Origin of the sequence: Pseudomonas sp. B19(2017) (genome assembly GCF_002113165.1) — a bacterium.
Classification (GTDB): Bacteria; Pseudomonadota; Gammaproteobacteria; order Pseudomonadales; family Pseudomonadaceae; genus Aquipseudomonas.
This window is the reverse complement of the sequence record NZ_NEJR01000012.1, coordinates 1-112,305: the sequence shown is the minus strand read 5'-3', so window position 1 is coordinate 112,305 and position 112,305 is coordinate 1. Positions and strand designations below refer to the sequence as shown.

General features: G+C 64.3%; 105 protein-coding genes, 1 tRNA gene, 1 pseudogene and 1 riboswitch (1 of these 108 only partly in view). Of the genes and pseudogenes, 38 read left to right on the top strand and 69 right to left on the bottom strand.

The annotated features are described in order from the left end of the window. On the top strand, nt 1-498 hold the final stretch of the coding sequence (selB, locus tag CAF70_RS17310; RefSeq protein WP_085626154.1) for a selenocysteine-specific translation elongation factor. 1,425 nt of this gene lie to the left of the window's left edge; 498 of the gene's 1,923 nt are visible here — the last part of the coding sequence; its start codon lies beyond the left edge, outside the window; its stop codon occupies nt 496-498. Nucleotides 499-504: 6 nt separating this feature from the next. Next, nucleotides 505-600: transfer RNA gene (locus tag CAF70_RS17305), tRNA-Sec, on the top strand. A 126-nt stretch (nt 601-726) separates the two neighbouring features. Here the strand turns inward: CAF70_RS17305 and CAF70_RS17300 are convergent. Both CAF70_RS17300 and CAF70_RS17295 read right to left on the bottom strand, forming a co-directional pair. Then, nucleotides 727-1,716 (bottom strand): asparaginase, encoded by a 990-nt coding sequence (locus CAF70_RS17300; RefSeq protein WP_085626153.1) that lies wholly within the window; start codon nt 1,714-1,716, stop codon nt 727-729. 70 nt (nt 1,717-1,786) lie between these two features. Next, entirely contained in the window at nt 1,787-3,229 is a 1,443-nt protein-coding gene (locus CAF70_RS17295; protein WP_085626152.1) for a sodium:alanine symporter family protein, read from the bottom strand. A gap of 179 nt (nt 3,230-3,408) precedes the next feature. On the opposite strand from CAF70_RS17295, the gene CAF70_RS17290 reads away from it, so the two are divergent. Then, a complete protein-coding gene (locus CAF70_RS17290) occupies nt 3,409-4,218 on the top strand; it encodes a helix-turn-helix transcriptional regulator (RefSeq protein WP_085626151.1) in 810 nt (269 codons plus the stop codon). 12 nt (nt 4,219-4,230) lie between these two features. Here the strand turns inward: CAF70_RS17290 and CAF70_RS17285 are convergent, their stop codons facing one another. Next, nucleotides 4,231-5,076, bottom strand: coding sequence for an alpha/beta fold hydrolase (locus CAF70_RS17285; RefSeq protein WP_085626150.1), 846 nt, complete (start codon nt 5,074-5,076; stop codon nt 4,231-4,233). Nucleotides 5,077-5,315: 239 nt separating this feature from the next. Here CAF70_RS17285 and CAF70_RS17280 point away from each other — a divergent pair, with 239 nt between their 5' ends. Both CAF70_RS17280 and CAF70_RS17275 read left to right on the top strand, forming a co-directional pair. Further along, nucleotides 5,316-6,200: a sugar nucleotide-binding protein gene (locus tag CAF70_RS17280; RefSeq protein ID WP_085626149.1), complete on the top strand. Its 885-nt coding sequence runs from the start codon at nt 5,316-5,318 to the stop codon at nt 6,198-6,200. Further along, nucleotides 6,193-7,125 carry an NAD-dependent epimerase/dehydratase family protein gene (locus CAF70_RS17275; RefSeq protein WP_085626148.1) on the top strand — a complete coding sequence of 311 codons (933 nt, stop codon included), beginning with the start codon at nt 6,193-6,195 and terminating at the stop codon, nt 7,123-7,125. The genes CAF70_RS17280 and CAF70_RS17275 overlap by 8 nt, the downstream gene beginning before the upstream one ends. Nucleotides 7,126-7,255: 130 nt before the next feature. Here the strand turns inward: CAF70_RS17275 and CAF70_RS17270 are convergent, their stop codons facing one another. Beyond that, nucleotides 7,256-7,699, bottom strand: a complete 444-nt coding sequence (locus CAF70_RS17270) for a helix-turn-helix domain-containing protein (RefSeq protein WP_085626147.1) — start codon at nt 7,697-7,699, stop codon at nt 7,256-7,258. A 102-nt stretch (nt 7,700-7,801) separates the two neighbouring features. Here CAF70_RS17270 and CAF70_RS17265 point away from each other — a divergent pair, with 102 nt between their 5' ends. Next, nucleotides 7,802-9,007, top strand: coding sequence for an MFS transporter (locus tag CAF70_RS17265; RefSeq protein ID WP_085626146.1), 1,206 nt, complete (start codon nt 7,802-7,804; stop codon nt 9,005-9,007). Here CAF70_RS17265 and CAF70_RS17260 read toward each other — a convergent pair. The 5 genes from CAF70_RS17260 to CAF70_RS17240 form a co-directional block, all read right to left on the bottom strand. After that, nucleotides 8,995-9,678 (bottom strand): OmpW family protein, encoded by a 684-nt coding sequence (locus CAF70_RS17260; protein ID WP_085626145.1) that lies wholly within the window; start codon nt 9,676-9,678, stop codon nt 8,995-8,997. The genes CAF70_RS17265 and CAF70_RS17260 overlap by 13 nt on opposite strands. A 109-nt stretch (nt 9,679-9,787) precedes the next feature. Further along, nucleotides 9,788-10,300 carry a DUF3299 domain-containing protein gene (locus CAF70_RS17255; RefSeq protein ID WP_085626175.1) on the bottom strand — a complete coding sequence of 171 codons (513 nt, stop codon included), beginning with the start codon at nt 10,298-10,300 and terminating at the stop codon, nt 9,788-9,790. A gap of 126 nt (nt 10,301-10,426) precedes the next feature. Next, nucleotides 10,427-11,692 carry an ABC transporter permease gene (locus CAF70_RS17250; protein WP_085626144.1) on the bottom strand — a complete coding sequence of 422 codons (1,266 nt, stop codon included), beginning with the start codon at nt 11,690-11,692 and terminating at the stop codon, nt 10,427-10,429. After that, nucleotides 11,692-12,402, bottom strand: a complete 711-nt coding sequence (locus CAF70_RS17245; protein WP_025337516.1) for an ABC transporter ATP-binding protein — start codon at nt 12,400-12,402, stop codon at nt 11,692-11,694. The genes CAF70_RS17250 and CAF70_RS17245 overlap by 1 nt, the downstream gene beginning before the upstream one ends. Continuing rightward, entirely contained in the window at nt 12,403-12,987 is a 585-nt protein-coding gene (locus CAF70_RS17240; RefSeq protein ID WP_085626143.1) for a DUF2796 domain-containing protein, read from the bottom strand. A gap of 130 nt (nt 12,988-13,117) precedes the next feature. Between CAF70_RS17240 and CAF70_RS17235 the strand changes: the two genes are divergently transcribed. Continuing rightward, the gene (locus CAF70_RS17235) at nt 13,118-13,462 is read left to right on the top strand and encodes a hypothetical protein (protein WP_085626142.1); all 345 of its coding nucleotides are present in this window, start codon (nt 13,118-13,120) and stop codon (nt 13,460-13,462) included. Between the two features lie 135 nt (nt 13,463-13,597). On the opposite strand, the gene trxA is transcribed toward CAF70_RS17235, so the two are convergent. The 3 genes from trxA to CAF70_RS17220 are packed head-to-tail and all read right to left on the bottom strand — an operon-like array spanning nt 13,598 to nt 15,614. Then, nucleotides 13,598-14,470, bottom strand: a complete 873-nt coding sequence (gene trxA / locus CAF70_RS17230) for a thioredoxin (RefSeq protein WP_085626141.1) — start codon at nt 14,468-14,470, stop codon at nt 13,598-13,600. A gap of 31 nt (nt 14,471-14,501) precedes the next feature. Further along, entirely contained in the window at nt 14,502-15,161 is a 660-nt protein-coding gene (locus tag CAF70_RS17225) for a methyltransferase (protein ID WP_085626140.1), read from the bottom strand. Beyond that, nucleotides 15,162-15,614, bottom strand: a complete 453-nt coding sequence (locus CAF70_RS17220) for a YbaY family lipoprotein (protein ID WP_085626139.1) — start codon at nt 15,612-15,614, stop codon at nt 15,162-15,164. 106 nt (nt 15,615-15,720) lie between these two features. Between CAF70_RS17220 and nrdR the strand changes: the two genes are divergently transcribed. The 12 genes from nrdR (at nt 15,721) to CAF70_RS17155 (ending at nt 24,553) form a co-directional block, all read left to right on the top strand. After that, a complete protein-coding gene (gene nrdR, locus CAF70_RS17215) occupies nt 15,721-16,185 on the top strand; it encodes a transcriptional regulator NrdR (RefSeq protein WP_009685710.1) in 465 nt (154 codons plus the stop codon). Nucleotides 16,186-16,187: 2 nt separating this feature from the next. After that, nucleotides 16,188-17,318, top strand: a complete 1,131-nt coding sequence (ribD, locus tag CAF70_RS17210; protein ID WP_085626138.1) for a bifunctional diaminohydroxyphosphoribosylaminopyrimidine deaminase/5-amino-6-(5-phosphoribosylamino)uracil reductase RibD — start codon at nt 16,188-16,190, stop codon at nt 17,316-17,318. Nucleotides 17,319-17,360: 42 nt separating this feature from the next. Next, complete coding sequence (locus tag CAF70_RS17205) at nt 17,361-18,026, top strand: riboflavin synthase (protein ID WP_003255399.1); 666 nt, start codon at nt 17,361-17,363, stop codon at nt 18,024-18,026. An 18-nt stretch (nt 18,027-18,044) separates the two neighbouring features. Continuing rightward, the gene (gene ribBA, locus CAF70_RS17200; RefSeq protein ID WP_085626137.1) at nt 18,045-19,136 is read left to right on the top strand and encodes a bifunctional 3,4-dihydroxy-2-butanone-4-phosphate synthase/GTP cyclohydrolase II; all 1,092 of its coding nucleotides are present in this window, start codon (nt 18,045-18,047) and stop codon (nt 19,134-19,136) included. A 92-nt stretch (nt 19,137-19,228) separates the two neighbouring features. Further along, nucleotides 19,229-19,705 carry a 6,7-dimethyl-8-ribityllumazine synthase gene (ribE, locus tag CAF70_RS17195; RefSeq protein ID WP_003255395.1) on the top strand — a complete coding sequence of 159 codons (477 nt, stop codon included), beginning with the start codon at nt 19,229-19,231 and terminating at the stop codon, nt 19,703-19,705. Then, a complete protein-coding gene (gene nusB / locus CAF70_RS17190; RefSeq protein ID WP_085626136.1) occupies nt 19,702-20,202 on the top strand; it encodes a transcription antitermination factor NusB in 501 nt (166 codons plus the stop codon). The genes ribE and nusB overlap by 4 nt, the downstream gene beginning before the upstream one ends. A gap of 18 nt (nt 20,203-20,220) precedes the next feature. Next, nucleotides 20,221-21,189 (top strand): thiamine-phosphate kinase, encoded by a 969-nt coding sequence (gene thiL, locus CAF70_RS17185; RefSeq protein ID WP_085626135.1) that lies wholly within the window; start codon nt 20,221-20,223, stop codon nt 21,187-21,189. After that, nucleotides 21,186-21,689: a phosphatidylglycerophosphatase A gene (locus CAF70_RS17180; RefSeq protein WP_085626134.1), complete on the top strand. Its 504-nt coding sequence runs from the start codon at nt 21,186-21,188 to the stop codon at nt 21,687-21,689. The genes thiL and CAF70_RS17180 overlap by 4 nt, the downstream gene beginning before the upstream one ends. Before the next feature lie 16 nt (nt 21,690-21,705). After that, a complete protein-coding gene (locus CAF70_RS17175) occupies nt 21,706-22,446 on the top strand; it encodes an ABC transporter substrate-binding protein (protein ID WP_085626133.1) in 741 nt (246 codons plus the stop codon). 261 nt (nt 22,447-22,707) lie between these two features. Next, a complete protein-coding gene (ribA, locus tag CAF70_RS17165) occupies nt 22,708-23,325 on the top strand; it encodes a GTP cyclohydrolase II (RefSeq protein WP_003255389.1) in 618 nt (205 codons plus the stop codon). Beyond that, nucleotides 23,322-23,741 (top strand): MFS transporter, encoded by a 420-nt coding sequence (locus CAF70_RS17160; protein ID WP_085626132.1) that lies wholly within the window; start codon nt 23,322-23,324, stop codon nt 23,739-23,741. Before ribA ends, CAF70_RS17160 begins: the two co-directional genes overlap by 4 nt. Beyond that, on the top strand, nt 23,741-24,553 hold the full coding sequence (locus tag CAF70_RS17155; RefSeq protein ID WP_085626131.1) for a cobalamin-binding protein: 813 nt from the start codon (nt 23,741-23,743) through the stop codon (nt 24,551-24,553). Before CAF70_RS17160 ends, CAF70_RS17155 begins: the two co-directional genes overlap by 1 nt. Nucleotides 24,554-24,684: 131 nt before the next feature. Here the strand turns inward: CAF70_RS17155 and dxs are convergent, their stop codons facing one another. From dxs to ribB, 4 genes are all read right to left on the bottom strand, one after another. Continuing rightward, a complete protein-coding gene (gene dxs / locus CAF70_RS17150) occupies nt 24,685-26,580 on the bottom strand; it encodes a 1-deoxy-D-xylulose-5-phosphate synthase (RefSeq protein WP_085626130.1) in 1,896 nt (631 codons plus the stop codon). A 203-nt stretch (nt 26,581-26,783) separates the two neighbouring features. Next, the gene (gene ispA / locus CAF70_RS17145) at nt 26,784-27,671 is read right to left on the bottom strand and encodes a (2E,6E)-farnesyl diphosphate synthase (RefSeq protein WP_085626129.1); all 888 of its coding nucleotides are present in this window, start codon (nt 27,669-27,671) and stop codon (nt 26,784-26,786) included. Beyond that, entirely contained in the window at nt 27,668-27,910 is a 243-nt protein-coding gene (locus CAF70_RS17140; RefSeq protein ID WP_003255380.1) for an exodeoxyribonuclease VII small subunit, read from the bottom strand. Before CAF70_RS17140 ends, ispA begins: the two co-directional genes overlap by 4 nt. 196 nt (nt 27,911-28,106) lie before the next feature. Next, a complete protein-coding gene (gene ribB, locus CAF70_RS17135) occupies nt 28,107-28,757 on the bottom strand; it encodes a 3,4-dihydroxy-2-butanone-4-phosphate synthase (protein ID WP_025337529.1) in 651 nt (216 codons plus the stop codon). Nucleotides 28,758-28,837: 80 nt separating this feature from the next. Further along, a riboswitch (FMN riboswitch) is annotated at nt 28,838-28,979 on the bottom strand. Between the two features lie 90 nt (nt 28,980-29,069). On the opposite strand from ribB, the gene CAF70_RS17130 reads away from it, so the two are divergent. Further along, a complete protein-coding gene (locus tag CAF70_RS17130) occupies nt 29,070-30,275 on the top strand; it encodes an RtcB family protein (RefSeq protein WP_085626128.1) in 1,206 nt (401 codons plus the stop codon). 206 nt (nt 30,276-30,481) lie between these two features. Here CAF70_RS17130 and CAF70_RS17125 read toward each other — a convergent pair whose 3' ends face one another. The 17 genes from CAF70_RS17125 to CAF70_RS17040 all read right to left on the bottom strand — a co-directional run bounded on the left by CAF70_RS17125 (nt 30,482) and on the right by CAF70_RS17040 (nt 48,653). Next, nucleotides 30,482-31,159 carry a c-type cytochrome gene (locus CAF70_RS17125; RefSeq protein WP_085626127.1) on the bottom strand — a complete coding sequence of 226 codons (678 nt, stop codon included), beginning with the start codon at nt 31,157-31,159 and terminating at the stop codon, nt 30,482-30,484. Between the two features lie 9 nt (nt 31,160-31,168). Continuing rightward, nucleotides 31,169-32,116, bottom strand: a complete 948-nt coding sequence (locus CAF70_RS17120) for a copper resistance protein B (RefSeq protein WP_085626126.1) — start codon at nt 32,114-32,116, stop codon at nt 31,169-31,171. After that, nucleotides 32,106-32,453 carry a hypothetical protein gene (locus tag CAF70_RS17115; RefSeq protein WP_085626125.1) on the bottom strand — a complete coding sequence of 116 codons (348 nt, stop codon included), beginning with the start codon at nt 32,451-32,453 and terminating at the stop codon, nt 32,106-32,108. Before CAF70_RS17115 ends, CAF70_RS17120 begins: the two co-directional genes overlap by 11 nt. Then, nucleotides 32,450-34,267, bottom strand: coding sequence for a copper resistance system multicopper oxidase (locus tag CAF70_RS17110; protein ID WP_085626124.1), 1,818 nt, complete (start codon nt 34,265-34,267; stop codon nt 32,450-32,452). Before CAF70_RS17110 ends, CAF70_RS17115 begins: the two co-directional genes overlap by 4 nt. 309 nt (nt 34,268-34,576) lie before the next feature. Next, a complete protein-coding gene (locus CAF70_RS17105; RefSeq protein WP_085626123.1) occupies nt 34,577-35,773 on the bottom strand; it encodes an ABC transporter permease in 1,197 nt (398 codons plus the stop codon). Next, entirely contained in the window at nt 35,773-36,984 is a 1,212-nt protein-coding gene (locus tag CAF70_RS17100; protein WP_085626122.1) for an ABC transporter permease, read from the bottom strand. The genes CAF70_RS17105 and CAF70_RS17100 overlap by 1 nt, the downstream gene beginning before the upstream one ends. Next, nucleotides 36,984-37,670 carry an ABC transporter ATP-binding protein gene (locus tag CAF70_RS17095; RefSeq protein ID WP_085626121.1) on the bottom strand — a complete coding sequence of 229 codons (687 nt, stop codon included), beginning with the start codon at nt 37,668-37,670 and terminating at the stop codon, nt 36,984-36,986. Before CAF70_RS17095 ends, CAF70_RS17100 begins: the two co-directional genes overlap by 1 nt. Beyond that, the gene (locus CAF70_RS17090; RefSeq protein ID WP_085626120.1) at nt 37,667-38,818 is read right to left on the bottom strand and encodes an efflux RND transporter periplasmic adaptor subunit; all 1,152 of its coding nucleotides are present in this window, start codon (nt 38,816-38,818) and stop codon (nt 37,667-37,669) included. The genes CAF70_RS17095 and CAF70_RS17090 overlap by 4 nt, the downstream gene beginning before the upstream one ends. 442 nt (nt 38,819-39,260) lie before the next feature. Then, nucleotides 39,261-39,962: a helix-turn-helix transcriptional regulator gene (locus tag CAF70_RS17085; RefSeq protein ID WP_085626119.1), complete on the bottom strand. Its 702-nt coding sequence runs from the start codon at nt 39,960-39,962 to the stop codon at nt 39,261-39,263. Between the two features lie 319 nt (nt 39,963-40,281). Next, nucleotides 40,282-40,809: an inorganic diphosphatase gene (gene ppa / locus CAF70_RS17075; protein WP_003255365.1), complete on the bottom strand. Its 528-nt coding sequence runs from the start codon at nt 40,807-40,809 to the stop codon at nt 40,282-40,284. Between the two features lie 93 nt (nt 40,810-40,902). Continuing rightward, on the bottom strand, nt 40,903-41,718 hold the full coding sequence (locus CAF70_RS17070; RefSeq protein WP_085626117.1) for a zinc-dependent peptidase: 816 nt from the start codon (nt 41,716-41,718) through the stop codon (nt 40,903-40,905). A gap of 8 nt (nt 41,719-41,726) precedes the next feature. Then, entirely contained in the window at nt 41,727-42,374 is a 648-nt protein-coding gene (locus CAF70_RS17065) for a DedA family protein (RefSeq protein WP_085626174.1), read from the bottom strand. A 248-nt stretch (nt 42,375-42,622) separates the two neighbouring features. Beyond that, complete coding sequence (locus tag CAF70_RS17060; protein WP_085626116.1) at nt 42,623-43,081, bottom strand: GNAT family N-acetyltransferase; 459 nt, start codon at nt 43,079-43,081, stop codon at nt 42,623-42,625. Between the two features lie 108 nt (nt 43,082-43,189). Continuing rightward, a complete protein-coding gene (gene eutC / locus CAF70_RS17055) occupies nt 43,190-44,008 on the bottom strand; it encodes an ethanolamine ammonia-lyase subunit EutC (RefSeq protein ID WP_025337548.1) in 819 nt (272 codons plus the stop codon). Between the two features lie 8 nt (nt 44,009-44,016). Continuing rightward, on the bottom strand, nt 44,017-45,411 hold the full coding sequence (locus CAF70_RS17050) for an ethanolamine ammonia-lyase subunit EutB (protein WP_085626115.1): 1,395 nt from the start codon (nt 45,409-45,411) through the stop codon (nt 44,017-44,019). A gap of 46 nt (nt 45,412-45,457) precedes the next feature. Further along, a complete protein-coding gene (gene eat, locus CAF70_RS17045) occupies nt 45,458-46,906 on the bottom strand; it encodes an ethanolamine permease (protein ID WP_085626114.1) in 1,449 nt (482 codons plus the stop codon). 226 nt (nt 46,907-47,132) lie between these two features. Further along, on the bottom strand, nt 47,133-48,653 hold the full coding sequence (locus tag CAF70_RS17040; protein WP_046615983.1) for an aldehyde dehydrogenase family protein: 1,521 nt from the start codon (nt 48,651-48,653) through the stop codon (nt 47,133-47,135). Nucleotides 48,654-48,908: 255 nt separating this feature from the next. Here CAF70_RS17040 and CAF70_RS17035 point away from each other — a divergent pair, with 255 nt between their 5' ends. From CAF70_RS17035 to CAF70_RS17020, 4 genes are all read left to right on the top strand, one after another. Then, nucleotides 48,909-50,924, top strand: a complete 2,016-nt coding sequence (locus CAF70_RS17035) for a sigma-54-dependent Fis family transcriptional regulator (RefSeq protein ID WP_085626113.1) — start codon at nt 48,909-48,911, stop codon at nt 50,922-50,924. Nucleotides 50,925-50,990: 66 nt separating this feature from the next. Next, complete coding sequence (gene mpl / locus CAF70_RS17030) at nt 50,991-52,340, top strand: UDP-N-acetylmuramate:L-alanyl-gamma-D-glutamyl-meso-diaminopimelate ligase (RefSeq protein WP_085626112.1); 1,350 nt, start codon at nt 50,991-50,993, stop codon at nt 52,338-52,340. Then, complete coding sequence (ubiX, locus tag CAF70_RS17025; protein WP_085626111.1) at nt 52,337-52,966, top strand: flavin prenyltransferase UbiX; 630 nt, start codon at nt 52,337-52,339, stop codon at nt 52,964-52,966. The genes mpl and ubiX overlap by 4 nt, the downstream gene beginning before the upstream one ends. Then, nucleotides 52,963-53,250 carry a YceK/YidQ family lipoprotein gene (locus tag CAF70_RS17020; protein ID WP_085626110.1) on the top strand — a complete coding sequence of 96 codons (288 nt, stop codon included), beginning with the start codon at nt 52,963-52,965 and terminating at the stop codon, nt 53,248-53,250. Before ubiX ends, CAF70_RS17020 begins: the two co-directional genes overlap by 4 nt. 109 nt (nt 53,251-53,359) lie before the next feature. Here the strand turns inward: CAF70_RS17020 and CAF70_RS17015 are convergent, their stop codons facing one another. From CAF70_RS17015 to CAF70_RS16980, 7 genes are all read right to left on the bottom strand, one after another. Beyond that, nucleotides 53,360-54,004 carry an oxidoreductase gene (locus CAF70_RS17015; protein WP_085626109.1) on the bottom strand — a complete coding sequence of 215 codons (645 nt, stop codon included), beginning with the start codon at nt 54,002-54,004 and terminating at the stop codon, nt 53,360-53,362. A gap of 27 nt (nt 54,005-54,031) precedes the next feature. Further along, a complete protein-coding gene (locus CAF70_RS17010) occupies nt 54,032-55,765 on the bottom strand; it encodes a C13 family peptidase (RefSeq protein ID WP_085626108.1) in 1,734 nt (577 codons plus the stop codon). A gap of 300 nt (nt 55,766-56,065) precedes the next feature. Beyond that, nucleotides 56,066-57,130 (bottom strand): 2,3-butanediol dehydrogenase, encoded by a 1,065-nt coding sequence (locus CAF70_RS17000; RefSeq protein ID WP_256573305.1) that lies wholly within the window; start codon nt 57,128-57,130, stop codon nt 56,066-56,068. 52 nt (nt 57,131-57,182) lie between these two features. Beyond that, nucleotides 57,183-58,289: an acetoin dehydrogenase dihydrolipoyllysine-residue acetyltransferase subunit gene (locus CAF70_RS16995; protein ID WP_085626105.1), complete on the bottom strand. Its 1,107-nt coding sequence runs from the start codon at nt 58,287-58,289 to the stop codon at nt 57,183-57,185. Next, a complete protein-coding gene (locus CAF70_RS16990) occupies nt 58,286-59,308 on the bottom strand; it encodes an alpha-ketoacid dehydrogenase subunit beta (RefSeq protein WP_010951829.1) in 1,023 nt (340 codons plus the stop codon). Before CAF70_RS16990 ends, CAF70_RS16995 begins: the two co-directional genes overlap by 4 nt. Nucleotides 59,309-59,341: 33 nt before the next feature. Then, the gene (locus CAF70_RS16985) at nt 59,342-60,319 is read right to left on the bottom strand and encodes a thiamine pyrophosphate-dependent dehydrogenase E1 component subunit alpha (protein WP_085626104.1); all 978 of its coding nucleotides are present in this window, start codon (nt 60,317-60,319) and stop codon (nt 59,342-59,344) included. A 21-nt stretch (nt 60,320-60,340) separates the two neighbouring features. Then, nucleotides 60,341-61,396 carry an ATP-NAD kinase family protein gene (locus CAF70_RS16980; RefSeq protein ID WP_085626103.1) on the bottom strand — a complete coding sequence of 352 codons (1,056 nt, stop codon included), beginning with the start codon at nt 61,394-61,396 and terminating at the stop codon, nt 60,341-60,343. Between the two features lie 283 nt (nt 61,397-61,679). Between CAF70_RS16980 and CAF70_RS16975 the strand changes: the two genes are divergently transcribed. After that, nucleotides 61,680-63,533 (top strand): sigma-54-dependent Fis family transcriptional regulator, encoded by a 1,854-nt coding sequence (locus tag CAF70_RS16975; protein ID WP_085626102.1) that lies wholly within the window; start codon nt 61,680-61,682, stop codon nt 63,531-63,533. 306 nt (nt 63,534-63,839) lie between these two features. Here CAF70_RS16975 and accC read toward each other — a convergent pair whose 3' ends face one another. The 6 genes from accC to CAF70_RS16940 form a co-directional block, all read right to left on the bottom strand. Further along, nucleotides 63,840-65,195: an acetyl-CoA carboxylase biotin carboxylase subunit gene (accC, locus tag CAF70_RS16965; RefSeq protein ID WP_085626100.1), complete on the bottom strand. Its 1,356-nt coding sequence runs from the start codon at nt 65,193-65,195 to the stop codon at nt 63,840-63,842. Between the two features lie 17 nt (nt 65,196-65,212). After that, nucleotides 65,213-65,674: an acetyl-CoA carboxylase biotin carboxyl carrier protein gene (accB, locus tag CAF70_RS16960; RefSeq protein ID WP_085626099.1), complete on the bottom strand. Its 462-nt coding sequence runs from the start codon at nt 65,672-65,674 to the stop codon at nt 65,213-65,215. A 100-nt stretch (nt 65,675-65,774) separates the two neighbouring features. Further along, entirely contained in the window at nt 65,775-66,230 is a 456-nt protein-coding gene (aroQ, locus tag CAF70_RS16955) for a type II 3-dehydroquinate dehydratase (RefSeq protein WP_003255330.1), read from the bottom strand. A gap of 179 nt (nt 66,231-66,409) precedes the next feature. Continuing rightward, complete coding sequence (locus CAF70_RS16950) at nt 66,410-68,182, bottom strand: protein-disulfide reductase DsbD (RefSeq protein WP_085626098.1); 1,773 nt, start codon at nt 68,180-68,182, stop codon at nt 66,410-66,412. Between the two features lie 219 nt (nt 68,183-68,401). Continuing rightward, the gene (locus CAF70_RS28195) at nt 68,402-69,181 is read right to left on the bottom strand and encodes a methyl-accepting chemotaxis protein (RefSeq protein WP_371053098.1); all 780 of its coding nucleotides are present in this window, start codon (nt 69,179-69,181) and stop codon (nt 68,402-68,404) included. Between the two features lie 1,428 nt (nt 69,182-70,609). Then, nucleotides 70,610-71,968, bottom strand: coding sequence for a diguanylate cyclase (locus CAF70_RS16940; RefSeq protein WP_085626096.1), 1,359 nt, complete (start codon nt 71,966-71,968; stop codon nt 70,610-70,612). Between the two features lie 248 nt (nt 71,969-72,216). On the opposite strand from CAF70_RS16940, the gene CAF70_RS16935 reads away from it, so the two are divergent. The 4 genes from CAF70_RS16935 (at nt 72,217) to speA (ending at nt 76,558) form a co-directional block, all read left to right on the top strand. Next, nucleotides 72,217-73,284 carry a DUF2333 family protein gene (locus tag CAF70_RS16935; protein WP_085626095.1) on the top strand — a complete coding sequence of 356 codons (1,068 nt, stop codon included), beginning with the start codon at nt 72,217-72,219 and terminating at the stop codon, nt 73,282-73,284. Nucleotides 73,285-73,286: 2 nt separating this feature from the next. Further along, nucleotides 73,287-73,823: an NUDIX hydrolase gene (locus tag CAF70_RS16930; protein WP_085626094.1), complete on the top strand. Its 537-nt coding sequence runs from the start codon at nt 73,287-73,289 to the stop codon at nt 73,821-73,823. 297 nt (nt 73,824-74,120) lie between these two features. Further along, complete coding sequence (locus CAF70_RS16925) at nt 74,121-74,492, top strand: translation initiation factor Sui1 (protein ID WP_085626093.1); 372 nt, start codon at nt 74,121-74,123, stop codon at nt 74,490-74,492. A gap of 152 nt (nt 74,493-74,644) precedes the next feature. Further along, nucleotides 74,645-76,558 (top strand): arginine decarboxylase, encoded by a 1,914-nt coding sequence (gene speA, locus CAF70_RS16920; protein WP_085626092.1) that lies wholly within the window; start codon nt 74,645-74,647, stop codon nt 76,556-76,558. 35 nt (nt 76,559-76,593) lie between these two features. On the opposite strand, the gene CAF70_RS16915 is transcribed toward speA, so the two are convergent. The 3 genes from CAF70_RS16915 to CAF70_RS16905 form a co-directional block, all read right to left on the bottom strand. After that, nucleotides 76,594-77,025, bottom strand: coding sequence for a hypothetical protein (locus CAF70_RS16915; protein WP_085626091.1), 432 nt, complete (start codon nt 77,023-77,025; stop codon nt 76,594-76,596). Nucleotides 77,026-77,086: 61 nt separating this feature from the next. Beyond that, nucleotides 77,087-77,353 carry a polymorphic toxin type 44 domain-containing protein gene (locus CAF70_RS16910; protein WP_256573303.1) on the bottom strand — a complete coding sequence of 89 codons (267 nt, stop codon included), beginning with the start codon at nt 77,351-77,353 and terminating at the stop codon, nt 77,087-77,089. A gap of 137 nt (nt 77,354-77,490) precedes the next feature. Further along, nucleotides 77,491-78,846: an MATE family efflux transporter gene (locus tag CAF70_RS16905; RefSeq protein ID WP_085626090.1), complete on the bottom strand. Its 1,356-nt coding sequence runs from the start codon at nt 78,844-78,846 to the stop codon at nt 77,491-77,493. Nucleotides 78,847-79,129: 283 nt separating this feature from the next. On the opposite strand from CAF70_RS16905, the gene CAF70_RS16900 reads away from it, so the two are divergent. After that, nucleotides 79,130-84,031: an alpha-2-macroglobulin gene (locus CAF70_RS16900; RefSeq protein ID WP_085626089.1), complete on the top strand. Its 4,902-nt coding sequence runs from the start codon at nt 79,130-79,132 to the stop codon at nt 84,029-84,031. 133 nt (nt 84,032-84,164) lie between these two features. On the opposite strand, the gene CAF70_RS16895 is transcribed toward CAF70_RS16900, so the two are convergent. Then, nucleotides 84,165-84,458: a hypothetical protein gene (locus CAF70_RS16895; protein WP_025337571.1), complete on the bottom strand. Its 294-nt coding sequence runs from the start codon at nt 84,456-84,458 to the stop codon at nt 84,165-84,167. A gap of 77 nt (nt 84,459-84,535) precedes the next feature. Between CAF70_RS16895 and pbpC the strand changes: the two genes are divergently transcribed. Continuing rightward, nucleotides 84,536-86,890, top strand: coding sequence for a peptidoglycan glycosyltransferase PbpC (pbpC, locus tag CAF70_RS16890; RefSeq protein ID WP_085626088.1), 2,355 nt, complete (start codon nt 84,536-84,538; stop codon nt 86,888-86,890). Nucleotides 86,891-86,921: 31 nt separating this feature from the next. On the opposite strand, the gene CAF70_RS16885 is transcribed toward pbpC, so the two are convergent. From CAF70_RS16885 to CAF70_RS16845, 8 genes are all read right to left on the bottom strand, one after another. Further along, on the bottom strand, nt 86,922-87,698 hold the full coding sequence (locus tag CAF70_RS16885) for a response regulator transcription factor (protein WP_085626087.1): 777 nt from the start codon (nt 87,696-87,698) through the stop codon (nt 86,922-86,924). 120 nt (nt 87,699-87,818) lie between these two features. Then, nucleotides 87,819-88,289 carry a prepilin peptidase gene (locus tag CAF70_RS16880; protein WP_085626086.1) on the bottom strand — a complete coding sequence of 157 codons (471 nt, stop codon included), beginning with the start codon at nt 88,287-88,289 and terminating at the stop codon, nt 87,819-87,821. Nucleotides 88,290-88,569: 280 nt separating this feature from the next. Continuing rightward, entirely contained in the window at nt 88,570-89,139 is a 570-nt protein-coding gene (locus CAF70_RS16870) for a DUF4136 domain-containing protein (protein ID WP_085626085.1), read from the bottom strand. A gap of 19 nt (nt 89,140-89,158) precedes the next feature. Further along, the gene (locus CAF70_RS16865) at nt 89,159-89,794 is read right to left on the bottom strand and encodes a DUF4136 domain-containing protein (protein ID WP_085626084.1); all 636 of its coding nucleotides are present in this window, start codon (nt 89,792-89,794) and stop codon (nt 89,159-89,161) included. A 21-nt stretch (nt 89,795-89,815) separates the two neighbouring features. After that, nucleotides 89,816-90,565, bottom strand: a complete 750-nt coding sequence (locus CAF70_RS16860) for a methyltransferase domain-containing protein (RefSeq protein WP_085626083.1) — start codon at nt 90,563-90,565, stop codon at nt 89,816-89,818. Continuing rightward, nucleotides 90,562-90,867, bottom strand: coding sequence for a MazG-like family protein (locus CAF70_RS16855; RefSeq protein ID WP_085626082.1), 306 nt, complete (start codon nt 90,865-90,867; stop codon nt 90,562-90,564). Before CAF70_RS16855 ends, CAF70_RS16860 begins: the two co-directional genes overlap by 4 nt. A 190-nt stretch (nt 90,868-91,057) precedes the next feature. After that, a complete protein-coding gene (locus tag CAF70_RS16850) occupies nt 91,058-91,909 on the bottom strand; it encodes a MaoC/PaaZ C-terminal domain-containing protein (RefSeq protein WP_085626081.1) in 852 nt (283 codons plus the stop codon). 2 nt (nt 91,910-91,911) lie between these two features. Then, on the bottom strand, nt 91,912-93,264 hold the full coding sequence (locus CAF70_RS16845; protein ID WP_085626080.1) for a 3-oxoacyl-ACP reductase: 1,353 nt from the start codon (nt 93,262-93,264) through the stop codon (nt 91,912-91,914). A 117-nt stretch (nt 93,265-93,381) separates the two neighbouring features. Here CAF70_RS16845 and CAF70_RS16840 point away from each other — a divergent pair, with 117 nt between their 5' ends. Together CAF70_RS16840 and CAF70_RS16835 are read left to right on the top strand one after the other, a co-directional pair. Further along, entirely contained in the window at nt 93,382-94,659 is a 1,278-nt protein-coding gene (locus tag CAF70_RS16840) for an acetyl-CoA C-acetyltransferase (protein WP_085626079.1), read from the top strand. Between the two features lie 181 nt (nt 94,660-94,840). Continuing rightward, nucleotides 94,841-95,620: a helix-turn-helix transcriptional regulator gene (locus tag CAF70_RS16835; RefSeq protein ID WP_085626078.1), complete on the top strand. Its 780-nt coding sequence runs from the start codon at nt 94,841-94,843 to the stop codon at nt 95,618-95,620. A gap of 124 nt (nt 95,621-95,744) precedes the next feature. Here CAF70_RS16835 and CAF70_RS28190 read toward each other — a convergent pair whose 3' ends face one another. The 5 genes and pseudogenes from CAF70_RS28190 to CAF70_RS16815 all read right to left on the bottom strand — a co-directional run bounded on the left by CAF70_RS28190 (nt 95,745) and on the right by CAF70_RS16815 (nt 101,102). After that, nucleotides 95,745-96,473 carry a methyl-accepting chemotaxis protein gene (locus tag CAF70_RS28190; RefSeq protein ID WP_370290390.1) on the bottom strand — a complete coding sequence of 243 codons (729 nt, stop codon included), beginning with the start codon at nt 96,471-96,473 and terminating at the stop codon, nt 95,745-95,747. 129 nt (nt 96,474-96,602) lie between these two features. Beyond that, nucleotides 96,603-97,490 (bottom strand): annotated as a pseudogene (locus CAF70_RS28185) (sensor histidine kinase); the annotation flags it as partial. A 366-nt stretch (nt 97,491-97,856) separates the two neighbouring features. Next, nucleotides 97,857-98,267 carry a Cu(I)-responsive transcriptional regulator gene (gene cueR / locus CAF70_RS16825; RefSeq protein WP_085626076.1) on the bottom strand — a complete coding sequence of 137 codons (411 nt, stop codon included), beginning with the start codon at nt 98,265-98,267 and terminating at the stop codon, nt 97,857-97,859. Then, a complete protein-coding gene (locus CAF70_RS16820) occupies nt 98,264-100,663 on the bottom strand; it encodes a heavy metal translocating P-type ATPase (RefSeq protein WP_085626075.1) in 2,400 nt (799 codons plus the stop codon). Before CAF70_RS16820 ends, cueR begins: the two co-directional genes overlap by 4 nt. Before the next feature lie 52 nt (nt 100,664-100,715). Then, nucleotides 100,716-101,102, bottom strand: a complete 387-nt coding sequence (locus CAF70_RS16815; RefSeq protein WP_085626074.1) for a hypothetical protein — start codon at nt 101,100-101,102, stop codon at nt 100,716-100,718. Nucleotides 101,103-101,246: 144 nt separating this feature from the next. Here CAF70_RS16815 and CAF70_RS16810 point away from each other — a divergent pair, with 144 nt between their 5' ends. Both CAF70_RS16810 and CAF70_RS16805 read left to right on the top strand, forming a co-directional pair. Beyond that, entirely contained in the window at nt 101,247-101,444 is a 198-nt protein-coding gene (locus CAF70_RS16810) for a heavy-metal-associated domain-containing protein (protein WP_085626073.1), read from the top strand. 229 nt (nt 101,445-101,673) lie between these two features. Beyond that, on the top strand, nt 101,674-102,855 hold the full coding sequence (locus CAF70_RS16805) for a multidrug effflux MFS transporter (protein ID WP_085626072.1): 1,182 nt from the start codon (nt 101,674-101,676) through the stop codon (nt 102,853-102,855). Here CAF70_RS16805 and CAF70_RS27945 read toward each other — a convergent pair. Next, nucleotides 102,806-103,003: a hypothetical protein gene (locus CAF70_RS27945; protein ID WP_085626071.1), complete on the bottom strand. Its 198-nt coding sequence runs from the start codon at nt 103,001-103,003 to the stop codon at nt 102,806-102,808. The genes CAF70_RS16805 and CAF70_RS27945 overlap by 50 nt on opposite strands. A 486-nt stretch (nt 103,004-103,489) precedes the next feature. Here CAF70_RS27945 and CAF70_RS16795 point away from each other — a divergent pair, with 486 nt between their 5' ends. Continuing rightward, a complete protein-coding gene (locus CAF70_RS16795) occupies nt 103,490-104,203 on the top strand; it encodes a helix-turn-helix transcriptional regulator (RefSeq protein ID WP_085626070.1) in 714 nt (237 codons plus the stop codon). Between the two features lie 20 nt (nt 104,204-104,223). Here CAF70_RS16795 and CAF70_RS16790 read toward each other — a convergent pair whose 3' ends face one another. The 5 genes from CAF70_RS16790 to CAF70_RS16765 all read right to left on the bottom strand — a co-directional run bounded on the left by CAF70_RS16790 (nt 104,224) and on the right by CAF70_RS16765 (nt 108,782). After that, nucleotides 104,224-105,171 carry an adenosine deaminase gene (locus CAF70_RS16790; protein WP_085626069.1) on the bottom strand — a complete coding sequence of 316 codons (948 nt, stop codon included), beginning with the start codon at nt 105,169-105,171 and terminating at the stop codon, nt 104,224-104,226. Between the two features lie 84 nt (nt 105,172-105,255). Next, nucleotides 105,256-105,942, bottom strand: coding sequence for an SDR family oxidoreductase (locus tag CAF70_RS16785; protein WP_085626068.1), 687 nt, complete (start codon nt 105,940-105,942; stop codon nt 105,256-105,258). A gap of 575 nt (nt 105,943-106,517) precedes the next feature. Further along, complete coding sequence (locus CAF70_RS16775; RefSeq protein WP_085626067.1) at nt 106,518-107,102, bottom strand: YigZ family protein; 585 nt, start codon at nt 107,100-107,102, stop codon at nt 106,518-106,520. Between the two features lie 9 nt (nt 107,103-107,111). Next, complete coding sequence (locus tag CAF70_RS16770) at nt 107,112-107,774, bottom strand: TetR/AcrR family transcriptional regulator (protein ID WP_085626066.1); 663 nt, start codon at nt 107,772-107,774, stop codon at nt 107,112-107,114. A 90-nt stretch (nt 107,775-107,864) separates the two neighbouring features. After that, nucleotides 107,865-108,782, bottom strand: coding sequence for a LysR family transcriptional regulator (locus tag CAF70_RS16765; protein ID WP_025337589.1), 918 nt, complete (start codon nt 108,780-108,782; stop codon nt 107,865-107,867). Between the two features lie 118 nt (nt 108,783-108,900). Here CAF70_RS16765 and CAF70_RS16760 point away from each other — a divergent pair, with 118 nt between their 5' ends. After that, nucleotides 108,901-110,247: an aspartate aminotransferase family protein gene (locus CAF70_RS16760; RefSeq protein WP_085626065.1), complete on the top strand. Its 1,347-nt coding sequence runs from the start codon at nt 108,901-108,903 to the stop codon at nt 110,245-110,247. Nucleotides 110,248-110,320: 73 nt separating this feature from the next. After that, the gene (locus tag CAF70_RS16755) at nt 110,321-111,814 is read left to right on the top strand and encodes a CoA-acylating methylmalonate-semialdehyde dehydrogenase (RefSeq protein WP_085626064.1); all 1,494 of its coding nucleotides are present in this window, start codon (nt 110,321-110,323) and stop codon (nt 111,812-111,814) included. Nucleotides 111,815-112,305: the final 491 nt, after the last annotated feature.

Sequence of the window (112,305 nt, the reverse complement as noted above, 5' to 3'; positions counted from 1 at the left end):
GCTTTTGTCAGCCTGCTGGATGAGTTGCTCGATGACGGCGCCATTGCCAGCAGCGGGCCTTGGCTGCACCTGCCCGATCACAAGGTGCAGTTGAGCGACGCCGACAGCGCGTTATGGGCGAGTCTGCAACCAAAGTTGCTGGCGGGGCACTACGATCCGCCCTGGGTCAGGACGCTGGCGAGTGAGGAGAATTGTGCCGAAGCCGATGTGCGCCTGTTGCTGCGCAAGCTGGCCCGGCTGGGCCTGGTGCACCAGGTGGTGCGCGACCTGTTTTACCCCGAGGCGACGCTACAGCGCATGGCAGAGCTGCTGCTGGGGCAGGCCAGTGAAACGCCGATAGTGCAGGTTGCTGCGTTTCGCGATATGTTGGGCATCGGTCGCAAGCGCAGTGTGCAGATACTGGAGTATTTCGACCGCATCGGCCTGACCCGGAGGGTGGCCGATCAGCGTCACATTCGCGCCGACAGCGCCCTGGCCCAGCAGCAGGCCAGGCACTGAGTTCAAGGAAGGCAATCGCGCCCGGTGGCGCGGCCGGGCTTCAAACCCGGTTGGGGACGGCAGCCGTTCCCGGGCAGGTTCGACTCCCGCTGCCTTCCGCCATTTTCTTTTGCCTGATCTGGCCCTATCGCCGGCAAGCCAGCTCCCACAGGTACTCCACAGGCTTCGGGCCTGGTGTTATCCCTGTGGGAGCTGGCTTGCCGGCGATAGGGCCAGATCAGGCAGCACTCAGGCCCGCTCCCCACACAGGTCCAGCGCAAACCACCGCTCTGCCGTGTCGACATCCAGCCCCGCTCCCAGCAGCGCAACCATCTTGGCCAGTGCCGCCTCGCGGGTCATGCCCCCGCCACTGACCAGCCCGGCCCCGCGCAAGCGGTTACCCGCCGCATAGGTATCGAACACCACCGACCCCTCAGGGCACTGGCTGATAGCCGCCAGCATCACGCCCCGCTGGCGCGCCGCACTCAGCACATCCAGCAATGCCTGGTCATCCGACGGCCCGGTACCGCTGCCATAGCACTCCAGCAGCAGCCCTTGCACGCCGCTGCCCAGCAGTGCCTGCAAGTGCGCGGCCTGCAAGCCCGGGAACACCGGCACTACCGCCAGGTTGACCGGCTGGCGCGGGTGCTTGTAGCCAAGCTCGGCAGGGATCGCCGTGGCGCGCTCACTGTCACGATGACGTGGCAGCACGACAAAGGCATCGAACGCCTCGCTGCGCAGCTTCGAAGCCCGGCAGCCATGCAGCAACTGACCATGGAAGTACAGCTGCACGCCAGCTGCCAGCCCTTGTTCGAACTGGCGCAGCGCGCCGCACAGGTTGCCCCATGCATCGCTGTCTGCGGCACCCGCCGGCAGCATCGAGCCGGTCAGCAACACCGGCACCGGCAGGCCCAGCAGCAGGAATGACAATGCCGCGGCGCTATAGGCCAGGCTGTCGGTGCCATGCAGCACCAGCACGCCATCATGGCCAGCCACCTCTACCGCTGCGACGATGGCATCGCGCATCGCCAGCCAGTTGTGCTGTTGCATGTTGGCGCTGTCCAGCAGCGGGTCCAGTTCCTGCAGGGTCCATTGCAGCTGAGGCGCATCGGCCATGTGGGCGAAGTGTTCGCGCATGCGCGCTTCGAAACCACCTGCCGGCGCCAGGCCTTCGGGGGTTTCGAGCATGCCGATGGTGCCCCCGGTATAGAGAACGAGGAGATTGTTTACTGCTCGCATGGGAAGCATCCGTAGCGGTGAGCGGAGAAAGGTAAGCCGCCCACGGACGGGGCGGCTGGAAGGGAGAATATCAGCGCTGTGTCTGGACTTCGCCGACTGCTTTGTCAGTGGCTGTTTCCGCCTGCGGATTGGCAGGCCAGGCATTGCGGTCCAGGTCCAGGTCAGCGAACTTGGCCGAATCGAACACCGGCTGGTCGACGCCGGCTTTGCGCTGGTCGTCGTAGTCGCGCATTACCCGCAGACCGACCTTGAACAGCAGGGCCAGGGCAATCAGGTTGACGAAGGCCAGGCAGGTCATGGTGATGTCGGCGAAGGCGAACACGGTCGACAGGTCCTGCAGCGAACCCCATACCACCAGTGCCAGCACCAGGCCACGGAACACCATCAGCACCACGCGATTGCGGGTGAGGAACTGCAGGCTGTTCTCGCCCAGGTAGTAGTTGTAGAGGATGCAGGTGAACACGAACAGCGACAATGCCACGCTGACGAACACACGGCCCCAGTCACCAACCACGGCAGCCAGCGAGTTCTGGGTCAGGACGATGCCGTCACCTTCGAAGCCCGGGGTGTAGAAGCCCGACAGCAGGATCAGCAGCGCGGTGCAGGTGCAGATCACGAAGGTGTCGAGGAACACGCTGAAGGCCTGGACCACGCCCTGGGCACCCGGGTGTTTCACGGCGGCCACGGCGGCGACGTTCGGCGCACTGCCCAGGCCCGCTTCGTTGGCGAACACACCACGCTTCACGCCCATGACGATGGCGCTGCCGAGCAGGCCGCCGAACGCCGGGTCGAGGCCGAAGGCGCTCTTGAAGATGGTTTCCAGCATGGCTGGCACGTGTTCGATCTGGGTGCCGATCACGTACAGGGTCACGCCGATGTAGGCCAGGGTCTTGACCGGTACCAGCAGGTCCGACACTGCGGCAATGCGCTTGATGCCGCCGATGAAGGTGATGGCCAGCAGCACGGCGAGGACGATGCCGGTGTGTTTGGGGTCGAAGGCGAAGGCGTTCTGCAGCGAGTGGGTCACGGTGTACGACTGCAGGCCGATGAAGGCGAAGCCGTAGGTGACCAACAGCAGGATCGAGAACACGATGGCCATGCTTTTCAGCTTCAGGCCATGCTGGATGTAGTAGGCCGGGCCGCCACGGTACAGGCCGTCGCCGTCGGCGCGCTTGTAGACCTGGGCCAGGGTACATTCGAAGAAGCTGCTGGACATGCCCACCAGTGCGGTAACCCACATCCAGAACACGGCGCCTGGGCCGCCGAGGGTCACGGCGATGCCGACACCGGCAATGTTACCGGCGCCCACTCGGCCGGCCAGGCTCAGCATCAGGGCCTGGAAGGAGCTCAGCTGGCCAGCCTGGCCACGCAGCGACTCCTTGAACACACCGAACATGTGGCCAAAGTGGCGGAACTGGACGAACCGGGAGCGGATGGTGAAATAGCTACCCAGCCCTACGATCAGCACAATGAGAAGTTTCCCCGAGAGGAAATCGTTGAGTACTTCGAGCATTGGAAAATGACCTCGATTCTTATTGTTCGTGTGGAAAGACCAGCGGACGGCGGGCGCACCGCTATTCGTTGGGGCGCATGGTTGGCTATGACAAGACCGGTTACAATTTCGCGGGTTGCTCTGTTTTGGTGCAACTTGATGCTACAATTGCGTCATTCGCGTCACCTGAGCCTCGTGTCATGAGCGATCATTTCGCTACCAATCTCAAACTGGCCTGCAGCCACTACCGCTCTATCTCGGAAGTTTGCCGCAAGCTTGCGATCAATCGCGCGCAGTTCAACAAGTACCTGAGCGGGCAGAGCCGTCCGACGGCATTCAACCTCAAGCGCATCAGCGACTTCTTCGGTGTCGAGGATTACGAACTCAATTTGCCGCCCGAGCAGTTCAGCCGCCTGATCGGTGCGCGCGTGCCTACCTTGGCCGAGCAACCTGGGGACCCGATCAGCGATTTGTTCCGCCCCTTGCACGAACATGCCGGCAATCTGTCGCGCTATTGCGGCTACTACCTGGAGTATTCCAACTGCATGTCGGTGCCGGGCACGATCCTGGTGTCGCTGGTGCACCTGTGGGAAGAGCGCGGGCAGTTCCTGTTCGAGCGTCAGGAACGCCAGGAGCGCTCCACCGCTACCAATCCCCATGCCGAGGTGCGTTGCCGCTACCTGGGGGCGGCGTTCCAGTTACAGGACCGCATGTTCCTGGTCGACTACGAGTCGCTGACCTTCAACGAGATGAGCCAGACCATCCTCATCCCCAGCTTCAAAAGCCGCATTACCCGCCTGAACGGCCTGAAGGCCGGCGTTTCCAGCGGCGACCAGCGCTACCCTGCGTGCACCCGGGTGGTGTGGGATTACCTGGGAGAGGAGATCAATCGCATCAACGCCTATCGCCAGGTAAAACTGTACCAGCCGGATGATCCACGTATAGATGACGACATACGTGAGCGTTTGAGTGCGAGACCGCTTACTAACGGGTTGTTTGAAATCAAGTAGTGGTCGACACGTTCAGGCGTCATCGAGAATGAAGGCTTCCACAGCGCTCGCAACCTGATCGGCAATTGCCGGTGTATTGCGTAAGTGGGCAGCGATGCCATGGTCGCAGTCTGTTAGAAACAGGCAGTGCAAACGCGACGCTGAAACGGATTGCATCAGGGCCTGGGTAACTTCTTCAGGGATCGGGCTGTAGCGTTCAGTGCCGGCAAGCCACAGGTTGCCGGCGCTTGTTCCAGGGCCTTTGCCGAATCGCTGTGAGTTGAGCCCGTCGTATTCGCCAATCACCATCATTACTCTTCCAGGGAACTGGTTGAGGAAGGCGTAGCTATCGCTTTCGAGAAAGCCGAAAGGCTTGCTGATGGCAGCAGTGAATGCCGGGCCAAACGGCGCCTTGTGGGCATGGTCTGGATAGACTGCCGGGCAGATCAGTACGATGTTGTCCACTTGTGGCAAGCGTGCCGCGAGTTTGAGCGTGATTGCCGCGCCGAGGCTGTGGCCGATGAGCGTTCGGCATCGCGGTGCGATATGCGCGTGGAAACGCTGTGCTTCGTCAAGGTTGGTGGCCAGTGACGGCGATATTGCACCTGGCTCACTGGCGAGGCTATGACCTGACAGATTGGCAGTGAGTGAACCAATGCCGGCGGCTTGCAGGCGATAGAGCAGGGGATTGAGCCGGGTAAAGTCGGAGCGTGCGCCCCCCAGGACAAATGCCGGCGCTGCGCGTTCGATATCGGGTACCAGCAATCGGGCTTGTTGCTGGTAGTTTTCAAATACTTCGTCGATGAACAGTTCTTTGCCAGGGGCAAGTTCGTCGAACTGCCATTTCAGGCGCTGAGGGGAACCCGTTTGAAAGTGCATGTTGCTCTCTGGAAGAACCGGCTTTGGCCTGAAGGCAGAATAAGCGGTTATCAGCAGCAGCGGAAGTCAGCTCGCCCCTGGTATTTCACCGGCGATTTCTATCGGTGGCGGTGTTGAACTGTGAAACTCTGGAATCACTGCCACAGTGGGATCGAACGGGGCCGGTGTTGGACTTCCCCGCCCAGAAACCGCAAAATGACCCCTTTCCTTCAATCAACCTCTCCGGATCTGCTGACTCTATGCGTATGCGCCTAATGCTGTTGGGTGGTGGCAATGCCCTCGGGCAAGCGCTGATTCGTCTTGGGGCCGAGGAGGACATCGCATTCCTGGCGCCGCGCCCCCCCGAGAACGGCTGGACGCCGGCCAGCCTCACCCAGTTGCTCGACGACCATCGCCCCGATGCCTTGGTCAACCTGGCCTATTACTTTGACTGGTTTCAGGCCGAGTCGGTCAGCGAGCAACGCCTGGCTCAACAGGAGCGGGCGGTGGAGCGGTTGGCGGAGCTGTGCCAGCACCACCAGATCACCCTGGTGCAGCCTTCCAGCTACCGCGTATTCGATGGTGCGCGGGCCACGGCCTACAGCGAAAAGGACGAGCCAGTGCCGCTGGGCTTGCGGGGCCAAGCCCTTTGGCGCATCGAGCAGAGCGTGCGCGCGGCTTGCCCGCAACACGTGCTGTTGCGCTTTGGCTGGCTGCTCGACGAAAGCATCGATGGGGCGTTGGGGCGTTTCCTGACCCGCGCCGAGCAACCCCAGGAGCTGCTGCTGGCTGATGACCGGCGCGGCAACCCGACGCCTGTCGACGACGCCGCCCGGGTGATCCTGTCGGTGCTCAAGCAACTGGATTGCAGTGCGCCGCTGTGGGGCACCTACCATTACGCCGGCAACGAGGCCACCACGCCGCTGGCGCTGGGCCAGGCGATCCTTGCCGAAGCCGGCCAGTATCGCCAGTTGGCCGTGCAGGCGCCGACGCCGCAGGCCCATGCCGCGCGCCCGGACGCCAGCGAAGAGCCGCAGCACGCGGTACTGGCCTGCAAGAAAATCCTTCACACCTTCGGCATCAAACCGCGCGCCTGGCGCGCCGGCTTGCCGCCCCTACTGGACCGGTTCTACCGCCATGGCTGACGCCCCCATCCTGATCACCGGCGGTGCCGGCTTCATTGGCTCCCACCTGTGCGATGCGTTGTTGGACAAAGGCTACGCCGTACGCATTCTCGACGACTTCTCCACTGGCCAGCGGGGCAACCTGCAGGTCGGCCACCCGCGGCTGGAACTGGTTGAAGGCGATGTCGCCGATGCCGGGCTGGTCACGCAGGTTGCGGCTGGCTGCCGTGCCGTTGTGCACCTGGCGGCGGTGGCCTCAGTGCAGGCCTCGGTCGAGGACCCGGTGCGGACCCACCAGAGCAATTTCATTGGCACCCTCAACGTGTGCGAAGCCATGCGCGTGCATGGCCTGCGCCGGGTGTTGTTCGCCTCCAGTGCGGCGGTATATGGCAACAATGGCGAAGGCGAGTCGATTGCCGAAGACACCCCCAAGTCGCCGTTGACTCCCTATGCCGTGGACAAGCTGGCCAGTGAGCAGTACCTGGACTTCTACCGTCGCCAGCATGGCCTGGAGCCGGTGGTGTTCCGCTTCTTCAATATCTTCGGGCCGCGTCAGGACCCATCCTCGCCGTATTCCGGGGTGATCAGCATCTTCTCCGAGCGCGCAGTGCAGGGCTTGCCGATCACGGTGTTCGGTGATGGCGAACAGACCCGCGACTTCCTCTACGTGGGCGACCTGGTGCAGGTGATGGTGCAGGCGCTGGAGCAGCCACAGGTCGAAGAGGGGGCAGTGAATATCGGCCTTAACCAGGCCACGTCGCTCAACCAGCTGCTGGCGGCGTTGGAGAAAGTGGTGGGTAGCTTGCCAGCGGTCAGCTATGTGGCGGCACGCTCGGGTGACATTCGCCATTCGCGGGCGGATAACCAGCGTTTGCTGGCGCGGTTCGAGTTTCCGCAGGCGACGCCGATTGTCGAGGGGCTGGCGCGGCTATTGGGCAAGAGCTGAAATTCCTGGGGGCGCTTTGCGCCCCTATCGCCACCAAGCCAGCTCCAACAAATGGGGCGCACCTCACCCTGTAGGAGCGGCCTTACCGGGGCGCCGGACCGGTCGGATGGGCTGCGCAGCAGCCCCAGAATCACCCATGCCGCACAACTCTGCGCAGGCAATCCCCTGCCTCCAGCACCCGCCCGTCCCGGGCCCGCACCTGCAGTGTTTCCAGCGCCTGCCCCGTATCGCCATCCACCAGTTCCGAACGCACCTCTCCCGCCTCGAACAGAAACCGCTCCCCCCACTGCCTCAAGCCAACCACTACCGGAAACACCGATTGCCCTTTCTCGGTCAGCACATACTCCTTGTAGGCGCTGCCATCCGACGCCGGCTGCAGCGCCAGCAGCCCGCTCTCCACCAGCCACTTGAGCCGGGAGGCGAGGATATTCTTCGCCAGCCCCAGGTTTTTCTGGAATTCACTGAAACGCCGCAGGCCATCGAAGGCATCGCGCAGGATCATCAGCGCCCAACGGTCTCCCAGCACCTCAAGGGCCCGTGCCACGGGGCATTGCGCATTGTTTTCATCGAGCATGGACGGCGCCTTTCGTGATTATCTGGTTGCAGATTAAAACCACATTTGCTAAATAGCCAGCATGTGGTTTCAATTCGAAACCAGATTGACGAGGCCAGCCCGATGAAGCCTGCACTGACACGCTGGATCACCCTGCTGCTGGCCACCACCAGCGCCATGGCCGTGGCGACCGTGTATTTCGCCCAACCTCTGCTCGAGTCGATGGCCGCGGACCTTGGCGTGGCGCAGCAGCAGATCGGTTGGGTAGTTGGCGCGACCCAGGCGGGCTATGCCCTGGGGTTGTTGCTGATCGTGCCGCTGGGGGACCTGATCGACCGCAAGCACCTGTTGCTTGGGCAGTTACTGCTCTCGGCCCTGGCGCTGGTGGGTGTAGGCATGGCGCCGAGCTGGGCGCTACTGCTGCTGGCCCTGGCCATCACCGGGCTTATGGCGGTGATGGTGCAGGTGATGGTGGCGCATGCCGCGAGCCTTGCCACCCCTGGCCAGCAAGGGCAAGCCGTGGGCAGCATCACCAGCGGTGTGGTGCTGGGCATTCTGCTGGCGCGGCTGGCCTCGGGCGGGCTTGCCGACCTGGCTGGCTGGCGCAGCGTGTACCTGTTTGCCGCAGGGCTGCTGATGCTACTGGCGCTGGTGCTATGGCGCAGCCTGCCCATGGGGAAGCCGGTGACGCTGCGGTCTGGCTACCGGGCGCTCATCGTTGCCCAGTTCAGGCTGTACCAGCACGATCGGCTGCTGCGTCAGCGTGGGCTGTTCGGCATATTGGTCTTCGCCGCGTTCAGCGTGCTGTGGAGTGCCATGGTCATGCCCCTGAGCGCCGCGCCATTGGCGCTGAGCCATACCCAGATCGGTCTGTTCGGCCTGGCGGGTGTTGCCGGCACATTGGCGGCCGCGCGCGCCGGTCGCCTGGCCGACCAGGGGCGGGGAGAGCGTACCACCGGGTTGGCGCTTGTTCTGCTGGTGCTGTCTTGGCTGCCTACGGCCTTCGTCGAGCATTCACTGCTGGCCTTCGGGCTGGGTGTGCTGATGCTGGACTTTGCCGTGCAGGCGGTGCATGTCACCAACCAGAGCCTGTTGCTGGCCGGGCGTGGCGCAATGGCCAGCCGGTTGATCGGCGCCTACATGTGCTGTTATTCGCTTGGCAGTGGGCTTGGGGCGGTACTGGCGAGCTGGGTGTATGCCCATTGGGGTTGGGCAGCGGTGTGTGGGCTTGGGATGGGCATCAGCGCGATCGCGCTGGGGTATTGGCTAGGGTTGCAACGTGCGAGGGCGGCCGAAGCCGCCCTGCAGTGTTCAGGTCAGAACTTGTAGCCAAGGCCGACCATGTACACCCACGGGTCGACTTCGACGTTGACCTTGGTCTTGCTGTAGCCCAGTGCGGACGGGCCGTCGACGCTGGCTTTGGTGTCGATGTCGACGTACCAGACCGCGGCGTTGACCAGCAGGTTGTCGGTGAGCATGTAGTCCATGCCCAGTTGACCGGCGATGCCGACCGAGTCCTGCAGCTTCAGGTTGCTGAAGCCCTGCTGCTTGCGTGCACTGCTGAGGTCTTCATCGAAGAACAGGGTGTAGTTGATGCCGACGCCGGCATACGGCTGGAACCTGGAAGTCGGTTCCATCGGGTAGTACTGCAGCGACAGGGTCGGCGGCAGTTGCTTGATGTCGGCCAGCTTGCCGTCCAGGCCGCCGCCCAGGCCTTTGACGCCGACGGTGTGCTTGAACGGGGTGGCGGCCAGCAGCTCCAGGCCAACGTGGTCGGTGAGCATATAGGCGAAGGTCAGGCCCAGCTGGGTGTCGCTGTCCAGGGTAGCCTTGGTACCCGAAACCTTGTTGCCATCGAACTTGAGGTCGCCGCTGCTTTCGTTGGGAGCAGTGGTGATGGCGCCGGCGCGCAGGATCATATCGCCTGCCTGATAAGCGTGGGCGGCAGGTGCGGCGAGCGCAAGGGCCACGAGTGAGGCGCCGAGCAAGGTCTTGTTCATGGAAGCTCCCAGAGGACGTGAGTAATCGAGTAGTCCAATGGTACGGATGCGGTTAAACAGAATGTTTGACCCAGCTCAAAGAAGCGTCTTCACGAATTCGAAACAGGTCTCACTTCAACTCGTACGCGTATATTTTCTCGGCCTCCATCTGGTATCCGGCATCGGCCAGCTCGCTGCTGGAGGCTCTAACCTGCATCTTTCCCTCGATCCAGTAGGGCTGATAGAGGTCTTCGATGCGCACGCCCATTTCACTGAAAATGTGCACGATCTGGTTCGACGGTGGGGGTGGCACGTGGATGCACGCGCCGTAGTAGGGGACCAGCAGGAATTCGGTGGTGCGGCCTTCGTCGCTCACTTCCAGCGGTACGATGTAGCCGGGCAGTTTGATCTGCTGGCCGTCGAGGCTTTTTACCACCGGAGCGTCGGGCGCCTGCTGGCGCGCCGGTGGGGCGGACTCGGCGGACAGGGCGTTGCTGAGCTGTGACATGTCGTGCAGCGGGGCGAGTTGTGGCGGGATGAGCGGGGCGCCTTCGGGGATGAGGGCGGGCCAGTCCAGTTCGCGAGGTTCGCCAGCCCACAGCGGCATCGCTACTGTCAGCAGCAGGATCAGCAGCGTATGCAGTGCTGGCCTCTTCGCGGGCATGCCCGCTCCCACAGGGTTTACCGCAGGCTTCGAACCTGGTGAAGGACCTGTGGGAGCGGGCGTGCCCGCGAAGAAGGCAGTGAGGTTTCTGATCATTGCACACACTCAGAGGTGAATGGACAGGCCATCGGCCAGCGACTGCCGATAGGCCCGCCATGCCGGCACGCTGCCCATCAGCAGCGCGGCCCCCAGGATGATAGCCAGCAATGTCCACTCATGAGCACTGGGCATGGCCAGCGGCAAATACAAACCATAGTTGGCCTGCACATACCCCTGTGCCAGGGCGATACCCGCATACAGCAAACCAAGCCCGGCAGCGATCCCGACCGCTGCCAGCGTCAGCGCTTCCAGCACCAGCAGCCCCGCGATGTGCCACGGCCTGGCGCCAACCGAACGCAATATCGCCATTTCCCGCCGACGCTCGTTCAGGCTGGTGAGAATCGCCGTGAGCATGCCGATCAGGCCGGTCAGCACCACGAACAGCGACACCACGAACAGCGCTTGCTCCGCGGTGCCCATAAGGCTCCACAACTCCTGCAGGGCTACCCCGGGCAGGATCGCCAGCAACGGCTCGCTGCGGTATTCATTGATCTCCCGCTGCAGGCTGAAGGTCGCGATCTTGCTGTTCAGGCCGAGCATGAATGCTGTGATGGCGGCAGGCTGCAGGTTCATGGTGCGTGCCTGCTCGGCGCTGACACGCCCGGTGCCGCGGGCTGGCACGCCGTTGTGCCAGTCGATGTGGATGGCTTCCATGCCCCCCAGGCTGATATGCAGCGTGCGGTCGACCGGCGTGCCGGTGCGCTTGAGTACGCCGACCACGGTGAACGGCTTGTCGTCGTGCTTGACCAGGCTGATCGCGGCGACCCCATGTGCCAGCACCAGCTTGTCGCCCAGCTTGTAGTGCAGTGCCTCGGCCACTTCGGCGCCGAGCACCACCTCGAACGGATCATCGGCAAACGCGCGGCCCTGGCTCAGTTCCAGGTGCTGGCGGCGGCCGTACTGGTAATGGCTGAAGTAGTCGCCAGTAGTGCCCATCACCCGATAACCGCGGTGCGAGTCGCCCAGCGAGATGGGGATGGCCCATTTCACCCGCGGGTCTTTGGCGTAGTGCTCATAGCTGTCCCAGCGGATGTTGTTGGTGGCGTTGCCGATGCGGAACACCGAGTACAGCAACAGGTTCACCGAGCCGGAGCGGGCACCGACGATCAGGTCGGTACCGCTGATGGTGCTGGCGAAGCTGGCCCGGGCCTCGGTACGGACCCTCTCCACGGCCAGCAGCAGGCACACCGACAGGGCGATGGCAAAAGCCGTGAGAAATGCAGTGAAGCGGCGGTTGGCCAGGCTGGCCAGGGCAAGGCGGAGCAGGTACATCAGGCCTCCCGGGGCTTGGCGGCACGGTTGAGTTCGGCCAGCGACAGGTGTCGGTCGAACAGCGGCGCCAGGCTCTGGTCGTGGCTGACGAACAGCAGGCTGGCACCGGCGGCACGGCATTCATCGAACAGCAGACGGATGAACGCTTCACGGGTGTCGGCATCCAGCGCCGAGGTCGGTTCGTCGGCGATCACCAGTTCGGGCTGGCCGATCAGTGCGCGGGCGGCGGCAACCCGTTGCTGCTGGCCGATCGACAGGCTGTCGGCGCGACGGGCGAGCAGTGCGGGGTCGTCCAGGCCAAGGTGGGCCAACAGTGTGCTGGCCGCTTGGTCGACACTGCCATGGCGCTGCTCGGCGCGCGCCTTGCGGCTACGCGAGAAACGGCAAGGCAGCTCGACATTTTCGCGTACCGAGAGGAACGGCAACAGGTTGAACTGCTGGAAGATATAACCGGTGTGGTCGACCCGGAAGCGGTCACGGGCGCCTTGGCCCAGGCGGCCGAGGTCCTGACCGAGCAACTGGATACGGCCTTGGCCCGGTACGTTCACCCCGCCCAGCAGGCCCAGCAGTGTGGTTTTGCCACTGCCGCTGGGGCCTTTGAGAAACAGGGCCTCGCCAGCTTCCAGACGGAATGCCGGAATGTCCAGCAGCGCGGGCTGGCCTGGCCAGGCGAACACCAGGTCATGCAGTTCGATCAACGGCTGGCGCATTCAGAACGCGACCGCGGCCTTGGCCGGCGTGGTCTCCACGCCTTTCTGGCCATTGGGGCCGATCAGTTGCACATTGATTTTCTGGGTGGCCGGGAAGGCTTTGAACAGTGGCGCAAGGTCCACCTGTGCCAGTTTGTCGGGGTTGGTGCAGGTCAACTGGTAGCGAGCGCCGATGTCGCTGTGCTGGTGGTTGTGTTCGTGTTCGTGTTCGTCGCCATCGTCGTCGGCTTTCGGAGCATCACCGAACAGCGGGCTTTCCAGTTCCTGCTGGTCTTCCTTGCAACCGGCGGCAGCGGGCAGACCAAACAGCTTCAGCGGTTGTTCGAGTTGCTGGCGCACCGCCGCAACCTTGGCCTTGTCGGCGTCGCTGTTGGCGGCGTGTTCGAAGCCGGCCAGGTTCATTGCCGGGCTGTCCAGCTCCAGCTCCAGGGTGTTGCCATCGAGTACGGCGTTGAGCTTGGCCACGCCATGCTCGTGAGCGCCGAGAGTGCCATGGGCGTGGTCATGATCATGCTCATGCTCATCAGCGTGGGCATGGGCCAGGGGCAGCAAGGCGAAGGGCAGGGCGAGCAACAGGCGACGCATGGACGGCTCCGGAGCGGGCGGGAAGATTGGGTTATGTTATAACAGCTTTTCTGCGCGTCGCCAGCCTGCGTGGCGCAGGTTTCATGTTGCGGTAGGATGGCAGCATTGACTTGGGTTCAGGGAATGCAGCATGAGAATTCGTGGACAGATTGGTGACTGGCCTGTGGATCTGACCATCGAGCTGGAGCCTGAAGAGTGGGCGCAGCTGGGGCGGCAGGTCGAATTGCCCGCGGTGGCGCAGACCGCAGCAACGGAAACCGTGGCGACAACTCGTCAGGATGACGGGCAATGGACTGCGGCACGTGAGGTGTTGCGCCTGGCAGGGCAGATGAGCGGGCCGGAATTGCTGGATCGGTTGGAAGGGCTGGCGGGGAGTATGGCGGCGGGTAAGCGGCTGCTGGTGCGCTTGCGGCATAGCAATGAAGTTAAGGTGGAAAGTGGCGTGGACGCGCCGGTTTATCACTGGGTGGGATAAATCTGTATTGCCTGTGCTGGCCTATTCGCGGGTAAACCCGCTCCCACAGGATTTCACAGCACTTGGGGCCTGCGCAATTCTGTGGGAGCGGGTTTACCCGCGAACGAGGGCAAAGCCCTCGCAATGAGCCTCAAGTCAAAACATCGCCGCCGACAGCTTGCGACGATAAACCCCAACCAGCGGGTGATCCCCACCCAGCAACTCGAACACCTGCAGCATCGCCTTCTGCGGCAACCCGTTCTCATAGCCGCGGTTACGCTGGAACAGCTTCAGCAACCCTTCCAGCGCCGCTTCGTACTGCTGGCGTGCCAGCTGCTGGATACTCAGCTGATAGGCCGCCTCGTCATCCTGCGGGTTCTGCGCCAGGCGGCTTTTAAGGTCGGCCACTTCCGGCAGGCTGGCGGCCTGGCGCAGGAAGGTCAGCTGGGCCTTGGCGCCGGCCAGTGCAGCTTTATGTTCGTCAGTCTTGACTGCGTCCAGCACAACCTGGGCTTCACCCAGTTCACCGCGTTCGGCCAGGCAGCGGGCATACAGGATCAGCGCTTCGGCATTGCTGTTGTCCTCACCCAGCAGGGCCTGCAACAGCGCTTCGGCCTCGGCAAAACGGCTTTCTGCAAACAGCCCCTTGGCCTGCTCCAGCGGCGATGCGCTGGGGGCGGCGGGCAATTGCACGTGCGGTTCGAGCATGGCACGGATCGCCGATTCCGGCTGCGCACCGGCAAAGCCGTCCACGGGCTGGCCGTCCTTGAACAGCACCACGGTCGGCAGGCTGCGGATGCCGAACTGGGCAACCACCTGTTGCTCCACGTCGCAGTTGATCTTGGCCAGCAGCAGCTCGCCCTGGTAGCCCTCGGCGATCTTGGCCAGCAGTGGCATCAGTGCCTTGCACGGCGCACACCACTCGGCCCAGAAGTCCACCAGCACCGGTTTGTGGAAGGAGTTCTCGATTACCAGTTGCTGGAAGGTGGCATCGGTAGCGTCGAAAATGTAAGGCGTGTCTTGGGTCATCGCGACTCTCGCAAACTCGTGAATGACACCACTATAAGGTGTCGCGGCTGGCGTGGTACAGGCTGACCCGGCGGAATTCGTGCGGCTCGGCCAGGTCCGGCAGGGTCAGCGCTTCGAGCACGCCCAGTTGCCGGTACAGCGGGTGGCTGAAGTCGCGTACCCGCGAGTCGGCCACCAGCGCCTGGCGCCCGCGGTCGAGGAAGGCATCCAGCAGCGGCAGGTTGGCGCGGTCGTACAGCACATCGGCCACCAGGATCAGGTCGAAGCGGTCGTCCTCGGCAAAGAAATCGCTGCTGTAACCCAGTTCCACTCCGTTCAGCGCGGCATTTGCGCGGCAGGCATCGAGTGCCAGCGGGTCGAGGTCGCAGGCTACCACTTCCAGCGCACCGGCGCGGGCAGCGGCAATACCGGCGATACCGGAGCCGGCGCCAAAATCCAGCACGCGCTTGCCGGCTACCCATTGCGGGTGCTCGGCCAGGTAACGGGCCATGGCCAGGCCGCTGGCCCAGCAAAAGCTCCAGTAGGGCGGTTCGTCAAGAATGCGCCGGGTCTCTTCGCTGCTGAAGGCGCGGTCCATGTTCTGGTCGTCGATCAGCCACAGCCTGAGGTCGCAGCCGGGCAGCTCGCTGACGACAAGACGCGCTTCGCCGATCAGGCCGCTGAGGGCCTGTTGCAAGGAGACTGGCGCCACTTACGGCGCCTTCTCGAAACGCAGTGGGCCGATGGCCTGGGTCTGGGCCTGGGTAATGCGCACCGGCGGCAGGTGCATGATCAGCTGGCCGGAACGGCTGGCGCGGCCGCGCAGCTCGACCCGGGCGCCGGCGGGGAACGCCTCGGGGTTGAAGCGCAATTGGTAGGGTAAGGCCTGGCCGGTGCCGGTCAGGTTGCTGCTGGCCAGCAGGCGTTGGGGGCGGTCGCGTTCGTCGATGACCAGCAAGGCCAGCTCCACGTCGGCACCGGCAGGGATTTCCAGCAAGGTGCCGCTCAGCTCGCGCTGGTAGGCCGGCAGCGGGCCCAGTACTGCGGCCGGCTTGGCCGTGCGGGCTGGCGTGGGGGCCGCAGGGGCGTCGGGCTTCGGCCTGTCGCTGCCGCAGGCGGCGAGCAGGGCGGCGCAGCACAGCACGACGAGCGCTCGGTAATGCATGGGGTAGTCCTTCACGGGCAGATTTGCCATGGATGTTAACCCCTTTGGCTTGTCTTGCCAGTGGGATGCGCTACCATGGCCCTCCCTTTTTTTGTTGCCTGCCACCATGCACTGTCCCTTTTGCGGTGCCAACGACACCAAGGTCATCGACTCTCGCCTCGTCGCCGAGGGCGAGCAGGTGCGCCGCCGCCGCGAATGCGTCGCCTGCGGCGAGCGCTTCACCACCTTCGAAACCGCCGAGCTGGTGCTGCCCCGGCTGATCAAGCAGGACGGCACGCGCCAGCCCTTCGACGAAGATAAACTGCGCGCCGGCATGCAGCGGGCGCTGGAAAAACGCCCGGTCAGCGTCGAGCGCCTGGAAGCGGCGCTGGCGCATATCAAGAGCCGCCTGCGTGCCACCGGTGAACGCGAAGTCAAATCGTTGGTGGTGGGCGAAATGGTCATGGCCGAGCTGCGCAAGCTCGACGAAGTGGCCTATATCCGTTTTGCCTCGGTTTACCGGCGCTTCCAGGACCTCGACGAGTTCCGCGAAGAAATCGACCGCCTGGCTCGCGAGCCGGCTAAAGAGTGACCATGCCCAGCCAAGCTGCGATCCTCGACGCCCACTACATGGCCCGCGCGCTGGAGCTGGCGCGCAAGGGCCTGTACAGCACCCACCCGAACCCGCGCGTAGGCTGCGTGATCGTGCGCGATGGCGAGGTGGTCGGCGAAGGCTGGCATGTGCGCGCCGGCGAACCGCATGCCGAAGTGCATGCGCTGCGCCAGGCAGGTGAGCGTGCCCGTGGCGCCTGTGCCTATGTCACTCTCGAGCCGTGCAGCCACCATGGCCGCACACCGCCGTGCGCCGAAGCGCTGGTCAATGCCGGCGTGGCACGAGTGGTGGCCGCCATGCAGGACCCCAACCCGCAAGTGGCGGGGCAGGGCCTGCGGCGCCTGGCCGAGGCCGGTATCGAAGTGGCCAGCGGCGTGCTCGAGGCCGAGGCCCGTGCACTCAATCCCGGTTTCCTCAAGCGCATGGAGCACGGCCTGCCGTTCGTTCGCGCCAAACTGGCCATGAGCCTGGATGGCCGCACTGCCATGGCCAGTGGCGAAAGCCAGTGGATCACCGGCCCCGCCGCCCGCTCGGCGGTGCAGCGCCTGCGCGCCCGTTCCAGCGTGGTGCTGACCAGCGCCGCCAGCGTGTTGGCCGATAACGCACGGATGACCGTGCGCGGCGCCGAACTGGGCCTGGATGCCGAAACCACCGCTCTTGCACTCAGCCGCACACCGCTGCGCGTGCTGGTCGATGGCCGCCTGCGCCTGCCGCTGGATGCCCCGTTCTTCCAGGCCGGCCCGGCGCTGGTGGTGACCGCTGTCGCAGATGACCCGCGCTATGCCGCTGGTGGCCACGAACTGCTCAGCCTGCCGGGTGACAATGGCCAGGTGGACCTGCCGGCGCTGCTGCAAGCCCTGGCGGCCCGTGGCGTCAACGAAATCCTGCTGGAAGCCGGTGCCGGCCTGGTCGGCGCCTTCGCCCGGCAAGGCCTGGTCGACGAATACCAGTTGTTCGTCGCCGGCACCTTCCTCGGTTCCCAGGCCCGCCCGCTGCTGGACTGGCCACTGGACCGGATGAGTGAAGCGCCGCGGCTGAAAATTACCGAAATGCGCGCAGTGGGCGATGACTGGCGGGTCACGGCCATCCCCCTGCCGGCGCCCGGCGTATAATGCCGGGCTTGCCCCGCGCAAACCGTTTTTGAGGAAGACCCCATGTTCACCGGCATCATCGAATCCATCGGCACCATCCGCAGCCTGACCCCCAAGGGTGGCGACGTGCGCGTCTACGTCGAAACCGGCAAGCTCGACCTGGGTGACGTCAAGCTCGGCGACAGCATCGCCGTCAACGGCGTGTGCCTGACCGCCGTCGAACTGCCGGGTGACGGCTTCTGGGCCGACGTCAGCGTCGAAACCCTCAAGCGCACCGCCTTCATCGACCTCAAGAGCGGCAGCAAGGTCAACCTGGAAAAAGCCCTCACCCCCACTACCCGGCTGGGCGGGCACCTGGTCAGCGGCCACGTCGACGGCGTCGGCGAAATCATCTCGCGCAGCGATAACGCCCGCGCCATCCAGTTCCGCGTGCGTGCACCGAAGGAACTGGCCAAGTACATCGCCCACAAGGGTTCGATCACCGTCGACGGCACCAGCCTGACGGTCAACGAGGTCAATGGCGCCGAGTTCGAGCTGACCATTGTCCCGCACACCCTGTCCGAAACCATCATGGCCGACTACCGCGCAGGGCGTCGGGTAAACCTTGAGGTCGACCTGCTGGCCCGTTACCTGGAGCGCTTGCTGCTGGGTGACAAGGCTGCCGAACCGAGCAAGGGCAGTGGCATTACCGAAAGCTTCCTGGCCGCCAACGGCTTCTTGAAATCCTGATTGAGAAGGGGGTGCCGCGTGGCGCTCAACAGTATCGAAGAACTGGTCGAAGACATCCGCCAGGGCAAAATGGTCATCCTCATGGATGACGAAGACCGTGAAAACGAAGGCGACATCATCATGGCAGCGGAGTGCTGCCTGCCCGAGCACATCAACTTCATGGCCAAGCACGCTCGTGGCCTGATCTGCATGCCGATGACCCGCGAGCGTTGCGAAACGCTGAAGCTGCCGCTGATGGCGCCGCGCAACGGCTCGGGCTTCGGTACCAAGTTCACCGTGTCGATCGAAGCCGCCGAAGGTGTCACCACCGGCATCTCCGCCGCTGACCGCGCCCGCACCGTACAGGCGGCCGCTGCCAAGGATGCCAAGGCCGAAGACATCGTCAGCCCTGGCCACATCTTCCCGCTGATGGCCCAGCCTGGCGGCACCCTGGCCCGTGCCGGCCACACCGAAGCCGCCTGCGACCTGGCGCGCATGGCCGGGTTCGAGCCGAGCGGCGTGATCTGCGAAGTGATGAACGATGACGGCACCATGTCGCGCCGCGCCGAACTGGAAGTGTTCGCTGCCGAGCACGGCCTGAAGATTGGCACCATCGCCGACCTGATCCACTACCGCATGATCCACGAGCGCACCGTGCAGCGCGTCTCCGAGCAACCGGTGGAGAGCGAGCTGGGCGAGTTCAACCTGGTCACCTACCGCGACGCGGTGGAAGGCGACGTGCACATGGCCCTGACCCTGGGCAAGATCTGCGCCGAAGAGCCGACCCTGGTGCGGGTGCACAACATGGACCCACTGCGCGACCTGCTGCTGGTCAAGCAACCGGGCCGCTGGAGCCTGCGCGCGGCCATGGCCGCCGTGGCCGAGGCCGGCAGCGGCGTGGTATTGCTGCTGGGCCACCCGCTGGACGGCGACGTGCTGCTGGCGCACATCCGCGAAAGCGCCGGCGATGCCCCCGCCAAGGTACCGACCACCTACAGCACCGTGGGTGCCGGTTCGCAGATCCTGCGTGACCTCGGTGTGCGCAAGATGCGCCTGATGAGTTCGCCGATGAAGTTCAACGCGATATCCGGATTCGATCTGGAAGTTGTAGAATACGTGCCCTCCGAGTGACTTGAGGCGGCAATGACGCCCTCCAGCTCGAGTCCATACCCCTGTCGAGGCCGCCCGTATGCGGCCTCGCTCTTGAAGATGAGAATATCGGAATGACCCTGAAGACCATCGAAGGTACCTTCATCGCCCCCAAAGGTCGCTATGCTTTGGTGGTTGGCCGCTTCAACAGCTTCGTCGTCGAAAGCCTGGTAAGCGGTGCCGTTGATGCCCTGGTACGCCACGGTGTCAGCGAAAGCGACATCACCATCATCCGTGCCCCGGGTGCATTCGAAATCCCGCTGGTGGCACAGAAGGTCGCCCAGCAAGGCGCCTACGACGCGATCATCGCCCTGGGCGCGGTGATCCGTGGTGGTACCCCGCACTTCGAATACGTGGCGGGCGAATGCACCAAGGGCCTGGCCCAGGTGTCCATGGAGTTCGGTGTTCCGGTGGCCTTCGGCGTACTGACCGTCGACTCCATCGAGCAAGCCATCGAGCGTTCCGGCACCAAGGCCGGCAACAAAGGTGCTGAAGCTGCCCTGTCCGCTCTGGAAATGGTCAGCCTGCTGGCGCAGTTGGAGGCCAAGTGATTAGCGACGAAAGCGATCGTTTCAACCCGCGCGATCCAAAACCTGCGGATGCCGGCAAGCCCTCGAAGAGCGCCAAGCGCCGCGAAGCCCGCAAGCTCGCGACCCAGGCGCTGTACCAGTGGCACATGGCGCAGCATTCGCTGAACGAGATCGAAGCGCAGTTCCGGGTCGATAACGATTTCTCCGATGTCGACGGCGCTTATTTCCGCGAGATCCTGCATGGGGTCCCGGCGATCAAGAGCGAAATCGACAACGCCCTGAAGCCATGCCTGGACCTGGCACTGGAAGAGCTCGACCCGGTCGAGCTGGCGGTGCTGCGTCTGTCCACCTGGGAGTTCATCAAGCGCGTCGACGTACCGTACCGCGTGGTGATCAACGAAGGTGTCGAGCTGGCCAAGGTCTTTGGTGCCACCGACGGCCACAAGTTTGTCAATGGCGTATTGGACAAGCTGGCCCCGAACCTGCGCGAAGCAGAAGTCAAGGCGAACAAGCGCTGATTCTGGCGCTTGCGGACCATGGGTGAGTTCGAGCTGATCAGCCATTACTTTGCCGCCGCGCCCTGTGCGCAAGGCGGTGACGGTGTGGCCTTGGGCATCGGCGACGACTGCGCCCTGCTGAGCCTTCCCGCCGGCGAGCAACTGGCGGTGTCCACCGACACCCTGGTCGCCGGGGTGCATTTTCCGGCGGTGTGCGACCCGTGGTTGCTCGGCCAGCGTTCGCTGGCCGTGGCGGCCAGCGACCTGGCGGCCATGGGCGCCACTCCCATCGGTTTCACCCTTGCCCTGACCTTGCCCGAGGTCAGCGCCGACTGGCTGCAAGCCTACGCCAGCGGCCTGAACCGCATGGCCAGCCACTGCCAGCTGAGCCTGATCGGTGGCGACACTACCCGTGGCCCCCTGAGCATCACCATGACCGTGTTCGGCCGGGTTCCGGCGGGGCAGGCGTTGCGCCGTGACGGCGCTCGCCCGGGCGATCTGCTGTGCGTGGGGGGCGAGCTGGGTAACGCGGCGGGGGCCTTGCCGCTGGTACTGGGCCAGCGCCAGGCCGATGCCGCGCTGGCGCAGCCGTTGCTCGATCATTACTGGTCGCCGTCGCCGCAGTTCGCCCTGGGCCAGTTGCTGCGCGGGCGTGCCACCTCGGCACTGGACATTTCCGACGGCCTGCTGGCCGACTGTGGGCATATCGCCAAGGCCTCCCGCGTGGCGCTCGAGGTGAACCTGGAGCAGGTACCGATGTCATCTGCCCTGCAGGGCCTGCTCGGCACCGAGGCGGCTATACACGCGGCGCTGACCGGTGGCGACGACTATGTGCTGGCGTTCACCTTGCCGCCAGACCAGCTTTCATCCCTGCAGGCACAAGGCCTGGCGGCGCTGCATGTCATCGGGCGGGTGCTCGAAGGGCAGGGTGTCAGCCTGCGCGACCGGCAGGGCCGGGACATAACCCCGCGGCAACGCGGCTATCAACATTTTAGGGAGACACCGTGACCGATCACCCCAACCAGGTGCCTGCGGAGTTCGTTCCGCCTTCGGTCAGGCGCAACCCGTGGCACTTCATCGCCTTCGGCTTCGGCTCCGGCACCTTGCCCAAGGCGCCGGGTACCTGGGGCTCGCTGGTGGCCATCCCGTTCATCCCGCTGTGGCAGATGCTGCCCGACTGGGGCTACTGGCTGTTGCTGGGCGTGAGCATGCTGTTCGGCTTCTGGCTCTGCGGCAAGGTCGCCAATGATTTGCGCGTGCACGACCACGAAGGCATTGTCTGGGACGAGATCGTCGGCATGTGGATAACCCTCTGGCTGGTGCCGGAAGGCTGGCAATGGCTGCTGGCGGGGTTCCTGATGTTCCGTTTCTTCGACATCCTCAAACCGTGGCCGATCCGCTGGGTCGACCGGCATGTGCATGGGGGCGTCGGGATCATGCTCGACGATATCCTGGCCGGCGTGTTTGCCTGGTTAAGCATGCAGGTTCTGGTGTGGGCGGTTGCCTGATACAGGGAGCGGATGGATGGCCATGAGGGCGATGCTGCTGGTAATGCTGCTGAGCCTCGCCCCTTGGGCGGCTGCCGAAGGTGTGCCGAAGCAGGTCCACCTGGTCAGCGAAGAGTGGCTCGACTACACCAACGCCGACGGTACCGGGGTGGCCTGGGATGTGCTGCGCAAGGTGTTCGAGCCGGCCGGGGTCAAGGTGGTGACCCAGAGCGCGCCCTACAGCCGTGCCGTCGGGCTGGTGAAGCGTGGCGAGGCAGACGCCTGGGTAGGCTCATACAAGGAAGAGAACGACGACAACCTGTACCCGCGCTGGCACTTCGACATGGACCACATTTATGCCCTGGGGCTGGCCAGCAAGCCTGTGCCTACCCAGCAGACCATAGGCCGCTACCGCCTGGCCTGGGTGCGTGGCTACGACTTCGGCAGCTACCTGCCGAATGTGCATGATTTTCGCGAGGTCCAGCGCCGCGAAGGTATCCTGCCAATGCTGGAGCATGACCGTGTGGACTTCTACATCGATGCGCTGACCGAGGTCGACTACGTGCTCGGCCAGACCTCCCAGCCCGAGCGCTTCCGCCGCAGCCATGTGGCCGAGCTGCCGCTGTACCTGGCCTTTGCCCGCAACGACCAGGCCAAGGCCCTGCGCGACCTGTTCGACAAGCGCATGGCCGAACTGGTACGCAGTGGCGAGCTCAAGCCCATATTCGAGCACTGGCAGCAGCCGTATCCGTTCAGGCCCGACAGCAAACCGCATTGAGACGCAGAGCGCCAAGGCATGTGCGGTCCCTGTGGGAGCGGGTTTACCCGCGAACACCGGCGAAGCCGGTGCCAGGCACCGCGCTGGCTTCTTCGCGGGTAAACCCGCTCCCACAGAAACCGCGTGGGGCACGGTTGATTGGTGGCCTAATAAGCATCGAACTTTTCGATCTTACCCCACGGTATTCAGCCAGCCCATATCCCCCAACCTGCTGATACAATCGGCCCACGAGAAATTTTCAACTTATTCCAGGAGCACAACGTGCCCGTCGTCTTTGTTGCCGCCTCTAAACTCCCGACGCCCTTCGCGACCTTCACCATGCATGGCTTCCTCGACGAAGCCACCGGCCGTGAGCACGTGGTGCTCAGCCTGGGTGACATCGCGGACGGCCAGCCGGTGCTGGGGCGCCTGCACTCCGAGTGCCTGACCGGCGATGCCCTGTTCAGCCAGCGCTGCGACTGCGGTTCACAGCTGGAAGCCGCGCTGCAGGCAATCGCCCGTGAAGGCCGTGGCGTGCTGCTGTACCTGCGCCAGGAAGGCCGCGGCATCGGCCTGCTGAACAAGATTCGCGCCTACGAGCTGCAGGATGGTGGCGCCGATACCGTCGAGGCCAACGAGCGCCTGGGCTTTGCCGCCGACCAGCGCGACTACGCCATATGCCTGCCGATGCTGGAGCACCTGGGCGTGAAGTCGCTGCGCCTGATGACCAACAACCCGCGCAAGGTCAAAGCCCTGACCGACATGAACATCGTCGTCGCCGAGCGCGTACCGCTGCATACCGGGCACAACCCGCACAACCGCTACTACCTGGCGACGAAGGCCGGCAAGCTGGGCCATATGCTGGGTAACGAGCACCAGGGCGAGGTGCCTCAGGCGTGACTCGCGCCGAGGTCAAGCGGCGCCTGGCGCTGGCCTGGTGGCAGTACCTGGCAGTGGGCCTGGTGCCGCTGCCGGTGATGGCCTGGGCCTTCGGTGGTGGTGATGCGCTGGCCTCGGTGCTGGCCATGCCGCTGTTCATTGCCGGCGCGGCGACCATGTTCCTCAGCCTGCCGCGCTTCGGTGCCTACAAGCGCGCCCTCATCGCCACTTCCAAGGTGCTTGGCACAGGCGAAGAACCTGCCGCCTGGATCGAGCTGGCGCGGGTGCGGCGCCTGGCCATGCTGTATGCCTGCTTCCCCGCCTGGGTTGCCGCCCTGTCGGTACTGGTCGGCCTGGAGGCGGTGCCGCAGATCCTGCTGGCGTTGTCCACCGTGGTGGTGCTGTACCTCTATCGCATTCCCCGCCAGCTCGGCTGATGCGCCTGCTGCCCGGCCTGTTGGCGCTGTTCGCCTGCTCCGCACTGGCTGGCGAACCGCTGCGGGTGGTCAGCCTGGCCCCGTCGATGAGCGAGATCATGCTCGAACTGCAGGCCGATGACCTGCTGGTCGGTGTGCTTGACGGTGGCGAACGGCCGGCGGCGCTGCGCGAGCTGCCCTCGGTGGGGCGCCAGGGGCAGCTGGACATGGAGCGCCTGCTCAGCCTGCGCCCCGACCTGTTGCTGCTGTGGCCGGGCAGCGTGCCGCCGGCCCAACGTGACCAGCTCAAGCGCCTGGGCATCGCTACCTTCAGCGCCGAACCCCATGATATAGACCAACTGATCGAGCAGATCGAAGCCATTGCTGAGCGTGTCGGCCGTGCCGAACAGGGCCGGCGGTATGCCCAGGCCTTGCGTGACCGGTTGCGGCAGTTGCGCCAGCAGTATCGAAGGGCCGAGCCCTTGCAGGTGTTCTACCAGGTCTGGGACCGTCCGCTGTACACGCTCGGTGGCCGGCAGGTGGTCAGCGATGCCCTGGCCGTTTGCGGGGCGCGTAATGTCTTTGCCGATCTCGCCCAGCCGGCGCCGCAGGTAGATGTGGAATCTGTGCTGCTGCGCAACCCCCAGGTCATCCTGGCGGGTGATGAAGCGCAACTGGCGAGCTGGAGGGCCTGGCCGCAACTGCGTGCGGTTGCCGATGAGCATTTGCTGGTGGTGCCGGACAAAGGCCTGGAGCGGCCCAGTGGGCAGATGATTGAAGCAACGGCGCGGTTGTGTGCGTTGCTCGAGGCTAAAGCGCCGGCGGCCAAGTGAGCTTCTGCGAGGGCTGCGCCCTCGATCGCTGGCAAGCCAGGCTCCCACAGGGATAGCGCATGTCTTGAGGCTGGCGCGGTCGAGGTGGGAGCTGGCTTGCCGGCGAATGGGCCGCAAAGCGGCCCCAGGGTTTACAGGCCTAGCCTGGCCATCCGAGCCTTCACCGAAGCCCCGATCCCTGCCGCATCAAGCCCACACTCAGCCAGCATCTGCGCAGGCTTGGCATGCTCGACATAGATGTCCGGCAACCCCAGGTGCAACAGCGGTTTCACGATCGCCTCTTTGGCCAGGAACTCACCAACAGCCGCACCGGCACCGCCCATGATGGCGTTTTCTTCGATGGTCACCAGCAGGTCATGGCGTGCGGCCAGCTCCAGCACCAGCGCCTCGTCCAGCGGTTTGACAAAGCGCATGTCGACCACGGTAGCGTTGATCTGCTCGGCTACCTGCATGGCCTCGGCCAGTTGCACGCCAAACACCAGCAAGGCGACTTTCTCGCCTTGGCGACGGACCACGCCCTTGCCGATTTCCAGCGGTTCCAGGTCACCACTGATCGGCGCGTTCGGGCCGGTGCCACGCGGGTAGCGCACAGCTGCCGGGCCGTTGTACAGGTGGCCGGTGCTGAGCATCTTGCGCAGCTCGTTCTCGTCGCTTGGGGTCATTACCAGCATGCCCGGGATACAGCGCAGGTACGACAGGTCGTAGCTGCCCGCGTGGGTCGGGCCGTCTTCGCCGACCAGGCCGGCGCGGTCGATGGCGAACAGTACGTCGAGGTTCTGTACCGCCACGTCGTGAATCAGCTGGTCGTAGGCGCGCTGCAGGAAGGTAGAGTAGATCGCCACCACCGGCTTGCTGCCCTCGCAGGCCATGCCGGCCGCCAGGGTCACGGCATGCTGCTCGGCGATCGCCACGTCGAAATAACGCTCCGGGTAGCGCTCGCTGAAATCGACCAGGTCGGAGCCTTCCTTCATCGCCGGGGTAATGCCCACCAGGCGGTTGTCGGCGGCGGCCATGTCGCACAGCCACTGGCCGAACACCGCGGAGTATTTCGGGCCGCTGGCCTTCTTCGGTGCAGCGGGTTTGTCGACCGGCTCCAGCTTGGTGATGGCGTGGTAGCCGATGGGGTCGATCTCGGCCGGGGCGAAGCCCTTGCCCTTCTTGGTCACCACGTGCAGGAACTGCGGGCCCTTGAGGTCACGCATGTTGCGCAGGGTGGCGATCATGGTCGGCAGGTCGTGGCCGTCGATCGGGCCGATGTAGTTCCAGCCCAGTTCTTCGAACAGCGTGCCCGGCACCAGCATGCCTTTGGCGTACTCCTCGGTGCGGCGGGCGATTTCCCAGGCGCCCGGCAGGCGCGACAGCACTTTCTTGCTGCCTTCGCGCATGCTTGCGTAGGTACGGCTGGAAAGGATCTTGGCCAGGTAGTTGGACAGGCCGCCGACATTGCGCGAAATCGACATGTCGTTGTCGTTGAGGATCACCAGCATGTCGGCGTTGACTTCCTGGGCGTGGTTCAACGCCTCGAAGGCCATGCCGGCGGTCAGCGCGCCATCACCGATCACCGCGATCGACTTGCGGTCGCTGTTCTGCAAGCGGGAGGCAATGGCCATGCCCAGTGCGGCGCTGATCGACGTGCTGGAGTGGCCGACGCCGAAGGTGTCGTACTCGCTCTCGCTGCGGCGCGGGAAGGCGGCGATGCCGTCCTTCTGGCGCAGGCTGAGCATGCGCTTACGGCGCCCGGTGAGGATCTTGTGCGGGTAGGCCTGGTGGCCCACGTCCCACACCAGCCGGTCGTCGGGGGTGTCGAAGACGTAGTGCAGGGCGATGGTCAGTTCGATGACGCCCAGGCCGGCACCAAAATGCCCACCGGTCTGACCCACGGTGTAGAGCAATTCCTGGCGCAGTTCGTCAGCCAGGGTCTCCAGGTCGGCTTCGGCCAGCCGGCGCAGGCCGGCAGGCGTGTCAGCGCGGTCGAGCAACGGCGTGACCGGGCGTTCGCGGGGGATCTCTTGAAACGTCGTGGGCATCAGGCGAGTCGTTATAGGTGTGTGAAGACGCGGCAGTTTACCCCATTGTAGGAAATACTGCCCATTCAGACGGGTGTCGCATTGGGGCTGCTGTGCAGCCCTTCGCGGGCGCGCCCGCTCCCAGAGGTACAGGGCTCGAGAGCGGTGAGGGCCCTGTGGGAGCGGGCGCGCCCGCGAAGGGCCGCACAGCGGCCCCAATCAAATCAGTTGCGGCGTTCGACGATGTAACGCGCCAGCGCCCGCAGCGGCTCGGCCTTTTCGCCGAAGCCTTCCAGTGCGACCAGCGCCTGGTCGCGCAGTTCGATCGCATAGGCCTTGGCCGCTTCCAGGCCCAGCAGCGCCGGGTAGGTCGGTTTGTCACGGGCGATATCGGCCCCTTGGCGTTTGCCCAAGGTGGCGGTATCGCTTTCCACGTCGAGAATATCGTCCTGCACCTGGAAGGCCAGGCCGATCGCCTGTGCATAGGTCTGCAGGGCATCCAGTTGCACCTGCTCTGCGCGGGCGCTGGCCAGGGCGCCGAGGCGCACGCTGGCTTCGATCAGTGCACCGGTCTTGTGCCGGTGCATGAATTCCAGCGCCTGCTGGTCCAGCTTCAGGCCCACCGAACCGAGGTCGATGGCTTGCCCCCCGACCATGCCTGCCGGGCCGGCCGCCTTGGCCAGGGCCTGGACCATGGCCAGGCGAATGCTGTCGGCCTGCGGGCTCAGGCGCGGGTCGAGCAGGGCGCTGAAGGCCAGGCTCTGCAAACCGTCGCCGGCGAGGATCGCGCAGGCCTCATCGAAGGCCTTGTGGGTGGTCGGCTGGCCACGGCGCAGGTCGTCGTCATCCATGGCCGGCAGGTCGTCATGCACCAGCGAGTAGGCGTGGATCAGTTCCACCGCACAGGCCGCGCCGTTGGCCTGTTCGGCCGGGGCGCCCAAGGCTTCGCAGGCCGCATAGGCCAGCAACGGGCGCACGCGTTTGCCACCGTTCATCACGCTGTAGCGCATGGCGGCGTAAAGGCGTTCGAGTTCCTTGGTCGGGGCGACGAACAACGGTTCCAGGGCGGCGTCGACCCGCGCCTGGCAACTGGCCTGGTAGGTGCCGATCATGCTTCCGGCTCCGCGTCGAAGGGCTGGGCAGCCAGTTCGCCATCGCGTTCCAGCAGGATCTGCACCTTCTGCTCGGCCTGGGCCAGGGCGCCCTGGCAGTCACGGGTCAGGGCGATGCCTTGCTCGAAGGCGGCCAGCGACTCTTCCAGCGACAACTCGCCGTTCTCCAGGCGCTCGACCAGTGCTTGCAGGTCTGCGAGGGATTGCTCGAAATCGAGGGAGGCTTTTTTGCGGGCCATGGCGACTGTCTCGGTGGCATTCAGAACGGCGCGACACTAGCAGAGCGGGGCGGGGGGAGCAAACTTCAGGGGTAATGAGGTGTGTTTCAAGGGCCCTTTCGCGGGCACGCCCGCTCCCACAGTGCACCACAGGTCTTGAAGGCTGTGGTGTACCTGTGGGAGCGGGCGTGCCCGCGAATGGCCCCGAGGTGGCCTATCAGGCTGGCTCTGCTTCCAGCTCCAGCATGGCCTCACGGTACCGCGCCAGTTCCTCGATGGTCAGCACCGGCAGATTGTATTGCCGCGCATACACCGCTACCTGCTCGCCACGGGCCATCGTGCCATCGGGGTTCATCAGTTCGCACAGCACCGCTGCCGGGCGCAAGCCGGCCAGGCGTGCCAGGTCTACCGAGCCTTCGGTATGCCCACGGCGAGTCAGCACCCCGCCATTGCGGGCGCGCAGCGGGAACACATGCCCCGGGCTGACGATATGGCGCTGGTCTGCGGTGGAGCGCAGTGCCGCGCCAATGGTGGTGATGCGGTCCTGGGCGGAAACCCCGGTGGTGATACCTTCCGCCGCCTCGATGGTGACGGTGAAGCCGGTGCCATGGCGGGCCTGGTTGTTCTGCACCATGGGTGCCAGTTGCAGTTCGTCGACGGTGGCCTCGTCCAGGCACAGGCAGACGATGCCGCTGCAATCGCGGATCATCATGGCCATGGTCTGCAGCGAGATGTTCTCGGCGGCGGCGATGATGTCCGCTTCGTCCTCGCGGTCGTCGTCGTCGAGCAGCAGCACGGGGCGCCCGGCCTGGAAGGCGGCGATGGCTGCGGAAACATTGGGGAATTGCGGGTGGTGCCTGGTGGACATGAAACGCTCCTCGTGAATGATCGATGAACGTCTCGGGGCGAACAAAATGCGTGCGCAGGGGCGCCCGAATGGCCCCTGCCTGACGCCTTCTTTCATCCGGACTATGACCGTCGGCTCTGGAGTCTCACCAGATCTGCTGACCCCCGGCATGGCCGGGGCGCTCGCGGGCTCATCTTTCGATTTACCGCCGGTGGGGACTTTCACCCCGCCCTGAAGACCGGCCAAGCATACAGCACATTGCCACCCCGCAGGCAACCCACGGCTCTACGACCTTTGGCGGTATCATGCGGCTATGCATTCGAGGAACAGCCCATGGACATTCTCCAGGTCGCCGGTGGCAAGCCGGTCAAGTTGTGGACCGACGGCGTACCGGTGGAAGACGACGCCCGCAAACAGCTGCTCAACACGGCCAGGATGCCGTTCATCTTCAAGCACCTGGCGGTAATGCCGGACGTGCACCTGGGCAAGGGCTCGACCATCGGTAGCGTCATTCCCACCGTTGGCGCGATCATCCCCGCCGCGGTGGGTGTAGACATCGGCTGCGGCATGATCGCCGCACGCACATCGCTGCACGCCCGCGACCTGCCGGACAACCTGCATGGACTGCGCAATGCCATCGAACATGCCGTGCCGCATGGCAAGACCTTCGGCAAACGCGACCAGGGCGCCTGGGCCGATGTGCCAGCCAAGGCGGACAAGGCCTGGGGCCAGCTGGCCGGGCGTTTCAAGGCCATCACCGACAAGTACCCGCGGCTGGAGAAGACCAATAACCGCCATCACCTGGGGACGCTGGGCGGTGGCAACCACTTCATCGAGGTATGCCTGGACGAGGCCGACCGCGTCTGGTTCATGTTGCACAGCGGCTCCCGGGGCGTGGGCAATGCCATTGGCAACCTGTTCATCGAGCTGGCCCAGGCCGACATGCGCCAGCACCTGGCCAATCTGCCGGACAAGGACCTGGCGTATTTCGAGGAAGGCAGCCGCCATTTCGCCGACTACGTCGAAGCGGTGGAATGGGCGCAGGACTACGCCAGGCAGAACCGCGAGCTGATGATGCTGGCGGTGGTCGGTGCTGCGCGCAAGGCGCTGGGCAAACCGTTCGAGGCCAGCCTGGAAGCGGTGAACTGCCACCACAACTATGTGCAGCGCGAACAGCATTTTGGCCGCGAGGTGCTGGTGACGCGCAAGGGCGCGGTGTCGGCGCAGAAGGGCCAGTTGGGCATCATTCCCGGCTCGATGGGAGCCAGGAGTTTCATCGTGCGAGGGCTGGGCAACGAGGAATCGTTCTGTTCCTGCAGCCATGGCGCCGGCCGACTGATGAGCCGGACCAAGGCCAAGAGCCGCTTCACCGTGGACGACCAGCGGCGGGCCACGGCGCATGTGGAATGCCGCAAGGACAAGGAGGTGATCGACGAGATCCCCATGGCTTACAAGGACATCGATGCGGTGATGCGCGCGCAGCAGGAGCTGGTGGAAGTGGTGCACACCTTGCGGCAGGTGGTGTGTGTGAAGGGCTGACGGGTGTGCTGCCTGTGCCGGCCCCTTCGCGGGTAAACCCGCTCCCACAGGGAACTGCCGCTAGAAGGTGAAGCCTGTGAGGTCTCTGTGGGAGCGGGCGTGCCCGCGAAAGGGCCAGAGCAAGCAGTCGAGAACTTTCAGGGGATTCATGATCTGGGCTGCCCACTACCTGAGTGCAAACCTGTCGGCATACACGTACCCTGCCTTCAGTCTTTATGCATGTGCTGCTTGCCATCGCGATGAGTATGCGCCTTTGAATGCCCCTCATCATGCTGGCCTGCTCCCGAGGCCTGCTCACCCTGGTGGCCAGGCACATTGCCGCGGTGCTGGCCTTCATGGTTGTGCATTTCACTTTCGCCCCCCCCATGCTGGTGGCCGCCACTGGCCGCGACCATCGTCTGGTACTGCTGGGCGTTCAACCGGGGTAGCTGATCCAGGAAGGCGACGATGCCCCAGATGTATTCATCGCCCATGCTCTTGCCCCAGGCCGGCATGCCAGAGGCCTTGATGCCATGCTTGATGATCCAGAACGCCGCAGCGGGGTCGCCACCGATCCCGCTTTTGGTCAGATTGGGGGGAGATGGATACAGCGCCTGGCTAAGCTCGGTCTTCTCGACGCCAGGGGCGAGGTGGCAACCGATACACATGGCGTTGTAGTTACCAGCGCCGGTACGAATCAGCGCTTCATCTTTCAGGTCTGGCACCTCGATGTCTCTGGCCCGTACTGCGATAGAGCGGTCCCGTGCCATGGCCAGAAAGGCATGCACGGCGGGGAAATGGGGATCATCGGCGCCGACGTTGACCAGGCCGGAGTACGCAGCGCCCAGCACGGCCAAGCTGGCCACTGCGCCTGCTGCAACAAGCGTTGTTATTGTTCTTTTCATGTCTGGTTCTCAAAACCACATGCGGATACCGGCCACGAAACGCGCTTCATCCACATCACCACCCTCGTCGCGTATGAAGTCGGCGGTTTTGCCGTAAGAGCGGTTCCAGGTGATGCCGATGTAGGGGGCGAACTGGCGGACAATTTCGTAGCGCAAGCGCAGCCCGACTTCGGTATTGGCAAGGCCGGAACCCACACCGCGCCCAGGGTCGTTCTTGCCGTAGAAATTGGCTTCAGCGGTTGGCTGCAGGATCAGCCGGTTGGTCAGCAGAATGTCGTAGTCGCCTTCCAGGCGCGCGGCCGTCTGGCCGTTCTCGCCAATGAACGCGGTGGCTTCGGCTTCGAAGTCGTAAAGCGCCATGCCCTGGATACCGAACGCCGCCCAGGTCTGGGGGGACTCAGGTTGGAAATCCTGGCGCACCCCGGCAACCACATCCCACCAAGGGCTGATCGAGCGGCCGTACAGCAGCTGCAATTCGGCATCCTCGGTGACACCGTTGGTGCGTTCACCTTCGGAGCGGATCCACAGCCGGTTGATATCGCCGCCTATCCAGCCAGAAGCATCCCAGGACAGCGTGCTGCCTTCATCGGCATCCTGGTACTCGAGCTGATCCAGCAGGAGGAAGCTGTTGATAGCACTGTCGTGCATCTGATGCCCGCCCAACGGGGGGAAGGCCGCCTGGCGGTCTGCATCGGTCAGCACCGGGATCGGGGTACGGCTGGTGGTCGGCGTATCCGCCGAGCCGTGGTTCATTTTCGAATGATCCATAGCGCCATGATCCATAGCGCCATGGTCCATGCCCTGCATGCTGCCATGATCCATCTGGCTGTGGTCCATGGCCGAATGGTCCATCATCGAATGGTCCATTTCTTCAGCGGCGAAGCTGGGCGCAGCACCCAGCACGCCGAGCGAAACGGTCAATGCCAGCAGCGATGGTCGTGCCAGGCTATTGAGCATCTTTCCCTGCCTTGGCTTTGCCGCTGCCATGGGATTCCATCATCTTGTCATGGTCCATGCCTTGCATCGAACCATGGTCCATACCCTTCATGGCGTCATGGTCCATACCTTTCATCGAACCGTGATCCATCCCTTTCATGGCGCCATGATCCATGCCCTTCATCGCACCATGGTCCATGCCTTGAGCGCTTTTGGCTTCCTTGGCATCGGCAGGCTGCTGATTGTTGCCGTCGGACCAAGATGACGGGGCATAAAATGCAAACAGGCCGGCTATCGCAGCAGAGAAGAAAAACGCGCTTCGTTTCATTGGTTTGCTCATCTCGGATCTCCAGTTCATTCGTCCACACGGACTTCGCGGAACATGCCCATTTCCATGTGGAACAGCAGGTGACAGTGATAGGCCCAACGCCCCAAGGCATCTGCCGTGACGCGATAGCTTCGTTTTGAGCCAGGCGGCATGTCGATTGTGTGTTTGCGCACCATGAAGTTGCCGTCCTCATCCTCCAGGTCGCTCCACATGCCATGCAGGTGGATGGGGTGAGTCATCATGGTGTCGTTGACCAGGGTGATGCGCAGGCGCTCGCCATATTTGAGGCGCAGTGGCTCGGCATCGGAAAACTTGATGCCGTCAAAGGACCAGGCGAACTTTTCCATGTGGCCGGTGAGGTGCAGTTCGATCGTTCGACCAGGTGTACGGCCGTCCGGGTCCGGGAAGGTGCTGCGCAGGTCCGCATAAGTCAGCACACGGCGGCCGTTGTCACGCAGGCCGATGCCCGGATCGCCCAGTTTTGGCGTTGGGCTCATCGTCTGCATGTCGACCAGGGGGTTGTTCGTCTCGGAGGCTGGGTGGCTCTGCATGGGCGCGCTGGTACCAGCCATGTCGCCGTGGTCCATGCCAGCCATGTCGCCGTGGTCCATGCCGGCCATGTCGCCGTGGTCCATGCCGGCCATGCTGCCGTGGTCCATGCCAGCCATGTCGCCGTGACCCATGCCAGCCATGCTGCCGTGGTCCATGTCGCCCGTGCCGCCATGGTCCATGCCCATATCGCTCATGGAAATGATCGGCCGTGGATCGACAGCTGGAACAGGGGCTTGCAAGCCTTCGCGAACAGCCAGGGTGCCCCTGGAATATCCGGTACGGTCCATGGATTGAGCGAAAATGGTGTAAGCCTGCTCGTTTTCGGGCTCGACGATGACATCGTAGGTTTCGGCAACGGCGATGCGGAACTCGTCGACCGCAACGGGTTTGACATGCTGCCCATCCGCCGCGACAACCGTCATCTTCAGGCCGGGGATTCGCACATCGAAATAGGTCATGGCCGAGCCGTTGATGAAGCGCAGGCGGATTTTCTCGCCCGGCTTGAACACCCCTGTCCAGTTACCGTCCGGGGCCTGGCCGTTCATCAGGTAGGTGTAGGTGTAGCCGCTTACATCGGCGAGATCGGTGGGGCTCATTTTCATTTCGGCCCACATCTTGCGGTCGGCTACCGCGGCGGACCAGCCCATTTCGCTCACATCGTTGACGAAATCACCCACCGTGCGCTTGTGGTAGTTGTAGTAGTCAGACTGCTTCTTGAGCTTGGCCAGCACCCGGGCAGGGTTTTCATCCGTCCAGTCGCTGAGCATGACCACATAATCGCGGTCGTAGGTGAACGGCTCAGGCTCTTTGGCATCGATGACCAGGGCGCCGTATACCCCGACCTGCTCCTGGAAACCGGAGTGGCTGTGGTACCAGTAGGTGCCGTTCTGCTGGACCTTGAATTTGTACTCGTACATGCCGTCGGGGGCGATGCCATGGAAGCTCAGGCCCGGCACGCCGTCCATGTTCGCCGGCAGGATGATGCCGTGCCAGTGGATGGAGGTGTCCTGCTGCAAGCGGTTGCGCACACGCAGCGTGACGGTATCGCCTTCGCGCCAGCGCAGAATGGGGCCGGGAATGGAGCCGTTGATGGCCATCGCTGTACGCGCAGCGCCGGTAATGTTGACTGGCAGTTCACCGATGTAGAGGTCGAAGTCGGTGCCGCTCAGCACATTCGGTTGGCCGGGGCTGGTCACGGCCCAGACCGGCGCGCGCCACATGCCCAGCCCGCCAAGCAGTCCGGTAGCGGCCAGGCCTTTGACGAAGGAGCGTCTGGTGGTTTTGCTTTGCATGCCGTTGCGTCCAGTCAGTCGAGAAGTCGCTGTTATTCAGGCGGTTTAATGCCCCAGCCCTCCCTTAACCCTAGTGGACCTGCGCTGTCAGCTGGCTGAGCTTCAGATTACTTTTCTGTCAGCTTGTGGTGGGTGTGGCTGACGAAGCGCATGGCATGCTGAATCTGGGGCCGCCTTGCGGCCCTTCGCGGGCACGCCCGCTCCCACAGGGATGGCGCTGTAGTCAGTAGATGCGCGGGACCTGTGGGAGCGGGCGTGCCCGCGAAGGGCTGCAAAGCAGCCCCATCAAGGGGCTCATTGGCCGGGCCGCTACTCGATGCGCAGCGCGGCCACCGGATGCAGGCGGGCCGCCCGCACGGCCGGGGCCAGGCCGGCGAGAACGCCGAGCACCGCCGCCAGCAGCAGCGCCAGCAACAGAAACAGCGGATGCAGCGCCAAGGGCAGGCTCGGCATGGTCAGGTGCAGCAGCCCCAGCAGGAGGGCCATCAACAGCAAGCCAAGCAGGCCACCGGCCAGCGAAAGCAACGTCGCTTCGGCAAGAAACAGCCCGAGTACCTGCCGCGGACTGGCGCCAATCGCCCGCAACAGGCCGATTTCGGCCGTGCGCTCGCCCACCGTGGTGGTCATGATGGTGAGAATGCCAACCGCACCGACCAACAGCGAAATACCCCCCAAGGCACCAATGGCCAGGCTCAGAGTGCCGAGAACGCGGTTGAAGCTGCGCAGCATGTCGTCCTGGGTGGTCAGGCTGAAGTCCTCCGCGCCGTGGCGTTCGCCGAGCACCTCGCGAATCTGTCGGCTCAATGCCTGTGAAGTGGTGGCTGCGCCGAACACCACATGGGCTTTGACCACCCCGGTGCGGTTGAACAGGCTTTGCGCCCAATCCACCGGGATGTAGGCGATATCGTCGAGGTTGAAACCGAGCAACTGGCCTTTCTTCTCCATCACGCCGATCACCCGGAAACGCACGCCGCCGACGCGGATCAGCTCGCCGAGCGGATTGCGCGCACCGAACAGCTCGGCGCGCAGTTGATGACCGAGCACCACATAGGGCGGCGAGCGGCCGTCGCGGGCCGCAGGCAGAAACTCGCCCAGGCTCAGTTGCATGCGCCAGGCCTGCGCCAGCTGATGGCCGCCACCGAGAATGTCGCTGCGCCGGCTCAGCTGGCCGAACTGCACATCCCCGCTGCCCTGAATGATCGGCACCACCGCCTCGACATGCCGCAAGCGCCGCAGGGCATCGGTGTCACCGATGGTCAGTGGGCGTACGCTGCCGAGCAGGCCACCGAGGCCGCTTGTCTGGGTCTTGCCCGGGCGCACGGTGATGATCCGCGTACCGAACTGCGAGAAGTTCTCCAGCACATAGCCGCGCACGCCTTCGCCCATGGCCGTGAGCAGCGCCACCGCGGCTATGCCGATCGCTACCCCGAGCAGGGTCAGCAGGCTGCGCAAGGGGCGACAGGCCAGCGCCGAACTGGTCAGCCGCAAGCCATCTTGCCAGCGCATCAGTGCGCTCCCGGCGGGCGTAGCGCCGCCACCGGCTCCAGCGCCGAAGCCCGGGCGGCCGGCAGCCAGGCGAACAGCAGTGCCGTGCCGAGTGCCAGCAGCACTGCGCCAGCCCGCGCCCACCAGGGAGCATGGAGCGGCAGGTCGAACGCCAGGCGCCCCAGCCAGAGCAAGGTTTCGGCCAGCAGCAGGCCTGCGAGCGCCCCCGCCAGGGCCAGCAACGCCGCCTCGCCAAGGAACAGCAGGCGCAACTGCGCCGCCGTCACGCCTATGGCTTTGAGCAGGCCGATCTCGGCGCTGCGCTGGCTCACTGCAATCCAGGTCACGTTCATGATCAGGATGCCTGCCACCAGCAGGCTGATCGCGGCAATCCCGGCCACCGCCAGGGTCAGCACCGCGAGTATCTGGTCGAAGGCGCTGAGCAGGCTGTCCTGGCTGACCAGGGTCACGTCTTCCTCCCCCTCGTGGCGCTCCTTCAGCGCGGCGAGTATCAGCCGCTTGCTTCGGTCGAGAAAGCGTGGGCCCTGCACCTCGACAAATACCCGCGACAACCCCTCGCTATTGAACAAGGCCTGGGCACTGGCCACCGGGATGATCACCATCTCGGAAAAATCCGTCCCCAGGGATTCGCCCCGCTCACCGAGGACACCGACCACTCGGAAGCGTCGGTCGCCAGCGCGCAACCATTCACCCAGGGCCGGGCGAGCCCCGAACAGCTCGCGTCGGAGTTTGCCACCGATCACGCAGACGGCCTCGGCCTGCCCAGGGTCCAGCGCCGGCAGAGGTTGGCCCTGGACGACCGTCAGTTGACGAATGGCGAAGAAGTCACGGGTGGTGCCCAAGGTCAGCACCTCGCGATTGCGGTTGCCGACGATCACCTCCATCTGCCCGGCCTGCTGCGGCGCGACCCGGCGGATGCCCGGCAGGCGGGTGATAGCCTGCACATCCTGCAAGGTCAACTCGTGCGGCGTCAGGCCGGTGAGCGGCGGCATTCGCCCGGTGGTTTCCTTGCGGCCCGGGAAAACGATCAGGATGTCGCGGCCCAGCAGTGAGAACTCGTTCAGGACAAACGCCCGCGCCCCGGCGCCAAGGCCGGTGAGCAGGTTGACCGCAACCACACCGATGGCGATGGCCAGCAGTAGCATCAGGCTGCGCGAGCGGTGCCCACGCAAGGCGCCGAGCCAGAAGCCCAGGGCATCGGCAGCGCGCATCAGGCCAGCGCCCGCTGCGGCGCAATACTGTGGATGCGCCCGTCACGCATGTGTAGCTGGCGCTGTGCACGGGCGCCCAGGCTGGCGTCGTGGGTCACCACGATCAGGGTCAGGCCCTCGCTGTTGAGCTCTTCCAGCAGGTTGAATACTTCGACGCCGGCCTGGCTATCGAGATTGCCGGTAGGCTCGTCGGCCAACAACAGCGCCGGTTGCATGACCATCGCCCGGGCGATCGCGACGCGCTGGCGCTGGCCACCGGACAGCTCGGCCGGTCGGTGGGCAATACGCTCGCCCAGCCCCAGGCGTGCCACCAACTGGCTGCTGCGCTTGCGCCGTTGTACCGCACCGATGCCGGCGAGGACCATCGGCAGCTCGATGTTTTCCAGCACCGTCAGCCGTGCGATCAGGTGGTAGGACTGGAACACGAAACCTATCAGTCGGCTACGCAACTGGGCGCGGCGTGCCTCGCTCAGCGCCGCCGTGGCCTCGCCCTGCAACCAGTATTCGCCGGCGCTCGGCGCATCGAGCAGGCCGAGGATGTTCAGCAAGGTGGACTTGCCCGAGCCGGACGGGCCCATCACCGCCATGTAGTCACCTGCGGCGATGTCCAGATCGAGGCCGTCCAGCCCCATCACCTGCTGTTCGCCCAGCTGGAAGCTGCGGCTGCCGCCGCGCAGGCGGATCATTTCCCGGTCTCCGCGGCATCCAGCGGGATCACCGCCACGGTATCCTTGAGCCCTTCCTGCTCGAAGCTGGCGACGATTCGAGCATCCTCGTCGAGCCCAGCGAGCACCTCGGTCCAGCGCCAGTTGCTCAACCCGGTTTGCACCTGCACCTCGCGCAACACCCGGGCGCTCGGGTCATAGCGCAGCACACGCTGCCCCTCCAGCAGGGTTTCGGTGGGGATGCGCAAAGCACTTGCGTGCTGCTCCAGAAGGATCTCGACATCGGCGCTATAGCCGGTGAGCAGGGCAAGGTCTGCCGGCGGCTGGTCGAAACGCACTTCTACATCGACGGTGCGCGCCTGCTTCTCCAGTTCACGCACATAGGGTGCAATACGGCTGACGCGGCCGGTGAAATGCTGGCCACGGAAGGCATCCAGGCTGATCCGCACGGCGGTGCCGGGGTGAACCCGGGCCGCGTCCACTTCATCGATCGGTGCCTCGACATACAGGCAGCTGTCGTCGATCAGGTCGACCGCTGGTGGCGTGGGGATACCCGGTGGCGAAGGGGTGACGAATTCGCCGAGTTCGCCGTTGATTTCTGCGACTACGCCGGCGAAGGGGGCACGCAGGGTCGTCTGTTCCAGCAGCGAACGCTGCAACTGCAGGCTGGCGTCAGCCTCGCGGATCAGCACGGCACTTGCACTGCACATCAGCTTCGCCAGGTTGGCCTTGGTCGCGGCTTGGTCGAGGCGATCGGCGGCAATCAACTTGCGGTCGGCCAGCTGGCCCAGGCGATCAAGGTCGCGTCGGTCCAGGAGCGCTTGCTGGCAGCGCTGTTCGCGGGTGTTGCGTTGCGCCTCCAGCCGCGCCTCGGCCTCCTGCAGCCTGGCCTGTTGCTCGTCCTGGCGCAGGCGCATGAGTACCTGACCCGGCTGGACCCGCTGGCCCTCGCTGACCTGCAACTCGGCAACCTGGCCGCCGACATTGAAGGACAGGTGCGAGCGTCGACAGGACTTCAGCGTACCCGCGCGCGTATTGGCCACCACCGTCTCCACCGGCCCCCGCTCAACCTCCAACAGCCTGACCGGCAACGGCTGCGGTCGACTCAACCAGCCGCCCAGCACCACCAGACAAGCCAGGATCGACGAGCCAATCAATAATTTGCGCATGGACTACACCTCCTGCCATATGGCTTGAGCCTAGATCAGGAGGGTGAAAGCTCCACGCGAGACGTCATTTATCCGACGATTTTCGGATGAGCGTCAGTGTAGTGTCAGATAAATGACGAATGAGATTATTTTCGCTTTTACAACTGCGATTTCCCAGCCATCAGGAATGGCTGCAGAAAATTTCAGAGGAAGAGAATGGCTTTTCTTCGGGCATTAAAAAGCCGGCTTGTGGCCGGCTTCTCGGGGACGCTTCCGACTAATTTATGGTAAGTCGCAATCGCCTTAACTGTGTGGCCATCAAGGGCCTGAAAGAGATGGCAGATGCCCGTGTGGGATATCGCCGAGCCCTCTGGAGCGCGGCTTGCGCCGGTCGGGGCTGAATGTGCGGCGTAGCATACAAGGGCCCGCGCAGGATGCCCAGCAAAAAATGGCACAGGTTGTTTCAGCCGGGGCGTTGCCGGCGGAAATGCGACCAGTGGAACACCCAGCCAAGAATTTCCAGCCCTTGAGCCTGGCGCTGGGCGGCGGTGTAGCGTTCTACCGCATAGGTGCGCCGATCATGACTGTGCAGGTAAAGCGTGCCCTGCTGGCCAAGGCTGAGGTTGTTCACCCGCAGCGCGCCATTATGCAGCAGGGCATAGGTTTCGCCCTCGACCACCCGGGTCATGCCCAGGTCGATGGCCAAGGTGGCCTGCAATGGAATCAATGGGGTCATGTTGCTGGCGGGCATGGCCATGCAGATGGCGTCGTCGGCATGCACACCCAACACTTTCAGGGCTTTGGCGGGCAGGCACAGATGCTTGCTGGCTACGGGTGACAGCAGGCCGTCGTGCAGTTCGTAAAAGGGCACTTTCAGTGCCCGGCCGCCTTGCGCCGACAACGGCGTGGGCGGGTTGGCGGGCGCCGGCCCAGGCGGGCAGTTGCGCAGGGTCGGGTTGTGGTGTTTGGGGCCTTCGCCCGTGCGCAACCAGCGACGATGCACACAGAACAGGTCGGCCAGTTCGTCCAGCCGGGCCAGGGGCACGCCGCGCTTGAACCAGTTGTTGACGTGCTGGGGAGTGACGCTGCGCTGGGCGGCGAAGTCGGAAGGGGTCAGGCCACACTCGTGGAGCAGGGCTTTGAGGCGGTCGCCGGATGTGTTCATGGCGGCGAGTGTAGCGGCGGGGTGCCAGCAAGGATATGAACCGGATGTTGATGGGGCTTGTGTGAAAAGGGCCTGTTTGTAGGGCGCTGGAGTAGGACTACGTAGGATTTTTTACTCTCCCAAGCAAGTGCGCGGTTCCTGTGGGAGCGGGCGTGCCCGCGAAGAGGCCAACGCGGTGGCTGGCACCGGCTGCGCCGGTGTTCGCGGGCACGCCGCTCCCACAGGGATCGCGCAGGCAGGTCATCCAGTGCCAGGGCGACCAGCTATCCATCAGGCATAAAAAAACCCCGCCAGGGCGGGGTTCTTCATGCAACCGGTATCAGCCCTTGTAGGCAGCAACCGATTTGGTGATCGCGGCACGGGCGGCGTCGGCGCCTTCCCAGCCTTCGATCTTGACCCATTTGCCCTTCTCGAGATCTTTGTAGTTGGCAAAGAAGTGCTCGATCTGCTGGATCAGCAGGGCTGGCAGGTCGGTGTATTCCTTCACGTCGACGTACAGCTGCGACAGCTTGTCGTGAGGAACAGCGATGACCTTGGCGTCGCCGCCGCCGTCGTCGGTCATGTTCAGCACGCCGACCGGACGGGCGCGGATAACCGAACCTGGGGCTACCGGGTAAGGGGTAACGACCAGCACGTCCAGCGGATCACCGTCATCGGCCAGGGTGTTCGGGATGAAGCCGTAGTTGGCTGGGTAGAACATCGGGGTAGCCATGAAACGGTCGACGAACAGGGTATCGCTGTCCTTGTCGATCTCGTATTTGATCGGCGCGTGGTTGGCCGGGATCTCGATGGCGACGTAGATGTCGTTCGGCAGGTCTTTGCCCGCCGGAATCTTGCTGTAGCTCATTGGGCAGTGCCCCCGTGTTTGACCAAAAAAGTGGCGGCGATTATAGGCACATTCTGCATGGGCATGCCACGCCTGGCCTGATGTGCGGCCCCGTCAGGCGTGGCTTTCGCGGTATTCCGGGTGTTCGGCCTGCAGCCGGCACAGGCGCGCCAGCGGGTCCTGGCGGTAGAACAGCGACAACTGGCGGTAGACTTGTGGATAAGCCTGTTGCAGCAGGTCGGGAGCACTAAAGAAGTACTCGCTGGTGACGGCAAAGAACTCCGCAGGGTTTTCCGCGGCGTACGGGTCGATGGCGGTTTCGGCGTCGGGGTTGGCGTCCAGCTGGCGGTTGAGGTCGTCATAGGCCTGTTGCATGGCGGTTGCCCATTCATCCACCGGCATGCTGCTGTGTAGCGGTGGCAGGCCGTTGGCATCGCCATTGAGCATGTCGAGCTTGTGCGCCAGTTCATGGATGACCAGGTTGTAGGCCTCCCAGCCGCCACTGGCCAGCACGCCGTTCCAGGCGAGGATGATCGGGCCCTGCTGCCAGGCTTCGCCGCTGTGCTCGCCGTCCCATACGTGCTCCACGCCACTGGCATCGCGGTGGCGCTGGGGGCTCTTGAAGTCGTCGGGGTAGAGGATGATTTCGTGGAAGCCCTGGTACCAGTTCAGCTCGCCCAGGTGCAGCAGCGGCAATTGCGCCTGGGCGGCCAGCAACAGGCGCTGCTCGTCGTCCGGTTCGACGCCGGGCAGGCAGGTGAGGTGCTTGTCGAGCAGAAACAGGATGCAGGCTTCACGCAGCCAGCGATCTTCTTCGTCCGTGATGCCGTCCAGCATCGGCAGGCGCTCGCGCACGGCCTGCCATTGCTGGGGGGTGATGGGGTAGCGCGCCAGGGTGCGCTTGCGCCGCCAGGCGCTGAACGACCACATCGGCAGGTTCAGTGCGCCTTGGCCGTGCGGCCCAGGCGGCCACGCAGCAGGCCGAGGATCATCGGCACCAGCGACAGGATGATGATACCCACCACCATCAGCGACAGGTGCTGCTTGATGAATGGTACGTTGCCGAAGAAGTAGCCCAAGGTCACCAGGCCGCCAACCCACAGCAGCGAACCGGCGACGCTGAAACCGAGAAAGCGCGGGTAGTGCATGTGGGCTATGCCGGCGACGAACGGCGCAAAGGTGCGCAGGATGGGCAGGAAGCGCGCCATGGTCACGGTCTTGCCGCCGTGGCGTTCATAGAAATCGTGGGTACGCTGCAGGTAGTCGCGACGGAAGATCTTCGAGTCGGGGTTGTTGAACAACCGCTCGCCGGCCGTGCGGCCGATCACGTAGTTGGTGCTGTCGCCGAGGATCGCGGCAGCCATCAGCAGGCCAGCCAGCAGTACCGGGTCCATGCCGCCACCGGCGGCCACGGCACCGGCGATGAACAGCAGCGAATCGCCGGGCAGGAAAGGCATGACCACCAGCCCGGTTTCACAGAAGATCACGGTGAAGAGGATGGCGTAGATCCAGGGACCGTAATTGGTGACCAGCAGATCGAGGTAGGCATCGAGATGCAGGATAAGGTCCAGCGGGTTGAAATCCATGTACAGCACCTGTGTTCTTGGGCGTAGGCTCGGTTACCTGGGGATGGGTAAAATTTCACACATGACAGGTGGGCCATTATACGGCTAAGTCAGGATCATGCCCGGGGAGTTTGTAGCGGGGGGTTACGGCAGGGGTATTCCGGTGCTGGCCCCTTCGCGGGCATGCCCGCTCCCACAGGGGTATCACCGCTTCCTTAGGCAGTGCTGTACCTGTGGGAGCGGGCGTGCCCGCGAAAGGGCCAGCACGGTCAATCCTGATTGATCGGCAGGATATAACTCTTGAACTCGTTATCCTCACGAAACCCGATGGACTCGTAAGTCTTGTGAGCGACCTCGTTGTCCGCGCTGGTCGACACCCGCATGCGCACGGCATTGGTTTCCTTGGCCATTTTCTTTGCCTCGCGCATCAGGTGGTCGGCCACCAGCATGCGCCGCGAGTCCTCGGCCACGTAGATGTCGTTGAGAATCCATACCCGCTTCAGCGACAGCGACGAATAGCTCGGGTACAGCTGGCAGAAGCCCAGCAGTTTGCCGTCGTCATCATCGGGTAGCGCCAGGTAGATCACCGACTCATCCCGCTTCAGGCGCTTTTCCAGAAAGCTGCGCGAGCTGTCCGGGTAGGGAAGCTGCCCATAGAACTCACGGTATTTGACGAACATCGGCGTGAGCAGGTCGAGGTGTTCCAGGGTTGCCTTGATGATGCGCATGTGCGGCCCTCAGGGTCCATTAGGGGAAACAGCGGATTGCCAGCAGCCTTCAAGCGCATGCTGCCCAATGCGCGGTGCCAGCGCAATCCGCCTTCCGTGACATGTTTTTTACCCTTTGCCGAGCAGGAAGTTACCTTTCTGGCCGGTGCTGTGTTCACTCTCCAGGCTATGGACCTCGGCTTCGTCCTTCAGATTCACCCCGGAAAGCTGGCGCCGGCAGGCTTCGCGCATCAGGTACAACAGGCGGTGTGCCGCCATGCCATAGCTCAGCCCCTCCAGGCGGATGTTGGAAATGCAGTTGCGGTAGGCATCGGTCAGGCCGACCTTCGGTGCATAGGTGAAATACAGGCCAAGGCTGTCGGGTGAACTGAGCCCAGGGCGTTCGCCGATCAGCATCACTGTCATCCGTGCGCCAAGCAGTTCACCGACCTCGTCGGCCACTGCCACGCGCCCCTGCTGCACCAGCACCACCGGGGCACTGGTCCAGCCGTCGGCGGCAGCCTGTTCCTCGAAACGCGCCAGGAACGGCAGGGTGTGACGGTGTACGGCCAGTGCCGACAGGCCGTCGGCGACGACGATGGCCAGGTCGACTCCGCCAGGGTTGGCCTGGGCGTGCTGGCGTAGCGCGGCAACCGAATCTTCGTTCAGCCGTCGCCCCAGGTCCGGGCGTTGCAGGTACTGGTTGCGGTCGCTGGCGGCGCTGTGCAGCACCAGGCTTTCGCGCCCGCGATCACTCAACTGGGTAGCCAGGCCGGCATGGTCGAAGGCCAGGTGCACGGCGTCGCGGGCCTGGGCATGGGCGAACTGGAAGTCCAGTTGCGCCCCGGTCGGCAGGCTGGTGCCGGTGCGGCCCAGAGCGATGCGCGCCGGGGTCAGGTTGCGCAGGGCCAGCCAGGGGTTGTCGGGGGTAGGCGTGCGGTGGTCCATGGTCATCCCTATGCAAGCTGTGCCAACGCCTGGCGGAAGGCCGGCGGCAGGTTGTCACCGAAGCGCACCCGGCCATCGGCCTGGGTGAAGATGCCGGTGCGGGCCAGCCATGCCTCGAATTCCGGCCCGGGCTTAAGGCCCAGGGTCTGGCGTGCGTATAGCGCGTCGTGGAACGAGGTGGTCTGGTAGTTGAGCATGATGTCGTCGGAGCCGGGGATGCCCATGATGAAGTTGATCCCGGCCACGCCCAGCAGGGTCAGCAGGGTGTCCATGTCGTCCTGGTCGGCTTCGGCGTGGTTGGTGTAGCAGATGTCGCAACCCATCGGCACGCCCAGCAGCTTGCCGCAGAAGTGGTCTTCGAGGCCGGCGCGGATGATCTGCTTGCCGTTGTACAGGTACTCCGGGCCGATGAAACCGACCACGGTGTTGACCAGGAACGGCTTGAAGTGGCGGGCCACGGCATAGGCGCGGGTTTCACAGGTCTGCTGGTCGACGCCGTGGTGGGCGTTGGCCGACAGCGCGCTGCCCTGGCCGGTTTCGAAGTACATCAGGTTCTGCCCGAGGGTGCCGCGTTTCAGCGACAGGCCTGCTTCGTAGCCTTCCTGCAGCACGTTCAGGTTGATGCCGAAACCGGCGTTGGCCGCTTCGGTGCCGGCGATGGACTGGAACACCAGGTCCAGCGGCACGCCACGGTTGATCGCCTCGATCGACGTGGTCACGTGGGTCAGCACGCAGGCCTGGGTGGGAATGTCGTAGCGCTGGATGATGGCGTCGAGCATTTCCAGCAAGGCGCAGATCGATGCGATGCTGTCGGTGGCCGGGTTGATGCCGATCATGGCGTCGCCGTTGCCGTACAGCAGGCCGTCGAGGATGCTGGCGGCGATGCCGGCCGGCTCGTCGGTCGGGTGGTTGGGCTGCAGCCGGGTCGACAGCCGCCCGCGCAGGCCCATGGTGCCACGGAAGCGGGTGACCACGCGGATCTTCTGCGCCACCAGCACCAGGTCCTGCACGCGCATGATCTTCGACACCGCTGCGGCCATTTCCGGCGTCAGCCCGGGTGCCAGGCTGCGCAGGCTGGCCTCGTCGGCCTCTTCGCTCAGCAGCCAGTCGCGCAGGCCACCCACGGTCAGGTGGCTGACCGGGGCGAAGGCCTGGGCGTCGTGAGTGTCGATGATCAGGCGCGTGACTTCATCTTCTTCGTAAGGGATCAGCGCTTCATTGAGAAAATGCGTCAGCGGGATATTGGCCAGGGCCATCTGGGCGGCGACCCGTTCGCCGTCGTTGCTGGCCGCCACGCCCGCCAGATAGTCCCCCGAGCGGGCGGGGCTGGCCTTGGCCATCACTTCCTTGAGGCTGTCGAAGCGGTAGACCAGGTGGCCGACCGTGTGTACGAAACTTGCCATACAGACTCTCCAGAGCCGCGGGTTGCCCCGCGGCGGGTGGCGGCGATCAGTGCAAGGCTTCTTCGGCCTTCTGGATCGCGGCGAATTCCTCTTCCGGTGTTCCCGCGACCAGATGGTGGCGGCTGTAGAAAGCAAAGTAGGCAATTAATACCGCATAGATCACTGCGGCGCCAATCACCACCCGTGGGTCGACAAGGAAACCGGCGACCACAGCGATGCAGGCCAGCACCAGGGCCAGGCCCGAGGTGAAAATGCCACCGGGGGTGCGGTATGGGCGCTCCATCTTCGGCCGGCGGATGCGCAGGGTGATATGCGCGGCCATCATCAGCACGTACGACAGGGTAGCGCCGAACACCGCCACCAGGATCAGCAGGTCACCCTGGCCGGTCAACGACAGGGCAAAGCCGATGATCCCGGGGATGACCAGGGCCAGTACCGGGGCCTTGCTCTTGTTGGTTTCCGACAGTTTGCGCGGCAGGTAGCCGGCGCGGGACAGGGCGAAGATCTGCCGGGAATAGGCGTAGATGATCGAAAAGAAGCTGGCGATCAGCCCAGCCAGGCCAACCAGGTTGACGAAGCCGCCCATCCAGGTACTACCGCCGTAAGCCTTGGACAGGGCTTCTACCAGCGGGTTGCCCGAGGCTTTCAGTGCTTCGGAGCCTGCGCCGCCAGGGCCGACCACCAGGATCAGCAGGGCGAAGGCCAGCAGCACCAGCATGGCGCCGATCAGGCCGCGTGGCAGGTCACGCTTGGGGTTCTTGGTTTCTTCGGCGGCCAGCGGCACGCCCTCTACGGCGAGGAAGAACCAGATGGCGTAGGGGATGGCTGCCCACACGCCGACGTAGCCGAACGGCAGGAAGCTGCTGGCGCCCACGGCGTCCGTTTTGGCGATGTCGAACAGGTTGGCTGCATCAAAATGGGGCAGCATGCTCACCAGGAACACAGCCAGGGCGATGGCGGCGATGGCAGTGATGATGAACATCAGCTTCAACGCCTCACCCACGCCAAAGATGTGGATGCCGATGAACACGATGTAGAACGCCAGGTAGATCATCCAGCCGCCGATGCCGAACAGTGACTGGCAGTAGGCGCCGATGAACACCGCGATGGCGGCGGGGGCGATGGCATATTCGATGAGGATCGCCGTCCCGGTGAGGAAGCCGCCCCAGGGGCCGAAGGCGCTGCGGGCGAAACCGTAGCCGCCGCCTGCGGTGGGGATCATCGACGACAGCTCGGCCAGCGAGAAGCACATGCACAGGTACATGGTGGCCATCAGCAGGGTGGCGAGGAACATGCCGCCCCAGCCGCCCTGGGCCAGGCCAAAGTTCCAGCCGGCATAGTCGCCGGAGATGACGTAGGCCACCCCCAGACCGACCAGCAGGACCCAGCCGGCGGCGCCTTTTTTCAGTTCACGTTGCTGGAAATAGTCCGAGCCGACTTTTTCGAAGTCGACGGACGAGCCTGCCGGCGAGCCGGCGGAATGATCGCTTGGCATAGATTCACCTGTTGTTTTTCTTGGTGGCCGGACGGGTTCCGGACCGATGGTGATGGTTACTGCAGGAAGCGAGCCAGAGCGGTTGGTGTACGGTTTCCGCTCTGGGTTTGGTATATGCAGGCCTGGCCTCTTCGCGGGCTTGCCCGCTCCCACAGGGACCGCACAAGGTTCAAGACCAGTGCAATACCTGTGGGAGCGGGCGAGCCCGCGAAGGCCGCGACGCGGTTTAGAAGAAGCCCAACGGATTGATGTCGTAGCTCACCAGCAGGTTCTTGGTCTGCTGATAGTGATCGAGCATCATCTTGTGCGTCTCACGCCCGACACCGGACTTCTTGTAGCCACCGAACGCCGCATGCGCCGGGTAAAGGTGGTAGCAGTTGGTCCACACGCGGCCAGCCTTGATCCCGCGGCCCATGCGGTAGGCCCGGTTGATGTCGCGGGTCCACACGCCGGCGCCCAGGCCGAACTCGGTGTCGTTGGCAATCGCCAGGGCTTCGGCTTCGTCCTTGAAGGTAGTGACGCTGACCACCGGGCCGAAGATTTCTTCCTGGAACACGCGCATCTTGTTGTTGCCCTTGAGCAGGGTCGGCTGGATGTAGTAACCGGTGGCCAGCGAGCCTTCCAGTTTTTCCACCTTGCCGCCGGTCAGCAGTTCGGCGCCTTCCTTCTGGGCGATGTCGAGGTACGACAGGATCTTCTCGAACTGCTGTTGCGAGGCCTGGGCGCCGACCATGGTGTCGGTGTCCAGCGGGTCGCCGCGCTTGATCTGCAGCACCTTCTTCATCACCACTTCCATGAACTGCGGGTAGATCGACTCCTGTACCAGTGCCCGGGATGGGCAGGTGCATACCTCGCCCTGGTTGAAGAACGCCAGCACCATGCCTTCGGCCGCCTTCTCGATGAAGCTTGGCTCGGCTTGCATGATGTCTTCGAAATACACGTTAGGCGACTTGCCGCCCAGTTCGACGGTGGACGGAATGATGTTTTCGGCGGCGCACTTCATGATGTGCGAGCCGACCGGGGTCGATCCGGTGAAGGCGATCTTGGCGATGCGCTTGCTGGTGGCCAGTGCTTCACCGGCTTCGCGGCCATAGCCTTGCACCACGTTGAGCACGCCTTTTGGCAGCAGGTCACCGATCACTTCCAGCAGCACGGTGATGCCCAGCGGGGTCTGTTCGGCCGGCTTGAGCACTACGCAGTTGCCGGCGGCCAGGGCTGGGGCCAGCTTCCAGGCGGCCATCAGGATCGGGAAGTTCCACGGGATGATCTGCCCGACCACGCCCAGCGGCTCATGGATGTGATAGGCCACGGTGCCTTCGTTGATCTCGGCGGCGCCGCCTTCCTGGGCACGGATGCAGCCCGCGAAGTAGCGGAAGTGGTCAACCGCCAGCGGGATGTCGGCATTGAGGGTTTCGCGGATCGGCTTGCCGTTGTCCCAGGTTTCGGTAATGGCCAGCAGTTCGAGGTTCTGCTCGATACGGTCGGCGATCTTCAGCAGAACGTTGGAGCGGTCCTGCACTGACGTGCGGCCCCAGGCGTCGGCCGCAGCGTGGGCGGCATCCAGGGCTTTCTCGATGTCTTCGGCAGTGGAACGGGGGAATTCAGCGATCAGCTTGCCATTCACCGGGGAGGTATTTTCAAAGTACTGCCCCTTTACCGGAGGAACGAACTCACCACCGATGTAGTTGCCGTAGCGGCTCTTGAAGGAAACCTTCGCGCCTTCGGTACCGGGATGTGCGTAACGCATGGTGTGTCTCCTGGCTATTGTGTTTGTTAGGGAGTTGGAAAGCGTAGAGCAAAGGTCGGGCCAGCGTTTCGAGCACCAGGAAAATCAATGACTTGGCTCGGCGTCCGGTGCCATGCCCACGGTCGCTGTGCCAGCACCGGTACGCGCAGGGGTGACACTTTGTGCCATTTGCGACACGTAACCCGAGGGTGCATTGCAAAGCCTTCGCGGGTGGAGGATGCTGGCGGGACTCTCTATCTGCGGAGAACTACAACAATGCAGAGCAACCATTTCAGTCGCCATGCCCAGCAAGTCCATACCGTCGCCCATGGTGGGGCCGGGGAGGGCGGCAGTGACCCGTCCATCGCCCGCTCCTGGCTGCGCTGCCTGGAGGACTACCACCTCGACCCGTCGGTTATCGAGGCCCCGGTGGTGCTCGAACACGGGCGCCTGCTGGAAAGCCGCGAGCGCCTGCGCCAGGTGCTGCAGATTGCCGACCCTGAAATGAACAGCCTGCATCAGCAGCTTTCCGGGGCCGGGCATGCGGTACTGCTGACCGATGCCCGTGGGGTGATCCTCAATTGCGTCAGCGCGCCGACCGAGCGACGCAGCTTCGAGCGCGCCGGGCTGTGGCTGGGCGCCGACTGGAGCGAGGCGCGCGAGGGCACCAACGGCATCGGCACCTGCCTGGTTGAGCGCCAGGCGCTGACCATTCACCAGAACGAGCACTTCCGTGGTCGCCACACCGGCCTGACCTGCTCGGCCAGCCCGGTGTTCGACCCGCATGGCGAGCTGCTGGCGGTGCTGGATGTGTCTTCGGCACGGCCCGATGTTTCCCGGCAGAGCCAGTTCCACACCATGGCCCTGGTCAACCTGTCGGCGAAGATGATCGAAAGCTGCTACTTCCTGCGCCATTTCGAACAGCAATGGTTGCTGCGTTTTCACCTGCAGGCGGAGTCGGTCGGCCTGTTCAGCGAAGGCCTGCTGGCGTTCGACGGTGACGGGCGCATCTGTGCCGCCAACCAGAGCGCGCTGAACCTGTTGGGCACGGTGCGGGGTGGCGTGCTGGGCAAACCGTTGGAACGCTTTTTCGCATGCAGCCACGACGAACTGTTCAGCCGCGCCACGCCCGGCGGCAGCACGGCCTGGCCGCTGCATACCCTGGACGGGCGCCAGGTGTTCGCCAGCCTGCGTGGCCAGGCGCGCGCACCGGTGTGGTCGGTGCCCACCGCCCAACCGCGCCCTGCGCGGGAAGTGGAGCCGCTTGTATGCCTGCTCGACCCGGCCTTGCAGAACGACTTCCGCCGCAGCGTGCGGGTGTTCGAGCGTGATGTGCCGCTGCTGTTGCGCGGCGAGACCGGCTGCGGCAAGGAGGCCTTCGCCCAGGCCGTGCACCAGGCCAGCGAGCGGCGCGGCAAACCGTTTGTCGCCATCAACTGCGCGTCGATCCCGGAGAGCCTGATCGAGAGCGAACTGTTCGGTTACCGCGGCGGCAGCTTTACCGGTGCGCGCAAGGAAGGCATGCGCGGCAAGCTGTTGCAGGCCGACGGCGGCACCTTGCTGCTGGACGAGATCGGCGACATGCCACTGGCCCTGCAAACCCGCCTGCTGCGCGTGCTGGAGGAACGCCAGGTGGTGCCGATCGGTGGCGAACCGCAGGCGGTCGACGTGCGCATCGTCAGCGCTACACACCGTGACCTGCTGGAGCGGGTGGAGCAGGGTAGTTTCCGCGAGGACCTGTATTACCGCCTGAATGGCCTGGAAGTGGCGTTGCCTGCGGTGCGCGAGCGCAGTGACAAGGCGCAGTTGCTGGACTTTCTGTTGCGTCAGGAGGCGCAGGGGCAACTGATCGACATCGAGCCGAGGGCGCGCCAGGCACTGCTCGACTTTGCCTGGCCGGGCAACGTGCGGCAGATGCGCAACGTGCTGCGTACCCTGGTGGCACTTTGCGAAGATGCCCGCATAGCATTTTCGGATCTCCCCACAATTGTCTGCAGCAGCGCCAATCCTGTGGGAGCGGGCGCGCCCGCGAAGACGTCCGATCAAGCAACGCAGGGCGAGGGCGTTGCCCTCGTTCGCGGGCACGCCCGCTCCCACAGGTCCGGCGTTGGTCCAGGAATTGATGGGGAGCCCGTGGGTACCGAGGTTTTGCAAGACGCGGAACGGCAAGCGCTAATGGAGATACTGGAGGCAAAACACTGGCACCTCACCCGTGTCGCCGAACACTTGGGCATCAGCCGCAATACCTTATATCGAAAACTGCGCAAACACGGCATCACCAGGGCCGACTAAGCGAAACATCGTGTGCGATTTTTCTCGCCCTGGGCTACCCTGCCTCGATGTTTTGCGAGGTCGACCATGCATATTCACATTCTCGGTATTTGCGGTACTTTCATGGGCTCGCTGGCGGTGCTGGCCAAGGAGCTTGGCCACCGCGTCACCGGCTCTGACGCCAACGTCTATCCCCCAATGAGCACCCAGCTCGAAGCCCAGGGCATCGAACTGACCCAGGGCTATGACCCGGCCCAGCTGGACCCGGCGCCAGACCTGGTGGTCATCGGCAACGCCATGTCGCGTGGCAACCCGGCGGTTGAGTACGTGCTGAACAAGGGCCTGCCCTATGTTTCCGGCCCGCAGTGGCTGGCCGATCACGTGCTGCAGGGCCGCTGGGTGCTGGCCGTTGCCGGTACCCATGGCAAGACCACTACCAGCAGTATGCTGGCCTGGGTGCTGGAGCACGCCGGCATGAGCCCGGGCTTCCTGATCGGCGGTGTGCCGCAGAACTTCTCGGTGTCGGCACGCCTGGGCGACACGCCGTTCTTCGTGGTGGAAGCCGACGAGTACGACAGCGCCTTCTTCGACAAGCGCTCCAAGTTCGTCCACTACCACCCACGCACGGCGATCCTCAACAACCTCGAATTCGACCATGCGGACATCTTCCCCGACCTGGCCTCGATCGAGCGGCAGTTCCATCACCTGGTGCGCACCATCCCCGGCGAAGGCCTGGTCATCCACCCCACCACCGAGCAGGCGCTGGAGCGTGTGATCGGCATGGGCTGCTGGACCCCGGTGCAGACCACTGGCGAAGGTGGCCAGTGGCAAGCCCGTCTGCTCAGCCCCGACGGCTCGCGCTTCGAAGTGCTGTTCGAGGGCGAAGCGCAGGGCGTGGTTGACTGGGCGCTGACTGGCCAGCACAACGTCGCCAACGCCCTGGCCACCCTTGCAGCGGCGCGCCATGTAGGCGTGGTGCCAGCCATGGGCATCGAAGGCCTGAGCGCCTTCAAGAGCGTCAAGCGGCGCATGGAGAAGGTGGCCGAAGTGCAGGGCGTGACCATCTACGATGACTTCGCCCACCACCCCACCGCCATCGCCACCACCCTCGACGGCCTGCGCAAGCGCGTTGGCGAGGCACCGGTGATCGCCGTGATCGAGCCGCGCTCGAACTCGATGAAGCTCGGTGCCCACCGTGATGGCCTGCCGGAAAGCGTCAACGACGCCGACCAGGTGATCTGGTACGCCCCGGCCAACCTTGGCTGGGACCTGGCGGGCACTGCCGCCCAGTGCAAAGTGCCCAGCGTGGTGGCCGACAGCCTCGAAGCGATCATCGAGCGGGTCAAGGGCCAGGCCCGCCCAGGCACCCATGTAGTGATCATGAGCAACGGCGGCTTCGGCGGCCTGCACGGCAAGCTGGCCGAGGCATTGCAGTGAACGGGCCGGAACGCATCACACTGGCGATGACCGGGGCTTCGGGCGTCCAGTATGGCCTGCGACTGCTCGATTGCCTTGTGCGCGAGGATCGCGAGGTGCACTTTCTGATCTCCAAGGCCGCGCAACTGGTGATGGCCACCGAGACCGACGTGGTGCTGCCAGCCAAACCCCAGGCAATGCAGACGTTCCTTACCGAATACACAGGTGCTGCCGACGGGCAGATCCGGGTATATGGCAAGGAAGACTGGATGTCGCCGGTAGCCTCGGGCTCTGGCGCGCCGGCAGCGATGGTGGTGGTGCCCTGTTCCACCGGCACCCTGTCGGCGATTGCCACCGGCGCCTGCAACAACCTGATCGAGCGTGCCGCCGACGTTGCTCTGAAGGAACGTCGCCAGCTGATCCTGGTGCCGCGCGAAGCGCCGTTTTCCGCCATCCACCTGGAGAACATGCTCAAGCTGTCGCACATGGGCGCAATCATCCTGCCGGCATCGCCAGGCTTCTATCACCAGCCGCAGACCATCGACGACCTGGTCGACTTTGTCGTGGCGCGCATTCTCAACCTGCTGAACATTCCCCAGGACATGTTGCCGCGTTGGGGCGAACACCACTACGGAGTGGATGATTGAAGCGAGCGCTGGCGGGGGTTTTGATGCTGGTGCTGCTCGGTGGCTGCGCCACGGTGCGCACGCTGGATGCCAACAAGCCCGGGGCGCCGGTGGTGTATGCCGGTACCCGGTTGGATTTGTACGTGATCAATGGCGGCTGTTGCCCGCGCGATCATTATGGAGCTGATGCCCCGGCGTACCCGAGACTGGACCTGCCGGGGAGCATGCTGCTCGATACCCTGTTGCTGCCCTTGTCCTTGCTGACAGCGGCCGGTGTAGGCTTCCAGGCCACCGGTGGCCTGTGATGGCCCTTTCGCGGGCACGCCCGCTCCCACAGGTACTGCATTGCCCTCAGGCCTGGCACAGTACCGGTGGGAGCGGGCGTGCCCGCGAAGAGGCCGTCACAAGTGAAGCCTATTTCTTGCCCAACCTGCGCAACTCATCCGACTCCACAATCCGCACCCCGTCCTCTTCCTCCAGTGCCAGCCGCCAAAGCGCCCGGGCCAAAGTACAAGCCTCGATCCCCCGATACTTCCCGGGTATCAGCTTGGCAAACGGCGAAGCCAACTGTTCGCCCAGCCGCGGCTCGATCCGCTCGCCCAGCAGCAATGACGGCCGCACGATGGTCAACTGCGGCCAGTCCTGGGCCTTGAGCGCCTCTTCCATCTCGCCTTTGACCCGGTTGTAGAAAATCGAAGATTTCGGGTCGGCCCCCAGCGCACTGACTACCAGCAGGTGCCGCGCGCCCATCTCCCGGGCACGCTTGCTGAAGGCCAGCACCATGTCCAGGTCCACCGCACGAAAGGCCGATTCGGAGCCGGCCTGCTTCAACGTGGTGCCCAGGCAGCAAAAAGCGATATCAACGCGCCCGGCCAGCTGCGGAAGAAACACCGCCGGGTCGCCCACCGGGTTTTCCAGGTGCGGGTGCTCGGCCAGGGGTCGGCGGGTAGGCGCCAGTACGCGGGTAATGGTGGGCTCGTTGAGCAGGCGGTCGAGCAGGTGTTCACCTGTCAGACCCGTGGCACCAGCAAGCAGGACATGTTGAGGCGTCAAATACATGATGTCTCTCCCTTGTTACACACAAGCTTAGTGGCTGGGTGACGTTTCCGCCTGTCCCTCCACATTGGCCTGTGCGGCGTTACGCAATGCTTCTTCGGCCTGTTGCCGGCGCAGGTGCTGCCAGTGCTCGAGCACGCTCGGCGGCGCCCACAGCTGCGGTTCAGAGGCCTCGAAACCTTCCCTTTGTTCTCTTTCGGCAACGCTGGCTCGCGCCAGTTCAAACGCCTGTTTCAGGTCGTCGGTCTGGTTCAGCGCTTCGGCGAACAGGGCATCGCCGAAGTAGGTGAAATCGGCTTCTTCCGAGCAACCGAAGGACACGCGGTCGGCCCGGGCGGCGGTCATGATCAGCGTACGCTCGTCCTTGAGCGGGGTGATGTAGCCCCCTGAATAGCAGGCGGATATGACAACCACCTTGTCGCGGTTTTTCAGCGGCGCCAGCGCGCTCGCCAGCTCGTCGGCAGACAGATCGGCCAGCTGCAGGCGCGGCTGGTCGAGTACCAGCTGATGGTCCTGGCTGCCATGACTGGTGAGGTAGATGAACACCAGGTCTTCGGGGCCACTACGCTCGGCCAGGGTGCGGGCGGCGCGGGTAAGGTTCTCGCGCGTGGCCATGGCGCGGGTGGTCATGTGGTCGCGGTGGTTGACCAAGGTGACCTGGCCACGGGCGCCAAAGCGCACCTTGAGCATATTGCTGACGTAGTCGGCTTCGCGCAGGAACACGCTCTGCTGGCCATCGCCGGCCACCACCAGGCTGTATAGCTGGACCGGTGGCGTGGAACGCGGAACCCGGGCCAGCGCCTCGTCCAGCAACCGGCCCTGATTGAGCAACGCCAGGTCCAGCGGGTCGGGCAACAGCTTGCCGTTCTGGTCGCGTACGCGCACGCCGTTGCTCCAGGTGCCGCTTTCGACTTTGCCGCTGGCCAGGATCAGCCGGCCCTGGCCGTGGTAGGCATCGTTGAGGAAGCCACCGATGTACTTGCTGCCGTCGGCCAGTTGCAGGCTGCCCTGGCCCGACAGGCGCCAGTCGGCGAAGGTGCCCTTGTAGTGGCTACCGTCGCTGCCCAGCAGTTCGCCTTCACCGACCAGCGAGCCGTCCTTGAATTCGCCGATCCACACATCACCCTCGGCGTTTTCGTAGCGGCCACGGCCCTCCAGGCGGTTGTTCCTGAATTCGCCGATGTACTGCTCGCCGTCGACGCTGTCGTAAGTACCGCTACCTTCCAGCTGGCCGTTGATGAAGCGGCCGCTGAACTGGTTGCCGCTGGCATCGCTGCGCACCCCGGCACCGTTGGGCTTGCCCTTCGCAAACAGGCCCTGGTAGCGGCTGCCGTCGGCCAGTTCCAGCTCGCCGGCGCCTTCGTACAGGTCATCCTTGAACTGGCCGCGGTAGGTCTGGTCGGCTTGCTTGAGGGTGCCTTCGCCGTCGCGGCGGCCGTGGCTGAAGGTGCCGGCATAGTGGCTGCCCGGGGTGGTCAGCTCACCCAGCCCCTGGAACAGCCCTGCGGCGAACTGGCCGCGGTACACCTCGCCGTTGCGGCCGTGCCACTCGCCCTGGCCGTGCCATTGGCCGTCCTTGAAGGTACCGGCGTACCAGCTGCCGTTGGGGTAGTCGATCCGGCCCTCGCCTTGCAGCAGGCCATCGACCACCTGCCCCCGGTACCGCCCACCGTCAGGCAGGCGCGCGTCCGGCGGGAGCAGCGATTCGCCATCGCCGCAGGCGGCGAGCATCAGGGCCAGGGTGATGGGGAGCAGTGAACGCATGGCGAAGACCGGGCAATAGGTCTGCCGAGTATGACGCAGAATGGGATCCTGAAACAGCGAACGCGATCCCTGTGGGAGCGGGCGTGCCCGCGAACACCGGCGAAGCCGGTGCCATGCAGCGCGTGGCCTTCTTCGCGGGTAAACCCGCTCCCACAGGTCCAGCGGTGACTTCCAGCTTTGCGCAATACCTGTGGGAGCGGCTTTAGCCGCGAACACCGGCGAAGCCGGTGCCATCCACCGAGTCGCCTGCTTCGCGGGCACGCCCGCTCCCACAGTTTTCGTGTTGCCTTTGAGGTGCAATCAGCGCACGCCCGGCGACACGATGATCTTCACGTTCTCCTCCTTGTTGTTCACCAACTCCTCGAAGCCCAGCTCGACAATCTGCTCCAGCCCGATCCGCCCGGTCACCAGCGGGCGAATATCCAGCCTGCCGTCAGCGATGAAGGCAATCACATCGGCAAACTCGCCGTTGTAGGCCAGCGCCCCCAGCACCTGTTTCTCGGTGGATACCAGTTCGAAGAAGTTGAACTCGCTGGGTTCTTCGAAAATGCCCACCAGCACACACTTGCCCGCCTTGCGGATAGTGTCGATGGCCAGCTTGGCCGTGTGCTTGCTGCCGATGCATTCAAAACTTACATCCGCCCCCAGCCCGGCAGTCAGCTTGCGGATCTCCGCCAGCGCGTCGCACTGGCTTGGGTCCAGCACCACGCTGGCGCCAACCTCTCTGGCCTTGGCCTTGCGCGCCGAGGACATTTCCAGGGCAATCACCTGCGCCGCCCCCGCTGCCTTGGCACACATGATGGTGCACAGGCCGATGGTGCCGGCGCCGACCACCACCACGGTCTGGCCTAGCAGGCTACCGGCCTTTTTCACCGCATGCATGCCCACCGCCAGTGGCTCGATCAGCGCCCCGGCCTCCGCCGGGAAACCCTGCGGTAGCCGATACAGCAGGTTGGCTGGCACGTTGACCAGTTCGGCGAAGGCACCGTTGTTCATCAGGCCGGTAAAGGCCAGGCGCTCGCAGATGTTGTACAGGCCGTGGGTGCAGTAGTAGCAGGTGCCGCAATGCTGGCAGGCGTCCGCAGCCACCGGGTCACCGACGGCAAAACCTTCCACGCCGTCACCCAGCTTGGCGATCTGGCCGCAGAACTCGTGGCCGAGGATGCACTGGCCCTGGATGCCGGTCAGCGGGTGGGGTGCCTCTACCGGGATGAATACCGGACCGGCGACGTATTCGTGCAGGTCGGAGCCGCAGATGCCGCACCAGTCCACCTTGATCTGCACCCATCCAGGTACAGGATCAGCCGGCAGGGGCACCTGTTCGACGCGAATGTCATTGCGGCCATGCCAGACGGCGGCGCGCATGTGGGTGTGGCTCAGGTCGTTCATTGTTGTTCTCCAGGCTCACGAAAAAGGCTTAGTGCTTGCGCAGGAACGCGAGCAGTTGCTGGTTGACCTGTTCGGCCGCTTCCATCTGCACCATATGCCCAGCCTCAGGCAGTACCAGCACTTCGGCCTCCAGCCCTTCGGCATGGCTGGCCGGGATGATCGCGTCCTTGCCGCCCCACACCACCAGGGCCGGATGCTGGCCCAGCACCCCACGCAGGTCATGGCGCTGACGGTCGCCGTCGGCGATGGCCGATGCCAGCAGGCGCAACGCGTCGTCCACCCCTTCCAGGCGCTTGAACTTGAGCATGTCCTCCAGCATCTGCCGGGTGACCAGCGCCGGGTCGGCAAACAGCTGCACCATCTGCGGCTTGAGGGCATTGCGATTGGCGGCAGCGACGAAGCCTTGCAGGTACTGCCCGTTGATGGCCTCGCCCAGCCCTGCACTGGCCACCAGGCTCAGGCTGGCTACCCGCTGCGGTGCCAGCCGCGCCACGTTCAGGCTGACCGCACCGCCCATGGAGTGGCCGGCCAGGTGGGCCTTGGCGATGTCCAGGTGGTCGAGCAGGGCCAGCACGGTTTCGCTCAGTTCATCCAGGTCGCCGCGTTGCAGGGCTTTGCCCGACTCACCATGCCCCGGCAGATCGAGGGCGATCACCCGTCGCTCGGCAGCCAGCGCCGGGTGGTTGAACAGCCAGTTGTTGAGGTCGCCGCCAAAGCCGTGCACCAACACCAGGGGCGTGCCGCCTTCGCCCAGCTCGAACCAGCGCAGCAGGTGATCCCCCACTTGCGCCTTTTGCGGTGCCGGTCCCTGAGCCTGGTCGGCGCCACCTTCGGCGACGAACTCGGCCTGGAAGCGCTGGACCACGGCATCGATCTCAGCCTCATCGGCTTCGCCTTCAACCACTACTGCCAGCAGCGCGCCAACCGGCAGGGTTTCGTCGGGCTGGGCGACCAGACGGCGCAGCACGCCGCTGAATGGCGCCTCGACGCTGCTGCTGATCTTGTCGGTCTCGACGTCCAGCACCTCGTCGCCCTTGTTGATCTGGTCACCTTCCTGCTTGAGCCAGGTGTCCACCCGGCCCTCGGTCATCGACAGGCCCCACTTGGGCATGGTCAGGGTATGGATCTGGCTCATGCGGCACTCCTTGCGGCTTCGATCACTTTACGTACCGCAGCCTCGATCTTCGCCGCGTCAGGGATGTACAGGTCTTCCAGGGCGTCGGAGAACGGCACCGGGGTATGCGGCGCAGTGACCATCTCGATTGGCCCCTTGAGCGCGCCGAAGGCCTTCTGCGCTACCAGTGCGCTGATGTCGGTGGCCATGGAGCAACGCGGGTTGGCTTCGTCGATCACCACCAGGCGGCCGGTCTTTTCCACGCTTTCCAGGATGCTGTCTTCGTCCAGCGGGCTTGTGGTGCGCAGGTCCAGCACCTCGCAGTCGATGCCCTGGCGGGCCAGGTTGTTGGCCGCCTCCAGCGCCACATGCACCATGCGGCCGTAGGTGACCAGGGTCACATCATCGCCATCGCGCAGGAAGTTGGCTTCACCGAACGGCACGGTGTAGACCTCTTCCGGCACTTCGCCTTGCATGCTGTACAGCAGCTTGTGCTCGCAGAAGATCACCGGGTCATTGTCGCGGATCGCCTGTATCAACAGGCCCTTGGCATCGTACGGCGAAGACGGGCACACCACCTTCAGGCCGGGAATGTGCGTCCACAGCGAGGTGAGCATCTGCGAGTGCTGGGCCGCCGCGCGCAGGCCGGCGCCGTACATGGTGCGCATCACCAGCGGGGTGACCGCCTTGCCGCCGAACATGTAGCGGAACTTGGCGGCCTGGTTGAGGATCTGGTCCAGGCAGCAGCCGGCGAAGTCGACGAACATCAGCTCGCACACCGGGCGCAGGCCTTGGGTAGCGGCACCGACGGCGGCACCGACGTAGCCGATTTCGGATAGCGGCGCATCGAGCACGCGCCCCGGGAACTGGTGGTAAAGGCCCTTGGTCACGCCCAGCACGCCACCCCAGGCGTCATCTTCGCCAGGGGCACCGGCGCCGCCGGCAACGTCTTCGCCAATGATGAATACCGTGCTGTCGCGGCGCATTTCCTGGGCCAGGGCTTCGTTGATGGCCTGCTGGTAGCTGATCTTTCTTGCCATGGTGGTTCTCCTTTTGTTCTTGTAATCCGCGGCTCAGGGGTAGGCGACGTAGACGTCGGTGAGCAGGTCGGCGGGCTGTGGCTTGGGATCGGACTTGGCGCGGCGCACGGCGTCTTCGATCAGGTCCTCGACGCGGGCGTCGATGGCGTCCAGTTGCGCAGCCGTGAGCAGGCCGGCGCGGGTGGTCTTGTTGCGGAACTGCATCAGGCAGTCGCGGGATTCGCGCAGGTTCTTCACTTCATCGGGCGCACGGTAGGTTTGTGCATCGCCTTCGAAGTGGCCGTAGTAGCGGCTGAGCTTGACCTCGATCAGCGACGGGCCCTGCCCGGAACGTGCGCGTTCGATGGCTGCACCAGCGGCCTCGTACACGGCAAAGAAGTCGAAACCGTCGATGGTGACGCCGGGCATGCCGAAACCGGCAGCGCGGTCGGCGATATGGTCGCAGGCCACCGACCAGGTCGAGGCGGTGGCTTCGGCGTAGCCGTTGTTCTCGGCGACGAAGATGCACGGCAGGTTCATGATCGACGCCATGTTCATGGCTTCGAACACCGCGCCTTCGTTGGAAGCGCCATCGCCGAAGAAGGCCACCGACACATCGTCCTTGCCCTTGATCTTGGCCGCCAGCGCCGCCCCGGCCACCAGCGGGGCACCGGCACCGACGATGCCGTTGGCGCCAAGCATGCCTTTTTCCAGGTCGGCGATATGCATCGAGCCGCCTTTGCCCCCGCACACGCCGGTCTTCTTGCCGTAGATTTCGGCCATCATGCCGTACACATCCACGCCCTTGGCGATGCAGTGGCCATGCCCGCGGTGGGTCGAGGCGATGCAGTCGCTGTCGCGCAGGTGGGCCATGACACCGGCAGCGGATGCCTCTTCGCCGGCGTAGAGGTGGACGAAGCCGGGGATCTCGCCGGTGGCGAACTCCACGTGCAGGCGCTCCTCGAAGGCGCGGATGGTGCGCATCACTTCATAGGCATGCAGCAATTGTTCGGTACTGAGTTGATTGGACATCTTGTTGTTCTCCAGGTTGTCTCAACACGGGTTTGCAGGGTGCAACCGGTGGCCGCGCGGTACGGCCAGCAGGTGATGGCGGGCGGCATGCGCCAGCACGGCCTCGACGTCCACGCTCAATGGGCCTTGGTGGTCGAGGGTGATGGTGGGGCTGTCGTGCTCGGCGAATTCGATTTCGCGTTCGCCGTCCAGCGCCAGGGTGCCGCTGGCCAGGCTCAGGCGGTGGGCGACGCCGGGCGAGAGCGGGCCACTGGCTGTGATGCCACAGCCTTGCAGCAGGCCGGGTGCCAGCGGCGCGAGCAGCGCCTGCTCGGCGCCGGGGTTCAGGCGTACCCAGGCACCGTGCGGGGCCTGGCGCGAAACCGGGAACCACAGGCCGCACAAGGCCGACAGGCCAATGGCATGGGGTTCGGCGAAACAGGCGAAGACTTCGCATAGGTCCTCGCTGCGGCTCAATGCCCGAGCGCCGACGAAGCGCTGGGGCGACACCGCTACTTCCACCAGGGCCCATTCGGCAAGCCGCTGCTCGGGTACCTTGACCAGCAGGCGCTTGTTGCGGCGCAAGCCGATGCTGGCCGGTACCCGGCCGCTGGCAAGCAAGCCGCCAGCCAGGCCGGCACTGGTGGCTTCACGCAGTTCGGGGAAGGCGTTGTTGGTGCCGGTGGACAAGGTCAGCAGCGGCACGTCGCCGGCCTCGGCGGCGACTGCCTTGTGGGTGCCGTCGCCGCCGAGCACGGCGATCATCGCCACGCCGCGCTCGACCATGCGGCGAGTCGCCAGGCGGGTATCGGCAACGGTTTGGGTCAGCGGCAGGTCGAGTATCTCGATGGGCGGCCAGTGCTGGTCGCGGGCGACCGGGCCCAGGCTGGCCTTGAGCACGGCGGCGGCGATGCCGGTCATGTCACTGGGCAGCAGCACCTGGCCGATGCCGGTGGCACCGAAGGCGGCCAGCAGGCGCTGGATCGCCGAAGCCTTGTCGGTACTCGAATAGAGCCCGGCATTGGCGGTCAGGCGGCGCAGGTCGCGGCCAGAGGCAGGGTTGGCAATGATCCCGACGGTCGGGGCGGGTAGCGGCATGGCGCACCTCGTATTTTTGTTTGCCAAGGCAGGAGCAAGCGCGGTGCCAGCTTCTGTTGTATTGGCTGAAGTGCCTGCAATAGAGCGGTTTTCGTTCGCTTCGGCAGGGGCGGATGGTTGGGCTGGCGAGACGCCCGGTGCCAGCGCGGGGCCGACGCTGGCGAGACGCTGAGACGCTGCGTCTCAAGCTGGCCGGTAATCACACAGTGCTTGTCGGGGCAGGCCTGGAAGCGCTTAATGGCCGGACAACGATAAAAACAGCAATGAGAACCGGAGGGCCTGAATGCTTGCCGCGAACTCCCGAGCCCATGTCGACTGCGTCAGCAGGGTGCTGAAGAATGCCGACCGCCTGCCGCAGGCGCCGGTGCCACCGCTGATCCTCGATTCATGGCGCCGCTCCATGGAGCTGTACCGCCTCGACCCCGGGTCCCAGCAGGGGCCGCGCATCCTGTCCCAAAGCCTGCTCAACGAATGTCGCGAACGCGCCGAAGTGTTCCTGCGCATCGCCAGCGATGCCGTGGCCCGCCTGCATGAACGGGTACGCGGTGCCGACTACTGCGTGCTGCTCACCGACGCCCTGGGGCGCACCATCGATTACCGGGTCGAGTCAGCCATTCGCAACGACTGCCGCAAGGCCGGGCTGTACCTGGGTACCTGCTGGTCGGAGGGCGAGGAAGGCACCTGCGGTGTGGCGGCGGTGTTGACCAGCAAGGCCCCGGTCACGGTGCACAAGCGCGACCACTTCCGCGCGGCGTTCATTGGCCTGACCTGTACGGCGGCGCCGGTGTTCGACCCGTTGGGCGAGTTGCTGGGCGTGGTGGATGTCTCGGCCTTGCAGTCGCCGGACGACCGCCGCAGCCAGCACCTGATCCGCCAACTGGTCGAGCAGACCGCCCGCGAGATCGAAAATGCCTTCTTCATGCACAGCGCCCAGGGCCATTGGGTGATGCGTGCCCATGGCACGCCGGGCTATGTGGAAAGCCAGCCCGACTACTTGCTGGCCTGGGATGGCGATGGCCGCCTGCAGGCGATCAACAGCCTGGCGCGGCAGCGTCTGGTGGAGCGCCTGGGACGTTTGCCCGAGCACATTGGCGAGCTGTTCGACATCGACCAGCTGCGCCGGGTAAGCGCGTCGTCGGCCCAGCGCCTGCCCGGCCTGGGGGGGCTGTATGGCCGTGTCAGCGCCCCACAGCAACGCCAGCGTGTGCAGCCGTTGCGCCAGGCCCAGGACGCCCGTATCGAGCAGCATTTGCGCCTGGCCACACGGGTCAAGGACTGCAACCTGGCGGTGCTGGTGCAAGGCGAGACGGGGGCCGGCAAAGAAGTATTCGCCCGCCAGCTGCATCAGCAAAGCCTGCGTCGCGATGGCCCGTTCGTCACCCTCAACTGCGCGGCCATCCCGGAGAGCCTGATCGAGAGCGAACTGTTCGGCTATGTCGCCGGGGCTTTTACCGGGGCATCCAGCAAAGGCATGCAGGGGCTGTTGCAGCAGGCCGATGGCGGCACGCTGTTCCTCGACGAAATCGGTGACATGCCGCTGAACCTGCAAACCAGGTTGCTGCGGGTGCTGGCCGAGGGGGAAGTGGCGCCGTTGGGCGCGGCGCGGCGGGAGCGGGTGGACATCCAGGTGATTTGCGCGACCCACCGCGATTTGGCGGCGATGGTGGAGGATGGACGTTTTCGCGAGGATCTGTACTTTCGCCTGGCCAATGCCCGCTTCGAATTGCCGCCGCTGCGCGAGCGCGAGGACCGCCTGGGGCTGATTCACCAGTTGCTGGCCGAGGAGGCCGAGGCCTGCGGGGTCGAGGTGGTGTTGGCGGATGATGCGCTGCAGGCGCTGTTGGTTTACCGCTGGCCGGGGAACTTGCGCCAGTTGCGGCAGGTGTTGCGCTATGCCTGTGCGGTGAGTGAGGGCGGGCAGGTGCAGTTACAGGACTTGCCGAAGGAGGTGCGCGGTGAGGCTGTGTCGTCGGTTGAAAGAGGGGGGGCCTGCCCAGCGCGGCAGTTGTTGCTGGATGCGCTGATCCGCCATCGCTGGAAGCCGGCCGATGCGGCGCGGGCTCTGGGGATATCGCGGGCGACCTTGTACCGGCGGGTGCATGAGCATCACATCGAGATGCCGAGGATGAAGGGGTAGGGCCTTTGGGGGCCCTTTGCGCCATTTTGCGACACAGGCCGCTCAGGATTTTGCAGCTCTTGAAGCTGGTGCAGTACCTGTGGGAGCGGGCGTGCCCGCGAACACCGGCGCAGCCGGTGCCATCCACCGCGTAGCCTTCTTCGCGGGCATGCCCGCTCCCACAGGTACCGCACAAGGCTCAAGGGCAGCATAAATCCTGTGGGAGCGGCCTTGTGTCGCGATGGGCCGCAAAGCGGCCCCAGTATCCCCCAGGCAATAAAAAACCCCGGCACAAGTCCGGGGTTTTCAGTACATCACACTACGCGATCACTCCTGGCTGGCCAGTTTGTGCTCGAGGTAGTGAATGTTGACGCCGCCTTTGCAGAAACCTTCATCACGCACCAGGTCGCGGTGCAGCGGGATGTTGGTCTTGATGCCGTCGACGACGATCTCGTCCAGGGCATTGCGCATGCGCGCCATGGCTTCGTCGCGGTCCTTGCCGTAGGTGATCAGCTTGCCGATCAGCGAGTCGTAGTTCGGCGGAACCGAGTAACCGCTGTACAGGTGCGAATCCACCCGCACGCCGTTGCCGCCCGGTGCGTGGAAGTGCTTCACCTTGCCTGGGCTCGGGATGAACTTCTTCGGGTCTTCGGCGTTGATCCGGCATTCCAGCGCATGGCCACGGATGACCACGTCTTCCTGGCGGAACGACAGCTTGTTGCCAGCGGCGATGCTCAGCATCTCCTTGACGATGTCGATACCAGTGACCATCTCCGACACCGGGTGCTCAACCTGCACGCGGGTGTTCATCTCGATGAAGTAGAAGCGGCCGTTCTCGTACAGGAACTCGAAAGTACCGGCACCACGGTAGCCGATCTCGATGCACGCATCGACGCAGCGCTTGAACACTTCCTGACGGGCTTTCTCGTCGATACCCGGGGCTGGTGCTTCTTCCAGTACCTTCTGGTGACGGCGCTGCAGCGAGCAGTCACGGTCGCCGAGGTGGACGGCGTTGCCCTGGCCGTCGGACAGTACCTGGACTTCCACGTGGCGTGGGTTGGTCAGGAACTTCTCCAGGTAGACCATCGGGTTGCCGAAGGCGGCACCGGCTTCGGTACGGGTGAGCTTGGCAGAGGCAATCAGGTCCTCTTCCTTGTGCACCACACGCATCCCGCGACCACCACCGCCACCGGCGGCCTTGATGATTACCGGGTAGCCGACGTCACGGGCAATCGCCAGGGCGACTTCTTCATCTTCCGGCAGCGGGCCATCGGAACCCGGCACGGTCGGTACGCCCGACTTGATCATCGCGTCCTTGGCCGAAACCTTGTCGCCCATCAGGCGAATGGTGTCGGCTTTCGGGCCGATGAAGGCGAAACCGGATTTTTCCACCTGCTCGGCGAAATCGGCGTTTTCCGCCAGGAAGCCGTAGCCCGGGTGGATCGCGGTGGCGCCAGTCACTTCGGCGGCAGCGATGATTGCCGGGATATGCAGGTAGGAATCCTTGGACGATGCAGGGCCGATGCAGACCGACTCGTCTGCCAGGCCCAGGTGCATCAGTTCACGGTCGGCGGTGGAGTGCACGGCGACTGTCTTGATACCCAGCTCTTTGCAGGCACGCAGGATCCGCAGGGCAATTTCCCCGCGGTTGGCGATCAGGACTTTTTCGAGCTTCCCAGACATCGTTGGCTCTCCGCGACTCAAACGATGGTGAACAGCGGCTGGTCGAACTCAACCGGCTGGCCGTCTTCTACCAGGATGGCGTCGATGACACCGCCAACATCGGCTTCGATGTGGTTCATCATCTTCATGGCTTCGACGATGCACAGGGTGTCGCCTTTCTTCACGGTCTGGCCAACTTCAGCGAAGTTCGGCGAGGTCGGCGAAGGCTTGCGGTAGAAGGTGCCTACCATTGGCGAGCGGATCACGGTGCCTTTCAGGGCCGGGGCGGCAGCAGCGGCTTCGGCGGCCGGGGCAGCAGCGGCAACCGGGGCAGCAGCAGGAGCGGCAGCCATCGGCGCAGGCGCGTAGAACTGCTGGGCAGCCGGGGTCTTGCTGTGACGGCTGATACGGACCGACTCTTCGCCTTCCTTGATCTCCAGCTCGTCGATGCCAGACTCTTCCAGCAGCTCGATCAGTTTCTTGACTTTACGGATATCCATTAATCATCAACTCCCAAAGGTTCGGTCAGGGGGCGAAATACAAAAAAACGTATCTGAAACGTTTCTCTCGAACCCTGGCCCACTGAGGCCAGGGTTTTCATCATTTGGGCTGTGCGTTGGCAGCCAGTTGTTCCAGCGCGGACTCCAGGGCCAGGCGATAACCGCTGGCGCCCAGGCCGCAGATCACCCCTACGGCAACATCGGAAAAGTAGGAGTGGTGACGGAACGGTTCGCGTTTGTGCACGTTGGACAGGTGCACTTCGATGAATGGGATGCTCACCGCAAGCAATGCGTCACGTAATGCGACGCTTGTGTGGGTGAAAGCAGCCGGATTGATCAGGATGAAGTCCACACCCTCATTGCGTGCGGCGTGAATGCGGTCGATCAGTTCGTATTCGGCATTGCTCTGCAGGTATTGCAGATGGTGGCCTGCGGCGCGGGCACGTTGCTCCAGGTCCTGGTTGATCTGGGCCAGGGTCACGGCGCCGTAGTGGCCAGGCTCGCGGGTACCGAGCAGGTTGAGGTTGGGGCCGTGAAGCACCAGTAGCGTTGCCATCTGCGGATTCCTTGGATTTGTAGGGCAATTCGACACAGCGCGGCGAGTGTGCCGTAAAGCGACGGCAAGTGTCCAGTTCCCGGCAATAGCCAGCACGATGTCCGAGGTTCGCGCGAAGTATGTGACCAAACAATTGAATCCGGTCACTGATTTCAGGATTTTTCACAGCTTGCGGGAAGTTATAGACCGACTTTGTCGCGCACGCGTGTCAGAATTTGCGCAAATTCACCGCCATTTATCTCGCCAATGACCCGATCAGCGGTTATTTCGCTACCGTTCGCTGCAAAGAACAACAGGGCGGGAGGGCCGAACAACTGGTAGCGGTCGAGCAGGCTGCGTTGTTCGGCATTGCTTTCGGTGATGTCGAAACGCAGCAGCTTGAAGCCGGCCAGTTGCGTTTGCACCTGCGGGGCGGTGAGCACCTCTCGCTCGATCACCTTGCAACTGATGCACCAGTCGGCGTACCAGTCCAGCAACACCGGCTGGCCAGCCGCCTTGGCCTGGGCCAGTGCGGCGTCCAGTGCGGCGGGGGTAGTGACGGTCTGCCAGCTATCCGCCTGCACCGTCGGGCCGTTGCCGGTGGCCACAATGGTTGCAGGCGGCAGTGGGCGTAGCGGGTCGCCCTGGCCACTGAGGGCGCCGTACCAGCAGGCCAGGGCATACACCAGCAAGGCCAGGCCAAGCAGTTGGGCCAGGCGCTGGCGTGCGGTCTTGACGACGAACTCGAGGGCGCCGAGGAACAGCGCTACGCCCGCGGCGAGGAACCCGACCAGCAGTAAGGTCACCGGCCCTGGCAACACACGGCTGAGCAAGCCGATGGCCAGGCCCAGCAGCAGCACGCCGATGGCGTTCTTCACCGTATTCAGCCAAGGGCCGCTCTTCGGCAGCCAGGCCGCGCCGCCGGTGGCCACCAGCAGCAAGGGTGCGCCCATGCCCAGGCCCAGGGCGAACAGCTTGAGTGCGCCGCCCAAGGCATCGCCGCTGGCGCTGATGTACAGCAACGCACCGGCCAGCGGCGCCGACACACAGGGCGAAACCAGCAGGCTGGAGAGTACGCCGAGTATTGCCGCACCCAGCAACGAGCCGCCCCGGGTGTGGCTGGCGACGTTGTTCAGGCGGTTGTTCAGGGCTTGCGGCAGTTTCAGTTCGAACAAGCCGAACATGGCCAGGGCGAACACCACGAAGAATAGCGCGAAGGGCACCAGCACCCAGGCCGACTGCAGGCGCGCCTGCAGGTTAAGGCCGGCGCCGAACAGCCCCATCAGGGCGCCGAGTACCGCGAAGCTGGCTGCCATCGGTAGCACATAGGCCAGCGACAGCGCCAGCCCGCGCAGGCCGCCGGCCTGGCCACGCAGCACCACACCGGAGAGGATCGGCAGCATCGGCAGCACGCAGGGGGTGAAGGTAAGGCCGACCCCGGCGAGGAAGAACAGCAGCAGCGACTTCCAGGTCCAGGCCCGTTCAGCGGCGGCCGACGTGCTTGCGCCGGCTTCGCCATCGATGCTCAGGCGTGCGGTTTCCGGGGGGTAGCACAGACCTTTGTCGGCGCAACCCTGGTAGCCCACCAGCAGGGTGAAGGCGCGCGGGTCGTTGCGCGGCAAGTCGATGTCGAGCACGCCGTGGTACACCTCGACATCGCCGAAGAATTCATCGTGCTTGGCCTCGCCTTTGGGGATGTTTGGCGTGCCCAGGGCAATGTCGGCCGGTTCGGTGCGGAACTGGAAGCGGTGCCGGTAGAGGTAGTAGCCATCGGTGGCGACGAAGCGCAGCTTGATGGTTTGCGCATCGGCCTGGACCAGGCTGAGCTTGAAGGCCTCGTGTACCGGCAGGAACTCGGCATTGTTGGCCAGCGACGCAGCACCGAGGGTGGCGCTGGGGCGGTTGTCGAGCAGGCCCGTGGCGAAGACAGGGCTGGCCAGCAGCAGGAACAGCAGGAAAAACAGGCGGCGCATGGCGGACTCGCGAGGTGGAACGTGCCGGGCATGATAGCGGAGTTGGTGCGGGTTGGGGCCTTGGCGGTATCAGGGGCGACACATGGCCGCTGGCTCATGTGCTGCCTGTGCCGGCCTCTTCGCGGGTAAACCCGCTCCCACCTCGACCGCATAAACCTCAAGCCATGCGCTATCCCTGTGGGAGCGGGCATGCCCGCGAAGAGGCCGGTACAGGCCAACCTAGACTCTGAAGGCCCGCACCGCCCGGTTCAGTTCACCCCCCAGGCTCAGCAACTGCTCGCCTTGCTCGCGCCCCTCGCCAATGCGCTGCAGGTTGTCCTCACCCAACTCGTGAATCCGCTCGCTGTGGTCGCGAATCTCGCTCACGGCACCGCTCTGCTGCGCCGTGACATCGGCAATCCGCACCGCAGTGTCCGAAATGGTGCGAATGGCACAGACAATCTCGTCCAGCGCCCCATCCGCCGCCTGGGCCTGGTTGGCCGTGGCCTCGGCATGCTCCAGTTGCGCACGCATCCCGGCCACCGAACTTCTGGCGGCCTGCTGCAAGCGGTCGATCAGCGCCTGAATTTCGCCGGTAGCCCCGGTGGTGCGCTGTGCCAGTGAACGCACCTCATCGGCCACCACGGCAAAACCACGGCCCATCTCACCGGCCCGGGCCGCTTCGATCGCGGCATTCAGTGCCAGCAGGTTGGTCTGCTCGGCAATCGAGCGGATCACCGTCAGCACGCCGCCGATGGTGGCCGATTCTTCCGCCAGTTGCTCGATCATGCGGGCATTGCCCTGCACTTCATCGACCAGCTCACGCAAGCCGGACAGACTCTGGCCAATCACCGCCTGGCCTTGCTCCACTGCACGCCCGGCATCGCGGCTGGCGTCGGCGGCGGCGCTGGCGTCGCCGGCCACTTGCTGAATGGTCGCTTCCAGTTCGCCCAGGGCATCGCGGATCTGCCCGGTGTCGCCAGCCTGGCGTTCGGCGCCGTCATGCAGGGCGGCGCTCATGCCGGCCAGGGCATGGCTGCTGCCAGCCACCTGTTCGGCGTTGTGGCGGATGGTGCCCACCAGTTCCACCAGGTATTGGCGCAGACGGTTGAGCGATTCCTGGATGTCGCTCAGTTCGCGGTTGGTGTTGCCCAGGGCGATGGCTGCGGCGAAGTCGCCCTCGGCCCAGCGTGACAGGGCCGGCGCCAAGCCGGTCAGGGTGCACGCCAGGCGGCGTTGCAGAGTGTCTACAAGCAGGGCGATAAGCAGGATCAGGCCGATCATCAGGCCCTGGATGATGCGGACTTCGGCGGCAATTTTCGCATGCTGGGCGCGTACCTCGGGCTCCAGTGCCGCAATGGCCTGCTGCACGGCTGCCAGGCGCTGGCCAGTGCTGGCGGCCAGGGCGACGCGGCGCTCGATCTGTTCGCGGGTGCGCTGCAGTTCGGCCGGATAGCGGCTGAGCAGGCTCTGCAGTTCGCGCTTGAGGCCAACGGCAATGTCTTCCTGCTGGGCGCTGGCCTGGGTTTCCAGGCCCATCATCGCGGCGAAGTCGTCAGCACCGGATTCGGCGGTGCGGGTTACGCCCAGCAACGGCAAGGCGTCGATCGCCTGTGCCTGGGCGCGGATCAGTTGCAGCTCGCGCTCCACCTCGTCGGCCAGCTCCGGGCGGCCGCTGCTGACCAGCTTGTCGCGGGCCAGCGACAGGCGGCCGAGGTGCACGCTGGCGTCGAGCAAGGGCACAAGGTAGCGGTTGGCGTCGGTGCTGCCGCTGCCGCGGGCGTAGCCAGCAAGCTGCTCGAAGTTGGCGCCCAGTTCCCGCTCGGCCTGCAGCAGCAGCGCTTGCGGGTCGCCGGCCAGCTTGCCGGCGGCCAGCAGTTCTTCGGCCGTAAAGGCTTGCAGGTTGTCCAGACTGGGGCGCAGTTTATCGGCCAGCTCGGTGGGCAATTCGGTCAGCGCGGCCTGCAGCTGCTGGTTGGCCTGAATTGCCGCAGCGTGGCGCAGGGCATCGCCGCTGGCCAGATAAGCCTGGATGTTGCCGGCCGCCTGGTTCTGAAACTGCTGGGACAGACCCAGGTAGCGCTCCATCAGTTGATAGGGGCGCTCCAGGGCACGCTGCGACCACCACAAGGTGGCGCCCAGGGCGATACACACGGTTACCAGCAACAGGGTGTTGAAATTGGTCAGCCACTTCAGGCGCATAGCCGCGAGCTTCCTGCGGGGAGGGGAGAGTTCGGTGGCTGAAGTTATTGCGTTTTTGTGACGGGGTGATGACGACAGGGGGTTGGCGCCATAAAAAAAGTGGCACAGTGCCTGTATCTGTATTGCCTGTACTGGCCTCTTCGCGGGCTCGCCCGCTCCCACAGGCTATTTACCAGACCTGAATGCAGCGCAATCCCTGTGGGAGCGGGCAAGCCCGCGAAAAGGCCGGTACAGGCGAAGAAGAACTCAGGGCTCTACACGCACCACGCAATTACGCCCGGCATGCTTGGCCCGGTACAGCGCCTCGTCCGCCGCACTGGCCATGGTCAGCGCATCCAGCCCCTCATCCAGCTGCACCACCCCGGCACTGAAGGTGCACTGCAAGTCCCGAGGCTGCGCCGGGTAGAGAATCTCGGCAAAGCGCCGGCGGATTTCATCCAGCACCTTGTGCGCCGCGTCCAGCGCGGTATTGGGCATCACAACGGCGAACTCTTCGCCACCATAACGGCCAATGAAGTCGGTCTTGCGCAAGCGCTGCTTGAGAAACAGCGCCAGGCTCTTGATCACCCGGTCGCCCATTGGGTGGCCGTGGCGGTCGTTGATCTTCTTGAAGTGGTCGATATCGAGCATGGCAAAGCTCAACGGCTGCTGCTCACGACGGGCGCGGAAGCTGCAGTCCTCCAGCAGTTGCAGGATGTGGGTGTGGTTGTACAACCCGGTCAGGCTGTCGCGCACCATGCGTGCCTTCAGGTGCCGGGCACGGGCGGCGCGGTTGCGCACGGTAGTGATCAGGTGGCGTGAGCGAAACGGTTTGGTCAGGAAGTCATCACCGCCTTCGCTCATGGCGTCCAGCTGCTTGTCCAGGTCGTCCTCGGCAGACAGGTAGATGATCGGCACACTCACATAACGGTCGCTGTGGCGGATTACCTTGGCCAGCTCAGGGCCGGTACAGGCCGGCATGTACAGGTCGAGGATGATCAGGTCGGGCTGGAAGTCGGCCAGCTCGGCCATGGTGCGGATCGGGTCGGTCAGGCTGCGGGTGATCATGCCGGCGCTGGCCAGCACGCGCTCGGTGTACAGAGCCTGTGTGCGCGAGTCGTCGATGATCAGCACGCGCAACGGGTCGTGCGGGGTGGCATTGGTCAGCAGCTCGACCTTTTCCAGCAGGCTGGAGGCTTCCAGGGTACCGGTAAGAAAGTCCTGGGCACCGGCGCGCACGGCGGCCAGGCGGGTCGGGGTATCGGTTTCCTGGTGGCTGAAGAACAGCAGCGGTATGTGCCGGGCCAGCCCCTGCTGCACCTGGGCCGCCAGCAGCAGGCCTTGGCCGGCACCGTTGAAGTCGACATCCATGATGATGGCCGAGGGCGGGTATTCACTGATCGAGGCCTTGAACGCCGCAGCGCTGGCCAGTGCCTGCACCACCAGGCCAAAGAATTCCAGTTGCTGGGCCAGGCGCTGGGCACGCTCGTGGTCCTGCAGCAAGATGTACACCGGCTTGCGCAGGGGCGGTAGCAGCACCTGGTCGAGCGGGTCATCCTTGCGCAGGCCGCTACGCGTCAGCTGTTGGGCGGGGCACAACGGGCTCGGCTCGGCTGCTTGGCTCATGTCCTGGCTACTTGTAGGTTGGGGTGTGCAGGGGCAATGATGGCTCTATGCTAGCAGTTCTTTTCAGGTGCGTGACTGCCCCGCATCAACAAAGCGGGCAGAACGAATATTCAGTTGCTGACCGATTGGTCGCTTATGCGTAAGGCGGTGTCTGCTTTATAGTGCTGCCACGCGGGCTTGCCGTGGCACCCTGACGCAGGCCTGTGGTCCAAGCCCCTGAACCGTCGTGACTGATTAAGGACAAAGCCATGCTGGACTGGAAAAACCGCGAGGCCAAAGCCGAGCCCCGCGAGCGTGTCGATGGCCGTGGCGCCGCCGCCCGTAGCTACCTTGGCGGCCTCTGGAGCCGTGCCCTGGGGACCCTGATCGGGTTGTACCTGCTGGTGTGTATCGGCCTGGGCTGGTACTGGAGCCAGGAGCCGGCCTTGTTCCCGGTGCAGCAGAACGCCCAGGCCGCAGCCGAGCGCACTGGCCAGCAGATGGTGGTGGGCTACACCACTATCGAAACCCTCAAGACCGTGGCCGGCACCTTGCTGAACAAGCCGGGTGGCTACATTTCCAACGACCGCTTCCCGCCAGGGCTGTGGATGGACAACATGCCGAGCTGGGAATATGGCGTGCTGGTCCAGGTGCGCGACCTGTCCCGTGCCCTGCGCAAGGACTTCGCCCGTTCTCAGTCGCAATCCACCGAAGACGCCGACCTGGCCAAGGCCGAGCCGCGTTTCAACTTCGACAACAAGAGCTGGATCCTGCCGTCGAGCGAGTCGGAGTTCGAAGAGGGCATCAAGTCGCTGACCCGCTACCAGACCCGTCTGGCTGCCGGTGACAAGGGCGCGATCTTCTACACCCGTGCCGATAACCTGAACAACTGGCTGGGTGATGTAGCCACCCGCCTGGGCTCGCTGTCGCAGCGCCTGTCGGCCAGCGTTGGCCGGGTCAAGCTCAACACCACGTTGAAGACCGAGTCGGTGGTCGCCGGCCAGGCGCCGCAGGTGGACGAGGAACTGGTGGAAACCCCATGGCTGCAGATCGACAACGTGTTCTATGAAGCCCGTGGCCAGGCCTGGGCGCTGTCGCACCTGCTGCGTGCCATCGAGGTGGACTTTGCCGACGTGCTGGCGAAGAAGAACGCCACGGTCAGCGTGCGCCAGATCATTCGTGAGCTGGAAGCCTCGCAGGAAGCGCTGTGGAGCCCGATGGTGCTCAACGGCAGTGGCTTCGGCATGTGGGCCAACCATTCGCTGGTCATGGCCAACTACATTTCCCGGGCCAACGCCGCGGTCATCGACCTGCGTCAGCTGCTGTCGCAGGGTTGATGATGGCTATCAGCCCAAACGAGGCCGCCCACCGGGCGGCTTCCGACCGCGAACTGGTCACTTGGGTGGACGAAGCCGACCAGGTGCTGGGCGCCATGCCCCGCGCCGAACTGCGCGAGCGCGGCCTGATCGGGCGTTGCACGTTCATTCTGCTGTTCAACAGTGCTGGTGAACTGTGCGTGCACCGGCGCACCCTGAGCAAGGCGCTGTACCCGGGGTACTGGGACGTGGCGGCGGGTGGCATGGTGACGGCCGGGGAGGCGTATGCCGATTCGGCGGCGCGTGAGCTGGCCGAGGAGCTGGGGATCGCTGGTGTGGCGCTGCATTTTCATGAGCGGTTCTACTTTGACCAGCCGGATAACCGTTTGTGGTGTGCGGTGTATTCGGCGGTGTCGGATGCGCCGTTGCGCTTGCAGCCGGAAGAGGTGAGCGAGGCGAGGTTCATTAGCCTGGAGCAGGCTGAGCAAGAACGCCTGACGAAGCCGTATTGCCCGGACTCCCTTGCGGCGTTGCAGCGCTATAAAGCCAGCCTGGAATAGTTGTTTTGGCAGTGCCGGCACTTTCGCGGGCACGCCCGCTCCCACAGGTATTGCGCAGCCTCCAGATGCGGCGCCGTACCTGTGGGAGCGGGCATGCCCGCGAATAGTCGCAAAACATTCGCAAAATGCCGCATTCCGGTACTTAGCAACAGCCGCATTTATCGTTAAACTGCGCGCCCTTTTCGGGCTGCCGCAGGTCTTGCGGTGGTAGCGCCGCCCCTGCCAGAGTGGGGCTTCGCGGTCGGGCTCAACCCCCTGGGGCCGACCAGTTTTTGTCCTCAGCACCGAGGAACAAAAGTGGCCAAGAAAGCTTCTTCCTTCGCCGCCCTTGGCGGTCTCGTTTACTCCACCGACGCCGGTCGGCACTGCCCCGACTGTGGCCAGCCGGTGGATGCCTGTACCTGCAAGCAGCAGGTCATCCCCGAAGGCGATGGCATCGCCCGTGTGCGCCGCGAAAGCAAGGGGCGCGGCGGCAAGACCGTGACCACCGTCACCGGCGTGCCGCTGCCGCTCGACCAGCTCAAGGAGCTGGCCTCTACCCTCAAGCGCCGCTGTGGTACTGGTGGCGCGCTGAAGGATGGGGTCATCGAGATCCAGGGCGACCATGTCGAGCTGCTGATCGGTGAGCTGACCAAGCAGGGCTTCAAGGCGAAAAAATCCGGCGGCTGAGGCGGCCACGCGATTTTTTGCCCAGTGCTTTCTAAACTCGTTGCCGTGACCAGGGTCTATCCCAGGGCACGGACGAATCGTCATTTTTGGCTTTTACACTGCGCCCGCCTCCTCGCGGGGCAGTGTCTTCGACTTATCTATAGGGGACTTGAATGTCCGTACGACGCACACGCAAAGACGATGGTAGCCAATGGACCGTGGCCGACAGCCGCAGTGTTTATGGCATCCGCCATTGGGGCGCTGGTTATTTCGCCATCAATGAAGCCGGGCGCGTCGAAGTACGCCCCAACGGCCCGAAAAGCGCACCGATCGACCTGTTCGAACAGGTCGACGAACTGCGCCAGAGCGGCTTGTCGCTGCCATTGCTGGTGCGCTTCCCCGACATTCTGCAGGACCGCGTGCGCCAACTGACCGGCGCCTTCGACGCCAACATCGCGCGCCTGGAATACCAGAGCAAGTACACCGCGCTGTACCCGATCAAGGTCAACCAGCAGGAAGCGGTGGTGGAAAACATCATCGCCACGCAGAACGTTTCGATTGGCCTGGAAGCCGGCTCCAAGCCTGAGCTGCTGGCCGTGCTGGCGCTGGCGCCGAAGGGCGGCACCATCGTCTGCAACGGCTACAAGGACCGTGAGTTCATCCGCCTGGCGCTGATGGGCCAGAAGCTTGGCCACAACGTGTTCATCGTCATCGAGAAAGAGTCGGAAGTGGCCCTGGTGATCGAGGAGGCCGCGGAGCTAAAGGTCAAACCACAGGTCGGGCTACGCGTGCGCCTGTCGTCGCTGGCCTCGAGCAAGTGGGCCGACACCGGTGGCGAGAAGTCCAAGTTCGGCTTGTCCGCCGCTCAGCTGATTTCGGTGGTGCAGCGCTTCCGCGATGCCGGCCTGGACCAGGGTATCCGCCTGCTGCACTTCCACATGGGCTCGCAGATTGCCAACCTGGCCGACTACCAGCACGGTTTCAAGGAAGCCATCCGTTACTACGGTGAGCTGCGTGCGTTGGGCCTGCCGGTCGACCATATCGACGTGGGCGGCGGTTTGGGCGTGGACTACGACGGTACCCACTCGCGCAATGCCAGCTCGATCAACTACGACATGGACGACTACGCCGGCGTGGTGGTGGGCATGCTCAAGGAGTTCTGCGACGCGCAGGGCTTGCCGCATCCGCACATCTTCTCCGAGAGCGGCCGTTCGTTGACAGCGCATCACGCCATGCTGGTGATCCAGGTGACCGACGTCGAGAAGCACAACGACGACGTACCGACCATCGACAACAAAGAAGCCCTGCCCGAGACCGTGCAATGGCTGGTCGACCTGCTCGGCCCGACCGACATCGAGATGGTCACCGAGACCTACTGGCGCGCCACCCATTACATGGGTGACGTGGCTGCGCAGTATGCCGATGGCAAGATCAGCCTGGCCGAGAAAGCCCTGGCGGAACAGTGCTACTTCGCCGTGTGCCGCCGCCTGCACAACTCGCTGAAAGCCCGCCAGCGCTCGCACCGCCAGGTGCTGGACGAGCTGAACGACAAGCTGGCCGACAAGTACATCTGCAACTTCTCGGTGTTCCAGAGCCTGCCGGACACCTGGGCCATCGGCCAGGTACTGCCGATCATCCCGCTGCACCGCCTGGACGAAGAGCCAATGCGCCGTGCCGTACTGCAGGACCTGACCTGCGACTCCGACGGCAAGATCAACCAGTACGTCGACGAGCAGAGCATCGAGACCAGCATGCCGGTGCATGCGGTGAAGGAGGGCGAGGACTACCTGCTGGGTGTGTTCCTGGTCGGTGCCTACCAGGAAATCCTTGGAGACATGCACAACCTGTTTGGTGACACCGACTCGGTGAACATCTACCAGAACGCCGACGGTAGCGTGTACCACGCCGGTATCGAGACCCACGACACCATCGAGGACATGCTGCGCTACGTGCACCTGTCGCCGGAGGAGTTGATGACGCACTACCGTGACAAGGTGGCCAGCGCCAGGATCACCGCGCGTGAGCGGACCCAGTACCTGGATGCCTTGCGCCTGGGGTTGACCCGGTCTTCGTACCTGTCTTCCTGACTCCAGGAGGGGCCGCTATGCGGCCCCTTCTTTTTCTACTTTGGTTGAGCGGTTGCCGTGAGCTCGATAGTGATTGGCACAACAGCACCATTCTCTTCGAGAATCGATGTGCTCGAATAGCTGTACACCGTATCCTGGGTTCGGGCCGCTATTTTCAACCCCTCCACGTGCTCTATCGCACCAGATTGCCGTGTCACCAGAAAAGGTTTAAGTCTCTTTAGATTCGGTAGTAGCTGCTCATCTCGCTGGGTTTGTTCAGCCACAAAGTACAAATAAATCAGCGGCACCGTCGCCCCACCGTCATTGCTTAGCACTTCATAGACTGCGCTGTGTTTGCCAATAGGGGTGACAGAAACAACCTTGGTCAACACAGGTTTGGAGCCTGAGGTGAGAATCCATAGGGCTTGTCCGAGGGCGAGCAGAAGCAGGGCGGCTATCAGCCATTTAGTAGCCGAACGTCTTCGCATATCTGATACCTGCCTTGATCCATTCCTGATCTTCGGGATCGTCACCATAAGGCGGGTCCCCTCACCACGAGCCAAATGTAGAGTTACTGGTGCCAGCACGGCTTTGCGCCCACCCGGCGCCTCTCAACAAGAATTCTTCCGAGAGACCAGCAGCAGTTCCGGTTGCGCCGTAATTGAAATTTCCCAAGGCCTCATACTTCCTTCCTTGTTGCTTGTAATCCCACTTCCCTCCATTTCGAACCATGGAATAGAACCACGATATTAAAAAGCCGGTGCCGCCATTTTTGAAGTAATCACGCTCTCGGCTGGCAGCATGCATGTTGCTCATTACACAGACGCCAGAAGGTGCAGGTGGTGGGTACATTATGGCTCCTTGCTCATGGCATGGCTAAGATGACGACCCCTCCGTGGGCAGAGCTCTTTTTTTGCCTTGAGCCATCTAATGCAGTCAATTGAGCAATTCTTTCATATTGTGTTCTCCTGCTCCGCCACCCACTTGCCTTGCAGGTTCAATTTCCACCCAGACCACCCCAACGCCACCGCCCGCAACGCCATGAATCCGAGAAAGGCCAACCACAACCCATGGTTGCCAAACCCGCTCATGACCACCCCAAAGGGCAGCGCAATCAGCACCGATAGCAACATTGCATTGCGCATCTCCCGCGCCCGGGTCGCGCCGATGAACAGCCCATCCAGCAAGTAACTCCACACCGCAATCAACGGCAGCAACGCCAGGTACGGCAAGTACGGGTAAGCCGCCGCACGCACACTCTCGATGTCGGTCTGCAAATCGATGAACAGGTGCCCACCCAGCAGGAACAACCCGGCAAACCCCAGGCTGATGATCAGCGACCAGCCACAGGCCACCACCAGCGAGCGGCGCAGGGTGTCGCGGTCGCGAGCACCAATGGCATGCCCGCACAGGGCCTCCACTGCATGCGCCAGCCCGTCGAGGGCATAGGCAGTCAGCAGCAGGCCGTTAAGCAGCAGGGCATTGGCCGCCACCGTGGCTTCACCCAAGCGTGCGCCCTGCACGGTGATCAGTAGGAACACCAGCTGCAGCGCCAGGCTGCGCAGGAAGATGTCGCGGTTCACCGCCAGCAGCGGCCGCCAGGCCTGCCAGCGCCTGAGTGCTGCCCAGGCGATCTGCCCAGGGTAGGCGCGCAGGGCCGGGCGGGTCAGGGCAAGGCCGAGCAACGCGGCGCTCCATTCGGCGATCACCGAGGCCCGTGCCGAGCCCAGCACGCCCCAGTTCAGGCCCAGCACGAACCACAGGTTGAGAGCGATGTTCAGCAGGTTGGTGGTCAGCAGAATCGCCAGCGGCGCCCGTGCGTTCTGTGTGCCGAGGAACCAGCCGACCAGCGCATAACTGGCCAGCGCTGCCGGCAGGCCGAGCAAGCGGGTGTGGAAGAAGTCTTCGGTGGATTGCTGCAATGCCTCGCTTGGCTGCATGGCGTGCAGCGCCAGCTGGCTGAAGGGCAGGGCGAGCAGGCCGATCAGCAGGGCAAAGGCCACCGCCAGCAGCAGGCCCTGCACCAGCACCTGGCGCAGCGCCGCGCCGTCGGCACGCCCGGCAGCCTGGGCGGCGAAGCCGGTGGAACCCATGCGCAGAAAGCCCATCAGGCCGACCATGAAGGTGAACAGCGTGGCGCCCACGGCCACGGCGCCAAGCTGGTGGGCGTGCGGCAGGTGGCCGATGACGGTGCTGTCGACCAGGGCTACCAGCGGCACGGAGATATTGGACAGGATCATCGGCGCGGCCAGGGCCCAGACCTTGTGGTGGGTGGGGCGGTGCTGCCAGTCGGTGGTCAGTTGCGACATTGGAATCCTTGATTTATCAGGGGCCGCCTTGCGGCTCAATCGCCGGCAAGCCAGCTCCCACAGGTATTGCACATGACTTGAACTCGATGCGGCCAGTGTGGGAGCTGGCTTGCCGGCGATTGGGGCGCAAAGCGGCCCCAGTCAACGAATGGCCACAGTGTAACGGTCGGGTCACCCATTCGCGCGACCATGGTCGCACCTGACGCGTAACGTCGGGTACTGCATCCGCCGTTGCGCTATAGTTGCTGCCCTAAACGTACACGCTGCCAAAGAGTTCTACTCCATGTTCAACAAAGGATTGTTGCTGGCCTGCGCGCTGGCTTTGCTCAGTGCCTGTGACTCTTCGACCCCGGGCAAACCGGCGCCAGCCGAAAAACCGGCAGCCACAGCGCCCGCAGCCACCCCGGCCCCCAAGCGCGAAGACCCGGCCGTACTCGCCAAACGCTACGAAGGCCGCGAGCTGACGGTGCTGGATGTTTCCGAAGTGCAGCTCGATGGCGCCGCAACGCTGTCGATCAGCTTCTCGGCACCGCTCGATGCCAAGCAGGACTTCACCAGCAAAGTGCACCTGGTCGACACGGTCAAAGGCAAGCTCGACGGCGCCTGGGAACTCTCCGACAACCAGATGGAACTGCGCCTGCGCCACCTGGAACCGCAGCGCAAGCTGGTGCTGACCGTCGACAAGGGCCTGCAGGCGGTCAACGGCAAGCAGCTGGACAGCGAGTCGATCACCCGCCTGGAAACCCGCGACATGCAACCGACCATCGGCTTCGCCAGCCGCGGTTCGCTGCTGCCCACGCGGCTGGCCGAGGGCCTGCCGGTGATCGCGCTCAACGTCGACAAGGTCGATGTCGAATTCTTCCGCGTGAAGCCGGACATGCTCTCGGCCTTCCTCGTCAACTGGGGACGCAACAGCAGCTTGTACTACTACCAGTCCAAGGAAACCCTGGACATGGCCGAACTGGTCTACAGCGGCCGCTTCGACCTCAACCCTGCACGCAACACCCGCGAGACCGTGCTGCTGCCGATCGCCAGCATCAAGCCGCTGCAGGAGCCAGGCGTGTACCTGGCGGTGATGCGTGCCTCGGGCACCTACGACTACTCGCAACCCGCGACTCTGTTCACCCTCAGTGACATTGGTGTGTCCGCGCATCGCTACCGCGACCGCCTCGATGTGTTCGCCCAGGCACTGGAAGGTGGCAAGGCGATGAACGGCGTCACCCTGGAAATCCATGACGACAAGGGCAAGCTGCTGGCCCAGGCGAGCACCGACAGCGATGGCCATGCCCAGCTGCCGATCACGCCCAAGGCCGACACCCTGATCGCCACCCAAGGGGTGCACACCACCCTGCTGCGCCTGAGCAGCGCGGCGCTGGACCTGGCCGAGTTCGATATCACCGGGCCACAGGCCAACCCGCTGCAGTTCTTCATCTTCGGCCCGCGTGACCTGTATCGCCCAGGCGAAACGGTGTTGCTCAACGGCCTGCTGCGCGACCAGGACGGCAAGCCGGTCAAGGCTCAGCCGGTGAGTGTGGAAGTGCGTCGCCCGGATGAGCAGGTCAGCCGCAAGTTCGTCTGGGAAGCCGACGGCAATGGCCTGTACCAGTACCAGCTGCAGCTGGCCAGCGAGGCGCCGACCGGCCGCTGGCAACTGCTGCTCGACCTGGGCGGCGGGCGCAAGCAGGTGTATGAGTTCCTCGTCGAAGACTTCCTGCCCGAGCGCCTGGCGCTGGAGCTCAAGGGCAGCAGCAAACCGTTGACTCCGGATCAGGATGCGCGCATCCAGGTCAATGGCCGTTACCTCTACGGCGCCCCGGCTGCCGGCAACCGCCTGAGCGGCCAGGCCTATGTTCGCCCGCTACGCGAGGCGGTACCGGCGCTGCCTGGCTACCAGTTCGGCTCTGTCACCGAAACCGAGCTGAACCAGGACCTGGAGCTGGACGAAGTCACCCTCGACCAGGCCGGCAAGGCCGTGGTCGATATCGAAAGCCGCTGGGCCGAAGCCCGCTCGCCGCTGCAACTGACCGTGCAGGCCAGCCTGCAGGAGTCCGGTGGCCGGCCGATCACCCGGCGCCTGGAACAACCCATCTGGCCGGCCGAGCGCTTGCCGGGCCTGCGTGGCCTGTTCGACGGTGAAGAAACCGACAGTGACGGGCCGGTGGAGTTCGAGTTCCTGGTGGCCGATCGCGATGGCAACAAGCTGGCGGCCAACGACCTCAAGGTGCGGCTGGTACGCGAGCGCCGCGACTACTACTGGAACTACTCGCAGAGCGATGGCTGGAGCTACGCCTACAACGAGAAGTTCCTCACCCAGAGCGAAGAGACCGTCAGCGTCAAGGCTGGCTCCACCGCCAAGCTGAGCTTCCAGGTGGAATGGGGTCCGTATCGCGTCGAGGTGGAAGACCCGCAGACTGGCCTGGTGTCCAGCGCACGCTTCTGGGCTGGCTACCGTGCCCAGGACAACGCCGAAGGCGGTGCGGTGCGGCCGGACCAGGTCAAGCTGGCACTGGACAAACCGGCCTACGCTGACGGCGCTACCGCCCAGGTCACCGTCACCCCGCCCGCAGCTGGCAGTGGCTACCTGATGATCGAGTCCAGCGATGGCCCGCTGTGGTGGCAGGAAATCGACGTGCCGGCCGAGGGCAAGACCTTCGACGTGCAACTGGACAAGCAGTGGGCACGCCACGACCTGTACATCAGCGCGCTGGTGATCCGCCCGGGTGAGCGCAAGGCCAACGCCACGCCAAAACGTGCGGTGGGCGTGCTGCACCTGCCGCTGGACCGTGCCGAGCGCAAGCTGGCGGTGAGCCTGCAGGCGCCGGAGAAAATGCGCCCGAAACAGCCGCTGACCGTGAAGGTCAAGGCAGCCAATGCCGATGGCAGCGTGCCCAAACAGGTGCATGTGCTGCTGTCGGCGGTGGATGTAGGCATCCTCAACATCACCGACTTCAAGACCCCCGACCCGTTCGCCAGCCTGTTCGGGCGCAAGGCCTACGGTGCCGACCAACTGGATATCTATGGCCAGTTGATCGAAGCCGGCCAGGGCCGCTTGGCCAGCCTGGCGTTCGGCGGTGACGCGGCAATGGCCAAGGGGGGCAAGCGCCCCAACACCACGGTGACCATCGTCGCCCAGCAGAGCCTGCCGGTGACCCTGGACGACAAGGGCGAGGGCCAGGCCACGGTCGATATCCCCGACTTCAATGGCGAACTGCGGCTGATGGCCCAGGCCTGGACCGAGGAACATTTCGGCATGGCCGAAGGCAAGACCGTGGTCGCCGCACCGCTGATTGCCGAGCTCTCCGCGCCGCGCTTCCTGGCCGGTGGCGACCGCACCAGCCTGGCACTGGACCTGGCCAACCTGTCGGGCCGCGCCCAGCAACTGAGCGTTGAAATCAGCACGGAGGGGCAACTGAGTCTGGCGGCCAACGCCATGCAGAACGTTGCCCTGGCGGAAGGCCAGCGCTCCACCCTGATGATTCCGGTACAGGCCCAGGGGGGCCTGGGGCAGGGCAAGGTGCATGTGCGGGTCACTGGCCTGCAACTACCCAACGAGCCGACCGGCGCGTTCGAGCGTGAGTGGACGCTGGGCGTGCGCCCGGCCTACCCGGCGATACTCAAGCATTACCGCGTGGCCTTGAAAGATCAGCCATGGACCCTGCCTGAAGCAGACCTTGCAGCCTTCGAACCCGCCGGCCTGGAAGCCAGCCTGGCCTTGTCGAGCCGGCCACCATTGAACCTGGCCGAGCAGATCCGTGCTCTCGAAGCCTACCCCTACGGTTGCCTGGAGCAGACCACCAGCGGCCTCTACCCATCGCTGTACGCCGATGCCGACAGCCTCAAGCGCCTGGGTATCAAGGGCGAACCAGCCGATGTGCGCAAGCGCAAGATCGAGATGGGTATCGAGCACCTGCTGGGCATGCAGCGTTACAACGGCAGCTTCGGCCTGTGGAGCTCGGACAGCGAAGAGGAATACTGGCTGACCGCCTATGTCACCGACTTCCTGCTGCGTGCCCGTGATCAGGGCTACGGCGTGCCGGCCGAAGCGCTGAAGAAGGCCAGCGAGCGCCTGCTGCGCTACCTGCAGGAGCGCAACCTGATCGAGGTCGACTACAGCGAGAACGCCGAGCACACCCGCTTCGCCGTGCAGGCCTATGCGGCATTGGTGCTGTCGCGCAGCCAGCAGGCGCCCTTGGGGGCCCTGCGTGGTCTGTTCGAACGCCGCGCCGACGCCCGCTCTGGCCTGCCGTTGGTGCAACTGGCGGTGGCGCTGGACAAGATGGGCGACAAGCCGCGTGCCGAGCAGGCCCTGCAGGCGGGGCTGGGCATCAGCCGCGGTAAAGGCTGGATGGCCGACTATGGCAGCGCCCTGCGCGACCAGGCACTGATTCTGGCGCTGCTGCAGGAAAGCAACCTGGCCAGCCGCCAGGTCGACCAGCGCCTGTTCGCCCTGTCGGATGAACTGGCGGCCAACCGCTGGCTGTCCACTCAGGAGCGCAATGCGCTGTTCCTGGCCGGCCGTAGCCTGCTTGGCAAGCCGGAAGGCCAGTGGCAGGCGCGCCTGGACAGCGCCGGCGAAGTACGCGAGTTCAACAATGCCGAGTCCGGCATGAAGCTCGAAGGCCCGTTGCTGGCTTCGCCGCTTAGTGTGCAGAACCAAGGCAGCGAGACGCTGTACCAGCAACTGACCCTGTCAGGTTACCCGCGCCAGGCGCCTGCGGCCGGTGGCAACGGCATGCAGATCCGCCGTGAGTACCTGGGCATGAATGGCCAGCCGCTGGATCTGCACAACCTGCGCAGTGGCGACCTGGTGCTGGTGCACTTGGCGCTCAAGGCTGAAGACCGCGTACCGGATGCGCTGGTGGTGGACTTGCTACCGGCAGGCCTGGAGCTGGAAAACCAGAACCTGGCGCAGAGTGCCGCCAGCCTGGACAACGCCAGCAGCGCGGTGAAGGAATGGCGCGAGTCGATGCAGAACGCCAGCGTGGTGCACCAGGAGTACCGCGATGACCGTTACGTTGCCGCGCTCAAGCTGGACAGCTACGGCACCACCCATCTGCTGTACCTGGCCCGGGCGGTAACCCCGGGCACCTACCGCGTGCCGCCGCCGCAGGTCGAATCGATGTACCGGCCGAACCTGCAGGCCGTTGGGGATGGGCAAGGGGAGATGACCGTTAAAGCCCGCTAGATTTGTATCGCCTTTACCGGCCTCATCGCCGGCAAGCCAGCTCCCACAGGATGGAGCCTGGCTTGAGGTCGATGCGGTCGAGGTGGGAGCTGGCTTGCCGGCGATTGGGCCGCAGCGCGGCCCCCGGCATAGTTCAGTGAATCACCCAGCTCATCACCCACAACCCCAGCAGCAGCCAGATGATCCCGAGGATGATCGAGGCGCGCATGAATGCGCGGATTGCCGAGTACAGCAGCACCAGGCCGATGATCAGGGCGAGGATGCTGAGCAGCGAGGTCTCCATGCCCAAGGTGCGCGCCAGGCCATCGATGAAATTGCCACCGGCACTGGCCAGCAGGTTGAACAGCCCGCTCAATGCGTCGACGATGAAGCGGATCAACGACCCCAGCGCCTGGCCCAGCCACTCGAAAAAACCTTCTACATGCATAGTTGCTTCCTGATGAACGAATCGGCGATTTTGCCGTTCCCAAGCCTTTGGCCATCACCTGGCCAGGTCGGTTCCCGATGCCAAGCTTAACGCGGCCGCGTACCCGTGCGGGCAGGTTGCTGCGCGCCACGGTGATCGGCATGCTGGTGCTGTTCGGCCTGTTGTGGCTGGCCGACCGTCTCTGGCCGCTGCCCATGCCCGGCGACGACCTGGCCCGGGTAGTCCTGGCCGAGGATGGCACACCGTTGTGGCGTTTCGCCGATGCCGATGGCGTGTGGCGCTACCCCGTCAGCCCCGACGAAGTTTCGCCGCTGTACCTGCAGGCGCTGCTCACCTATGAGGACCGCTGGTTCTACAGCCACCCCGGGGTCAATCCGTTGGCCCTGGCCCGCGCTGCCTGGCTGAACCTGCGTGGCGGGCGCGTAGTGTCGGGTGGCAGCACGCTGTCGATGCAGGTCGCGCGCCTGCTCGACCCGCATGAGCGCACCCTGGCCGGCAAACTGCGCCAGCTGTGGCGCACGGCGCAGCTGGAATGGCATCTGTCCAAGCGCGAAATCCTGCAGATCTACCTGGACCGCGCGCCCTTCGGCGGTACCCTGCAGGGCGTGGCGGCCGCCAGCTGGGCCTACCTGGGCAAGTCGCCCATGCACCTCACCCCGGCCGAAGCGGCGCTGCTGGCAGTGCTGCCCCAGGCGCCCAGCCGCCTGCGCCCGGACCGTCACCCCGAACGTGCCCAGCGTGCCCGGGACAAGGTGCTGCAACGCCTGGCCGAATACCAGGTGTGGCCGACCCGGCAAATCCGTGAAGCTGGCGAAGAACCGCTGGTGCTGGCGCCACGTCAGGAGCCGGCCCTGGCGCCGCTGCTGGCCCGGCGGCTGAACAGTGCCGGCAGCCCGCCGCTGATCCGCACCACACTCGACGCCGCGTTGCAGCGACGTCTGGAAGACCTGCTGCTGGGCTGGCGCGCGCGGCTGCCGGAGCGCACTTCCGCCGCCATTCTGGTGGTCGATGCGCAAACCATGGCGGTGCGTGCCTACCTGGGCTCGATCGATCTGGCCGACGAGCGCCGCTTCGGGCATGTCGACATGGTGCGTTCATTGCGCTCGCCGGGGTCCACGCTCAAGCCGTTCCTCTACGGCATGGCGCTGGATGACGGCCTGATCCATTCCGAGTCGCTGCTGCAGGATGTGCCGCGACGTTATGGTGACTACCGCCCCGGCAACTTCTCCATGGGTTTCAGCGGGCCGGTATCGGCCAGTTCGGCGCTGGCGCTATCGCTTAACCTGCCGGCGGTGCAGCTGCTGGAGGCCTATGGCCCGAAACGCTTTGCCGCGCAACTGCGCATGGCGGGCATGCCGCTGATACTGCCGCCGCTGGCCGAGCCCAACCTGTCGTTGATCCTGGGTGGGGCGGGCAGTCGCCTGGAGGACCTGGTGGGTGGCTACGCTGCGCTGGCGCGGGGTGGCAACAGTGCGCGGGTGCGCCTGCAACCGCAGGACCCGTTGCTGGAACGGCGCCTGCTGTCACCGGGGGCGGCGTGGATCATCCGGCGCATTCTGAGCGGCCAGGCGCGCCCCGACCGGGACCCGCATGCCGAGCTGGTGCAACGCCCGCAACTGGCCTGGAAAACCGGCACCAGCTATGGCTTTCGCGATGCCTGGTCGATCGGCGTGGGGCCGCGCTACCTGATCGGTGTATGGATCGGCCGCCCCGACGGCACACCGGTGCCCGGACAATTCGGGCTGGCTTCGGCAGCGCCGCTGATGCTGCAGGTGCACGACCTGTTGAGCAACCGTGACAGCCAGCGTGGCATCAGCGTGCCGGTGGAGCGGGTGCCGGCAAATGTCGGTGTGGCGGCGATTTGTTGGCCGCTGGGCCAGCCGATGAACAAGCAGGACCCCAACTGCCGGCGTCAGCGTTTCGCCTGGACCCTGGACGGCACCACACCGCCAACCCTGCAAGCCGCCGATCAGCCACTTGGCCTGGGGCTACGTGAAAGCGTGTGGGTCAACGACCAGGGGCTGCGTGTCGATGGCAGTTGCCCGGGCGCCACGGCCCGCGACATCGCCCTCTGGCCGGCCCCGCTGGAGCCTTGGCTACCACGCGCCGAGCGGCGTGCGGCGCGCCTGCCGGCCATCGACCCGGCCTGCCCGCCGCAGTTGCCGGCCAGCGCGCCACCGCTGTCGATCGTGGGTGTGCGTCCGGGGGACAACCTGCGCCGCCCGGCTACCAGCAGCGAGGCGTTGCAAGTGCATGTGTCGGCGCTGGGCGGTGGAGGGCGGCGCTGGTGGTTCCTCAATGGCCATCCCTTGGGCGAAACCCAAGGGCAAGACAGCCTGCTGGTGCGCTTGCCACAGGTTGGGCAGGCCGAAATCAGCGCGCTGGATGAAAGTGGCGAGACGGCGCGCGTGGCGTTCCAGGTCAGTGAGTAGCGTTTAAAAAAGCCGTGTGCCTAACGGTCACTCAATGGGTGATAAACCGCTGATGCACCTGCGACGAACTGGGTGTCAGTGCCAGTGCCAGCTGGGTGCGGTTGTGCATGTGGGTCAGGCGCAGCACCTGCGACACATACAGCTTCACGGTATTCTCGGTAATGCCCAACTCACAGGCGATCTGGTAGTTGGTCTTGCCCTTGCCCACCAGGCGCGCTACTTCCAGCTGGCGTGGCGACAGCTTCTCGAACGTTGCTGGTAGCTCACTTTCACTTTCTTCCACATCTGTTGCACGCCGATGAGTACCTTGGCCGCGGGCTTTTTCCAGATCCTGGTAAAGCTCGTCAATCGAGTCGGCCAGCTCCTGCAGGCGCTGGTTCAATCCGCCGAGGTCGCGGAAGTTGCGCTGGCGTTCCAGCAAAGCCTCTTCCTGCCGGCGTATGCCTTCGAGCAGTTCATCGAAGTCCACTGGCTTCTGGTAGTAGTCGGCAAAGCCTTCACGTAGCGCGCGGATCACATCCTGCTTCTCGGCATGCCCAGTCAACATGATGGCTTCGAACATGCGCTGGTTACCGTGGATCCCCTTCAAGGCGCGCACCAGCTCGATGCCATCACGCTCCGGCATGTGCAGATCACAGATAAGCAGGCCGATGGCCGGGTCTGCCGCATAGCGCGCGATGGCTTCGTCGGTGGAATGGGCGGGTACGCAGGCATAGCCCTTGGTTTCGAGGAATTCACACAGTTGTTCGACAATGACCGGTTGGTCATCCACCACTAGCACTTTCAATTCACTCACTGGTCTGGACACGTTTCACTCCCTGTTCTTATACGGCCCTGCTCCCGGGGCCAGACGCTCTGGCAGCTTAAAAATAGCTGCATCAGGCGAATATGTACAAGATTTGTACAAGGCGACGGAGGTCCGTCTAGCTCATTGGACCCATACCGCTGTCAGAAGAAAGCCGCTCAGCACATAGGGGACGAACGCCTGCTTGTCGCCCATTTCCTCGGTCAGGGCCTGCAAACGCTTTTTCACCTTGGGGTTGAGCAAGGTCCATAGGCGCCGGCGGGTGAGCAGCCACAGCAGCACGCTGACACCGGCACCGATGAAGGTGCCAAGCACGTATTGCGGGCTGGTGGCCAGTGCCAGTGCGCCCATCAGCTTGACGTCGTCGGCGCCGAAACGGCCGAGCATGTAACCGGGAAGGGTCAGCAGCATGACGATGGCCAGCGCCCAGCCGGCATCGCTGGCATCGGCGCCGATCCAGCTGTGGCCGGTGGCGAACAGCCAGGCCAGGGCGCAGGTAGCCACGCCAAGGGTGAGCATGTTGGATATCTGGCGTTGACGCACATCCTGTTCGGTGCACAAGGCAAGCCACAGCAGGAGAACAATGCTTTGCATTGGCAGGTCGCCCTTCCCAAATGTTGAACACATCTACCCGGTCAGTCAGGTTTCCTTAAGTGAAGATAGACGGGAACCTGCGGGGGAGTGGAGCGGGAGAGGGAAAAAGGCGTGGCCGGGATGGATTTTGTCGCTGTTGAAGCAGGCCTCGCAGGTGACACTTGTGGGAGCGGGTTCACCCGCGAACACCGGCAAAGCCGGTGCCATGCACCGCGTTGTTTTCTTCGCGGGTAAACCCGCTCCCACAGGGGCTGCGGCGCCTGCATAACCGCGCTCGGTGTTACTTCCTGCTCCCCGGCGGGTAGTTGGCCAGCACCTTGGTCACGGTGTTCTGGATCGCGCTGTTGCGTTCCTCGGGGCTTGGCGGGTAGTTGTTCATGATCTGTTCGGCACTGCCGCGCCACACCAGCTTGCCGTCACGCCCGTCGAACAGGTCGATCTGGATGGTGGCGACTTTGTAGTCGACGCTGCGGGTTTCGTTGTACATAGGGCCACCCCAGTAACCGCCCCAGTAGCCCCCCCAGCCACCGCCGTAGTTGGTGGTGATCTGCTGCTGGCGCTGCTCGACGATCAGGTATGCGCGCACTCCAAGGTCCGGCCGCGCACCACCTTGTACCGGGCGCAGGCCACGCTGGTCGAGCTGGTCGGCGACCGCTTGGCGAATGCGCTGCTCGGTCAGGTCGCTCTTGATTCGCGGGTCATCCGGGCGGTACTGCAGGCCTGGCTCCTGCCATGCCCAGCTGCGGTAGGCGGCAAAATCACGGCTGGCATCGAAATCCTGCTGGACGTTATTGCTGGAGCAGGCTGCGACCAATAGTACGAATGACAGTAGAACGAGACGGCGCAACATGATGGTTCTCCGTTGGATATCAACTGGGAGGATAGCCGCTAAGCGCCTTGTGCACGGAATCGCGCAAGGCACTTTCGCGTTCGCGCGGCGAGTCCTTGTCGCTGCCGGATTCGGCGCTGGCACTCCATACCGGCTGGCCGCTGCGGGCGTCGTACAGGTCGATACGCACCACCATCACCTGAACCTCGTAGGTGCGCACGATGGGCACGCTGGCATAGCCACCATAGCCATGGCGGTAGCCGCCATAGCCGATACCTCCATAGGGGTACGGGCCGTAATATGGGTCGTAGGCATCGTAGTCACGTACCTGGCGCAAGCGTTTTTCCAGGCGCATATCGGCGCTGACCAGCAAGTCGCCAGGGCCGCCCCGGGCGGGGCGCAGGCCATGCTGGTCGAGCGCGCCGCTGACGGCATCGGCCAGTTGCGCCGGGTCGGTATCGACCGAGCCGCTGGGCAACTGGCCATTGCGCCAGCTCCAGCTGCGGTAGTGTCCGTAATCACGGGCCGGTGCCGGGTAGGCACTGGCATCGAAGGTGCTGGCTGCCTGGGCCGGCGCCGGCGGTAACGGCCGGCTGCTGGCCACATACGGGTTGCTGCCCTGGCAGCCAGCCAGGGCAAGCGGCAGCAGGGCCAGGCACAACAGACGGTAGGGCATGTATTCCTCCCGGCGGGTGGATTAGCGAGGGCGGCAAACCCAGTGCAGGTAGCGACCGAGCCCGGCGAAACTGGGGTGGCGACGGTAGGCCAGTTCCATTTCCAGCAGGTCGAGCAGTTCGGCCTTGCCCTGGAATTCTTTGGGCATGTAGTCGTGGAACACCCGCACGCCACTTTCGCTTTCAACCTGCCACACAGGATCAAGTTGCGCCCTGAGTTCACGTGGATCAAGCGGTTTTTGTGGGGTCAGGCTCTGCTTTTCACCTTCCAGCCGGTTGCTGCGCAACTTGCGGAAATGGCCCTTCAGCAGGTTGCGGTAGACCAGCGCGTCGCGGTTGTAGAAGGCCAGCGACAACCACCCGGAGGGGGCCGTGAGCTGGTGCAGCACCGGCAGGATGCTTTCGGGCTCGGCCAGCCATTCGAGTACGGCGTGGCATAGCACCAGGTCGTAGGGTTCGGTCAGCTGGCCGAGCAGGTCTTGCCAGGGGGCCTGGATGAAGGTGGCCGGTTGGCCTGCTTCGGCGAAGCGCGCCCGTGCGCCGTCGAGCATTGGCGCGGCGGGTTCGGCCAAGGTCAGCTGGTGGCCGCGCTGGGCCAGCCACAAGGCCATGTGCCCCAACCCGGCACCGATGTCGAGGATACGCAGCGGTCGGTCGGGCAAGGCGTCGGCCAGGTCGGCCTGCAGCACGGCCAGGCGGATCGCGCCCTTGGCACCGCCGTAGATCTTCTCGGCAAAGCGGGTGGCCAGCTCATCGAAGTGACGGTCGTTCATCGGGCGAAGCGCCTCTCGCTGTCGGCCAGCTTGGCCCGCACCACCTGGTCCATATCCAGGCCCAGCTCGCTGCACAGCAGCAACAGGTACAGCACCACATCGCCGATTTCCTGGCCGGCATGGGCCAGCTTGTCGGCGGGCAGCTGGCGCGATTGGTCTTCGCTCAGCCACTGGAAGATTTCCACCAGCTCGGCCATTTCGACGCTGGCGGCCATGGCCAGGTTCTTCGGGCTGTGGAAGCTGCGCCAGTCGTTGTTGTCGCGGATCTGGTGCAGACGTTGGGTGAGTTCTTGCAGGTTCATCGGGGGTCTCCTAATGCTGCATAGCTTCCGCGCAGGCCCGATGCAAAGCAAGCGTATACCGCCAGGACAGGCATGGTCCCTGTAGGAGCGGCCTTGTGTCGCGATGGGGCGCGAAGCGGCCCCAGATTATCAGCTTCGCCGCTGGCATCGCCGGGGCCGCCATGCGGCCCATCGCGGCACAAGGCCGCTCCTACAGGGGGGCCCAGCGCCCGATCATATGCAACACCCCGCCATGCCCGTCCAGCCGCAGCTCCCCCGCAGCCCCCGCCTCACTGGCACCCAGCACCACCTCTGACGGCAACCGCACCGGTTTGCGGAAGTCCACCTCGAAGGCATAGCCACTGTGCGGCAGGTGTCCACGCAGTTGCGCCAGGGCCATGGCCTTGCTCCACATGCCATGGGCAATGGCCGTGGGGAAGCCGAACAGCCGCGCACTGGCGGCGCTGAGATGGATCGGGTTGTAATCCCCGCAAACCTTGGCATACCGCCGGCCGATGTCGCTGTCTGCGTACCAGCGGGTTGCCTCGGGCAGCGCTTGCGGTGCGTCCTCGGCAGGCTCACCGGCCTCGCTTTCCAGCTTCAGCCCGCGTACCAGCATACGGCTGGTTTCGCGCCACAGCAGGCCGATGCCGTCTTCGGCCTCGGTAACCAGGTCGAAGGTGCCACCCTTGGCATGCGCTTGCAGATTGGCCGCATACACCGCAAAGCGCAGCCCTTCGATACCGCCCAGTGGGCGCACCACTTCGATGCGGTTGTGCAGGTGCACCAGGCCGAGCAGCGGGAAGGGGAAGTCTGCGGCAGTCATCAACTGCAACTGCAACGTGAACGCCATGACATGGGGATAAGTACCCGGCAGGCGGCCATCGTCGGTGAAATGGCACAGCCGTCGATAGGCAGCCAGGTTGCCCTGCTGGACGCGGATGAAACAGCGCAGGCCGTCGTCCGGCAGTTGGTCGCCGCTGATGGTGCGCTTGCTGGCCGCGCGCAGGTACAGGCTGGCGCGCGAAGCCGGGCTGTGCAGGTCGTGCCAGTGTCGGCTCATGTTCAGGCCCCCATCAAGGCCTGGCCGCATACCCGCAGCACCTGGCCGTTGACTGCAGCGGAGCCCGGCTGGCTGAGCCAGGCGATGGCCTCGGCGACATCCTGCGGGCGGCCGCCCTGGCCCAGCGAACTCAAGCGTCGCCCGGCCTCGCGCAGGCCCATGGGCATGGCTGCGGTCATGTGGGTCTCGATGAAACCGGGGGCCACAGCATTAATGCTGCCGCCGCGCTCGGCGAGCCGCGGCGCCCACGCCTGGGCCAGGCCGATCAGCCCGGCCTTGCTCGCGGCATAGTTGGCCTGCCCGCGGTTGCCGGCGATGCCGCTGACCGAGGCCAGCAGCGTGACGCGCGCGTTTTCCCCCAGGGCGCCGTTGTCGTACAGCGCCTGGGTCAGCACCTGCGGTGCCTTGAGGTTGACCGCCAGCACTGCGTCCCAGTATTCCGGGGTCATGTTGGCCAGGGTCTTGTCGCGGGTGATGCCTGCGTTGTGCACCACGATATCGATGCCGTCGGGCAGGGCTGCGAGCAGTTGCGTTGCCGCGTTGCTGGCGCAGATGTCCAGGGCTAGCGCCTTGCCGCCCAGGCGTGCGGCCAGGGCGTCGAGGTCCTGGCTGGCTTGCGGCACGTCCAGCAGCAGTACGTCGGCACCGTCCCGCGCCAAGGTTTCGGCAATGGCGGCACCGATGCCGCGTGCGGCCCCGGTTACCAGGGCGCGGCGGCCAGCCAGCGGCCGGGTCCAGTCCTCGACCTGACTGGCGCAGGCTTGCAGGCGCAGCACCTGGCCGGAGATAAAGGCGCTCTTGGGCGAGAGGAAGAAGCGCAGGGCGCCTTCCAGCTGGTTTTCCGCGCCGGCGCCGACATACAGCAACTGCGCGGTCGCACCGTTGCGCAGTTCCTTGGCCAGCGAGCGGCTGAAGCCTTCCAGGGCACGTTGGGCAATGCTGGCCAACGGGTCGTCGAGGCTTTCTGGCGCGCGGCCCAGCAGCACAACATGGGCGCACGGCGCCAGGCTGCGCAGCAGTGGCTGGAAAAATTCGCGCAACTGCTTCAACGCGTCGCTGTCGGACAGGTGACTGGCATCGAATACCACGGCCTTGATCCTGGGGCCCAGGCCTGCCACCCACGCCTCGGCCTTGAGGTTGTCGGTATTGAAGCTGTAAAGGATGTCGGTCAGGCACGGGGCAATGGCTTCGACCTGGCTCGCCAGAGGCCCGCCACCCAGCACCAGGGCACCCTCGACCGGGCGCAGGCGGCCTGTCTGCCAGCGCTCCAGTGGCGCCGGGCGTGGCAGGCCAAGGGCATCCACAAGACGGCGGCCGAGGTTGGAGTTGGCAAAGCCGAGGTAGCGATCGCTCATGAGTGGTCTCCCGGAAGGCAAGCTTGAAAGTGTGGACCAACTTTGTGGCAAGGTCGTTCGAATGCGGTAAAAACACCTAGGCTGTACGGATCAAATTGTTTCAGGAGGAACAAGCGCATGCGTTTACTTCGCCGGGTCGCGATCCTGGGCGGCAACCGAATTCCCTTCGCCCGCTCCAATGGCGCCTACGCCACGGCCAGCAACCAGGCGATGCTTACCGTTGCCCTCGAAGGGCTGATCGAACGCTACCGCTTGCATGGGTTGCGCATGGGCGAAGTGGTGGCCGGTACGGTGCTCAAGCACCCGCGTGACATGAACCTGACCCGGGAGTGCGTGTTGGGCTCGCGCCTGTCGCCGCAAACGCCGGCCTATGACATCCAGCAAGCCTGCGGCACCGGGCTGGAGGCGGCGTTGCTGGTGGCCAACAAGATTGCCCTGGGGCAGATCGACTGCGGTATTGCCGGCGGCGTGGACACCACCTCCGATGCGCCGATTGCGGTCAATGAAGGCCTGCGCCACATTTTGCTGCAAGCCAACCGTGGCAAAAACCTGGGCGAGCGGCTCAAGCCATTCCTCAAGCTGCGCCCTCACCACCTGAAACCCGAATTGCCACGCAACGGCGAACCGCGCACCGGGTTGTCGATGGGTGAGCATTGCGAGCGCATGGCCCAGGCCTGGCGCATTGGCCGTGCCGAACAGGACGAACTGGCGTTGCTCAGCCACCAGGCGCTGGCTGCCGCGTACGCCGAAGGTTGGCAGGATGACCTGCTGACACCGTTTCTGTCGTTGACCCGTGATAACAACCTGCGCCCCGACCTGACCCTGGAGCAACTGGCCAGGCTCAAGCCGGCCTTTGATCGCAGCGGGCAGGGCACGTTGACGGCGGGCAACTCCACACCGCTGACCGATGGCGCTTCGCTGGTGTTGCTGGGCAGCGAGGAATGGGCCGAGCAGCAGGGGCTATCGGTGCTGGCCTATCTGGTTGATGGCGAAACCGCTGCAGTGGATTTCGTTACCGGTCGCGAAGGGCTTTTGATGGCGCCGGTGTATGCGGTGCCGCGGCTGCTGGCGCGCAATGGCCTGACGCTGCAGGACTTTGATTACTACGAGATTCACGAAGCCTTTGCCGCCCAGGTGCTGTGTACGCTCAAGGCCTGGGAAGATGGTGATTATTGCCGTGAGCGGTTGGGGCTGGATGCGCCGCTTGGGGCGATCGACCGCAGCAAACTCAACGTCAAGGGCAGTTCGCTGGCGGCCGGGCACCCGTTTGCCGCGACCGGCGGGCGGATATTGGCCAACCTGGCCAAGTTGCTGGCGAAGGCGGGGAAGGGACGGGGGCTGATTTCGATCTGTGCGGCGGGTGGGCAGGGGGTGACCGTTATCGTAGAGCGGTGAGCACCTGGAAAATTGCATTGCCTTCTTCGCGGGCTTGCCCGCTCCCACAGGTACAGCACAGCCTTCAGATGCAGTGATTAACCTGTGGGAGCGGGCAAGCCCGCGAAGAAGGCAGCACAGATGTCACAGCCATACCCGCCCAGCTGTTAGGCTTGTCTGCTCAGAACTACAAGAAACCGCCATGCCGACCATCGGACACCCTCGCGCCATCCCGGCGTTGGACCACCTGCCCAGGCCGCTCTATGCCCGTGCCGAAAGTCTCGGCGCCGGCTCCTGGACCACCCGCCACCAGCACGATTGGGTGCAGTTCTCCTACGCCATCAGCGGCGTCCTCGGGGTGTACACCCATGAAGGCAGCTACTTCGCCCCACCGCAGTGGGGCGTGTGGATACCAGCCGATGCCGAACACGAGGTGGTCACCTCGATGCAGGCCGAAATGCGCAGCCTCTACGTGCGCCGGGATGCCTGCCCGTGGGCACCGGAGCAATGCCGGGTACTGGAGGTGACCCCGCTTGCGCGCGAACTGATCAAGCAGTTCTGCCTGTTCCCGGCGGATTACCCGGAGGGTGACAGCGCCGAGGCGCGGCTGGTGGCGGTACTGCTCGACCAGTTGCGCACGCTGCCCGAGGTCGGCTTTTCGCTGCCACTGCCGCGGCACCCGGGGTTGCTGGCGCTGTGCAATGGCTTGATCGCGGCGCCGGACCAGCCGCAGACCCTGCAGCAGTGGGCGCGGGAGCTGGGGTGTTCGGAAAAGACGCTGATGCGGCTGTTCCAGCGAGAGACAGGTTTGAGTTTTCGCAACTGGCGACAGCGTATGCGGCTGTTGTCATCGCTGGCGTTGCTGGAGGCAGGGGAAAGTGTGACCGAGGCGGCGTTGGGGTGTGGGTATGACTCCACCTCGGCTTACATTGCGGCGTTCAAGCAATTGTTCGGTGCGACGCCGGGGGAATTGAGGCTTTAGTGATTGGTCGCCTGTGCCGGCCTCTTCGCGGGCGCGCTCGCTCCCAAAGGATCACCGCAGCTTTGCAAGCTGTGCGATACCTGTGGGAGCGGGCGTGCCCGCGAAGAGGCCGGCGCAGGCAACATCAGGTACGGAACCTGCGCACCAGTGCATCCAGCTCATTGGACAACCCGGCCAGGCTCTCCGAATCCACCCGGGCCGCCTGGGCCAGTTCCGCCACTAACTGCGCATCGCCATGAATCTGGCTGATATGACGGTTGATGTCCTCGGCCACCTGGTGCTGCTCTTCGGCCGCCGTGGCGATCTGGGTGTTCATGTCGCGGATCACATCCACCGACTCGCGAATCTGCCCGAAGCTGTCACGGGCCAGGCCGATACGGCTCACCGATTGCTGCGAAACCTCCAGGCTGGCGTGCATCTGTGCGGCCACTTCTGCGGTGCGGCTGGCCAGGTTGCCAAGCAGGCCGTCGATCTCGGCGGTGGAATCGGCAGTACGCTTGGCCAGCGCCCGCACTTCGTCGGCAACCACGGCGAAGCCACGGCCCTGCTCACCGGCACGGGCCGCTTCGATGGCAGCGTTGAGCGCCAGCAGGTTGGTCTGTTCGGCAATCGAGCGGATGGTGCCGAGGATCGACTGAATGGCGTTGCTGTCACGCTCCAGTTGCTGGATCGATTGCGCCGACTGCTCGATCTCCTGGCTCAGGCGGTCAACGCTATGGACCGCGGCATCGATCTGCTGCTGGCCTTCGCGTGCCTGTTGCTGGCCGCTGTCGGCCGACTGCGCCGCCTGGCTGCAGGAGCGTGCCACTTCGTTGGCGGTGGCGACCATTTCGTGGAAGGCGGTGGAGACCATGTCCACGGCTTCGCGCTGGCGGCCCGCGGCTTCGGCCATGTTGCTGGAAACCCGGGTCGAGCTGCTGGAGGTGCTGAGGATCTGGCTGGCAGCAGCACCGATGTGCTGGATCAGGCTGCGAATGGCACCGAGGAACTGGTTGAACCAGCTGGCCAGTTGCGCGGTTTCGTCGCGGCCACGGATTTCCAGGTTGCGGGTCAGGTCGCCCTCGCCCTGGGCGATATCTTCCAGGCCGCTGGTTACGCTGTTGATCGGGCGCACGATCAGCTTGGCGAAGGTGGCACCGACCACGGCGAACAGCGCAGCCAGCACCACTGCCACGATACCGATCAGCCAGGTCAGGCGGGTGGTGGTCTGCATCACTTCGCTATGTTCGATAAGGCCGATCAAGGTCCAGCCCAGCTGTTCGTCCGGGTAGATGTTGGCCATGTAGCGCACGCCATTCAGCTCCACTTCGGCCAGCCCCTTGCCGTGCCTGGCCAGCTCCGCGTATCCCTCGCCAAAGCTCGCCAGTTGCTTGAAGTTGTGCTTGGCATCACGGGGGTCGACCAGCACGTTGCCGTTGTTCTCCACCAGCAGCACGTAGCCGCTTTCGCCCAGCTTGATCTGCTGGACGATCTCGGTAAGGCCTTTGAGCGAGACGTCGACGTTGACCACACCGCCGGGGTTGCCCAGTTGGTTGGCCACGGTGCGCACGGTACTGACCAGCACGGCGTCGTCGGCAGCCCAGTAATAGGCGCCGGTACGCAAGGTCTTGCCAGGGTTGGCCATTGCCAATTGGTACCAGGGGCGGGTGCGCGGGTCGTAATTGACGAACTTCTGCCCGGCCGGCCAGCCAACGTAACCACCGTCATTCACCCCGTAGGACAGGTACGCATAGCTGGGATGCGTGGTGGCCAGCCGGGTCATGAACTCCAGCAGCTTGCTGGCCTGGTCGCCCAGTTCGTAGGACGGGGTAGCGCTCATGTACTTGTTCAGCTCGTTGCCTGTGGCGGCGACCATCGGCTGCGCAGCCATGTACTCGACGTTCTGGTTGATGCCCTGGAAGAAGATGTTCATCGCGTTGCTGACCTGGCGGATTTCCCGGCTGCTGCCGTCGAGGAATCCGTCGCGGGCTTCGCCACGCAGGTTGAGGACCACCAGGGTGGCCACGAGGACGATGGGCAAGCCGGCGATGACCGCGAATGCCCAGGTCAGTTTCTGTTTGATGCTCATCGACGCTCCCGGATTTTTGTTTTCGATACACGAGGCAGGTAACAATTGCATCGGCAGCGTCCGGGTTTAATGTAGGAAAACGCCCGTATTTATTGGATTAAGTCGCAGTTGGTGACTATTCGGTCGTATCTGGACGTATATGGCATACCAAAGGGCTTGCGGTGTGGCTCAGTGACAGCAGCCGCCCGCAGCGCCGTTGGCCAGGTCCTTGAGGATCGGGCAGTCCGGGCGCTCGTCCCCCTGGCAGTGCGAGACCAGTTCACCGAGGGTATCGCGCAGGCTCACCAGCTCTTCGATGCGGCGGTTCAGTTCATCGATGTGCTGCATGGCCAGCGCCTTCACATCGGCGCTGGCGCGCTGGCGGTCCTGCCACAAGGTCAGCAGCTTGCCGACCTCCTCAAGGGAAAAGCCCAGGTCGCGGGAGCGCTTGATGAACGCCAGGCTGTGCAAGTCTTCCGTCTGGTACAGGCGGTAGCCGCTGTCGCTGCGCGTGGCGGGCTTGAGCAGGCCGATGGACTCGTAGTAACGGATCATCTTGGTGCTGAGCCCGCTGCGGCGGGCGGCCTGGCCGATGTTCATGGGGCCTCCTGGGTGCTGCTGGTGGGTTTCCAGGCCTTGAGCCACAGCGCGTTGCTCACCACGCTGACGCTGGACAGGGCCATGGCGGCACCGGCCAGTACCGGGTTGAGATAACCCAGCGCGGCCAGCGGGATGCCGATCAGGTTATAGATGAACGCCCAGAACAGGTTCTGGCGGATCTTTGCATAGGTCTTGCGGCTGATCTCCAGAGCGGCCGGTACCAGGCGTGGGTCGCCGCGCATCAGGGTGATGCCGGCGGCCTGCATGGCCACATCGGTACCGCCACCCATGGCGATGCCGATATCGGCGGCGGCCAGCGCCGGCGCATCGTTGATGCCATCACCGACCATGGCGACCACGCCATCCTGCTTCAGTGCGGCCACGGTCGCGGCCTTGTCGGCCGGTAGTACTTCGGCATGCACATCGTCGATGCCCAGGGCGTCGGCCACCACTTTGGCGCTACCGCGGTTGTCGCCGGTCAGCAGGTGGCTGCTGATGTGTTGCGCGTGCAGGGTGTCGATCGCCTGCGCGGCGCCGGGCTTGAGGCTGTCACCAAAGGCGAACAGGCCCAGCACCCGCGGCTGTGCGCCGCGCTCGATCAGCCATGACAGGGTACGCCCCTCGGCTTCCCAGGCCTGGGCCTTGGCGGCCAGGTCGCCGGGTGGCAGGGCGCTTTCGTCGAGCAGGCGGCGGTTGCCCAGGGCCAACTCGCGGCCTTCCACCCGCCCGGCAATACCACGCCCGGTCAGCGACTGGCTGTCGGCAACGCCGGGCACGTCCAGGCCCTGTTCGGCACAGGCATCCAGTACCGCCTTGGCCAACGGGTGTTCGCTGCCGCGCTGCAGGGCGCCGGCCAGGCGGTGCAAGTCGGCGCTGCTGCCCACCTGCGCCTGGCTGTGGACAACGCGTGGGCTGCCGGAGGTGAGGGTGCCGGTCTTGTCGAACACCACGCGGTTGACCGCATGGGCGCGCTCCAGGGCTTCGGCGTCCTTGATCAGGATGCCATGGCGAGCGGCGACCCCGGTGCCGGCCATGATCGCTGCGGGGGTGGCCAGGCCGAGGGCGCAGGGGCAGGCGATGACCAGCACGGCGACGGCATTGATCAGCGCGGTTTCCAGCGGTGCGCCGGCCAGCCACCAGCCGACCAGGGTGATCAACGCCAGCACCAGCACGGCCGGGACGAATACCTGGCTGACCCGGTCGACCAGCTTCTGGATCGGTGCCTTGGCCGCCTGGGCGTCTTCCACCAGGCGGATGATGCGTGCCAGCACGGTTTCGGTACCCAGTGCCTGGGTACGTACCAGCAGCCGGCCTTCGCCGTTGATGGCGCCACCGGTGACGCTGTCCCCGGGCTGCTTGGGCACCGGCAGGCTCTCGCCGCTGATCAGGGCTTCGTCGGCATGGCTGCTGCCGTCTTCCACCACGCCATCGACCGGGAAGCGCTCGCCGGGTTTGACCAGTACCAGGTCGCCGAGGCGCAGTTGGGCGATGGCCACGTCTTCTTCCCGGCCATCGACCAGGCGCACGGCACGTTCCGGACGCAGGGCCTCGAGGGCTCGGATGGCGCTGGCAGTCTGGCGCTTGGCACGGCTTTCCAGGTACTTGCCCAGCAGCACCAGGGCAATCACCACGGCCGAGGCTTCGAAGTACAGGTGCGGGGCCATGCCGGCGGGGGCTTGCGCCCACTGGTACAGGCTCAGGCCGTAACCGGCGCTGGTGCCCAGGGCCACCAGCAGGTCCATGTTGCCGGTACCGGCGCGCACGGCCTTCCAGGCGGCCACGTAGAAACGCGCGCCGAGAATGAACTGCACCGGCGTGGCCAGCAGAAACTGCACCCACGCTGGCAACATCCAGTGCAGGCCGAACGGCTGCACTACCATTGGCACCACCAGCGGCAGGGCGAGCAGCAACGCTGCGCCAACCGCCAGACGTTCGTTACGCAGGCGGTGCTGGGCAGCGTTCTGGTCGTCTTTGGCGGTTTGCGGCAGGCTGGCGCTGTAGCCGGCCTTTTGCACGGCGTCGATCAGCAGGTTGTCGTCAAGGGCCACGAGCACTTCGAGGTGCGCGCGTTCGCTGGCCAGGTTGACGCTGACCTGCTCAACCCCCGGCAGCTTGCCGAGGGCGCGCTCTACGCGGCCGACGCAACTGGCGCAGGTCATGCCGCCAATCTGCAGTTCGACGGTGCGGGTGGGCACGCCGTAGCCGGCTTCGCGTACCGCGTCGACCAGGGCGGGCAGGCTGTTGGCCGGGGCCTGGACCCGGGCCTGTTCGGTGGCGAGGTTGACGCTGACCTGTTCAGCGCCGGTGACCTTGCGCAGGGCGCGCTCGACCCGGCCGGCACAGCTGGCACAGGTCATGCCGGAGATCGGAAGGTCGTATATGGTGGATGCGGGCATGGCTCTCCTCCTTGGACAGGCCTCCAGCATCAACCTTGCCACGCAGGTAAGGTCAATAGCCCAGGCCGGCTCGCTTCAATTCCAGCCCATACTGCCCCATGGCGATGCGGTATTTGTTGATCTGGCCCGCCTGCAGGTTCAGTCGTGTGCTGCGTTGGTCCTCGACACCTGCGGCGCAGCCGGGCATTTGCCCGGGGAGCAAGCGCAGGCGCACGTCTACCGGGCCGGGCGGCAGGTTGAATGAAGTGGACTGCTCCTGGAACACACGCCCGGAGAGCTGGTCGTTGAGGTAGATACCGATTTCGCAACTGGTGGCCACTTCCAAACGCTCCCGGGAAATGATCAGCACGCTGTAGTCCGAGTTGCCCTCGGCGCTGGCCGGTGGCACTGCAGCCAGCGTGCTCAATAGCCCGACGATGGCCAATGCTGCCCTGAACATGAAAAATCTCCTGCTTGCCTGATCATCAAAGGCGCAGCTTGGCCGACGCGCGCGCTTATTTCCACCCCAGGCGTTACAGGCAGGGCTTGACCTTGCCCTGATGGCAAGCTTGAAACTCGTGGAAAACCTGAAGGAGATAACCCCATGCAAGTGTTCAATGTACAAGGCATGACCTGCGGCCATTGCGTGAAAGCCGTGACCCGGGCGGTGCAGGAGCAGGACGCCGCGGCCAAGGTGGAGGTCGACCTGGCGGCCAGGCAGGTACGGGTGCAGAGCGAGTTGGCGCAGGAGCGGATCCTTACTGCCATTCGCGATGAAGGCTATCAGGCCGACGTTGCCTGAATACTTACCTGTGGGAGCGGGCGCGCCCGCGAACACCGGCGCAGCCGGTGCCATTCACCGCGGCGCCTGCTTCGCGGGCACGCCCGCTCCCACAGGGGCGGCGTCAGCCCTTGGGTTGTGAGCAAGGCAGTTGCCCTTGCAAAGGCCCAGTTTGTTGCAAATGTTTTCGTACTGAAGGGGCCTGCAGCAGGTAGAATCGAGCACTTGCTTAGCCTGCTATGGATTCCTGATGAACCTGCGAATGGTGCTCATCCTGGGCGCACTCAGTGCGTTCGGGCCCCTGGCGATCGACTTCTACCTGCCCGCCTTCCCGGCCATGGCGCAGGCGTTCGCCACCGATGAAAAACACGTCCAGGCCACCTTGGCCGCCTACTTCCTTGGCCTGTCCATCGGGCAACTGGCCTACGGGCCGGTGGCTGACCGCTTCGGCCGACGCAAACCGCTGATGTTCGGGGTAACCCTGTTCACCCTGGCGTCACTGGCCTGTGCCTATGCCCCCAACCTCGACACTCTGGTGCTGGCGCGTTTCGTCCAGGCGCTGGGCGGTTGCGCCGGGATGGTGCTGTCGCGGGCGATTGTCAGTGACAAGTGCGACCCGGTGGCCTCGGCCAAGGTGTTCTCGCAACTGATGCTGGTCATGGGGCTGGCGCCAATTCTGGCACCGATGCTGGGCGGGGTGTTGGTGAACCTGGCCGGCTGGCAATCGATCTTCCTCGCCCTGAGCCTGTTCAGTGCCGGTTGCCTGCTGGCGGTCAGCCTGGGCCTGCCGGAAAGCCTGCCCGGGCACATACCGCGGCAACCGCTGTCTGGCGCTTTGCGTCAGTACTTGCGCCTGCTCGCTGACCGGGTGTTCATCGGCCATGCCTTGACCGGTGGTATCGCCATTGCCGGCATGTTTGCCTACATCGCCGGTTCACCTTTCGTATTCATCAAGCTATACGGCGTGCCGGCCGAGCATTACGGCTGGTTGTTCGGCACCAATGCTGCCGGCTTTATCCTGGTGGCGCAGGTGAATGCTCGCTTGCTGGCCAAGCGTGGGCCGGCGTTCCTGCTGGCGCGGGCGGTGTGGCTGTACCTGGCTGCGGGCCTGACGTTGCTGGGCGTGGCGGCATTGCGACCAACACAGCTGTGGCCATTGCTGGTACCGCTGTTCGTCTGCATCGCCAGCCTCGGTTGCATCATCCCCAACGCCTCTGCCTGTGCCATGAGCGGGCAGGGCGCGCGGGCCGGGAGTGCTTCGGCGCTGATGGGCTGCCTGCAGTTCAGCGTCGCCGCCGGCGCCGCGGCGCTGGTCGGGCTGCTGCATGATGGCAGTGCGGTGCCGATGGCGCTGGTGATCAGCTTGTGCGGGGCACTGGTGGTCAGTGTCGCGCTGCTGACCCGACGTTTGCCGGCCAAGGCTCCCGCATAAGCGAGTGAGGTGCCTGCAGGCGGGTTTCCAGCGTGGCGACGAAGGCCCGCGCCTCGGCCTCGCTGCGGAAACTGACCACGTGTTGATCGAGCTGGACCTGCCACGGGCAGGCGGGGTTTCGGCTCGACGCGCTGACGACAATTTTCATCGCGGCATACCTCCAAAGGGGGAGAGCGGATGAAGTGTAGCGCTACCCCTTCTGCCTGCCATGGCCTGCCTCGCTGTCCTGACTGACGGTCGTCGGGAACATTTTCTACACGCTTTTGCCTGCTTGGGGCGCAATGCCCGCAAGCACGTGGAACCTTCGCTTTGGCTTGCGCTACTTGTGGAAATTGGTTGTCGGCCGCGTCCGAAGTTGCATTCGGTGTTTTTCCCGCCTGCCGTTACCGTGCTCCTGTCTGGGGAGGCGGGCTGCTTGCCCGTGCGGCCCGGGCAGGTTTCACACGCTGTTTCACTGCTTGCCATGGGTAGGCATACCCTGTGGTTTTTTGCCTGCGCTACCACGGCGCTGGGCTGCCTGAATGGCGTTTTTTGCGGCTTATACTGGCGAACCAGGCCAGTGCCAGCGAGAGGCGCTTCCCTGCCAGGGTTGGCCATCGCATCCACACAGTGAACTTGCAGGGAGTACAGGGACATGAACGCAGCCAGCAGTATCAGCCAGATTGCCAGCCTGATGGCCGACCCCAAGCGCAGTGCCATGTTGTGGGCATTGATCGATGGCACGCCGCGGCTGGCCAACGAGCTCGCGGTAATGACCGGGCTGACCTCGTCATCGGCCTGTGCGCACCTTTCGCTGTTGTCGTCGGCCGGTTTGCTGCGGCACGAAGCGCGGGGCCGCAAGCGCTACTTCCGCCTGGCCACCCCGCAAGTCGGGGCGGCGGTGGAGGCCCTGGCCAGTGTCCAGCTGGAGAGCGCCAAGGGGGCGTGGGCCAAAGCCCCGGTATCATCGCTGCCCATGTCGATACGCAGGGCGCGTCGCTGTGGCGATCACCTGGGCGGGGAACTGGCCGGTGAGCTGTATCACCGTCTGGTGGTGGCCGGCTGGGTGGAGGGTAGTGGTCGACAGCTGATGGTGAGCGAGGAGGGGCGGACGCAGTTGGCTTTGGTCGGGGTCTACATCGATGCCTTGGCACCGCATCAGCAACGTGGTTGCGTGATCTGCCGCTGCACCGAGTGGAACGATGAGGGGCCGCACCTGGGCGGCGTGCTGGGGCAGGCGTTGTTCCGGTTGTTCCTGCAATCGGGCTGGATGCGCGAGGCCGAGGACTCGCGGGCATTGCATATCTCTGCGCTGGGTATCCAGCAGATCAATCGCATTGCCCGCGTGCCGACGTTGCAGGTCGGTTGACCGCAACGCCGCAATGCCGATCAGATCAGCCGGGCATCCAGACTGTTCCGGGCCAGGCGACGGGCCTGATCTTCGGTCATGCCCAGGTGGGTGAACAGGGCGTGGAAATTTTCGGTGACGTAGCCGCCAAAGTAGGCCGGGTCGTCCGAATTGACCGTGACCTTCACGCCGCGCTCCAGCATGTCGAGGATGTTGTGCTGGCTCATGTGGTCGAATACGCAAAGCTTGGTGTTCGACAGCGGGCACACCGTGAGCGGGATCTGCTCGTCGATGATGCGCTGCATCAGGCGCTCGTCCTCGATGGCGCGCACACCGTGGTCGATACGCTTGACCTGCAGCAGGTCCAGCGCTTCCCAGATGTACTCGGGCGGGCCTTCCTCGCCAGCATGGGCTACGGCAACCAGGCCTTCGTTGCGGGCGCGGTCGAACACGCGCTGGAACTTGCTCGGTGGGTGGCCCATTTCCGAGCTGTCCAGGCCAACGGCGATGAAGGCATCGCGGAACGGCAGGGCCTGGTCGAGGGTTTTCTGTGCTTCATCTTCGCTGAGGTGGCGCAGGAAGCTGAGGATCAGGCCGCTGCTGATGCCCAGTCGCTCGCGACCGTCCTTGAGCGCCTGGTTGATGCCGTTGAGCACCAGTTCGAAGGGGATGCCGCGGTCGGTGTGGGTCTGTGGGTCGAAGAACGGTTCGGTGTGGATCACGTTCTGCGCCTTGCAGCGTTGCAGGTAGGCCCAGGTCAGGTCGTAGAAGTCCTGCTCGGTGCGCAGCACGTCGGCGCCCTGGTAATACAGGTCGAGGAACTCCTGCAGGTTGTTGAAGGCATAGGCACCGCGCAAGGTCTCCACATCGTCCCAGGGCAGGGCGATCTTGTTGCGCTCAGCCAGGGCGAACAGCAGCTCGGGCTCCAGCGAGCCTTCCAGGTGCAGGTGCAGTTCGGCCTTGGGCAGGGCGTTCAACCAGTCATACATAGTGGGTCATCTCGATCAGGTACGGTTGCCGCCATTCTACAGAGCCTGGCCGGGCAATGCGCCCGGCCGCTGCGACCCGGTGAATCACCAGGCCAAGGGTTCGCCCTTGTAGTTGATGAAGCGCAGGCCGCCGTTGCCGCTTTGCGCCTTGATCTGTTCGAGCATGCCGCGGGTGCTGGTCAGCACATCGATCTCGGCATTTTCGCCGCCCATGTCGGTTTTCACCCAGCCCGGGTGCATGGCCAGCACACACAGATCGGGGCGTTGTTGCTCGACGACGAAGCTGTTGATCATAGAGTTCAGGGCTGCCTTGCTGGCCTTGTACAGGCAGATTTCGCCGCCATCGGGGATGGTCACGCTGCCCAGGATCGAGCTCATGAAGGCCAGCACACCGCCGCCTTCGCGCACTTGGCCGACCAGGCGACGGGCCACGCGGATCGGGGCCACGGCGTTGGTCATGAACAGGTCGCCGATGTCTTTGTTCTGCACCGTCTCCAGGTCTTGCGGCAGGGGGCCCATGACGCCGGCGTTGACGAATACCAGGTCGAATACCTGATCTTGCAGGCGTTGCTTCAGGCCATCGAGTTGGGCCGTATCGTTCATTTCCAGCTGTTCGATGCGCACACCGGGCACATCTGCCAGCGCGCCGGGCTGCTGCGGGTTGCGTACGGTGGCAGTGATGTTCCAGCCGTCTTCGTGCAGGCGTTGCACCAGGCCCAGGCCCAGCCCGCGCGAGGCGCCGATGATAAGTGCGGTTTTTGCGTTAGCCATTTGGATGCGCTCCGTGATCGGTTGGCAAATAAGGCTATTGAGGATAATGCACTGGCGCTGATTTGCAGCCCTTCATCCACAGGCGCCGCAATACCTGTGGGAGCGGGCATGCCCGCGAACACCGGCGCAGCCGGTGCCATGCACCGCGTTGGATTCTTCGCGGGCGCGCCCGCTCCCACAGGGTACGCGCAGCGCCTGCCAAATCAGTTCTCTGCGCGACAGCGCAGCCCAAAGGGCTGGTTGATCTCCCACAGAGGATCGTGTTCTCCTGTGGGTAAATGGATTGGCTAAAAAACAACCAGTCGCGCCGCGCCCTTGTGGGGCCGGGCACTTTGCCTGTTGGCGCACGGGTTATCCACAGGCTGTTCCACAGTTATTGTGTGCAAACCGAGAGGCAGCAGGCTGGCGCTTCTGGCCTCGTGCTGGGGATAACTTCTGAGCTTTCAGCAGTTTGCCGCTGTCATCAAACAGTGATCAAAATATGATCAAAGCTCTGCGGGCCTTGAAAGCAGAAGGCTGCAAGCGAATGCCCCAAGCTTATCCACAGGCCGGCCCACAGTTGTTGTGGGCAATGTTCAGCGTGCTTCGAGCAGAATGCGCCCGCGGCTCAAGTCGGCCAGCTGCTGCTGCAGTGGGGCCAGGTGGGCGTCACCAAGCGCAACCAGCAGGTCCACGCCATTGGCGGTGAACTGCTCATCCAGGACCAGGCCGTCAACCTCCGCCAGGCGCAACTTCACTAGCGACAGTTCGCTGAAACTGCAACTGCAGGTGAATTCGCTGCGCTGCACCAGCAGCCGCTTGGGTGCCTGTTGCAGACACTTGTTGGCGCCGCCGCCATAGGCCCTGGCCAGGCCTCCGGTACCCAGCTGGATGCCGCCATACCAGCGGATCACCAGCACCACTACCTGGTCGCAGTCCTGCGCTTCGATGGCCGCGAGAATCGGCCGCCCCGCGGTACCGCCGGGTTCGCCGTCATCGCTGCTGCGGTACTGGGCGCCGAGCTTCCAGGCCCAGCAATTGTGGGTGGCGGCCAGGTCGCTATGGCGTTCGATGAAACTCATCGCTTCGGCGGCACTGCTGATCGGCCCCGCGAGGGTGATGAAGCGGCTTTTGCGGATTTCCTCGCGGTATTCGCAGAGGTCGAGCAGGGTAGAAGGCATAAATGACGATCAGGCAACCGGCTTGATGCCGCAGCCCTTCAGAATGATGTGGATAAGATTGTTGCTTGCGTCTTCCATGTCCTGCTTGGTCAGGCGGCTACGGCCGGTGACCTGGCAGATCTGGGTGGCGAAGTCGGCGTAGTGCTGGGTGCTGCCCCACAGCAGGAAAATCAGGTGCACCGGGTCGACCGGGTCCATCTTGCCGGCGTCGATCCAGGCCTGGAACACTGCGGCACGGCCGCGGAACCATTCGCGGTAGTCGGCACTGAAGTACTCGGTCAGGCAGGTGCCGCCGCTGATCACTTCCATGGCGAAAATCCGCGAAGCTTGGGGGTTGCGCCGGGAGAACTCCATCTTGGTGCGAATGTACTGGCTCAGGGCTTCGCCCGGGTCGTCGTCGACGCTCAACGCGTTGAAGGTGCTGTCCCATAGCTCGATGATGTTGCTGAGCACGGCAATATACAGGCCCAGCTTGTTGGTGAAGTAATAATGCAGGTTGGCCTTGGGCAACCCCGCCTTGAGGGCGATGGTGTTCATGCTGGTGCCCTTGAAACCATGGCGGGCAAACTCGTCTTCGGCGGCCTGGATAATGGCCTGCTCGTTCTTCTGGCGGATGCGGCCCGCGGGCTTGCCCGAGGCGGAGAGGCGATGCGCAGGGACTTCTAGGGTCATGGACGATTCCGTACGGGTCAGTGGCTGCGGCTGTCGGACAAGATTACCTGCCTGTGCCGAAGTGACAAGCGTTTGCGGCACAGACTGGCATCAGCGTGTCGCAGCCAGGCTTTCGAGGAAGCTTTCCAGCACCAGGTTCGGCCGCCGGCCCTTGCGCGTAACCCAGCTGAGGCTCAGGTCATAGAAGCGTTGCCGGGGCTTGAGGGCACGCAAGCGGCCTTGCTGCACCCAGAACGTGGCGTAGTGGTCTGGCAGGTAGCCGATGTAGCGCCCGGTAAGAATGAGAAACGCCATGCCTTCACGGTCCGAAGCACTGGCCGTGCAGTTCAGCGCCTGGTAATGCGCCTGGATTTCGGCCGGCAGGCGGAAGGTGGGGGTGATGGCTTCCTGGCTGTTGAGGCGGTCGTCATCGATCTGCTGGTCATCGGCATAGAACAGCGGGTGGCCGACAGCGCAGTACAGTAGCGAGCGCTCGCTGTACAAAGGCTGGTACTCGAGGCCTGACAGCGGGCTGGTCTGCGGCACCACGCCGACATGCAGGCTGCCATCGAGCACGCCATGCTCGACCTGGCTGGGTGCGATCATGCGGATCTGGATACGCACATCGGGGCCGCGGTCCTTGAGCTCGGCCAGGGCATGGGTAATGCGCATGTGCGGCAAGGTCACCAGGTTGTCGGTCAGGCCAATGTTCAGCTCACCACGCAAATGCTGATGCAGGCCGTTGACCTCGGTGCGGAAGCTTTCCAGGGCGCTGAGCAGTTGCAGTGCCGAGTGGTAGACCTCACGGCCTTCTTCTGTCAGTGAGAACCCGGCGCGGCCGCGTTGGCACAGGCGCAGGCCGAGGCGTTGCTCGAGGTCGTTCATCTGCTGGCTGATGGCCGAACGGCCAATGCCCAGCACGTTTTCGGCGGCCGAGAAGCCGCCGCACTCGACGACACTGCGGTAGATCTTCAGCAGGCGGATGTCGAAATCGCTGACTTGGGCGAGTGGATCGGGGCGTCGGCTCATTAGTTTAGTCAGGGCCTGTCTGAAGATTAGAAATGTTGGCTTTTTCAGACTTTATCGCCGTGCCAATTTAGCTGCAACAACATCCATCGTTGCCTAATCGTCTTCCGAGGAACCGCCGATGAACATGCCCGAAACCGCTACCGCCGGGATCGCCAGCCAGCTCAAGCTGGATGCCCACTGGATGCCCTACACCGCCAACCGCAACTTCCAGCGCGACCCCCGTCTGATCGTGGCGGCCGAAGGCAGCTACCTGTTCGACGACCAAGGGCGCAAGATTTTCGATGCCCTGTCCGGCTTGTGGACCTGTGGCGCTGGGCACACCCGCAAGGAAATCACCGAAGCGGTGGCTCGCCAGATCGGCACCCTGGACTACTCCCCGGCCTTCCAGTTCGGCCACCCGCTGTCGTTCCAGCTGGCCGAGAAGATCACCGAGCTGACCCCGGGCGACCTGAACCATGTGTTCTATACCAACTCCGGTTCCGAGTGCGCCGACACCGCGCTGAAGATGGTGCGTGCCTACTGGCGCCTGAAGGGCCAGGCTACCAAGACCAAGATCATCGGCCGCGCCCGTGGCTACCACGGTGTGAACATCGCCGGCACCAGCCTGGGTGGCGTCAACGGTAACCGCAAGCTGTTCGGCCAACTGCTGGATGTCGACCACCTGCCTCACACCGTGCTGCCGGTGAACGCCTTCTCCAAAGGCATGCCGGAAGAGGGCGGTATTGCCCTGGCTGACGAGATGCTCAAGCTGATCGAGCTGCACGACGCCTCCAACATCGCTGCCGTGATCGTCGAGCCGCTGGCGGGTTCGGCTGGTGTGCTGCCGCCGCCGAAGGGTTACCTGAAGCGCCTGCGTGAAATCTGCACCCAGCACAACATCCTGCTGATCTTCGACGAAGTGATCACCGGCTTTGGCCGCATGGGCGCGATGACTGGCTCCGAAGCTTTCGGCGTGACCCCGGACCTGATGTGCATCGCCAAGCAGGTGACCAACGGCGCCATCCCGATGGGCGCGGTGATCGCCAGCAGCGAGATCTACCAGACCTTCATGAACCAGCCGACCCCGGAGTACGCCGTGGAATTCCCACACGGGTATACCTACTCGGCCCATCCGGTAGCTTGTGCCGCCGGTATCGCCGCGCTGGACCTGCTGCAGAAGGAAAACCTGGTGCAGGCCGCCGCCGAGCTGGCGCCGCACTTCGAAAAACTGCTGCATGGCGTGAAGGGCACCAAGAACATCGTCGATATCCGCAACTACGGCCTGGCCGGCGCGATACAGATCGCTGCCCGCGACGGTGATGCCATCGTGCGTCCGTACGAAGCGGCGATGAAACTGTGGAAGGCAGGCTTCTATGTACGCTTCGGTGGCGACACCCTGCAGTTCGGCCCAACCTTCAACACCACGCCGCAGGAACTGGACCGCCTGTTCGACGCAGTGGGCGAAACCCTGAACCTGATCGACTGATCGTTCCGATTCTGATGCCAGGCGCGTGACCACATCGCGCGCCTGCCTCTACCTTCTTTATCTGGAGTTTTGCATGAGCATTGTTCAGCACCTGATCCACGGCGAACTGGTTACCAAGGGTGAGCGCACCGCCGATGTCTTCAACCCGTCCACCGGTCAGGCCGTGCGCAAGGTCGAGCTGGCCAGCCGCGCGACCGTGCAGGAAGCGATCGACTCGGCCAAGGCGGCCTTCCCGGCCTGGCGCAACACCCCTCCGGCCAAGCGCGCCCAGGTGATGTTCCGCTTCAAGCAACTGCTGGAACAGAACGAAGCGCGTATCGCGCAGATGATCAGCGAAGAGCACGGCAAAACCCTGGAAGATGCCGCCGGCGAACTGAAGCGTGGCATCGAGAACGTCGAGTTCGCCTGCGCCGCGCCAGAAGTGCTGAAAGGCGAGTACAGCCGTAACGTCGGCCCGAACATCGATGCCTGGTCCGACTTCCAGCCGCTGGGCGTGGTTGCCGGTATTACCCCGTTCAACTTCCCGGCCATGGTACCGCTGTGGATGTATCCACTGGCAATCGCCTGCGGTAACGCCTTCATCCTCAAACCGTCCGAGCGCGACCCGAGTTCGACCCTGTTCATTGCCCAGCTGCTGCTGGAAGCAGGCCTGCCGAAGGGCATCCTCAATGTGGTGCACGGTGACAAGGAAGCGGTGGATGCGCTGATCGAAGCGCCGGAAGTGAAGGCCTTGAGCTTCGTCGGTTCGACGCCGATCGCCGAGTACATCTACGCTGAAGGCACCAAGCGCGGCAAGCGTGTGCAGGCCCTGGGTGGTGCGAAGAACCATGCGGTACTGATGCCGGATGCCGACCTGGACAATGCCGTCAGCGCGCTGATGGGCGCGGCCTACGGTTCGTGTGGCGAGCGTTGCATGGCCATTTCGGTGGCGGTGTGCGTGGGCGATCAGGTGGCCGACGCCCTGATTGCCAAACTGGAGCCGCAGATCAAGGCACTTAAGATTGGTGCCGGCACCTCGTGCGGCCTGGACATGGGCCCGCTGGTGACGGCTGCTGCCCGTGACAAGGTCGTGGGCTACATCGATGACGGTGTTGCTGCTGGTGCCAAGCTGGTGGTGGATGGCCGTGGCTTCCGTGTGGCCGGTAACGAGGATGGCTACTTCGTTGGTGGCACCCTGTTCGACAAGGTGACCCCGGAGATGCGCATCTATAAGGAAGAGATCTTCGGCCCGGTACTGTGCGTAGTGCGGGTGAACAGCCTGGAGCAGGCCATGCAACTGATCAACGATCACGAGTATGGCAACGGCACCTGTATCTTCACCCGTGACGGTGAAGCGGCGCGCCTGTTCTGCGACGAGATCGAAGTGGGCATGGTCGGTGTGAACGTACCGCTGCCGGTGCCGGTGGCCTACCACAGCTTTGGTGGCTGGAAGCGCTCGCTGTTCGGTGATCTGCATGCTTATGGCCCGGATGGGGTGCGTTTCTATACCCGTCGCAAGGCAATTACCCAGCGCTGGCCACAGCGGGCCAGCCATGAGGCGTCGCAGTTTGCGTTCCCTAGTTTGTAAGGGATGAAGCAGAAGCGGGGAGGCCGGCAGGCCTCCCCGCTTTACTTTTAAGCGATATGAAGGTTTCTTGAAATTAAAGGTTGACGCCCTCTCGAATCCCCTTATAATGCGCCCCACTTCCAGCGACGCCGGAACGACAAACTCCTTGAGATTCAATGAGTTAGATAGTCAAGGCGAAGTTGTAAGGGCTACGATCGAATGATCGACAGCGGTTGAGATGGTGGTTGACAGCGCTTCTAAACGCTGTATGATTCGCCTCCCGCTACGAGAGATCGCAGCGAGTCAAGTGTTTGAAGCTAAACGAGTTTCTCGCAAAAACTTCAAAATAAACGCTTGACAGCAAATGAGGAAAGCGTAGAATGCGCGCCTCGGTTGAGACGAAAAGCTCTTAACCAAACGCTCTTTAACAAATCGAATCAAGCAATTCGTGTGGGTGCTTGTGAGTACGGACTGATAGTCACAAAGATTATCAGCATCACAAGTGGCCATGC

Excerpts from the sequence above, each read along its gene's own strand:
- CAF70_RS16865 (WP_085626084.1), bottom strand. The coding sequence starts at position 89,794 with ATGCCCTACCGTCTGTTGTGCCTGGCCCTGCTGCCGCTTGCCCTGGCT.
- CAF70_RS17035 (WP_085626113.1), top strand. The coding sequence starts at position 48,909 with ATGCAGAGCAACCATTTCAGTCGCCATGCCCAGCAAGTCCATACCGTC.
- trxA (WP_085626141.1), bottom strand. The coding sequence starts at position 14,470 with ATGACCCAAGACACGCCTTACATTTTCGACGCTACCGATGCCACCTTC.
- CAF70_RS16755 (WP_085626064.1), top strand. The coding sequence starts at position 110,321 with ATGAGCATTGTTCAGCACCTGATCCACGGCGAACTGGTTACCAAGGGT.
- CAF70_RS17275 (WP_085626148.1), top strand. The coding sequence starts at position 6,193 with ATGGCTGACGCCCCCATCCTGATCACCGGCGGTGCCGGCTTCATTGGC.
- CAF70_RS17105 (WP_085626123.1), bottom strand. The coding sequence starts at position 35,773 with ATGCGCTGGCAAGATGGCTTGCGGCTGACCAGTTCGGCGCTGGCCTGT.
- CAF70_RS17100 (WP_085626122.1), bottom strand. The coding sequence starts at position 36,984 with ATGCGCGCTGCCGATGCCCTGGGCTTCTGGCTCGGCGCCTTGCGTGGG.
- accC (WP_085626100.1), bottom strand. The coding sequence starts at position 65,195 with ATGTCTGGGAAGCTCGAAAAAGTCCTGATCGCCAACCGCGGGGAAATT.
- CAF70_RS17110 (WP_085626124.1), bottom strand. The coding sequence starts at position 34,267 with ATGCAAAGCAAAACCACCAGACGCTCCTTCGTCAAAGGCCTGGCCGCT.
- ribE (WP_003255395.1), top strand. The coding sequence starts at position 19,229 with ATGACCCTGAAGACCATCGAAGGTACCTTCATCGCCCCCAAAGGTCGC.
- CAF70_RS16910 (WP_256573303.1), bottom strand. The coding sequence starts at position 77,353 with ATGAGCAACATGCATGCTGCCAGCCGAGAGCGTGATTACTTCAAAAAT.
- cueR (WP_085626076.1), bottom strand. The coding sequence starts at position 98,267 with ATGAACATCGGCCAGGCCGCCCGCCGCAGCGGGCTCAGCACCAAGATG.
- CAF70_RS17115 (WP_085626125.1), bottom strand. The coding sequence starts at position 32,453 with ATGAACTGGAGATCCGAGATGAGCAAACCAATGAAACGAAGCGCGTTT.
- CAF70_RS16880 (WP_085626086.1), bottom strand. The coding sequence starts at position 88,289 with ATGCAAAGCATTGTTCTCCTGCTGTGGCTTGCCTTGTGCACCGAACAG.
- CAF70_RS16990 (WP_010951829.1), bottom strand. The coding sequence starts at position 59,308 with ATGGCAAGAAAGATCAGCTACCAGCAGGCCATCAACGAAGCCCTGGCC.
- CAF70_RS27945 (WP_085626071.1), bottom strand. The coding sequence starts at position 103,003 with ATGAAAATTGTCGTCAGCGCGTCGAGCCGAAACCCCGCCTGCCCGTGG.
- CAF70_RS16770 (WP_085626066.1), bottom strand. The coding sequence starts at position 107,774 with ATGACCCTAGAAGTCCCTGCGCATCGCCTCTCCGCCTCGGGCAAGCCC.
- CAF70_RS16810 (WP_085626073.1), top strand. The coding sequence starts at position 101,247 with ATGCAAGTGTTCAATGTACAAGGCATGACCTGCGGCCATTGCGTGAAA.
- CAF70_RS17155 (WP_085626131.1), top strand. The coding sequence starts at position 23,741 with ATGCGCCTGCTGCCCGGCCTGTTGGCGCTGTTCGCCTGCTCCGCACTG.
- CAF70_RS16855 (WP_085626082.1), bottom strand. The coding sequence starts at position 90,867 with ATGAACCTGCAAGAACTCACCCAACGTCTGCACCAGATCCGCGACAAC.
- aroQ (WP_003255330.1), bottom strand. The coding sequence starts at position 66,230 with ATGGCAACGCTACTGGTGCTTCACGGCCCCAACCTCAACCTGCTCGGT.
- CAF70_RS17010 (WP_085626108.1), bottom strand. The coding sequence starts at position 55,765 with ATGCGTTCACTGCTCCCCATCACCCTGGCCCTGATGCTCGCCGCCTGC.
- CAF70_RS17070 (WP_085626117.1), bottom strand. The coding sequence starts at position 41,718 with ATGTGGTCGTTCAGCGCCTGGCGGCGCAAGCGCACCCTGGCGCGCTAC.
- CAF70_RS17065 (WP_085626174.1), bottom strand. The coding sequence starts at position 42,374 with ATGGATTTCAACCCGCTGGACCTTATCCTGCATCTCGATGCCTACCTC.
- CAF70_RS16980 (WP_085626103.1), bottom strand. The coding sequence starts at position 61,396 with ATGCCGCTACCCGCCCCGACCGTCGGGATCATTGCCAACCCTGCCTCT.
- CAF70_RS16835 (WP_085626078.1), top strand. The coding sequence starts at position 94,841 with ATGCCGACCATCGGACACCCTCGCGCCATCCCGGCGTTGGACCACCTG.
- CAF70_RS16795 (WP_085626070.1), top strand. The coding sequence starts at position 103,490 with ATGAACGCAGCCAGCAGTATCAGCCAGATTGCCAGCCTGATGGCCGAC.
- eat (WP_085626114.1), bottom strand. The coding sequence starts at position 46,906 with ATGCCAAGCGATCATTCCGCCGGCTCGCCGGCAGGCTCGTCCGTCGAC.
- CAF70_RS16935 (WP_085626095.1), top strand. The coding sequence starts at position 72,217 with ATGCTGGACTGGAAAAACCGCGAGGCCAAAGCCGAGCCCCGCGAGCGT.
- CAF70_RS17095 (WP_085626121.1), bottom strand. The coding sequence starts at position 37,670 with ATGATCCGCCTGCGCGGCGGCAGCCGCAGCTTCCAGCTGGGCGAACAG.
- CAF70_RS28195 (WP_371053098.1), bottom strand. The coding sequence starts at position 69,181 with ATGAGCGCCGCCCTGCATGACGGCGCCGAACGCCAGGCTGGCGACACC.
- CAF70_RS16870 (WP_085626085.1), bottom strand. The coding sequence starts at position 89,139 with ATGTTGCGCCGTCTCGTTCTACTGTCATTCGTACTATTGGTCGCAGCC.
- CAF70_RS17000 (WP_256573305.1), bottom strand. The coding sequence starts at position 57,130 with ATGCGCGCCGCCGTCTGGCATGGCCGCAATGACATTCGCGTCGAACAG.
- thiL (WP_085626135.1), top strand. The coding sequence starts at position 20,221 with ATGGGTGAGTTCGAGCTGATCAGCCATTACTTTGCCGCCGCGCCCTGT.
- CAF70_RS16775 (WP_085626067.1), bottom strand. The coding sequence starts at position 107,102 with ATGCCTTCTACCCTGCTCGACCTCTGCGAATACCGCGAGGAAATCCGC.
- CAF70_RS16940 (WP_085626096.1), bottom strand. The coding sequence starts at position 71,968 with ATGAGCCAAGCAGCCGAGCCGAGCCCGTTGTGCCCCGCCCAACAGCTG.
- CAF70_RS17015 (WP_085626109.1), bottom strand. The coding sequence starts at position 54,004 with ATGTATTTGACGCCTCAACATGTCCTGCTTGCTGGTGCCACGGGTCTG.
- ppa (WP_003255365.1), bottom strand. The coding sequence starts at position 40,809 with ATGAGCTACAGCAAGATTCCGGCGGGCAAAGACCTGCCGAACGACATC.
- CAF70_RS17175 (WP_085626133.1), top strand. The coding sequence starts at position 21,706 with ATGGCCATGAGGGCGATGCTGCTGGTAATGCTGCTGAGCCTCGCCCCT.
- CAF70_RS17300 (WP_085626153.1), bottom strand. The coding sequence starts at position 1,716 with ATGCGAGCAGTAAACAATCTCCTCGTTCTCTATACCGGGGGCACCATC.
- CAF70_RS17235 (WP_085626142.1), top strand. The coding sequence starts at position 13,118 with ATGAGAATTCGTGGACAGATTGGTGACTGGCCTGTGGATCTGACCATC.
- ribB (WP_025337529.1), bottom strand. The coding sequence starts at position 28,757 with ATGTCCACCAGGCACCACCCGCAATTCCCCAATGTTTCCGCAGCCATC.
- CAF70_RS17260 (WP_085626145.1), bottom strand. The coding sequence starts at position 9,678 with ATGAACAAGACCTTGCTCGGCGCCTCACTCGTGGCCCTTGCGCTCGCC.
- ribD (WP_085626138.1), top strand. The coding sequence starts at position 16,188 with ATGCCCAGCCAAGCTGCGATCCTCGACGCCCACTACATGGCCCGCGCG.
- CAF70_RS16975 (WP_085626102.1), top strand. The coding sequence starts at position 61,680 with ATGCTTGCCGCGAACTCCCGAGCCCATGTCGACTGCGTCAGCAGGGTG.
- CAF70_RS16950 (WP_085626098.1), bottom strand. The coding sequence starts at position 68,182 with ATGCGCCGCCTGTTTTTCCTGCTGTTCCTGCTGCTGGCCAGCCCTGTC.
- CAF70_RS16860 (WP_085626083.1), bottom strand. The coding sequence starts at position 90,565 with ATGAACGACCGTCACTTCGATGAGCTGGCCACCCGCTTTGCCGAGAAG.
- CAF70_RS17245 (WP_025337516.1), bottom strand. The coding sequence starts at position 12,402 with ATGCGCCAGCCGTTGATCGAACTGCATGACCTGGTGTTCGCCTGGCCA.
- CAF70_RS16785 (WP_085626068.1), bottom strand. The coding sequence starts at position 105,942 with ATGGCTAACGCAAAAACCGCACTTATCATCGGCGCCTCGCGCGGGCTG.
- CAF70_RS16850 (WP_085626081.1), bottom strand. The coding sequence starts at position 91,909 with ATGAGCCGACACTGGCACGACCTGCACAGCCCGGCTTCGCGCGCCAGC.
- CAF70_RS17050 (WP_085626115.1), bottom strand. The coding sequence starts at position 45,411 with ATGGCAAGTTTCGTACACACGGTCGGCCACCTGGTCTACCGCTTCGAC.
- pbpC (WP_085626088.1), top strand. The coding sequence starts at position 84,536 with ATGCCAAGCTTAACGCGGCCGCGTACCCGTGCGGGCAGGTTGCTGCGC.
- CAF70_RS17140 (WP_003255380.1), bottom strand. The coding sequence starts at position 27,910 with ATGGCCCGCAAAAAAGCCTCCCTCGATTTCGAGCAATCCCTCGCAGAC.
- CAF70_RS16930 (WP_085626094.1), top strand. The coding sequence starts at position 73,287 with ATGGCTATCAGCCCAAACGAGGCCGCCCACCGGGCGGCTTCCGACCGC.
- CAF70_RS16790 (WP_085626069.1), bottom strand. The coding sequence starts at position 105,171 with ATGTATGACTGGTTGAACGCCCTGCCCAAGGCCGAACTGCACCTGCAC.
- CAF70_RS16805 (WP_085626072.1), top strand. The coding sequence starts at position 101,674 with ATGAACCTGCGAATGGTGCTCATCCTGGGCGCACTCAGTGCGTTCGGG.
- dxs (WP_085626130.1), bottom strand. The coding sequence starts at position 26,580 with ATGCCCACGACGTTTCAAGAGATCCCCCGCGAACGCCCGGTCACGCCG.
- CAF70_RS17290 (WP_085626151.1), top strand. The coding sequence starts at position 3,409 with ATGAGCGATCATTTCGCTACCAATCTCAAACTGGCCTGCAGCCACTAC.
- nrdR (WP_009685710.1), top strand. The coding sequence starts at position 15,721 with ATGCACTGTCCCTTTTGCGGTGCCAACGACACCAAGGTCATCGACTCT.
- CAF70_RS17285 (WP_085626150.1), bottom strand. The coding sequence starts at position 5,076 with ATGCACTTTCAAACGGGTTCCCCTCAGCGCCTGAAATGGCAGTTCGAC.
- CAF70_RS28190 (WP_370290390.1), bottom strand. The coding sequence starts at position 96,473 with ATGGTCTCCACCGCCTTCCACGAAATGGTCGCCACCGCCAACGAAGTG.
- CAF70_RS17280 (WP_085626149.1), top strand. The coding sequence starts at position 5,316 with ATGCGTATGCGCCTAATGCTGTTGGGTGGTGGCAATGCCCTCGGGCAA.
- CAF70_RS16915 (WP_085626091.1), bottom strand. The coding sequence starts at position 77,025 with ATGCGAAGACGTTCGGCTACTAAATGGCTGATAGCCGCCCTGCTTCTG.
- CAF70_RS17120 (WP_085626126.1), bottom strand. The coding sequence starts at position 32,116 with ATGCTCAATAGCCTGGCACGACCATCGCTGCTGGCATTGACCGTTTCG.
- CAF70_RS17250 (WP_085626144.1), bottom strand. The coding sequence starts at position 11,692 with ATGTACCTGCTCCGCCTTGCCCTGGCCAGCCTGGCCAACCGCCGCTTC.
- CAF70_RS16905 (WP_085626090.1), bottom strand. The coding sequence starts at position 78,846 with ATGTCGCAACTGACCACCGACTGGCAGCACCGCCCCACCCACCACAAG.
- CAF70_RS16900 (WP_085626089.1), top strand. The coding sequence starts at position 79,130 with ATGTTCAACAAAGGATTGTTGCTGGCCTGCGCGCTGGCTTTGCTCAGT.
- CAF70_RS16895 (WP_025337571.1), bottom strand. The coding sequence starts at position 84,458 with ATGCATGTAGAAGGTTTTTTCGAGTGGCTGGGCCAGGCGCTGGGGTCG.
- mpl (WP_085626112.1), top strand. The coding sequence starts at position 50,991 with ATGCATATTCACATTCTCGGTATTTGCGGTACTTTCATGGGCTCGCTG.
- CAF70_RS16760 (WP_085626065.1), top strand. The coding sequence starts at position 108,901 with ATGAACATGCCCGAAACCGCTACCGCCGGGATCGCCAGCCAGCTCAAG.
- CAF70_RS16765 (WP_025337589.1), bottom strand. The coding sequence starts at position 108,782 with ATGAGCCGACGCCCCGATCCACTCGCCCAAGTCAGCGATTTCGACATC.
- CAF70_RS17125 (WP_085626127.1), bottom strand. The coding sequence starts at position 31,159 with ATGAAAAGAACAATAACAACGCTTGTTGCAGCAGGCGCAGTGGCCAGC.
- CAF70_RS17130 (WP_085626128.1), top strand. The coding sequence starts at position 29,070 with ATGGACATTCTCCAGGTCGCCGGTGGCAAGCCGGTCAAGTTGTGGACC.
- CAF70_RS16820 (WP_085626075.1), bottom strand. The coding sequence starts at position 100,663 with ATGCCCGCATCCACCATATACGACCTTCCGATCTCCGGCATGACCTGT.
- CAF70_RS16985 (WP_085626104.1), bottom strand. The coding sequence starts at position 60,319 with ATGTCCAATCAACTCAGTACCGAACAATTGCTGCATGCCTATGAAGTG.
- CAF70_RS17295 (WP_085626152.1), bottom strand. The coding sequence starts at position 3,229 with ATGCTCGAAGTACTCAACGATTTCCTCTCGGGGAAACTTCTCATTGTG.
- CAF70_RS17220 (WP_085626139.1), bottom strand. The coding sequence starts at position 15,614 with ATGCATTACCGAGCGCTCGTCGTGCTGTGCTGCGCCGCCCTGCTCGCC.
- CAF70_RS16840 (WP_085626079.1), top strand. The coding sequence starts at position 93,382 with ATGCGTTTACTTCGCCGGGTCGCGATCCTGGGCGGCAACCGAATTCCC.
- CAF70_RS16815 (WP_085626074.1), bottom strand. The coding sequence starts at position 101,102 with ATGTTCAGGGCAGCATTGGCCATCGTCGGGCTATTGAGCACGCTGGCT.
- CAF70_RS17240 (WP_085626143.1), bottom strand. The coding sequence starts at position 12,987 with ATGCGTCGCCTGTTGCTCGCCCTGCCCTTCGCCTTGCTGCCCCTGGCC.
- CAF70_RS17270 (WP_085626147.1), bottom strand. The coding sequence starts at position 7,699 with ATGCTCGATGAAAACAATGCGCAATGCCCCGTGGCACGGGCCCTTGAG.
- CAF70_RS16995 (WP_085626105.1), bottom strand. The coding sequence starts at position 58,289 with ATGAGCCAGATCCATACCCTGACCATGCCCAAGTGGGGCCTGTCGATG.
- CAF70_RS17085 (WP_085626119.1), bottom strand. The coding sequence starts at position 39,962 with ATGAACACATCCGGCGACCGCCTCAAAGCCCTGCTCCACGAGTGTGGC.
- eutC (WP_025337548.1), bottom strand. The coding sequence starts at position 44,008 with ATGGACCACCGCACGCCTACCCCCGACAACCCCTGGCTGGCCCTGCGC.
- accB (WP_085626099.1), bottom strand. The coding sequence starts at position 65,674 with ATGGATATCCGTAAAGTCAAGAAACTGATCGAGCTGCTGGAAGAGTCT.
- CAF70_RS17040 (WP_046615983.1), bottom strand. The coding sequence starts at position 48,653 with ATGCGTTACGCACATCCCGGTACCGAAGGCGCGAAGGTTTCCTTCAAG.
- ispA (WP_085626129.1), bottom strand. The coding sequence starts at position 27,671 with ATGATCGGCACCTACCAGGCCAGTTGCCAGGCGCGGGTCGACGCCGCC.
- speA (WP_085626092.1), top strand. The coding sequence starts at position 74,645 with ATGTCCGTACGACGCACACGCAAAGACGATGGTAGCCAATGGACCGTG.
- CAF70_RS17090 (WP_085626120.1), bottom strand. The coding sequence starts at position 38,818 with ATGCGCAAATTATTGATTGGCTCGTCGATCCTGGCTTGTCTGGTGGTG.
- CAF70_RS17205 (WP_003255399.1), top strand. The coding sequence starts at position 17,361 with ATGTTCACCGGCATCATCGAATCCATCGGCACCATCCGCAGCCTGACC.
- CAF70_RS17060 (WP_085626116.1), bottom strand. The coding sequence starts at position 43,081 with ATGCGCATCATCAAGGCAACCCTGGAACACCTCGACCTGCTCACGCCG.
- CAF70_RS16845 (WP_085626080.1), bottom strand. The coding sequence starts at position 93,264 with ATGAGCGATCGCTACCTCGGCTTTGCCAACTCCAACCTCGGCCGCCGT.
- CAF70_RS17265 (WP_085626146.1), top strand. The coding sequence starts at position 7,802 with ATGAAGCCTGCACTGACACGCTGGATCACCCTGCTGCTGGCCACCACC.